Source organism: Dyella choica (assembly GCF_003977665.1).
GTDB classification, from domain to species: domain Bacteria; phylum Pseudomonadota; class Gammaproteobacteria; order Xanthomonadales; family Rhodanobacteraceae; genus Dyella_B; species Dyella_B choica.
This window is the reverse complement of the sequence record NZ_RYYV01000012.1, coordinates 1-115,343: the sequence shown is the minus strand read 5'-3', so window position 1 is coordinate 115,343 and position 115,343 is coordinate 1. Positions and strand designations below refer to the sequence as shown.

Annotated in this window: 87 protein-coding genes and 1 pseudogene (1 of these 88 running past the window's edge); 48 read left to right on the top strand and 40 right to left on the bottom strand. The window is 60.1% G+C overall.

Going from position 1 to position 115,343, the window contains the following annotated elements:
- The 7 genes from EKH80_RS15870 to EKH80_RS15840 all read left to right on the top strand — a co-directional run.
- Positions 1-15, top strand: partial view of a type II toxin-antitoxin system RelE/ParE family toxin gene (locus tag EKH80_RS15870; RefSeq protein WP_126685755.1) — the 3' end only. It extends 285 nt beyond the left edge of the window; 15 of the gene's 300 nt are visible here — the last part of the coding sequence; its start codon lies beyond the left edge, outside the window; its stop codon occupies positions 13-15.
- An 85-nt stretch (positions 16-100) separates the two neighbouring features.
- On the top strand, positions 101-1,702 hold the full coding sequence (locus tag EKH80_RS15865) for a peptide chain release factor 3 (protein ID WP_126685754.1): 1,602 nt from the start codon (positions 101-103) through the stop codon (positions 1,700-1,702).
- A 147-nt stretch (positions 1,703-1,849) separates the two neighbouring features.
- Complete coding sequence (locus tag EKH80_RS15860) at positions 1,850-5,506, top strand: response regulator (protein WP_126685753.1); 3,657 nt, start codon at positions 1,850-1,852, stop codon at positions 5,504-5,506.
- 19 nt (positions 5,507-5,525) lie between these two features.
- Complete coding sequence (locus tag EKH80_RS15855; protein ID WP_126685752.1) at positions 5,526-6,371, top strand: CheR family methyltransferase; 846 nt, start codon at positions 5,526-5,528, stop codon at positions 6,369-6,371.
- Entirely contained in the window at positions 6,368-6,964 is a 597-nt protein-coding gene (locus tag EKH80_RS15850; protein ID WP_126685751.1) for a chemotaxis protein CheB, read from the top strand. Before EKH80_RS15855 ends, EKH80_RS15850 begins: the two co-directional genes overlap by 4 nt.
- On the top strand, positions 6,927-7,925 hold the full coding sequence (locus EKH80_RS15845) for a diguanylate cyclase domain-containing protein (protein WP_126685750.1): 999 nt from the start codon (positions 6,927-6,929) through the stop codon (positions 7,923-7,925). The genes EKH80_RS15850 and EKH80_RS15845 overlap by 38 nt, the downstream gene beginning before the upstream one ends.
- Before the next feature lie 46 nt (positions 7,926-7,971).
- Positions 7,972-8,904 carry a CPBP family intramembrane glutamic endopeptidase gene (locus EKH80_RS15840; RefSeq protein ID WP_126685749.1) on the top strand — a complete coding sequence of 311 codons (933 nt, stop codon included), beginning with the start codon at positions 7,972-7,974 and terminating at the stop codon, positions 8,902-8,904.
- Here EKH80_RS15840 and EKH80_RS15835 read toward each other — a convergent pair.
- The 3 genes from EKH80_RS15835 to EKH80_RS15825 all read right to left on the bottom strand — a co-directional run bounded on the left by EKH80_RS15835 (position 8,870) and on the right by EKH80_RS15825 (position 12,811).
- Positions 8,870-9,343 (bottom strand): hotdog fold domain-containing protein, encoded by a 474-nt coding sequence (locus tag EKH80_RS15835; RefSeq protein ID WP_126685748.1) that lies wholly within the window; start codon positions 9,341-9,343, stop codon positions 8,870-8,872. The genes EKH80_RS15840 and EKH80_RS15835 overlap by 35 nt on opposite strands.
- A 96-nt stretch (positions 9,344-9,439) precedes the next feature.
- A complete protein-coding gene (locus tag EKH80_RS15830; RefSeq protein WP_126685747.1) occupies positions 9,440-11,908 on the bottom strand; it encodes an acyl-CoA dehydrogenase in 2,469 nt (822 codons plus the stop codon).
- Positions 11,909-11,917: 9 nt separating this feature from the next.
- Positions 11,918-12,811: an alpha/beta fold hydrolase gene (locus EKH80_RS15825; RefSeq protein WP_126685746.1), complete on the bottom strand. Its 894-nt coding sequence runs from the start codon at positions 12,809-12,811 to the stop codon at positions 11,918-11,920.
- Positions 12,812-12,930: 119 nt separating this feature from the next.
- Between EKH80_RS15825 and EKH80_RS15820 the strand changes: the two genes are divergently transcribed.
- From EKH80_RS15820 to EKH80_RS15800, 5 genes are all read left to right on the top strand, one after another.
- A complete protein-coding gene (locus EKH80_RS15820) occupies positions 12,931-13,509 on the top strand; it encodes a TetR/AcrR family transcriptional regulator (protein ID WP_126685745.1) in 579 nt (192 codons plus the stop codon).
- 177 nt (positions 13,510-13,686) lie between these two features.
- Complete coding sequence (locus EKH80_RS15815; RefSeq protein WP_126685744.1) at positions 13,687-15,471, top strand: phosphoenolpyruvate carboxykinase (GTP); 1,785 nt, start codon at positions 13,687-13,689, stop codon at positions 15,469-15,471.
- A 300-nt stretch (positions 15,472-15,771) separates the two neighbouring features.
- Positions 15,772-16,320: an RNA polymerase sigma factor gene (locus EKH80_RS15810; protein WP_126685743.1), complete on the top strand. Its 549-nt coding sequence runs from the start codon at positions 15,772-15,774 to the stop codon at positions 16,318-16,320.
- The gene (locus tag EKH80_RS15805; protein ID WP_126685742.1) at positions 16,317-16,775 is read left to right on the top strand and encodes a hypothetical protein; all 459 of its coding nucleotides are present in this window, start codon (positions 16,317-16,319) and stop codon (positions 16,773-16,775) included. Before EKH80_RS15810 ends, EKH80_RS15805 begins: the two co-directional genes overlap by 4 nt.
- A gap of 13 nt (positions 16,776-16,788) precedes the next feature.
- Positions 16,789-17,697 carry a DUF4097 family beta strand repeat-containing protein gene (locus EKH80_RS15800; protein WP_126685741.1) on the top strand — a complete coding sequence of 303 codons (909 nt, stop codon included), beginning with the start codon at positions 16,789-16,791 and terminating at the stop codon, positions 17,695-17,697.
- A gap of 81 nt (positions 17,698-17,778) precedes the next feature.
- Here EKH80_RS15800 and EKH80_RS15795 read toward each other — a convergent pair whose 3' ends face one another.
- Positions 17,779-18,636 carry a hypothetical protein gene (locus EKH80_RS15795; protein WP_329955488.1) on the bottom strand — a complete coding sequence of 286 codons (858 nt, stop codon included), beginning with the start codon at positions 18,634-18,636 and terminating at the stop codon, positions 17,779-17,781.
- A 324-nt stretch (positions 18,637-18,960) separates the two neighbouring features.
- Between EKH80_RS15795 and EKH80_RS15790 the strand changes: the two genes are divergently transcribed.
- Positions 18,961-21,828: a bifunctional diguanylate cyclase/phosphodiesterase gene (locus EKH80_RS15790; protein WP_126685739.1), complete on the top strand. Its 2,868-nt coding sequence runs from the start codon at positions 18,961-18,963 to the stop codon at positions 21,826-21,828.
- 103 nt (positions 21,829-21,931) lie between these two features.
- Here EKH80_RS15790 and hslO read toward each other — a convergent pair whose 3' ends face one another.
- Positions 21,932-22,828: an Hsp33 family molecular chaperone HslO gene (gene hslO / locus EKH80_RS15785; RefSeq protein WP_126685738.1), complete on the bottom strand. Its 897-nt coding sequence runs from the start codon at positions 22,826-22,828 to the stop codon at positions 21,932-21,934.
- Positions 22,829-23,103: 275 nt separating this feature from the next.
- Between hslO and mtgA the strand changes: the two genes are divergently transcribed.
- From mtgA to EKH80_RS15770, 3 genes are all read left to right on the top strand, one after another.
- Complete coding sequence (gene mtgA / locus EKH80_RS15780; protein WP_126685737.1) at positions 23,104-23,850, top strand: monofunctional biosynthetic peptidoglycan transglycosylase; 747 nt, start codon at positions 23,104-23,106, stop codon at positions 23,848-23,850.
- 171 nt (positions 23,851-24,021) lie between these two features.
- Positions 24,022-24,987, top strand: coding sequence for a glycosyltransferase family 2 protein (locus EKH80_RS15775; RefSeq protein WP_126685736.1), 966 nt, complete (start codon positions 24,022-24,024; stop codon positions 24,985-24,987).
- A gap of 43 nt (positions 24,988-25,030) precedes the next feature.
- A complete protein-coding gene (locus tag EKH80_RS15770; protein WP_126685735.1) occupies positions 25,031-25,459 on the top strand; it encodes a CBS domain-containing protein in 429 nt (142 codons plus the stop codon).
- A gap of 80 nt (positions 25,460-25,539) precedes the next feature.
- Here EKH80_RS15770 and EKH80_RS15765 read toward each other — a convergent pair whose 3' ends face one another.
- Positions 25,540-26,850 (bottom strand): NTP/NDP exchange transporter, encoded by a 1,311-nt coding sequence (locus EKH80_RS15765; protein ID WP_230473738.1) that lies wholly within the window; start codon positions 26,848-26,850, stop codon positions 25,540-25,542.
- Positions 26,851-27,084: 234 nt separating this feature from the next.
- On the opposite strand from EKH80_RS15765, the gene EKH80_RS15760 reads away from it, so the two are divergent.
- Complete coding sequence (locus EKH80_RS15760) at positions 27,085-28,662, top strand: GMC family oxidoreductase (RefSeq protein ID WP_126685734.1); 1,578 nt, start codon at positions 27,085-27,087, stop codon at positions 28,660-28,662.
- Positions 28,663-28,858: 196 nt separating this feature from the next.
- The gene (locus EKH80_RS15755) at positions 28,859-30,175 is read left to right on the top strand and encodes a serine hydrolase domain-containing protein (protein ID WP_126685733.1); all 1,317 of its coding nucleotides are present in this window, start codon (positions 28,859-28,861) and stop codon (positions 30,173-30,175) included.
- Between the two features lie 151 nt (positions 30,176-30,326).
- Here the strand turns inward: EKH80_RS15755 and EKH80_RS15750 are convergent, their stop codons facing one another.
- The 6 genes from EKH80_RS15750 to EKH80_RS15725 form a co-directional block, all read right to left on the bottom strand.
- Positions 30,327-31,385 (bottom strand): energy transducer TonB, encoded by a 1,059-nt coding sequence (locus EKH80_RS15750; RefSeq protein WP_126685732.1) that lies wholly within the window; start codon positions 31,383-31,385, stop codon positions 30,327-30,329.
- Positions 31,386-31,706: 321 nt separating this feature from the next.
- On the bottom strand, positions 31,707-32,243 hold the full coding sequence (metJ, locus tag EKH80_RS24410; RefSeq protein WP_126685731.1) for a met regulon transcriptional regulator MetJ: 537 nt from the start codon (positions 32,241-32,243) through the stop codon (positions 31,707-31,709).
- A gap of 579 nt (positions 32,244-32,822) precedes the next feature.
- On the bottom strand, positions 32,823-33,224 hold the full coding sequence (gene gcvH / locus EKH80_RS15740; protein WP_126685730.1) for a glycine cleavage system protein GcvH: 402 nt from the start codon (positions 33,222-33,224) through the stop codon (positions 32,823-32,825).
- Positions 33,225-33,313: 89 nt separating this feature from the next.
- On the bottom strand, positions 33,314-34,414 hold the full coding sequence (gene gcvT, locus EKH80_RS15735) for a glycine cleavage system aminomethyltransferase GcvT (protein ID WP_126685729.1): 1,101 nt from the start codon (positions 34,412-34,414) through the stop codon (positions 33,314-33,316).
- Between the two features lie 59 nt (positions 34,415-34,473).
- The gene (locus EKH80_RS15730) at positions 34,474-35,130 is read right to left on the bottom strand and encodes an alpha-ketoglutarate-dependent dioxygenase AlkB family protein (RefSeq protein ID WP_126685728.1); all 657 of its coding nucleotides are present in this window, start codon (positions 35,128-35,130) and stop codon (positions 34,474-34,476) included.
- On the bottom strand, positions 35,120-36,526 hold the full coding sequence (locus EKH80_RS15725; RefSeq protein ID WP_126685727.1) for an amidase: 1,407 nt from the start codon (positions 36,524-36,526) through the stop codon (positions 35,120-35,122). The genes EKH80_RS15730 and EKH80_RS15725 overlap by 11 nt, the downstream gene beginning before the upstream one ends.
- 154 nt (positions 36,527-36,680) lie before the next feature.
- Here EKH80_RS15725 and EKH80_RS15720 point away from each other — a divergent pair, with 154 nt between their 5' ends.
- The 12 genes from EKH80_RS15720 (at position 36,681) to EKH80_RS15665 (ending at position 53,620) form a co-directional block, all read left to right on the top strand.
- Positions 36,681-38,282, top strand: a complete 1,602-nt coding sequence (locus EKH80_RS15720) for an electron transfer flavoprotein-ubiquinone oxidoreductase (RefSeq protein ID WP_126685726.1) — start codon at positions 36,681-36,683, stop codon at positions 38,280-38,282.
- A 9-nt stretch (positions 38,283-38,291) separates the two neighbouring features.
- A complete protein-coding gene (locus EKH80_RS15715) occupies positions 38,292-40,391 on the top strand; it encodes a glycosyltransferase (RefSeq protein WP_126685725.1) in 2,100 nt (699 codons plus the stop codon).
- 15 nt (positions 40,392-40,406) lie between these two features.
- Positions 40,407-43,247: a rhamnan synthesis F family protein gene (locus EKH80_RS15710; RefSeq protein WP_230473737.1), complete on the top strand. Its 2,841-nt coding sequence runs from the start codon at positions 40,407-40,409 to the stop codon at positions 43,245-43,247.
- A 159-nt stretch (positions 43,248-43,406) separates the two neighbouring features.
- Complete coding sequence (locus tag EKH80_RS15705; protein WP_126685724.1) at positions 43,407-44,153, top strand: electron transfer flavoprotein subunit beta/FixA family protein; 747 nt, start codon at positions 43,407-43,409, stop codon at positions 44,151-44,153.
- Positions 44,154-44,181: 28 nt separating this feature from the next.
- Positions 44,182-45,126 carry an electron transfer flavoprotein subunit alpha/FixB family protein gene (locus EKH80_RS15700; protein WP_126685723.1) on the top strand — a complete coding sequence of 315 codons (945 nt, stop codon included), beginning with the start codon at positions 44,182-44,184 and terminating at the stop codon, positions 45,124-45,126.
- Positions 45,127-45,508: 382 nt separating this feature from the next.
- The gene (locus EKH80_RS15695; RefSeq protein WP_126685722.1) at positions 45,509-46,402 is read left to right on the top strand and encodes a right-handed parallel beta-helix repeat-containing protein; all 894 of its coding nucleotides are present in this window, start codon (positions 45,509-45,511) and stop codon (positions 46,400-46,402) included.
- 1,065 nt (positions 46,403-47,467) lie between these two features.
- Entirely contained in the window at positions 47,468-49,012 is a 1,545-nt protein-coding gene (locus tag EKH80_RS15690) for a hypothetical protein (RefSeq protein WP_230473736.1), read from the top strand.
- A gap of 76 nt (positions 49,013-49,088) precedes the next feature.
- Entirely contained in the window at positions 49,089-50,009 is a 921-nt protein-coding gene (locus EKH80_RS15685) for a glycosyltransferase family 2 protein (protein WP_126685721.1), read from the top strand.
- Positions 49,999-50,634 carry a class I SAM-dependent methyltransferase gene (locus tag EKH80_RS15680; RefSeq protein ID WP_126685720.1) on the top strand — a complete coding sequence of 212 codons (636 nt, stop codon included), beginning with the start codon at positions 49,999-50,001 and terminating at the stop codon, positions 50,632-50,634. Before EKH80_RS15685 ends, EKH80_RS15680 begins: the two co-directional genes overlap by 11 nt.
- 132 nt (positions 50,635-50,766) lie before the next feature.
- Positions 50,767-51,474 carry a WbqC family protein gene (locus EKH80_RS15675; protein WP_126685719.1) on the top strand — a complete coding sequence of 236 codons (708 nt, stop codon included), beginning with the start codon at positions 50,767-50,769 and terminating at the stop codon, positions 51,472-51,474.
- A gap of 9 nt (positions 51,475-51,483) precedes the next feature.
- Positions 51,484-52,662, top strand: a complete 1,179-nt coding sequence (gene rffA / locus EKH80_RS15670) for a dTDP-4-amino-4,6-dideoxygalactose transaminase (RefSeq protein ID WP_230473735.1) — start codon at positions 51,484-51,486, stop codon at positions 52,660-52,662.
- A gap of 31 nt (positions 52,663-52,693) precedes the next feature.
- The gene (locus EKH80_RS15665; protein ID WP_126685718.1) at positions 52,694-53,620 is read left to right on the top strand and encodes a lysylphosphatidylglycerol synthase transmembrane domain-containing protein; all 927 of its coding nucleotides are present in this window, start codon (positions 52,694-52,696) and stop codon (positions 53,618-53,620) included.
- Between the two features lie 64 nt (positions 53,621-53,684).
- Here the strand turns inward: EKH80_RS15665 and cysC are convergent, their stop codons facing one another.
- Together cysC and cysD are read right to left on the bottom strand one after the other, a co-directional pair.
- Positions 53,685-55,544: an adenylyl-sulfate kinase gene (cysC, locus tag EKH80_RS15660; protein ID WP_126685717.1), complete on the bottom strand. Its 1,860-nt coding sequence runs from the start codon at positions 55,542-55,544 to the stop codon at positions 53,685-53,687.
- Positions 55,544-56,440, bottom strand: coding sequence for a sulfate adenylyltransferase subunit CysD (gene cysD, locus EKH80_RS15655; RefSeq protein WP_126685781.1), 897 nt, complete (start codon positions 56,438-56,440; stop codon positions 55,544-55,546). The genes cysC and cysD overlap by 1 nt, the downstream gene beginning before the upstream one ends.
- Before the next feature lie 337 nt (positions 56,441-56,777).
- Between cysD and EKH80_RS15650 the strand changes: the two genes are divergently transcribed.
- The gene (locus EKH80_RS15650) at positions 56,778-57,794 is read left to right on the top strand and encodes a glycosyltransferase family 2 protein (RefSeq protein WP_126685716.1); all 1,017 of its coding nucleotides are present in this window, start codon (positions 56,778-56,780) and stop codon (positions 57,792-57,794) included.
- 5 nt (positions 57,795-57,799) lie between these two features.
- Positions 57,800-58,150, top strand: coding sequence for an EamA family transporter (locus tag EKH80_RS24455; RefSeq protein WP_126685715.1), 351 nt, complete (start codon positions 57,800-57,802; stop codon positions 58,148-58,150).
- 548 nt (positions 58,151-58,698) lie between these two features.
- Here EKH80_RS24455 and EKH80_RS15640 read toward each other — a convergent pair.
- Positions 58,699-60,513 carry a glycosyltransferase family 39 protein gene (locus EKH80_RS15640; protein WP_158628854.1) on the bottom strand — a complete coding sequence of 605 codons (1,815 nt, stop codon included), beginning with the start codon at positions 60,511-60,513 and terminating at the stop codon, positions 58,699-58,701.
- 256 nt (positions 60,514-60,769) lie between these two features.
- Between EKH80_RS15640 and EKH80_RS15635 the strand changes: the two genes are divergently transcribed.
- On the top strand, positions 60,770-62,854 hold the full coding sequence (locus tag EKH80_RS15635; RefSeq protein ID WP_126685713.1) for a DUF7657 domain-containing protein: 2,085 nt from the start codon (positions 60,770-60,772) through the stop codon (positions 62,852-62,854).
- A gap of 242 nt (positions 62,855-63,096) precedes the next feature.
- Here EKH80_RS15635 and EKH80_RS15630 read toward each other — a convergent pair whose 3' ends face one another.
- The 6 genes from EKH80_RS15630 to EKH80_RS15605 form a co-directional block, all read right to left on the bottom strand.
- Positions 63,097-63,954 (bottom strand): glycosyltransferase family A protein, encoded by an 858-nt coding sequence (locus tag EKH80_RS15630; protein WP_158628853.1) that lies wholly within the window; start codon positions 63,952-63,954, stop codon positions 63,097-63,099.
- A gap of 23 nt (positions 63,955-63,977) precedes the next feature.
- On the bottom strand, positions 63,978-65,120 hold the full coding sequence (locus EKH80_RS15625; protein ID WP_126685711.1) for a glycosyltransferase family protein: 1,143 nt from the start codon (positions 65,118-65,120) through the stop codon (positions 63,978-63,980).
- Between the two features lie 69 nt (positions 65,121-65,189).
- Entirely contained in the window at positions 65,190-66,521 is a 1,332-nt protein-coding gene (locus tag EKH80_RS15620; RefSeq protein WP_126685710.1) for a hypothetical protein, read from the bottom strand.
- Positions 66,518-67,903, bottom strand: coding sequence for an ABC transporter ATP-binding protein (locus EKH80_RS15615; RefSeq protein WP_230473734.1), 1,386 nt, complete (start codon positions 67,901-67,903; stop codon positions 66,518-66,520). Before EKH80_RS15615 ends, EKH80_RS15620 begins: the two co-directional genes overlap by 4 nt.
- Entirely contained in the window at positions 67,881-68,699 is an 819-nt protein-coding gene (locus EKH80_RS15610; RefSeq protein WP_230473733.1) for an ABC transporter permease, read from the bottom strand. The genes EKH80_RS15615 and EKH80_RS15610 overlap by 23 nt, the downstream gene beginning before the upstream one ends.
- Positions 68,700-68,796: 97 nt before the next feature.
- Positions 68,797-69,966 carry a trans-sulfuration enzyme family protein gene (locus EKH80_RS15605; RefSeq protein ID WP_126685709.1) on the bottom strand — a complete coding sequence of 390 codons (1,170 nt, stop codon included), beginning with the start codon at positions 69,964-69,966 and terminating at the stop codon, positions 68,797-68,799.
- A gap of 168 nt (positions 69,967-70,134) precedes the next feature.
- Here EKH80_RS15605 and rfbB point away from each other — a divergent pair, with 168 nt between their 5' ends.
- The 6 genes from rfbB (at position 70,135) to EKH80_RS15580 (ending at position 76,303) form a co-directional block, all read left to right on the top strand.
- Positions 70,135-71,184 (top strand): dTDP-glucose 4,6-dehydratase, encoded by a 1,050-nt coding sequence (gene rfbB / locus EKH80_RS15600; protein WP_126685708.1) that lies wholly within the window; start codon positions 70,135-70,137, stop codon positions 71,182-71,184.
- On the top strand, positions 71,181-72,068 hold the full coding sequence (gene rfbA / locus EKH80_RS15595) for a glucose-1-phosphate thymidylyltransferase RfbA (RefSeq protein ID WP_126685707.1): 888 nt from the start codon (positions 71,181-71,183) through the stop codon (positions 72,066-72,068). The genes rfbB and rfbA overlap by 4 nt, the downstream gene beginning before the upstream one ends.
- Positions 72,065-72,622 (top strand): dTDP-4-dehydrorhamnose 3,5-epimerase, encoded by a 558-nt coding sequence (rfbC, locus tag EKH80_RS15590; protein ID WP_126685706.1) that lies wholly within the window; start codon positions 72,065-72,067, stop codon positions 72,620-72,622. The genes rfbA and rfbC overlap by 4 nt, the downstream gene beginning before the upstream one ends.
- Entirely contained in the window at positions 72,619-73,557 is a 939-nt protein-coding gene (gene rfbD / locus EKH80_RS23990; protein WP_196240400.1) for a dTDP-4-dehydrorhamnose reductase, read from the top strand. The genes rfbC and rfbD overlap by 4 nt, the downstream gene beginning before the upstream one ends.
- Positions 73,558-74,970: a mannose-1-phosphate guanylyltransferase/mannose-6-phosphate isomerase gene (locus tag EKH80_RS23985; protein ID WP_196240399.1), complete on the top strand. Its 1,413-nt coding sequence runs from the start codon at positions 73,558-73,560 to the stop codon at positions 74,968-74,970.
- 172 nt (positions 74,971-75,142) lie between these two features.
- Complete coding sequence (locus tag EKH80_RS15580) at positions 75,143-76,303, top strand: alkaline phosphatase family protein (RefSeq protein WP_126685705.1); 1,161 nt, start codon at positions 75,143-75,145, stop codon at positions 76,301-76,303.
- A 71-nt stretch (positions 76,304-76,374) separates the two neighbouring features.
- On the opposite strand, the gene EKH80_RS15575 is transcribed toward EKH80_RS15580, so the two are convergent.
- From EKH80_RS15575 to EKH80_RS15545, 7 genes are all read right to left on the bottom strand, one after another.
- Positions 76,375-78,804, bottom strand: coding sequence for a TonB-dependent siderophore receptor (locus tag EKH80_RS15575; RefSeq protein ID WP_126685704.1), 2,430 nt, complete (start codon positions 78,802-78,804; stop codon positions 76,375-76,377).
- 137 nt (positions 78,805-78,941) lie between these two features.
- Complete coding sequence (locus tag EKH80_RS15570; RefSeq protein WP_126685703.1) at positions 78,942-79,955, bottom strand: FecR family protein; 1,014 nt, start codon at positions 79,953-79,955, stop codon at positions 78,942-78,944.
- Complete coding sequence (locus tag EKH80_RS15565; protein WP_126685702.1) at positions 79,952-80,476, bottom strand: RNA polymerase sigma factor; 525 nt, start codon at positions 80,474-80,476, stop codon at positions 79,952-79,954. The genes EKH80_RS15570 and EKH80_RS15565 overlap by 4 nt, the downstream gene beginning before the upstream one ends.
- 15 nt (positions 80,477-80,491) lie before the next feature.
- Positions 80,492-81,601 (bottom strand): VirK/YbjX family protein, encoded by a 1,110-nt coding sequence (locus tag EKH80_RS15560; RefSeq protein ID WP_126685701.1) that lies wholly within the window; start codon positions 81,599-81,601, stop codon positions 80,492-80,494.
- Between the two features lie 231 nt (positions 81,602-81,832).
- Positions 81,833-83,308 (bottom strand): efflux transporter outer membrane subunit, encoded by a 1,476-nt coding sequence (locus EKH80_RS15555; RefSeq protein ID WP_126685700.1) that lies wholly within the window; start codon positions 83,306-83,308, stop codon positions 81,833-81,835.
- Complete coding sequence (locus EKH80_RS15550; protein ID WP_126685699.1) at positions 83,305-86,481, bottom strand: efflux RND transporter permease subunit; 3,177 nt, start codon at positions 86,479-86,481, stop codon at positions 83,305-83,307. The genes EKH80_RS15555 and EKH80_RS15550 overlap by 4 nt, the downstream gene beginning before the upstream one ends.
- Complete coding sequence (locus EKH80_RS15545) at positions 86,478-87,614, bottom strand: efflux RND transporter periplasmic adaptor subunit (protein WP_126685698.1); 1,137 nt, start codon at positions 87,612-87,614, stop codon at positions 86,478-86,480. The genes EKH80_RS15550 and EKH80_RS15545 overlap by 4 nt, the downstream gene beginning before the upstream one ends.
- Positions 87,615-87,731: 117 nt before the next feature.
- Between EKH80_RS15545 and EKH80_RS15540 the strand changes: the two genes are divergently transcribed.
- Positions 87,732-88,352, top strand: coding sequence for a TetR/AcrR family transcriptional regulator (locus EKH80_RS15540; RefSeq protein ID WP_126685697.1), 621 nt, complete (start codon positions 87,732-87,734; stop codon positions 88,350-88,352).
- A 77-nt stretch (positions 88,353-88,429) separates the two neighbouring features.
- Here EKH80_RS15540 and EKH80_RS15535 read toward each other — a convergent pair whose 3' ends face one another.
- From EKH80_RS15535 to cyoA, 5 genes are all read right to left on the bottom strand, one after another.
- Complete coding sequence (locus tag EKH80_RS15535; protein WP_126685696.1) at positions 88,430-89,200, bottom strand: SURF1 family protein; 771 nt, start codon at positions 89,198-89,200, stop codon at positions 88,430-88,432.
- Between the two features lie 119 nt (positions 89,201-89,319).
- Positions 89,320-89,718, bottom strand: coding sequence for a cytochrome o ubiquinol oxidase subunit IV (gene cyoD / locus EKH80_RS15530; RefSeq protein ID WP_126685695.1), 399 nt, complete (start codon positions 89,716-89,718; stop codon positions 89,320-89,322).
- Positions 89,715-90,344 carry a cytochrome o ubiquinol oxidase subunit III gene (gene cyoC / locus EKH80_RS15525; protein ID WP_484481971.1) on the bottom strand — a complete coding sequence of 210 codons (630 nt, stop codon included), beginning with the start codon at positions 90,342-90,344 and terminating at the stop codon, positions 89,715-89,717. Before cyoC ends, cyoD begins: the two co-directional genes overlap by 4 nt.
- Positions 90,345-90,358: 14 nt before the next feature.
- Positions 90,359-92,350 (bottom strand): cytochrome o ubiquinol oxidase subunit I, encoded by a 1,992-nt coding sequence (gene cyoB, locus EKH80_RS15520; RefSeq protein ID WP_126685693.1) that lies wholly within the window; start codon positions 92,348-92,350, stop codon positions 90,359-90,361.
- 21 nt (positions 92,351-92,371) lie between these two features.
- Complete coding sequence (gene cyoA, locus EKH80_RS15515; RefSeq protein ID WP_126685692.1) at positions 92,372-93,334, bottom strand: ubiquinol oxidase subunit II; 963 nt, start codon at positions 93,332-93,334, stop codon at positions 92,372-92,374.
- A 447-nt stretch (positions 93,335-93,781) separates the two neighbouring features.
- Between cyoA and EKH80_RS15510 the strand changes: the two genes are divergently transcribed.
- From EKH80_RS15510 to EKH80_RS15485, 6 genes are all read left to right on the top strand, one after another.
- Positions 93,782-95,113, top strand: a complete 1,332-nt coding sequence (locus EKH80_RS15510) for an MFS transporter (RefSeq protein WP_126685691.1) — start codon at positions 93,782-93,784, stop codon at positions 95,111-95,113.
- Positions 95,114-95,277: 164 nt separating this feature from the next.
- Positions 95,278-95,727, top strand: a complete 450-nt coding sequence (locus tag EKH80_RS15505) for a PPC domain-containing DNA-binding protein (RefSeq protein ID WP_158628852.1) — start codon at positions 95,278-95,280, stop codon at positions 95,725-95,727.
- A 470-nt stretch (positions 95,728-96,197) separates the two neighbouring features.
- Positions 96,198-96,761, top strand: coding sequence for an alkyl hydroperoxide reductase subunit C (ahpC, locus tag EKH80_RS15500; protein WP_126685689.1), 564 nt, complete (start codon positions 96,198-96,200; stop codon positions 96,759-96,761).
- Between the two features lie 161 nt (positions 96,762-96,922).
- Complete coding sequence (ahpF, locus tag EKH80_RS15495; RefSeq protein WP_126685688.1) at positions 96,923-98,506, top strand: alkyl hydroperoxide reductase subunit F; 1,584 nt, start codon at positions 96,923-96,925, stop codon at positions 98,504-98,506.
- Positions 98,507-98,614: 108 nt separating this feature from the next.
- Positions 98,615-99,571 carry a helix-turn-helix transcriptional regulator gene (locus EKH80_RS15490; protein ID WP_158628851.1) on the top strand — a complete coding sequence of 319 codons (957 nt, stop codon included), beginning with the start codon at positions 98,615-98,617 and terminating at the stop codon, positions 99,569-99,571.
- A gap of 343 nt (positions 99,572-99,914) precedes the next feature.
- The gene (locus EKH80_RS15485; protein ID WP_126685686.1) at positions 99,915-100,283 is read left to right on the top strand and encodes a VOC family protein; all 369 of its coding nucleotides are present in this window, start codon (positions 99,915-99,917) and stop codon (positions 100,281-100,283) included.
- 311 nt (positions 100,284-100,594) lie between these two features.
- Here the strand turns inward: EKH80_RS15485 and EKH80_RS15480 are convergent, their stop codons facing one another.
- From EKH80_RS15480 to EKH80_RS15470, 3 genes are all read right to left on the bottom strand, one after another.
- Positions 100,595-100,996 carry an NUDIX domain-containing protein gene (locus EKH80_RS15480; protein ID WP_126685685.1) on the bottom strand — a complete coding sequence of 134 codons (402 nt, stop codon included), beginning with the start codon at positions 100,994-100,996 and terminating at the stop codon, positions 100,595-100,597.
- A gap of 243 nt (positions 100,997-101,239) precedes the next feature.
- Positions 101,240-103,123: a signal peptide peptidase SppA gene (gene sppA / locus EKH80_RS15475; RefSeq protein WP_126685684.1), complete on the bottom strand. Its 1,884-nt coding sequence runs from the start codon at positions 103,121-103,123 to the stop codon at positions 101,240-101,242.
- Between the two features lie 57 nt (positions 103,124-103,180).
- On the bottom strand, positions 103,181-104,587 hold the full coding sequence (locus EKH80_RS15470) for an MATE family efflux transporter (RefSeq protein WP_126685683.1): 1,407 nt from the start codon (positions 104,585-104,587) through the stop codon (positions 103,181-103,183).
- 134 nt (positions 104,588-104,721) lie between these two features.
- On the opposite strand from EKH80_RS15470, the gene EKH80_RS15465 reads away from it, so the two are divergent.
- Together EKH80_RS15465 and EKH80_RS15460 are read left to right on the top strand one after the other, a co-directional pair.
- On the top strand, positions 104,722-105,873 hold the full coding sequence (locus tag EKH80_RS15465; RefSeq protein WP_126685682.1) for a DUF3667 domain-containing protein: 1,152 nt from the start codon (positions 104,722-104,724) through the stop codon (positions 105,871-105,873).
- Positions 105,874-106,248: 375 nt separating this feature from the next.
- On the top strand, positions 106,249-108,423 hold the full coding sequence (locus EKH80_RS15460; RefSeq protein ID WP_126685681.1) for a primosomal protein N': 2,175 nt from the start codon (positions 106,249-106,251) through the stop codon (positions 108,421-108,423).
- 78 nt (positions 108,424-108,501) lie between these two features.
- Here EKH80_RS15460 and EKH80_RS15455 read toward each other — a convergent pair whose 3' ends face one another.
- The 4 genes and pseudogenes from EKH80_RS15455 to EKH80_RS15440 form a co-directional block, all read right to left on the bottom strand.
- Positions 108,502-109,959 carry an efflux transporter outer membrane subunit gene (locus EKH80_RS15455; RefSeq protein ID WP_230473731.1) on the bottom strand — a complete coding sequence of 486 codons (1,458 nt, stop codon included), beginning with the start codon at positions 109,957-109,959 and terminating at the stop codon, positions 108,502-108,504.
- The gene (locus EKH80_RS15450; RefSeq protein ID WP_126685679.1) at positions 109,943-111,154 is read right to left on the bottom strand and encodes an efflux RND transporter periplasmic adaptor subunit; all 1,212 of its coding nucleotides are present in this window, start codon (positions 111,152-111,154) and stop codon (positions 109,943-109,945) included. Before EKH80_RS15450 ends, EKH80_RS15455 begins: the two co-directional genes overlap by 17 nt.
- Entirely contained in the window at positions 111,144-114,380 is a 3,237-nt protein-coding gene (locus EKH80_RS15445; protein WP_126685678.1) for an efflux RND transporter permease subunit, read from the bottom strand. The genes EKH80_RS15450 and EKH80_RS15445 overlap by 11 nt, the downstream gene beginning before the upstream one ends.
- Before the next feature lie 302 nt (positions 114,381-114,682).
- Positions 114,683-115,250: pseudogene (locus EKH80_RS15440) on the bottom strand (IS1595 family transposase); the annotation flags it as partial.
- Positions 115,251-115,343 lie beyond the last annotated feature (93 nt).

Below are 115,343 nucleotides of genomic sequence, written 5' to 3'. Positions count from 1 at the left end.
CAGCTTCGCCGGTGAAACCAAGACTGGGATGCCAATCCGAGCGCGTCCCGGCGAGCCATCCACGCTACAATACGCGGTTCGCCTGCCAGCCCAACCGCCCATGTCCACCCACCTGCAAGAAACCCAGCGCCGCCGCACCTTTGCCATTGTCAGCCACCCCGACGCGGGCAAGACCACGCTGACGGAAAAGCTGCTGCTGTTCGGTGGCGCCATCCAGATGGCCGGCTCAGTGAAAGGCCGCAAGGCCGCGCGCCACGCCACTTCGGACTGGATGGCACTGGAGAAGGAGCGCGGCATTTCGGTGACCTCCTCGGTGATGCAGTTTCCCTACGAGGGCAAGATCGTCAACCTGCTCGACACCCCCGGCCACGCGGACTTCTCCGAGGACACCTATCGCGTGCTTACCGCGGTGGACTCGGCGCTGATGGTGATCGACTGCGCCAAGGGCGTGGAGGAGCGCACGATCAAGCTGATGGAGGTGTGCCGCCTGCGCGACACCCCAATCATGACCTTCATCAACAAGCTCGACCGCGAGGGCCGCTCGCCGATCGAGCTGCTGGACGAAGTGGAATCCGTGCTCGGCATCGCCTGCGCGCCGCTGACCTGGCCGATCGGCATGGGCAAGCGACTGAAGGGCGTGTACCACCTGCTGCTGGACGAAGTGCACGTGTTCGAGCAGGGCAAGAATTTTACGCGCCAGGATTCGACCATCTTCAAGGGCCTGGACGCGCCCGGGCTGGAGCAGGCCATCGGCACGGAGGCCTTGAACGAAATGCGCGAGGAACTGGAACTGGTCCAGGGCGCTTCGCATCCGTTCGACCTGGAGCAATACCTCGCCGGCAAGCTGACCCCGGTATTCTTCGGGTCGGCGGTGAACAACTTCGGTGTGCAGCTGCTGCTGGATTTCTTCGTGGAGCACGCGCCCTCGCCTCGCTCACGCAACACGCTTTCGCGGGAGATAAAACCGGCGGAAGAAAAGCTCACCGGCTTTGTGTTCAAGATCCAGGCCAACATGGATCCGGCACATCGGGACCGTGTCGCCTTCATGCGCATCTGTTCCGGCACCTATACCGCCGGCATGAAAATGATCCAGACGCGCACCAGCAAGGAAGTCCGCATCGCCAACGCGCTCACCTTCATGGCCAGCGATCGCGAAATCGTGGAAAGCGCCTACCCGGGTGACGTGATCGGCCTGCACAACCATGGCACCATCAGCATCGGTGACACCTTCACGGAAGGCGAGGCGATCAGCTTTACCGGCATCCCCAACTTCGCCCCGGAATTGTTCCGGCGTGCGCGCCTGCGCGATCCCTTGAAGATGAAAGCGTTGCAGAAGGGGCTGGCCCAGCTTTCCGAGGAAGGCGCCACGCAGTTCTTCCGTCCGCTGATGAGCAACGATTTGATCCTGGGTGCGGTAGGCGTGCTGCAGTTCGATGTGGTGGCGTACCGCTTGAAGGACGAGTACGGCGTGGAAGCCAGCTTCGAGCCGGTCGGCGTGGTGACGGCCCGCTGGGTGCACTGCGACGACGCCAAGAAGCTGGAAGAATTCCGCGAGAAGAACAGCATGAACCTGGCCATCGATGCGGCCGGCGAGCTGGTCTATCTGGCACCTTCCCGCGTAAACCTGCAGCTGACGCAGGAGCGTGCGCCCGCCGTGCGCTTCTCCGCCACCCGCGAGCACGCCGCTGCGGTGGACGTCTGAGCGACGGCGGCCGGCCTGCCTTCACACAATCGTCATTTTTGCCGGGCAGTACCGCCCGGCAGGGCATCTCGCTAATCTGATTGCCAAGGGGGCCGCCATCCGACCGGAGGCGCGGCCTATCCAAAGTCAACCTCAGCGGGATTTCGCATGGTCAGCTCCAACGTGACGCCGACTCCAAAGAAGTATGGCTGGCTGGCTCACCTGCCCATTCGCTACAAGATCATCCTGGCGATAGGGCTGCTGCTGGGGCTGTTTTTCATCGACAGCCTGATTGACGTCGTGTCAGGGAATCTGCAGTCGGAAACGCGGCGGTGGGTTGAACACACCAATCAAGTCATCCAGCAGATAGGAGAGCTGCAGCGCACGGCCTTGTCCGGGCAGGTCGGGTTGCGCGGGTTCCTGCTCACCCAGGAGCCGCAGGAACTGGACCAAGCGAAGAAGAGCAACGCGGCGTTCCTGACCGAGCTGACGCAGCTGCAGCAAATGACCTCGGACAACCCGCTACAGCAGTCGCGCATCGACCGGATCAAGACGCTGGCCCTGCGCTGGGACCAGGAACTGCAGGCCATGGTTTTCGGGCCCATGACGTCGATCAAGTCCGCTGACAGGCAGACGCTTGCCGCGCAGATCGCACCCATTCGCGAGAACTATCTGGCGCGGCGCACCGTGCACGTCGAAGACTACATGGCAGTGCTTGATGACATGGTCGTTTCGGAACGGCAATTGCTCGCCTCGCGCGTACGCAGTGCGGACAACCTGCTGGACACGACCCGCTATATCGACCTCGTCAGTACGCTGATCGAACTGTCCATCGGCCTGCTGGTGATCTCGCTGACCTCACGCATGGTGGCGCGGCCGATTCGCCGGCTGGGCGAGTCGATGACCCGGCTCGCCAACCACGATCACAACATCCTTATCCGTGGCATCGAGCGGCGCGACGAAATCGGCGAAATCTCGCGCGCCCTGCAGGTGTTCAGGAACATGGTGATGGAGACGCACGAGCAGGCACAGCTGAAATCCCATGTCACGGCGATTTCCACCAACCTGCAGTCGGCGACCAACCACCGCGAGTTCGCGGAAAGGTTTGTCAACCAGCTGGCACCCTCCATCAACGCCGGGGTGGCGCTGTTCTACGGCTTCGACGAGTCCCGCCAGCGGCTCGACCTGCTCGGCAGCTACGGGCTGCGCATCCAGAACAGCCCGGATGCCTACATGCCTGGCGAAGGCCTGGTTGGCCAATGCGCTGCTTCGCGGCTCGCCATCGTGCTGGACGACGTGCCGGCGAACTATTTGCGTATCGACTGGGGCGGTGGCTCGGCGTTGCCACGCCATCTCACCATCCTGCCTTTGATGGTTCGCGACCAACTGGTCGGCGTGCTGGAATTTGCCGGCTTCACGGCGCCCACGGCCCACCACGAGCAATTGCTGGAAGAGCTGTTGCCCCTGGCGGCGCTGACGCTGGAAAACCTCAACCGCACGGTGAACACCGAACAACTGCTCGAACAGACTCGCGAACAGGCAGACGAACTGCGCATTTCTTCCGTCACGATGCGCCAGCAGCAGGAAGCGCTGCGTTCCGCCAACGATACTCTGCAAAGCAAGACCATCGAACTGGAAGAGCAATCCCAGCGCCTGTTGGCGTCCGAGGAGGAACTGCGCGTGCAGGCCGATGAGCTGCAGGCTTCCAATGAAGAGCTGCGCCTGATGACCGAATCGCTGCGCCAGCAGAAGCAACAGGTGGAGGCATTGCAACGGGACACTGCACAGAAGGCCGAGGAGCTGGCGCGCGCCAGCCAGTACAAGAGCGAATTCCTGGCCAATATGTCGCACGAGCTGCGCACGCCGCTCAACAGCCTGCTGATCCTGTCGCGCAGCCTGTCCGACAATCGCGAAGGCCATCTGGACGACGAGGAAGTGGAGTCGGCCCGTATCATTCACGACTCGGGCTCGGGCTTGCTGCGCCTGATCAACGACATTCTCGATCTGTCCAAGATCGAAGCAGGCAAGATGGAACTGTCGCTGGTCGATTACCCGCTGCAGAGCCTGGCCCGCAACCTGCGCCGCAATTTCGACCACGTGGCGCGCGAAAAGAAGCTTGATTACGAGGTGGCGCTGGATGCAGGGCTGCCTGAAACCATCCATACCGATCCCACCCGGCTGGAGCAGATCGCCAACAACCTGCTCGGCAACGCCTTCAAGTTCACCCAGCAAGGCAGCATCCGCGTGCACATTGGCCGGCCCGGTGGCGATCTGCCGGTAGCGGAAATCGCACAAGGGAGCCCGCTGCTGGCAATCAGCGTGAAGGACACCGGCATCGGCATTCCGGCGAACAAGCTGGAACGCATCTTCAACGCGTTCGAACAGGCCGACAGCAGCACCAGCCGGCAATTCGGCGGCACCGGCTTGGGGCTGAGCATTTCGCGGCGCATGGCGGGGCTGATGGGTGGCGACATCGTGCTGCGTAGCGAAGTCGGCCAGGGTAGCGAATTCGTGCTGCTGCTGCCCGAGCATGGCGCCGGCACTCCCATCCCTACCAAGACGCCTACGGCAACGGCCAATCACACGCCGGTGCCGCGCGCGGCCACGCGTGCCCTGCTCCCGGCCGAAGGCATGCGTGACGATCGCGAACGCATTGCCCCGGGCGACAGCGTAATCCTGGTCGTGGAAGACGATCCGGCCTTCGCGCGCATCCTGGCGGACATGGTGCGGCAGAAGGGCCATCACATGTTGCACGCCCCCAATGGCGAGGCCGGGCTGGAACTGGCGCGCCGCTATCACCCGGTGGGCATCCTGCTCGACGTGATGCTGCCGGGCATGGATGGCTGGACCGTGATCGAACGGCTGAAAGCCGATCCGGTTACCCGGCATATTCCCGTGCACTTTCTTACTGCCACCGACGACGCCGGACGCGGACGCGAACTGGGCGCCGTTGGCTTTCTTACCAAGCCGGTCTCGCGGGAGGCGATCAACCAGGCGTTCGAACGGCTGCTGCATTTCGCCGAGGGGCGCTCCCGTCATTTGCTGGTGATCGACGATGACGCAGCCGCGCGCCGCGCCGTGCACGACCTGCTGAGCCTGGACGACGACGTTGAAGTGGATGAAGTGGGCAACGGCGAGGAAGCCTTGGAGATGATCGCCGGCACCGGCTACGACTGCATCGTGCTCGATCTGGACCTGCCCGGCATGTCCGGCCTGGAACTGCTGGAGAAGCTCGCCACCAGCGGCAGCATTCCGCCGGTAGTGGTGTATTCCGGCCGCGAATTGAGCCGCGAGGAAAACCTGGCGGTGCGCCAGTACACCGACAGCATCGTCATCAAGGGCGCCCGCTCGCCCGAGCGTCTGCTGGATGAAGTCAGCCTGTTCCTGCACAGCATTCGCGACACCAGGCAATCACCAGGCAGCTCCGGCCCCGCTTCCAGCCATGATGGCCTGCGCGATCACAACGTGCTGCTGGTGGATGATGACATGCGTAACCTGTTTGCACTTTCCAAGGTGCTGCGCGACTGGGGCATCCGTGTAAGCATGGCGCAGGATGGCCAGAAAGCCTTGCAGGTGCTGGGCGAGAACCCGCAGATCGAACTGGTGCTGATGGACATCATGATGCCCGGCATGGACGGCTACGAAGCGACGCGGGCGATCCGCGCCCGGCCGGACCTCGCCAGCCTGCCGATCATTGCCCTCACGGCGAAGGCCATGCGCGGTGACCGCGAGCGCTGCCTGGAAGCAGGCGCCAATGATTACCTGTCCAAGCCGATCGACGTGGACAAGCTGGCTTCGCTGATGCGCATGTGGTTGCGTGACTGACCTTAAGGGAGCTGCTCCCATGGATGCCTCCGAGCTGGACTGCATCGAAATGGACCTCTTCGTGCAGGCGCTGCAAAAGCGCCACGGGCACGATTTCACCCAGTATGCGCCGGCTTCGCTCAAGCGCCGCGTGCACCTGCTGGCTGATCAGCTCGAATGCAGGTCCATTACCGGCCTGACCGAACGCATGCTGCACGAACCCGCGCTGCTGCCGCGCGTGCTGGAAGGCCTGACCGTACCTATGTCGGACATGTTCCGCGATCCGGACATGTTCCGTGCGCTGCGCGAGCAGGTGTTTCCGCTGCTGGCGTCCTATCCGCACATCAACATCTGGCAGGCCGGTTGCGCGCACGGGCAGGAGGTGTATTCCCTGGCGATCCTGCTGGAAGAGGCCGGGCTGTACGAGCGCACGCAGATCTTTGCCACCGATTTGAGCGACCGTGCGTTGCAGCGCGCGAGCGAGGGCATTTATCCCGCGCAGGAAGCCCAACAGTGGTCGCGCAATTACCAGGCCGCCGGCGGCCGGCGCTCTTTGGCCGATTACTGCAGCGCCGGCTACAAGCTGCTCAAACTCAACCAGCGCCTGCGCCGGAACGTGACTTTCGCTGTGCACAATCTGGCCACTGACGGCGTCTTTTGCGAGGCGCACGTGATACTGTGCCGCAACGTGCTGATCTATTTTTCCAACACGTTGCAGAACCGCGCGCTGTCGCTGTTTCGCGACAGCCTGGTACGCGCCGGCTTCCTCTGCCTGGGGGCACGCGAGAACATCGACCGCTCGCCTGTCGCGCGGGCCTTCGTGCCGTTCAGCGAGCCGCAGCGCATCTACCGGCTCGCCAGCCACCTGGACGATATCGCCGAATGACCTCACCCGCCGCCATCGCGATCGGCTGTTCGGCGGGCGGTGTGGATGCACTGATGACGTTGCTCGGCGGGCTCGATGCCGGGCTGCAGCAACCCGTGCTGGTCTGCTGCCACCGGTCCGACGCCATGGACATTCTGGGTGACGTGCTGGGACGCAATTCCGTATTGCCGGTGATCGAGGCGGTCGAGCGCCAGCCGGTCCAGCCCGGCGTCGTGCATCTTGCGCCCGCCGGATACCATCTGCTGGTGGAGAGCGATCTCAATTTCGCCCTGTCGGTCGACCCGCGCGTGAACTATTCGCGCCCCTCCATCGACGTGCTGTTCTGTTCCGCCGCCGAAGTTTGGCGCCAGGCCCTGATCGGCGTGATCTTGACCGGCGCCAATGCCGATGGCGCTGCGGGACTGCTACGCATTCGACAGCTCGGCGGAGTCGCCATCGTGCAATCTCCCGCTGACGCCGAGGCCACCGCCATGCCGCAGGCCGCGCTGGACCTGGCCGGCGCCGATTACTGCCTGCCGCTTTCGGACATCGCCCCCGTCCTCAATCAACTCTGCCATGAATACTCACATTCCCAAGATCCTGGTCGTCGATGACACCCGCGCCAACTTGGTCGCCATGCGCCATCTGCTCGCCGACTGCGGCGCCGAACTGGTGGAGGCAAGCAACGGCAACTCGGCGCTGGCGGCCTGCCTGGACCAACAGTTCGCGCTGATCCTGCTCGACGTGAACATGCCTGACATGGACGGCTTCGAAGTCGCGCAATTGCTTGGCGAAACCGAGCACCTGCGCGATACGCCGGTGATCTTCGTCACCGCCGCCTATGCGGACGACATCAACCGCTTGAAAGGTTATAGCTCCGGCGCAGTCGACTATATCGCCAAGCCGATCAACGACACGATCCTGAAATCCAAGGTACGCGTGTTCCTCGAACTGCATAACGCGCGCATGCAATTGCAGGAGACACTCGAGCAACTGTCCGCCCGCAACCGGCAATTGCAGGCCGAGATCGCCGAGCGGCAGCGCGCCGAAGCCCGGGTGCGCCATCAAGCCACCCACGACATGCTGACCGAATTGCCCAATCGCATGCTGTTCCACGAGAGGCTGCGCTCGGCAGTGCAATACAGCATGCTGCACGGCATTCCCTTTGCGCTGGCGCTGGTCGATATCGATGGCTTCAAGGCGGTCAACGATACGTACGGCCATCCGGCAGGTGATGCGCTGTTGCAGGCGATCTCCTCGCGGCTGAACGGTCAGGTGCGTGCCGACGATACCGCGGCGCGCCTGGGCGGCGACGAGTTCGCGCTGATCTTCCAAGGTGCCGATGACATCCAGCCGCTGCTGAATCGCTGCCAGGAAATTTGCAAGGTGCTGGCGCAGCCGTATCCGCTGCAGGGCGAACACGGCGCCTTCCTTGCCCGCGTGAGCGCCAGCATCGGCATCGCGTTGTGGAGCGAAAAAATCGATTCAGACGAGACACTGATCCAAGCCGCAGATCGGGCGCTGTATCAAGTCAAGGAGAGCGGCAAGAACGGCTGTGCGCTGGCGCCGATGTGATCAGTCGCACGGTCGTAGCCTGATTGCTCACCATGGGGAAATGGCCATGCCCGAAAACATCGCCTTTCGTACGCCGGCCTCGGCACCGGCGTGGCAGCGCTGGCTGATTTATTCAGCAGTGGCCCGTATCGCCATCTTTACCGCCATCGCCATCGGCCTTGGCTTCTCGGTGCGTAGCGTCCTGTCCTCGCTGGGCTGGATGAGCAAAACGGCAACGCCGCTGCAAAGTGCGCTAGCCGGCCTGTCGATCGAGCTTTCCGCCACTGTCATTGCCTATCTGGCTTTGGTCTGCCTGATTGAGCGAAGATCGCCAAGCGAATTGTCCTTGCGTGCTTTTCCTGCCTACGGTCTGGCCGGACTGCTGTCAGGCTTTCTCATCTTCAGCACCGTGGTGGGCGTGCTGTGGCTGTGCGGCAGCTATCATGTACTTGGCATCAATGCACACGTGGACTGGCTGTCCGGCGTGCTGATCGCGGGTGCTGGAGCCGGCATCGGCGAAGAAATCGCCATGCGCGGGGTGCTATTCCGCATCGCCGAGGAAGGCCTGGGCACCTGGTGGGCGCTGGCGATTTCTGCCGTCTTTTTCGGCGTCGCACACATCTTCAACCCCAGCGCTACGCCGTGGAGCTCGTTGGCCATCGCCATCGAAGCCGGCATTCTGCTCGCCCTGGTTTTCCACGTGACACGGACGCTTTGGGCATGCATAGGGCTGCATGCCGCCTGGAACATCACGCAGGGGACGATCTACGGCATACCGGTATCCGGCACAGACGCCAAGGGCTGGCTGCTGTCGTCGCGGACCGGCCCGGACTGGCTGAGCGGTGGCGCGTTCGGCGCGGAAGCCTCGGTGGTGGCCCTGCTGGTGTGTACGTCGGTTTCGGCAGTGTTGCTGCGGATTGCCTTGCGACGCAAGAGCATCATCCGCTTGCGCAAGTCGCGCGGCGTCACGCCTTCTTGCGAGGCGACACCCACATCGTGATGCGCGCACGGAACACCGGCGTTCCACTTGGATCCGTCACCTCCACCCGCACCGGCCACTCCTTGCCGGCATCCACGGCATCCATCGGTGCTTCCGGAGCCGCCACCGCGTGCATGCTGCCTTTGGCCCGGCTGAGGTATTCCACGCTCATGCCTTTGGGTATCCAGCGTGCGTCGGGCGGAAGCGTCACCTCGGCCATGACGCCTGCACTCAACTCGGCCAGATTGCACAACGCGATGGCGTGCACCGTGCCGATATGGTTATGCACACGCCTGCGATCGCGCATAAGCACCTCGCAGCGTCCCGGTTCCAGGGCAACGAACAATGGAGCGACGGTGGCGAAGTAAGGGGCTCGCAGGCAGACAGCGCGGGAAAACAGCCAATGGCCGGCTGGCCAGCGCGTGATGCGCTGGTACAAGGACAACAACGGTGCACCCATGAAAGCTCCTGCCGCGTGGGTTGGGGTGCAAACCCCAACGTCAGCACACATCCTACATCCCGAGTTGGGGTTTGCACCCTAACCTATGCTTTCTCCTCAAGCGGCATCAGCCAGCTTCTTGGCATGCTTGCGGGTGACGGCCGACTGCAACTCCGCCGGATCGAAATCGTCCACGGAGATGAACTCGAACACGCCTTCACGCACTCGCCTGAGCAAGGCGGCTTCCGAGCTGTCGATCACGCCGGAACGCATCGCCTCGTCCAGCTGGCCAAGATAGTCGTGCGACTTGAACTGGCCGGCTTTCTGCGCCTTGAGGAACTTGCGCTCCACCGGCTCGGCGGCAATCACATCCGGCAGCAGCTCGTTCATGCGGCCGACGGTGTTGTTGGACGTGGGGGTGAGATAGGCCCATTCCAGCAAGCGATCGCGAGCTTCTCCGGGCGCCGTGATGATTGCGGCGACGCGGCGACCCAGACGATCCGACGGCGGTACCTCACGGCGGCCGAACGGGAACACCAAGGCACGCAGCAGCCAGGACACCGGACGCACCGGGAAATTGCGGATCGCGCCATCGAGCGCCATCTGCGTGCGCCACATGCACTCATGGAACGCCCATGCCAGCAGCGGACGGTCCGCTTCCGGGCGGCCGGTATCCTCATAGCGCTTCAGCATGGCGCTGGCGATATAGAGATAGCTCAGCACGTCGCCCAATCGCGCGGAGAGCTTTTCCTTGAACTTCAGCTTGCCTCCCAGCACGCCCATGAAGGTGTCGGCACACAATGCCAAAGCGGAGGAATAGCGATTGAGCTTGCGGTAGTAACGGCGCACATAGGCATCGCCGGCCGAATCGCCGATGCGCGCGCCGGTGATGCCCAGCGCAAGGCTGCGCACGGCATTGGAAACGCCGAAGCCGAGATGCCCGAACAAGGCTCGGTCAAACGCCTTCAGGCGCTCGCTGTAATCCTCGATCGACAGTGCTTGCATCTCCTTCAATACATAAGGATGGCAACGGATCGCGCCCTGGCCGAAGATCATCAGGCTGCGCGTCATGATGTTCGCGCCTTCGACCGTGATCGCAATCGGCACGCCTTGCCAGGCGCGACCGGCATAATTCTTCGGGCCGAGCTGCACGGCCTTGCCGCCGTGCACGTCCATGGCATCGCCCGCCACGGCACGGCCCCATTCGGTCGCGTGATATTTGGCGATCGCCGAAGGCACCGCCGGCTTCTCGCCGCGGTCAACCGCTGCAGCCGTCGCACGCGAGAGCGCGGCCGTGGCATAAGTGAGGCCGCCGATACGCGCCAAGGCCTCTTCCACGCCCTCGAAACGCGCCACAGCCAGGCCGAACTGCTTGCGCATTCGTGCGTACGCGCCAGTGCCCGCCACCGCCATGCGCACTCCGCCCGTTGCATTGGAAGGCAGCGAAATCGCACGCCCGACCGACAGGCATTCCACCAGCATGCGCCAGCCATGGCCAGCCATGTGCGGGCCGCCGATCAAGGTGGACATCGGCGCAAACACGTCCTTGCCGCGCACCGGTCCGTTTTGGAACGGAACGTTCAACGGAAAATGCCGGCGGCCGATTTCCAGACCCGGCGTGCTGCGCGGCAGCAGCGCAAGCGTGATGCCGAGATCGTCCTTGTCGCCAAGCAGGTGATCGGGGTCGTACAAGCGGAAGGCCAGGCCCACTACGGTGGCAACCGGCGCCAGGGTGATGTAGCGCTTGTCGAAATTCAGGCGCATGCCCAGCGTTTCGACACCATCGACTACTTGCTTGCAGACCACGCCGTAATCGGGAATCGAAGTCGCATCGGAGCCCGCGTACGGGCCGGTAAGCGCAAAACACGGAATTTCTTCGCCCAACGCCAGGCGCGGCAAGTAATAGTTCTTCTGCTCGTCGCTGCCGTAGTGCAGCAACAATTCAGCCGGCCCGAGCGAATTGGGCACCGCGACGGTGGAAGCCGCCGTTGCCGACATGCTGGCGAGCTTCTGCAGTACCGCCGAGTGTGCCAGCGCGGAGAAGCCCAGGCCGCCGTACTGCTTGGGAATGATCATGCCGAAGAATTTGTGCTTCTTGATGAAGTCCCACACTTCCGGCGGCAGATCAGCTAGCTCGTGGGTGATCTGCCAGTCGTCGAGCATGCCGCACAGCTGCTCGACCGGCCCATCGAGGAAGGCCTTTTCTTCCACGCTCAACTCAGGTCTGGGCTGCTTGAGCAGTTCGTGCCAGTCCGGCTTGCCGGAGAACAACTCACCCTCGAAGCCGACGGTACCGGCTTCCAGCGCAGTCTGTTCGGTATCCGAAAGCTTCGGTGTCACCTTGGCGAAAACTTTCAACAGCGGTGCGCTGATCTGCTTGCGGCGAAAAGCCAGGTTCAGCAACGGCACCGCGATCAGCACCTCGATCATCAGCAAAATCACCGTCGTGATCGGCGCGCGCGCCAACACGCCCACGGCAAGAGTGGTGACAATCGTGGCGATCGCCCAGGTGCGCAGACTGCTGCGGTGGTAGGCGCTGGCGCCGGTCGCAATGAGCGCGGCCAACACGGTCAATAGGACGGACATTTCAACACCTCATGCAGGTTGCTTAGCTTCGTCCCGCGGACGAAAGGCAGGCTCCAGGCTCCCGATGAAGCCTGCGATCGCGGCCGTGAATGCGTCATTCGCATCCCCAGCCAACATATGGGTAGCGCCAGGCACTTGCGCATGCTGCGCATGCGGTACCAGCGCAAGGAATTCTTCGACCGTGTGCTGCGAGACGACGTCGCTGCGCTCGCCCGACAGCAGCAGCACCGGCACCTCGACTTTGGCCGCCGCTTCCAACAGTCGCGGCTGGTAGCGCTCGCATTCGCTGATCAGGTCGCCGGCCAGCAAGGCTGGATCCCAGTGCCAGCGCAAGCGTCCATCCGCGCCTTCGCGCAACAAGGGACGCAATTGCTGCTCGCTCTTGCGTTCGCGACGTTGCGGCAGATAGGCGGCGATCTGGTCCGCCGCTTCGGCGTAGCTGGCGAAACCGTCCGGATGCGCTTGCATGAAGGCGAGGATACGTTCAACCCCGGCGGTTTCCCAACGTGGCGTGATATCCACCAACACGAGTGCTCGGAACGGCGAAGGCCGCAGCTCTCCGGCCACGACCAGACCGAGCAAACCACCCATCGAAGCACCGACCAGAATCGCCGGTTCCGGCTGGGCGTGAGCGAGCGCGCGCAAGTCGTCAACGAATTGCTGCATATGGTAGTCGCCACCCGACGCCCGGGTGCTTTCACCATGGCCCCGGCTGTCGAACGACACGCAGCGGCAACCACGCGCCGCCATCGTCGTCGCAGCAGCATTCCATGCGCCGCGGGTCTGCCCGAAGCCATGCGCGAACAACAGCGTCGGCTTGCCCGAAGGATTGCGCACGTCCACAGCCAAGGTCAGACCATCGGCAGCAAGGAACGCGGAGGGATGGGTTTGGATGGATTCCATACGCTTGAGTATGGATTGGCTGCCGGGGCGCCGTCAACCTGCCTCGGAAGCGGCCGCGGCCCGCTGCTTTGCCAGCCTGAACAAGCGCAGTTTCGCGCGGCATCGGCTACCATACGGGTATGAATGTCCGCCAAAAGCCTGAACGTACGCGCCTCTCCGCCGAAGACTGGGAAGACGCCGCCCTCAACCTGATCGCCGAACAAGGCGTGGGCGCATTGGCCGTCGAAGCGCTGGCCCGTCAACTAGGCGTTACCAAGGGCAGTTTCTACTGGCATTTCCGTACCCGCGAAGCTTTGCTGCAGGCGGCCCTGGAACGCTGGGAGCAATACGGCGAACGCGAAATCATCGGCCAGATCGAGGCGCTTCCGGACCCGCGCGAACGCCTGCCGGAATTGTTCCGGCGGGTCGCGCACGAGCTGCATCCGCATCGCGTCTACGCGGCGCTGCTCAAGGCCCTGGACCATCCGCTCGTCGTGCCGGTGATGGCCCGCGTCTCTCAGCGCCGCACGGAATTCCTCCACACCGCCTACACCGAGGTTGGCATGGAGTCCGCTGCAGCGCTCAATCGGGCGCGCCTCACCTATGCCGCCTATGTCGGCTTCCTGCAACTGAATTTCACGCTCGGTCTGCCACGGTTGACCCACGAAGAGTTCGACACCTACGTCGAACACATGATCGCCACGCTGATTCCTTCGTAAGCCCGGGCGCGCATCCATTCGAAATTGATCGTGGGAGCGGCTCCGGTCGACTCTCACGTTCAACCTTGCCTCAATCCGCTTTAGTCATACTTATGCTGCACCACACCTTGCCAGGCCCAGTTGTCGTAACTTAGCGTAACTCTTCTGTTTTATGGGCATACCAAAAGTGAGGGAAGCATGACGAGCAAGCTGGCGGCGCTCGAACGATGGGTCAATGAGGTGGCGGCCAAGACCCGCCCTGCGCAGATCCATTGGTGCGACGGTTCCGACGCCGAATATCGCGCACTGGTGCAGCAGATGCTGCAGACAGGCGATCTGATCGAACTGAATCAGCAGACCCATCCGGGCTGTTACCTGCATCGCTCCAACCCTTCCGACGTGGCGCGCGTGGAGCACCTCACCTTTGTATGCACTGAGCACGAACAGGACGCGGGCCCGAACAATCACTGGATGGCGCCGGCCGACGCGCACGCAAAGATCGATGCGCTGTTCGAGGGCAGCATGGAAGGCCGCACCATGTACGTGATTCCCTATTGCATGGGGCCGATCGACTCCCCGCTTTCACGCTGCGGCGTGGAGATCACTGACAGCCCTTACGTGGTGGCCAACATGCGCACGATGACGCGCATGGGAGCCGAGGCGCTGGCGCGCATCGAGCGCGAAGGCTTGCACTCAGACGGCGTGTTCGTGAAGGGCCTGCACTCCATCGGCGAACTCGATCCCGAGCGCCGCTTCATCATGCATTTCCCGGAAGAACTTTCGATCAAATCGTACGGCTCCGGCTATGGCGGCAACGCGCTGTTGGGCAAGAAGTGCCATGCGTTGCGCATCGCCAGCTTCCAGGCGCGGCGCGAGGGCTGGCTGGCCGAGCATATGCTGATCGTCGGCATCGAGAACCCGCAAGGACAAACGCACTACATTGCCGCTGCATTTCCTTCCGCTTGCGGCAAGACCAACCTGGCGATGCTGATTCCGCCGGAAGGGTATCGCAAGAACGGCTGGCGCGTGTGGACCATCGGCGATGACATCTGCTGGATGCGCCCAGGCGAAGACGGCCGTCTCTACGCCATTAATCCCGAGGCCGGCTTCTTCGGCGTCGCGCCGGGCACCAGCGACTCAAGCAATCCCAATGCGCTGACTTCGATCTCGCGCGACACGATCTTTACCAACGTTGCGCTCACTGCCGACAACCAGCCGTGGTGGGAAGGCCTGCCGGGTACGCCGGTGACCGATTGGCAAGGTCGCCCGTACGACCCGGCCAATGGTCCGGCCGCGCATCCGAACTCGCGTTTTACCGTCAGCGCCAAGCAATGTCCCACCTGGTCGTCCAAGGCCGAAGATGCGCAAGGCGTGCCAATCAGCGCCATCGTGTTCGGCGGCCGCCGCCCGTCGCTGCTTCCGCTGGTGATTCAGGCGCAGGATTGGGTGCATGGCGTGCTGATGGGCGCTGCCATGGGTTCGGAAACCACCGCGGCCGCCACCGGCGCCGTAGGCGTGCTGCGTCGCGATTCGATGGCGATGAAGCCGTTTTGCGGCTACCACTACGGCGACTATTTCAATCATTGGCTGTCGTTCGACCGGCCCGGCGCCAAGCTGCCGAAGATCTTCCACGTGAACTGGTTCCGCAAAGGCAAAGACGGCAAGTTCCTGTGGCCCGGCTTCGGCGAAAACCTGCGCGTGCTGGAATGGATGATTGCCCGCGTGGAAGGCAAGGTGCGCGGCCTGGAAACCCCCATCGGCACCCTGCCCGCCAGCGGCGAGCTGAAGCTGGACGACCTGGAGCTGCCTCGCGAGACGCTGGCCGAATTGCTCGATGTCGACCACGCCGGCTGGCAGGCGGAACTGCACGCCATTGGCGAATACCTCGAAAGTTTCGGCAGTCGCCTGCCCTCGCGTCTACGGCAGGAACAGCAACGCGTCCAACAAGCCCTGCAACTGCCGCGCAAGGCGGCGAATGCCTGATGACAAGCTCCTCCCCTCCCTTGCCGGAGGGGAGTGAGAAGAGCGCCCGCCGCACGCACTGGGCTGGCTTCTCCAACAGGATGTTGAGAAAGGGCTTTCCTGCCCTTTCTCAACGTGCCAAGTCCGGCGCAGGTCCGTACTTGGCTACGTCCCATCAAGCGCTTGCAGCGCTTGATGGGCGGCGGGGCATCCGAGCCCCGCATTAGCAGACTGCTTCTCAACAGCCTGCTAAACCCAACTGCCCTGGGCTGCATCCAAGCTGGCAAGATGATTGCCGTTTGCATCGCCACCGGAAGCCCCATGCCACCTGCGCTAGCTGCGGGAAACAACGATAGGGATGACGTGCGTGCGGCCGCCGCGGGCGACCGACAGGCATTCCAGCGCCTGTATCGCGAGCATGCGGGACGGATCCATGGCGCCATGCTGCGGCTCGCCGGCTACGATCACGCGCGCGCCGAGGATCTTACGCAGGATGCCTTTGTGCGGGCCTGGCAGAAGCTGGGCAGCTTCCGCGAGCAAAGTTCATTCGGCACCTGGCTTTATCGCCTGGCAGTGAATGTGGCGCTCATGGACATCCGCGCACGGGGTGCTGACCCGGTCGGCTATGTCGATGAGGACTGCATACCCGAGCACGGCGAAACCCCGTTTTGCGCGGCGGAGCGCGAAGAGCTGGAACGCGCGATCGGCAAGCTGCCGCCACGAGCGCGTGCAGTACTGGTATTGCACGACGTGGAAGGCTGGCGCCATGAGGAAATCGCCAGCGAGCTGGAGATGGCGGTAGGCTCGTCCAAAGCGCAACTGCATCGCGCACGGGGCTTGTTGCGCAGGATTCTTGGAGAAACGCGATGAACGAATTCGAATGGCTGCGCCAGATGCGCGAATTGAACCAGCCGGTCGCGCCGCGGAGTGATCTGTGGTCACGCATCGATGCCGCACTCGACGACAACGCATCGCACGAGGCCTCAGCACCCGCACGGCGGGCACAAACACGGCACGTACGCATGTGGGCGATGGCGGCAAGCGTTGCTGCGGTTGTGGTGCTTGCCTGCGGCATCGTGTGGCACATGCGCGCGGTTCCGCAGGGCGCAACGCAGGTCGCCAGCACCGCCGCGCCCACCGCGGCCGCGCGCTGGAAACCGAGCGACCCGCGCCTGGCCGGCGCCGCGCTCGAACTGGATGCCGCGCGCATGGAATTGCAACAGGCCATGCAGCAAGCTCCCGATTCACCTGCGCTGCAGCGCCTGCTGCAGCGAACCCACGCGCAGCAAGACAGTTTGCGCGAACTCGAGAAACAAGCCGGCTGAGGACATAACAACGATGAAAACCGCCCGCTATCTGCCGCTGCTACTGTGCCTGCTCCCAGGAGGGAAAGCCATTGCCGACACCCCGCTGGATCTCCACCATCCGGCCGCGCCAACTGCGCACATCGACGTCAGCAACGTCAAAGGCGAAGTCACCATCACCGCCTGGGACCGCTCCGAAGTGCACGTCGGCGGTCAGCTTGGCGATGGCGCCGAGCCGCTCGCCATCGAGGGCAGCGACAACAATCTCCGCATCCATGTGCAGGCCAAGGGGCACGGCGGCTGGTTCAACTGGACCGGTGAAAACGCCATGGAACCCAGCACGCTGGACATCAACGTGCCGCGTGGTGCTTCGGTGAAAGTGAACGTCGTCAGCGCGCCAGTGAGCGTGACCGGAATCCATGGCGGGGATATCGAGGCCAATTCGGTCAGCGGACGCGTGCGCATCGATGCGCAGACGCCGATGCTCAACGTCGTTGCCGTGAGTGGCAACATCGCTTTCTCCGGACTTGCCAGGCAAGCGAAGCTGCAAACGGTCAGCGGCGACATCCTCGCACCGACACTGGGCGATACAGTCGAACTGCAAACGGTTTCGGGCCGAATCCAGGCCGGCGGCGGCCCGTGGCATCAACTATCCATCAGCACCGTGTCGGGCAGCGTGCAGCTTACCGGCGTAGTCGGCGCAGATGGCAGCATGAACGTCGACAGCATGAGCGGTGATGTGCAATTGCAGTTTCCGGCGCCATTCAACGCCAGCCTGCATGCCAACACCTTCAGCGGTGATCTGCGCAGCGACTTCGGCACGCCCACGCATACTGAGCACGGCCCGGGCAGCACGCTCGACACCGTAGTCGGCAACGGCAGCGGAAAGATCCACATCGAGAGCTTCAGTGGCGACGTGAAGATCAGGAACGGCGGACGGTGATGAAAAGCAACGAACGGCTCCTCGTTTCCGCCGCAAAACAAAACGCCCCCGTCGGGGGCGTTTTTTTAAATACGGAATGGATTAAAGATCCTGGTGATACTGCACGTACGGGGTACGCGACTGATCCGGTTCCGGTGGACCGGCCGGCGTATTCACGGCATTACCGGACGACCACAAATTTTGAGCGCCGAAACTCAATGAACCTTGCCATGGCAAATGCCAAGTCACACCCAGATCGATGCTGTTCCAACGGCGCTCGGCATTGAGCATGCCCGGCACGGCCATTCCTGGTTCGGGCTGCATGGTGCGACCGACGATGCTGGTGCTCACCGAACCGTGTTCGACTCCGAAGCTCAGCGCTTTCTGGTCCAGCGTGGTCAGGCCCAGTTGATTGCCGGGCAGCAGACGGATGCGGCCCATGCTTGCGCCGAGCAACACGCCGCTGTTGCTGTTCAATGCAAAGCGTCCGCGCGCGTTCAACTGCGTGGCGCTATCGAAATCGGGCAGCCCGTTGACGCCAGGCACGGCACCGGGCAACACACGCGGCAGCGGCGTGGGATTGGGAGCCTGATCCTGTGCCACGCTAACCCCAACGCTATAGCGGCCGGCGTTGTAGGTGGCGCCTACTTCGCTGCTGATGATGCGGGGCTGCGTGGCCCACGAGCGCTGAGTAACGCCTGCCTGCGCTGTAACATTAGAGGTGATGCCGTATTGAACTGCGCTGGACTTGACGGTACCGCCGGCCAGCGGATTGAGCGACAGCGAGCTGTTGCTATCGCCCAGCACGTCCGCTGTCGTTTCGTTCTGCGACCGCACCAGCAGCGAACCCTGCACCGGCGGCGGCTGAGCAGCCGTCTGTAACGTCTGCGATGACTCCATCCACACGGGTTTTACCGGCTGATCACCGGGCAGCGTCTGCCCTGCCGCTAGGAGCGGCATGCAGAGCAGCGGTAATGTGAGCAGCAAGCGGCGCATGAAAGTTCGAAACCCTTGATAACCCCGTCCGTTTCTTTCGATCGACTCCGGACTCCCGTTGGTTCAGTATACCTTGCTTTACTTTTTACTAACACCCTGGAAAGGGAGGTTTTCCGTGCCGGGGTCGCCAAAAACGGATTCACGAAACAAAGACTTGCTGGCACGAGGGATGCTTGGCAAAGGCCATCTCGCCAGCCAGATGGGTGAAAGCCATGGGCACCGCCACATGACGGTATCTTCACGAGATATAGTCACCCGACGTACCGCACATGGACCCGCTCACAGGTCATGAGTTCAGTGCCAGAAAGCCGCAATCTTGCGCCAGCTCCCGGTGGAATTCTGCCGGCGACCCTGCGTGAGATGCTGGAACGGCTGTTCCGGGCAGCAGATGCGGACGGCGTCTTGGAGATTTGCGAGACAGCGCTGAACCGGCTGGGACTGCAAGGGACCCTGCACTGGCTGCCGCCTGAGGCGGACAGCAGCTCGGAGCCGGGCCGGCTCAACCTGGCCATCGACCCGCAAACCCTGCAGATGCTGGTCTGGGAAGGTGACATCGTGCCCGGCCAGGAGGCCGGCGCCGAACTGGCCTGGCTGGGTCGCCTGGCCGGCATTCGCCTGCGGCAACTCAGCGAAACCGGCCGGCTTTACGAATCCATCTCGCGCCTGGCCATGGCCGAACGCCTGCAGCGCGCGTTGTACGCCATTGCCGAGCTGGCAGCTACCACGCACAACATGACCGAGATGATGCAGTCGCTGCATTCCATTGTCGGCATGCTGATGTATGCCGAGAACTTCTACATCTTCCTGTATGACCCGGGCAGCGACAGCGTGCGCTTCCAGTATTATGTGGACACGGTCGATCAGAAGCCGCCTGCACCGGACGAAAGCTATCCTCTGCAGGACATGCGCTACAGCCTGACCTGGAACCTGCTGCAGGGCGCCCAACCGATCATGGGTTCGGTAGAGGAGCTGGCACGTCAGCTCGAAGGGCGCTTCATGCTGGTCGGACCGGCATGCGAACACTGGCTGGGCGTACCGCTCCTGCGCGGCAGCCAGGCAGTGGGCGGCATCGTGGTACAGAGCTATCGGTCCGACACGCACTACACGCATCACGATCGCGACCTGCTCAACTACGTCGCGCAGCATATGCAAACCGCGCTGGAGCGCCGCGAGGCGCACGCCGAACTGGAGCGGCGCGTGGCCGATCGCACCGCGGCGCTGCGCGCCACCAATCGCGTGTTGCGCCAGCAGGTGCTACAGCGCCAGCGCGGCGAGCGCCTGCAGTCCGCGCTGTTCCGCATTGCGGAGCTGGCCAGCGCGCCAGAAAGCCAGCAGAACTTCTATGCCGCCGTCCATCGCGTGGTCGGCGGCTTGCTTTACGCGCGCAACTTCTACATCGCGTTGCTGGACGAAAGCGGCCAGAACATCAGCTTTCCCTACTCGGTGGACGAACTCGATACAGGCCGCACGTCGCGGCCAGTGGCCAACGGCGCCACCGAATACGTGCTCAAGTACGGTAAGCCTTTGCTGGCCGACAGCCAGACCTTCGAGCGCCTGGCCTCTACGGGCGAATGCGTGGAAATGGGGGCGAAATCGGTGTGCTGGCTGGGCGTGCCGCTGGTATGGGACGACCGCGTCAAAGGCGTGCTCGCCGTGCAAAGCTACTCACCCAAGCACATTTATGACGCACGCGACCAGGAACTGCTCACTTTCGTCAGCTACCACATCGCGAACGCGCTGCAACGCAAACAGACCAGCGAATCGCTGAAGCAGGCCTACATCAATCTGGAGCGCCGCGTTACCGAACGCACGCGCGCGCTGGCGCTGGCCAACCGCGACTTGCGCGAGCAGATCGCCGAGCGCGAACGCGTCGAGCGCAGGCTGATGTACGAAACCCTGCACGATTCGCTGACCGGCCTGCCCAACCGTACGTTGCTGCTACAGCGACTGGGCCAGGCGCTCCAGGCGTATCACGCCGATCCAAACAAGCTGTTCGCGGTGCTGTTCATCGACCTGGATCGGTTCAAAGTCATCAACGATTCGGTCGGCCACCTGATCGGCGATGACCTGCTGTTCCAGGCCGGCAGCCGTATCCGGGCCTGCCTCAAGACGCGCGACCTGGTCGCGCGCCTGGGCGGCGACGAGTTCGCCGTTCTGCTGGAAGGCATCAGCGACGCCGGCAAGGCCCGCGTGGTCGCCGAGCGTATCATTGCGGAATTGCACGTGCCGTTCCGCTTGGGCGTCAAGGAGATTTTCACCTCTGCCTCGGTCGGCATCGCGCTGCCCGGCCCGCACTATCAACAGCCGGAAGAATTGTTGCGCGACGCGGATGCCGCCATGTATCGCGCCAAGGACGAAGGCCGTCATCGCGCCGCGGTGTTCGACGACCGCCTGCGCCGCGAAGTGCTGTCGCTGCTGGAAATGGAAGGCGACTTGCGCCGCGCGTTAAGCCGCAATGAATTCGTACCTTTCTATCAGCCCATCGTATCGCTGGAGGACGGTCGCACCGTCGGCTACGAAGCATTGCTGCGCTGGCGCCACCCGGTGCGCGGATTGCTGGCCCCGGGCGACTTCCTCGCCGTGGCCGAAGAAAACGGCAGCGCGGAGAGCATCGACTGGCAGATCTTTGAACAGATCGCTTCGCAAGCAGGCACGCTGGCAGGCGCCGAAGGATTCGTCAGCCTCAACGTGTCGGGCCGCCATTTCCGCCAGTCCGATCTGGACGACCGCCTGCTCAACTTGATGAGCGCGCATCGCGTCAATCCTCGCTCGCTGCGCATCGAGGTGACCGAGCGCACGCTGCTGGAAAATCCCGCCCAAGTCAAACGCATGCTTGACAACCTGCGCCAGCATGGCGTGAGCATTGCGCTCGACGATTTCGGCACCGGCTATTCTTCGCTGAGCTATCTGCACCAGTATCCGATCGAAACCTTGAAGATCGATCGCAGCTTCATCACCGAACTGGCCAAAGCCAACAGCCACAGCGTGCCGGTGGTGCGCGCCATCCAGGTGCTTGCCGATTCGTTGCAGATGCAGGTGATCGCCGAAGGCATCGAGGATGATGCGCAACGGCAGGTATTGCGGCATATCGGATGCCGCTTTGGACAGGGCTTCCTGTTTGCCGAGCCGCGGCCAGCCGAAGTATGGGTGAAGTAGGCTGGGATGCTAATCCCAGCATGGCCATGCATTCGGCGCGAGCGATGCTGGGATTGTCATCCCAGCCTACGTAGACCTCAAAACGTGAGGTACGTAGAGCCCCTCATTGCACCGTCGAATTCGCCGCCGCTCCGCCACTCAACAAGTGTTCCGCATCCACGCGGTCAAAATGGTACGTGCGTGCGCAGAACTCGCAGGTAACCTCGATAGTGCCTTGCTGGGTCTCAAGCGTCGCCTCGATCTCCTCGCGCCCCAGCGATCGCAGCATGGCTTCCACCCGCTCGCGCGAGCAGCTGCAGCCGAACGCCAATGGGCGTGGCTTGAACAGGCGCACGGTTTCCTCGTGGTACAGGCGATAGAGCAATTGCTCCGGCGGCGTGCTCAGCAGCTCGTCACGCCCCAAGGTCGCAGTGAGGTGCTCCACGCGCGGCCAGCCATCTTCGTCCTGCTGCGCGTCGTGACCACCCTCGCCCGGCAGCTTCTGCAACATCAGCCCTACAGCGTGCTGCCCATTCGCAGCCAGTACGAAACGGGCCGGCAACTGCTCGGACTGCTGGAAATAGTTCTCCAGCGCCCCTGCCAGATCCGGGTGGCGCAGATCGACCAGTCCTTGATAACGCTGCCCGCGGTCCGCCTGGCCGATGGTGATGGCCATGATGGCTTGCGGCAATTCGCTCAACGAGAGCATTTCGGGCAGTTCCTCGGCGCTCCAGCGCGCCAGGCCACGCAGGCGTCCGGCATCGGTGCATTCGGCGAACAGCAGGCGCAAGACGCCCTGGCTCTTCAATTCGACCGACAGCGCACCTTCGAACTTGATATTGCCGGTCAACAGCGCACTGGCCGCCAGCGTCTGCCCCAGCAGATCCAGCAGCGGCGCAGGATAGTCGGCGCGGCCGGCAACCTCACGCCAAGCGGCACCCAGCCGCACGATCACGCCCCGGACGCCGGCACGTTCCAGCACAAAGCGATGGAGCACATCCTCGGCAAGCACGGTTTCCACGTAGGACTACCTCATAAAACGCAAAGATTTGGACATGGGGACTGGCGTCGGCATGAACAATGGCCGGCCTGTGGCAGCTTTTTTAAGGAAACTCTGAATAAGCTCGAAGTTTCCCCGGGCCAGGGACGGCACGCCGCAGATCAGGCACGCAAGTGCCTGATCTGGCGTAGTTTAAGTCCGGGCGTGTACCGAACTTAAGCGCGTCTGAAAAAGGCCGTGACGGACTTTTTCAGACCATCCTTATAATCCACCGGCTTTCCTTGGCCGTCGACACCATGCCGCATCTTCCGCTTTTTCGCCGCCTGTTGCGTTACGCCGGTATCGTAGTCCTGTCATGGGTGGCCCTGAGCTGGTTCGTGGTGCTGGTCTTGCGTTTCGTGCCACCCTGGACCTCGGCGGTGATGATGGAGCGCCAGTTGCATGCCTGGGTCCTTGGTGAAAAGGATTTCCGGCTACGCCAGCACTGGGTGCCGTGGTCGCGTATTTCGGCGTGGGCGCCGATCGCAATGGTGGCCGGCGAAGACCAGAAATTTCCGTTCCACCACGGCTTCGACTTCGGTTCGATCCAGAACGCGATCGACGCGGCGGATGACGGCAAGCGCTTACGCGGCGCCAGCACGATCAGCCAGCAGACGGCCAAGAACCTGTTCCTGTGGAATGGCCGCAGCTTCATGCGTAAGGGCCTGGAAGCCTACTTCACGGTACTGCTGGAACTGACCTGGTCGAAGCAGCGCATCCTGGAGGTGTACATGAACGTCGCCCAGTTTGGCGACGGCATTTACGGCGTGGGTTCGGCCAGCGAAACTTTTTTCCACGCATCGCCTGCGCAGCTAAGCCCCGGCCAGGCGGCGCGGCTGGCCGCCGTGCTGCCCAATCCGGACCGCTTCCATGTCGACCGCCCAAGCGGCTATGTACTCGAACGCGCGCACTGGATCGAACAGCAAGTCACCCAGTTGGGCGGTCCGGCCTACCTGGAAAGCCGGCGCCCCCCAGGCAACACGCGTACTGCGCGACGACATTAGGACATATCCCGACATTAAACTACGCAAGCTTAGGGATGCCAAATCAAGCGCTTACGCGCCTGATTTGCGGCGGGCCTTCCTTGGCCCGCGGAACCTCTGAAATTATTCAGATGTTCCTTAGGCACCCTTTACACTTCACCGTCTGCCCGCTAGAAGCTATGGATATCCGGCATGCCGCGACTCACTGTTGTCGTTCCCGCTTACAACGAATCGGCCGTGCTTGCCGCCTTTCATGAACGGCTTTCCAAGGTGCTGGACCAGCTTCCGCTGGTGAGCGACGTCCTGTACGTGGACGACGGCAGCGGCGATGACACCTGGACCATCATGCAGGCATTGGCGGCCGCCGATCCGCGCGTAGGCACGCTAAAACTGTCGCGCAATTTCGGCAAGGAAGCGGCGTTGACCGCCGGATTGGATCATGTCGATGCGGATGCTGCCGTGGTGATCGACGCCGACCTGCAGGATCCGCCCGAGGTCATCCCGCAGCTGGTCGACCAATGGCAGGCCGGCTACGACGTGGTCTACGCCACCCGTGCGGCGCGCGCGGGGGAGACCGGCTTGAAACGATTCACCTCGGCGGCGTTCTATCGCACGATGGAAATGCTCTCGGACGTCGCCGTACCGCGCGATACGGGTGATTTCCGGCTGCTTTCGCGCCGCGCGCTGAAAGCACTGGCGCAACTGCGCGAACGGCAGCGCTTCATGAAGGGCCTGTTCGCCTGGATCGGCTATCGCCAGACCGCGGTGAAGTACCTGCGCGACCCACGCCTGGCGGGCAAGACCAAGTGGAACTACTGGCGCCTCACCCAGCTCGCCGTCGAAGGCATTACTTCGTTCTCCAGCGCGCCGTTGAAGCTTGCTACCTGGACCGGGCTCGGTGCATCCGTACTGGCATTCCTGTTCGGGCTGAAGGTGCTGCTGAAGGCGCTGCTGCGGGGCGATCCGGTGCCGGGCTATCCAAGCCTGATGGTGGTGGTCCTGTTCCTGGGCGGTATCCAGCTGCTGGCACTGGGCGTAATCGGCGAATACCTGGGCCGAAATTACAACGAGACCAAGCAGCGGCCGCTGTACTTCATCGAGGAAGAGCACCTTCCGGCCGCATCCCTAGTTCACGCCGGGGCAACGCCACCGCGCTAAACTGGTCTCACGCGGCCATTGCTACGGCCGCCGGGGAGGTCTGATGCGTCAGGTCAAGCATTTGCTGGACAGGAAAGGCAACGACATCTACGCGATCGCGCCGGAAGCACCGGTACTGGAAGCGATCAAACACATGGCAGAACGGCGCGTCGGCGCTTTGCTGGTGATGCGCGGCGAACAACTCGTGGGCATCATTTCCGAACGCGACTACGCGCGCAAAGTCATTTTGCAGGGCCGCTCATCGGCACAGACACCCGTGTCGGAGATCATGAGCAGCCCGGTGCTGACCGTAACCCCGGACACCGATGTGTTCGATTGCATGCGCATGTGCACCGACAGCCGCGTACGTCACTTGCCGGTCGTACAAGGCCACCGAGTAATGGGCGTGATCTCGATCGGCGACCTGGTCATGGAGGTGATCAGTGCGCAGGCAGAACAGATCGAACAGTTGCAGCGTTACATTACGAGCTGAATCGAAACGGGCAACCCTGGGGATGCGCTGATCTATTCCTGGTGACGGGTACGTGGAATGGATCAGGGCATCCCTAACGATCAAACAAGGCTTTCGTTCCCCGCTCCCTGTTCGCCCGTCCCGGCCTTGGTCTCCGGCGCCAGATCCGGCGAGGTAGCCGCTTTGCGCGCCACCCAGGCCGCCAACGAAGCAGCTCCTACGCCGACCAGCGCAATGCTGCTAACGCCGATACCTAGCTTTACCAGGCTGCTGATACCGCTGGTGATCACCACGTCACCGAATCGCCACACCGCCGTTTCCACGAAGTTCTTGCCCTTGTAGCGGGTCTCACGCGGTACTCGCGTGTAGAGCGCATCGCTGGCCGGTTTGGTCATGCCGTACATGAAGCCGCGCGTGCCCACCATCATCAGTACCAGCAACGGTACGCTATAGCCCAGCACGCTTACCTGCGCGTGACCGCCCATCACCACCACGATCAGCAGGCCGAAATTCACCACCTGCGGCAACACGAGCGCCCACACAGCGCCACGACGCATCAGCAACCACGGCGACAGCGTGAGTTGCAACAGCGCCCCGAGCAAATTTACTGCCAGATCGATGTGCGCGTAGAACGCTGTTCGCGTCGTGATCGACGCCAGATGTACCTTGGCGTAATCGGCCACCAGTGCATAAGCAAGCGTGCCGATACCGTCGCCGAGCAGCATCAGAATGGCCATGTAGCGCAAGAAAGGACGCGACCACAGCTCCCGCACGCCAGCCCAAAGCGAGCCGCCAATCGGTTGATCAGTGCCTCCGTCTTCCGCCCGCAGTACGGAAATATGCAGCAGCAGCAGCGCGGCAAAACCGAGCATCAGCGCCGACACCAGCAGCAACGGCGCAACTCCGATCAGGCCAACCAGCGTGCTGGTAATCAACGGACCGAATATCGCACCGGCCATGCCTCCGAGCGCTATCAACGAAAACACTTCGCGCGCACGCCGGCTGTCGAAGACATCCGCCATGAAGCTCCAGAACAGCGACACCACGAACAGGTTGAACACGCTGCCCCAGATATAGAACACCACGCCCAGGGCCCGCGCACCGATGCGGTCCTGCGCCAGGAACGCTGGAATAAACGCCAGCAGGCAGACGATGAAGAAGCTGTAGCTCCAGCCCAGCAGGCGCCGCCGCGGGAACCGCGCCACCAGCATGCCGAACACCGGCGTCAGCAGCAACATGGCCACAAAGGTCGCGAGATAGAACAGCGGCAGCTGCGAGGAACCCACCGCCCCGCCAAGCTGATCGCGCACCGGGCGGATGATGTAGTAAGAGGTCAGCAGGAAAAAGAACGCCAGTGCGGACACCGTCGGCGTGGCGTCCTGGCGTGGGGAATCGGGGGACGGCAAACGCACCGGTCGGCTTCCAGCGGGGGGCCGCGCAAGACTAGCATGCGCGGGTGACACCGGTTCGCTTCCCTAAGGATGGTCTGAAAAAATCCGTCCTGGATTTTTTCAGACGCGTCGCGCGCGGCGCATGTTCGCACGCGGCTACCACGAATCAAACACTTACGTGCTTGCTTCGTGGGCGGTGCATCCTTGCACCGCGTAAGCTCTGAATAAATCCGAGCTTCCCTAAGGGAGGGCGGCGTGGAATACGACTATGTGATCGTCGGTGCCGGCTCGGCCGGCTGCGTGCTGGCCAACCGCCTGAGCGCGCAACCGGGCAGACGCGTGCTGCTGCTGGAGGCGGGCGGGCGCGATTGGCACCCTTTCATCCACATGCCTGCTGGCATTGCGCACCTGGCGAACAACCGCCGGCTCAACTGGAATTACACGACCGAACCCGAGCACGGCTTGCTCGGGCGGCGTCTTTGGTGGCCGCGCGGCAAGACGCTGGGCGGCTCCAGCTCGATCAACGCGATGTGCTACGTGCGCGGCGTGGCGGCTGATTACGACGCCTGGGCACAAGCCACAGGCGATGCGCGCTGGTCGTGGCCGCAAGTGCTGCCGTGGTTCCTGCTCAGCGAAAACAACTCGCGTGGCGCGAGCCCGCTACATGCCTCGAACGGACCGCTTTGCGTATCGGATTTGCGTCATCACAACGCGCTTTCCGCAACGCTGATCGAAGCCGGCGTCAGCGCGGGCTTCGGGCGCAATGCCGACTTCAACGGTCCCGCCCAGGCCGGCTTCGGCTTCTATCAGGTGACCCAACGCGAAGGTGTACGCTGCTCCACTGCGGTGGCCTATCTGCGTCCGGCGCAGACACGCTCGAATCTGCACGTGCAAACGCATGCGTTGGTGGAACGCATCCTGATCGAGCAGGAACGTGCGACCGGCGTGGTGCTGCGACGTTCGGGCGGACAGCGCGTCGTGCGCGCCGGCGAGATCATTCTGGCCGCTGGCGCGATCAATTCACCGCAATTGCTGATGCTGTCAGGCATCGGACCGGCCGGCCATCTGAGTACGCACGGCATCACACCGGTCATCGATTTGCCCGGCGTCGGCGCAAACCTGCAGGATCATCTGGATATCTGCACGCTGGTGGGCTGCACACGCGACATCACGTACGACAAGCTCAACGATGTCGCCGTAGGTTGGCGCTATTTGCGCCACCGCGACGGTCCCGGTAGCTCCAACATTGCCGAATCCGGCGGCTTTGTACGCAGCCGGCTGGCCACTGATGCACGTTGCGACATCCAGTTCCATTTCGTGCCGGCCTTGCTGGATGACCATGGCCGCCACCGGCTGCCCGGCCACGGTTACACCCTCCACGCCTGCTATCTGCATCCACGCAGCCGCGGAAGCTTGCGTTTGCGTTCAGCCGACCCGTCGACCCCGATCGCCATCCATGCGGGCTATCTCAGCGATCCGGAAGGACACGATCTTGCGCGCATGATCGAGGCAGCCAAGCTTTCCCGCGACCTCCTTGCGCAACCTGCCTTCGATCCCTATCGCGGCAAGCCGGTTTTCCCGGCATCGGCGCCGACCGGCGATGCGGAATGGGCGGCCTTCATCCGCCGCAAGGCCGAGACCATTTACCACCCCGTTGGCAGCTGCCGGATGGGAACGAACCATCAGGCCGTGGTGGACAGCGAACTGCGGGTGCGCGGCATGGCGGGCTTGCGCGTAGTGGATGCCTCGGTGATGCCAGCCTTGCCAAGCGGGAACACCAACGCAGCGGTCGTCATGATCGCTGAACGCGCGGCCGCTCTGCTGCTGGGGTGATGGACCATGGGGCGAGTCATTCCTCGCTGCATCGGGCTCATGGCGATTCCGATGCAGTGCAGCAGAAACGCCTGTTTGCGGCGTCACGGCGTTGTGACCCTGTTCGAAGTACAGGACAATCCGGCACTCACTCATGGACGACTCCACCAGCCCATGCATAAGGGCGCGACATCACGCCCGTAAGAAGCGGAGTAGCATGCAGTTCCGTAAGCTTCCTTTGCTGATCGCCAGCCTGCTCGGCGCCGCCGCGTCCTGGCTGCCTGTTACGGCCGCGAAGGCATCCACCGATACGCCGTCGGCAACCGACATTCGCCAGGCGCGCCACGATGCCGCCGACGTCAATGCCGCCCTTCCGCCCGAACGCATCAAGGCAGCGCTGGAGGCGTATTCGCACTGGTTGGACGTCGTCGCGCAACGAAACGAGGTGGCCGGTCTCGCCACGGCGGTAGTAGTGGACAACAAGGTGGATCTTGAGCGCACCATCGGCTACGCGGATGTCGCCACGCAGGAACCTGTCACCCCCACCACCGTGTTCCGTCTGGCGTCGCTTTCCAAGGCGTTCGCCACGGCGATCACCGGCCTGCTGATCGAGGATGGTCGCTTCACCTGGGATACCAAGCTAGCCGACGCAGTGCCATTCTTCCAGTTGAAGGATGCGCAAGCTTCCAGCCAGGTCACGGTGCGCGACATTCTCGGACAACGGCTGGGGCTGCCGCACAACACCTACGATCAGATGCTGGAAGACAATGTTCCCTATGAGGAATTGGTGCGCAAGCTTGACGAAGTGACGCTGACCTGCAGTGTGGGCCAGTGCTATGGCTACCAGAACGTGGCCTTCAGCCTGATCGGCGACTTGATCTATGCGGAGACCGGCGACTTCTTCTATCACCAGGTCGACAAACGCCTGTTCTTCCCGCTGGGCATGACCACTGCCAGCTACGGCCGCGAGGCGCTGGAAGGCAGCAAGAGCTGGGCGCGTCCGCACCGCCCGCGTGGCGCGCACAACTGGGAATCGTTCGATCCGAAGGAAGCCTATTACCGCGTGGCTCCCGCCGCCGGGGTCAACGCAAGCCTGCGCGACATGGAGCAATGGCTGATCGCGCAGATGGGCGGAAGGCCTGACGTTCTGCCACAAGCCCTGCTGGACGAACTGCACGCGCCCGGGGTGCCCACGCCGACCGAAATGCACAACACGCCATGGCGCCGCGCCCGCGTGACTACAGCGAGTTACGCATTGGGCTGGCGCGTATTCACCTATGCAGGCGAAACGATGGTCTTCCATGGCGGCGCCGTGGAAGGTTATCGCACGATGATCGCGTTCTTTCCGAAATACCGCGTCGGCATGGTATCGATGTGGAACTCGACGGGCTCGGTGGGTACTGACCTGATGCCGATGGTGTTCGACGCGATGCTGGGCTTGCCGCACGTGGATTGGGCCGGCGTGGAAAGCGATCCACCGGCGACCCCGGTGGCGCCGATGAAAGCGCGGCATAAGTCCCGTCGTCACCGCTGAGGCAACCGATTCCGTAGCCTGGAGGGCGTAGGCTGGGATGCGAATCCCAGCCTCATGATGCTGACTAGATGGCCATGCTGGGATTGTCATCCCAGCCTACGGTTCGCGCCTGGGCTAACCCTCTCCCCGCAGAGGAGAGGGTCGCGAAGCGCTACTGCGTGGAACTGAGCTTGAACTCGATCCGCTTCTGCTGCTGCGAAGCGGCGGCCGTGCCGTCGCGCATCGCCGGCGAGAACTTGGCGCGGCGCAACGCATCGACGGCAGCGTTGTCGAATACATGCCGCGGTTCGGCGCCGATCACGGAAATGTTGCTTACGCTGCCATCCACGTTGACGGTGTATTGCACATCCACCCAGCCTTCCTGGTTGTTGCGCAGCGCCGTAGCGGGATAATGCGGCCGGATGGTGGAAACCGGAATGGCATCGCGCGTTTCGCCGCCGCCAGCCGAGCCGACAGCGCCGGCCACCTGGTTGTTTGCAGCGGCTGCCGAAGGCGTCCTGGCTTCGTCTGCCTTGAGCTTTTGCTGCTGTGTGGCCAGCGCGGCCTGCTGCTGTGCGGCCTTGTCCGCCACAGCCTTGTCGGCAAGCAGCTTGTCCGCCGCGGCCTTGTCAGTCGCCGCTTTCTGCGCCGCCAGTTCGGCCTGGTGCTGCTGGTCGAGCTGTTTCTGCTGCTCCTGGTCGAGCGTCTTGCGCTGGGCGTCCAGCTTGGAGCGCAGAATGGTCAGCGTGTAGTTGGTGGGATCCACCTTGGCCAACAAGGTGATTTCGCGGTCCGCTTCTTCGAACTGGCGCTGGTTGATGACCTGCTCGACGTTGCTGGCCGCAAACGGAAAAGTTTCACGCAAGGCATCGGCCGCTACCTGGTTGCCGGGCTGCTTCTGCAGCACCTTGAGGTAGAACTCGAAGGCGTTGTTGCCGGATGGTGCGATCACGCGCTGCTGGTTCATCGCCTTGCGCGCCTCGGACAGCAGCGCGTCGATGCTCAGCGCATCCACGTTCACTGGCGGCGCCGCGGCCTGTTGCTGGTTAAGGTTGACCGGCGTGGACGGATGGCCGCCCGTGTCCGCAGTCAGCAAGTCTTCGTGAGGCTTGATGATGAGGAACCAGGACACGACCGCCAGACCTGCCACGACGGCAAGTACAGCAATGATGACGGGCTTGATGGCCCCGCGCGCAAGCGAGCGCGTATGACGAATGTTTCGGGTATCCATGAATTTTCACAACTGCGGTGGCATTAGATACCCGCGCTTCCCCCCTGTTATCCAGGTGCAGCGCCCCAGGTTCGCCGCGGCGCGGATGAACCAAAGGTAGCGCGATTGGAGTGGTACCGCAAATGGGCTGCGAAGGAAGTCAGTCGAGCCCCGGCCAGCGCGGACGCCCTAGTACGATGAAGATTCTTCGTACCTATTTTCATTTCCAATCCCCGGAAATGAAGCGTCCCGGCACGAGGCCGGGACGAAACGCTTTCGAACTACCTCCCTGCGCTGGGCACCGCAGGGAGACAAATCGAGTGAAACGTCTAGTTGTTGTGCTTACTTCTTGCTGGCCTTGGGGGCCTTGGAGGCCCTGGTGGCCTTCACGACTTTGGCAGCGGCTGCCTTCTTGGCGGTGCGCTTACGGGTCGCCTTCTTGGCGGCCTTCTTGGCGCCAACGCGCTTGGCGGTGGCTTTCTTCGCGCCTACGCGCTTGGCACCCGCCTTCTTGGCGGTCTTGCGCACGGTGCGCTTCTTGGCGGTGGCCTTCTTGGCGACCGGCCGCTTGGCTGCAGCTTTACGAGTGGTCTTCTTGGCGGCTTTCTTCGCCGACTTACGTGCGGTTTTCTTGGCAGTGGCCATAATACGTCTTAGCTCCTCATCAGTTGGCAGTGGTTGCCCAGTAAAAGCGTGGAGGAACGCCTCAACCAGCAGATCGCTGTTGGTGGCGTGCCTCAGATTGTTGACCTGCCGGTACGTGCGCAGGTCCGACAGCAGTCGCAATACATGCATTGGTATCGAAACAGTGATCTTTCTCACCGCGTCGGCTTTTGCGCCATGTTCTACGTAGGGTTGGATGTATTTCGATGCCACCATTGGAAACGTTCCCCGTTTATGGTGCGAAAGCTATTCCCGAACATTTCAACTGTCAATTGATTTTTGCCATGAAATCAATCCCTTCGCCCCGGCGACCGGACCTCGGCACGCTCGGGAGAACGGTATTTCGATGACTCAATGCAATGCATGCAGCCATCCAGACATTCAAAGAATTCGCCTCGCGCGATTTTAGAAAAAGGCCAAAAACAAGCTTAAAAACGTGATTTTTCTCATCCGCGATGATACGCACATGGCGCCGTTGCGAGCCATGCAGTCATGCGGCGTGCCGCGCCACTCCAACTGCCCGAACGGGCAATCCGGGAGCATGAACAAATTTAGACCGGGAGGTGCTCGAGCCGGTGCTGAAAACGGTCCGAAGACCGCTTGAGCACCCTCGAGGCGCTCCGCCGCGACGGACCGGACACGCAAGCGATGGACGATCGCCATGCTCCGTCACGGTGTCCGCCATGCGTTTTCTTCACGCCGCGCAGCCGTCGCGCCGCACGCCTGCGTCATGTAATGCCTTGAACATGAGAACGGCCGCCGAGGCGGCCGTTCTCCGATCAGACGATCGCGCCGTCAGTGATCTTCGTTCTCGATCAGTTCGGCGTAGGCATCCGCGTCGAGCAGTTCGTCCAGCTCGCCGCGATCACTGGGCTTGACCACAAACAGCCAGCCCTCGCCGTAGGCATCTTCATTGATCGTCTCGGGCTTGTCGGCGAGGCTCTCGTTCACTTCGACGATCTCGCCGGACACCGGCGAGTAGATGTCGGAAGCGGCCTTGACCGACTCCACCGTGGCCGCACCGTTGCCCGCCTGCACCTGGGCGCCGACTTCGGGCAGCTCGACGTAGACCAGGTCGCCCAACTGCTCCTGTGCATGGTCGGAAATGCCCACGCGGACCAACCCCTTGTCTTCGACACGGGCCCACTCGTGGGATTTGAGGAATTTCAGATCGCCGGGAATCTCGCTCGCGCTCATGGTCGGGTCCAGTGATTGATTTCGGTGAGGATTGAATTGCGGATTCTAACTGCTGACGATGCGGGAATGGGACACTCCCGCACCGGCGCTCAGATGCCTTCGCAGGCCTTGCCGTCGCGCACGAATGGAAACTTCACCAGCCGGACCGGCACTTCGCGGCCGCGGATGTCCACTCGCAGTTGCTCGGTGGCCCCCGCAGGAACGCGCGCGAACGCCACCGACTTGTTCAAGCTGGGCGCGAAACTGCCGGAAAGGATTTCACCCTCACCTTGCGGCGTCAGCACTTTCTGACCATGGCGCAGCACGCCTTTTTCGTCCAGCACCAGGCCGACCATGGTGCGCGGCACGCCGGCGGCCTGCTGCGCCTCGAGCGCCTTGCGGCCGATGAAGTCGCGGCCCGCGTCCAGTGCAATGGTCCAGGCCAGGCCCGCTTCCCATGGGGTGACGTTTTCGTCCATGTCCTGGCCGTAAAGATTCATGCCCGCTTCAAGGCGCAAGGTGTCGCGCGCACCCAGTCCGCACGCGGCGACGCCTGCCGTGGCGAGCTCCTTCCACAGCGCGACCGCGTGCTCTTCCGGCAGGATGATCTCGAAACCATCCTCGCCGGTGTATCCGGTGCGCGCGATGAACAGCGGCATGCCGTGCGGCCCCTGCGCAGCGGCAGCGGCAAAGCGGCCGAGCTTTTCGATGCGCGGACGGTCCACCTCATGCAGCAGACCGATCACTTTGGCGCGTGCATGCGGGCCTTGCACGGCGATCATCGCGAATTCGGGGCGCTCTTTGGCCGCCACGTCGAACGCCTTGGCCTGCCGTTCGATCCAGGCCAGATCCTTTTCGCGCGTGGCGGCGTTGACGACCAGGCGGAAGTGCTCGTCACCCAACAGATAAACAATCAGGTCGTCGATGACCCCGCCCTGTTCGTTGAGCATGCAGCTATACAGCGCCTTGCCCTGCACTTTCAGCTTGTCGACGCTGTTGGCCAGGAGGTGGCGCAGAAACTCCCGCGCGCGTGCGCCGTGCAGATCGACTACCGTCATATGCGAGACGTCGAACATGCCCGCATCGCGGCGCACGACGTGATGTTCTTCGATCTGCGAGCCGTAGCTGATCGGCATGTCCCAGCCGCCGAAATCGACCATGCGCGCACCGAGTTCGCGATGGAGGGCGTTGAGTACGGTCTTCTGGGTCATTGCGGGCCTGCTCGGGTTGGGGAACGGGAAGGATCGCGCATTATCCCCACCGTTCCCGGTCAATCCAAGCTGCAGGGCGTCATCGGTGGCATGTGTGCCGAATTGATCATGCGAAACGTTAGATTTATGCGCGATCCGGACGTGCCTGTGCTCTTGGGCAAATCATGCTGGTAATGATGCTGGGTATCACCCGCCATGCACAGCAGACTGCCATGCGACAGGGTGAGGCCAACAGGTCGTGCCGTGCCTGTTCCCGGCGGCACCCGGCGGCGGAAACGAAAACGGCGTTCCACGCCGAGGCTGATCGACGCAATGATCGGTTGCGCGCCAAGTTCAGGCTCGTCGTCGCTGTGCCAGCCCATGGAATCCTGACCGCTGCGGTACAGATTCGCCAGCACGCTGTTGAAGCGCGCAGCGCAAGCCAGCTCGACTCGCGCGCGCAAGCTGAGCAGCGACGGCGTCCATGGCCTCGGCTCGAAACGGCTGCGCGAGTACACGTAAATGGCGCCTGGATCGCCGATCCAGCAGCTCAGGCGCGGCGCGTCGACCTCGCGCCCGAACACCCGTAGGCGATGGCGCTCCCAAGGAACTTCGTCGAGCAGGTGCCCAAGCAGCTCGTCCGCTTCCCCCGCAGCAAGCCAGCACGGCGAGTAATACACATCGGCGTCTGCCAAAGGCAGCCGCTGCCAAGCGCCACCGGCAAGTTCACCGACCATCGCGAAAACCAGGATACTCGGGCGCCGCATCGAGCGTGGCAGACCACACCGCTGCCAGTTCGAGCAGGCGCAGGTCCGAACCGCGCGCGCCGATCAGCTGCATGCCGATCGGCAGGCCGTTCGGCAACGTACCCATGGGCATGCTTACCGCCGGGCAACCGGCGAGGTTGGCCAAGCTGGTGAGATCGCCTTGTGTGTCCGGTATCGGCCCGTCCAGCGGAAAAGCCGCTTGCGGAGTAGTGGGCGTGACCAGCACGTCGATCTGCGCGAACAGGCGGCGCATCTTGAGCGCAGCAGCATCGAGCACACGATCGGCGGCGGCGTAATCGGCAGCGGTCTTGCGCGCCGCGTAATCGAGCAGGCGGCGAAACTGCGGCGATACGGGATGCTCGGTGTCGGCGAGCTGTGCTGCAAAAGTGCCGAGCATTTCCGCTTCCATCAGCAGAAAGCCTGCACGGCGCGAACGTGGAAAGTCCCAGTCATCGAAGTCCACCTTACGGCACTCGCCCAGTTCCCGGTCGAGCTTGGCGAGCGCGGCTTCGAAAACATCAGCGACCGATTGCTGTACGCCGAGCGCAGGTAGGTCGGGGAGCACGCCGCAACGCAACTTGCCCGGCTCCCAATCCGGCGGCGACAGGGCGACGCGCCGATGGCGCGAGCGCGGATCTTCCGCATCGTAGCCAGCAAGCACCTGCAGCAGCACGGTGAGATCATCCACGCCTCGTGCCAGCAAACCCACGGTATCAAGCCGGCGCGCCGCCGGCGTCATGCCGCGTGTGGATATTTCGCCTTGAGTCGGCTTCAACGCGAACACGCCACAATAGCTGGCAGGAATGCGGATCGAGCCCAGGCTATCCGATCCGATTGCCGCCACCGCCAGCCCCGCCGCCACTGCAGCGGCGGCGCCACCGGAAGAGCCACCCGCCGTATAGCCATGACGATACGGATTGTGGGTGGCGCCGAAATGCGCGTTATGGGTAATGGCACCCAGCGCCCCTTCATCCATATTGGTCTTGCCAGTCAGCACGGCCCCCGACGCACGCAGCCGTGCCACCACGTGTGCGTCTTGTTCGGCCGGCTTGACGGAACCCGACATACCGCAGCAAGTGGGCCAGCCGGCAATGTCGAAGTTGTCCTTGAGCGCGATGGGAACCCCATCCAGTCGCCCGATCACGCCATCGCGGCGGCGATGCTCGCCCGCCCGCGCCTGCTCTCGCGTCAACGCCGGGCTCATACTGACGTAGACATTGAGTTCAGGATTGATGCGCTCGATGGCTGCGAGATAGACCTCGGCCAAGCGGCCCGGCTGCACCCGGCCGGAAGCCAGCCAGTGCAGGATCTGGCACAGCGTGGCGCGGCGGAGATCGAGGTCGGCGATCGGGGAAAGGGAACTCATGCACGCTCCGGTGGAGGGGATATCCAGCCAAGCTCGTCGGGCTCGGGTTTGCCGCGCAGCGAGCGAACCCGGAGAATACCGTCCCGGTCGCCACGGTAACCACCCGTGCGGACTACCCTCATCAGCCCCAAAGCCACCGACGGAGCCCAGCCTCATGACCGAACGCGAGACGATGGAATACGACGTGATCGTCGTCGGTGCGGGGCCGTCCGGGCTGTCGTTCGCGATACGCCTGAAGCAGCTCAAGCCGGACCTTACGGTGTGCGTGATCGAAAAGGCGTCGACCATCGGCGCGCAGATCCTTTCCGGCGCGGTGATCGAACCGCAGCCGTTGGATGCCCTGCTACCAGGTTGGCGCGACAACCCGCCGCCGATCTGCGTGCCCGCCACCGAAGACGAGTTCTGGCTACTCAGCAAGACCGGTGGCCGCAAGCTGCCGGTGCCACAGAGCCTGAACAATCACGGCAATTTCATCGTCTCGCTTGGCGCCATGTGCGCGTGGCTCGCCCCCCAGGCCGAGAGCTTGGGCGTGGATGTGTTTCCCGGCTTCGCCGCCGCCGACACCATATATAACGAAGACGGCTCCGTGGCCGGCGTGCGCATCGGCGACATGGGCGTCGCCAAGGACGGCTCGCACAAGAGCGGCTACACGCAAGGCATCGACATCAAAGCGAAGGTGACCGTACTCGCCGAGGGCGCGCGCGGCAGCCTCACCAAGCAGCTCATCAAACGTTTCAAGCTCGACCAGGACAGCGATCCGCAGGGCTACTCGATCGGCATCAAGGAGCTGTGGCAGGTGCCCGTCGGACGCGCCACGCCTGGCAAGATCTTCCACAGTTTCGGCTGGCCGGCCGACAACCGCACCTACGGTGGCGCCTTCCTTTACCACCTGGACAAAGACCGCATCGCGCTCGGCTACGTCAGCGGACTCGATTACAAGGACCCCAGCTACCAGCCGTGGGAAGCCTTCCAGCAATGGAAGAACCACCCCATGATCAAGTCGCTGCTCGAAGGCGGCAATATCCTCTCTGCCGGGGCGCGGGCCATCGTCACCGGCGGTTACCAGTCGCTGCCCAAGGTGGAAATGCCCGGCGCCCTGCTCATCGGTGACACCGCGGGCCTGCTCAACGTGCCCAAGATCAAGGGCACTCACCAGGCGATCCGGAGCGGCATGCTCGCCGCCGAACACCTTGCCGCCAACGATCTGAAGCCCGCCGGCTTCGACGCCAGGCTGCGCAGCTCGGAGGTCATGGCCGAGCTGAAGAAGGTGCGCAACATCAAGCCCGGCTTCAAGAGAGGCCTATGGTTCGGCTTGTTCAACTCCGCCTGGGAAACCGTCACGGGCGGCAAGTCGCCCTGGACGCTGAAGAACAAGCCTGACTGGAACTCCCTGCACAAGCTCGGCCAGTACGAAGAACCCAAGCGCGACTATGTACAACGCGAACTGGCGCCCCGCGACCGCCTGGCCGGCGTGTATTTCGCCGCCACCGAGCACGACGAGGACCAGCCCATCCACCTGCGCGTCGCCGATACGTCGGTCTGTGCGACGAAGTGCGCCGAGGAATACGGCAACCCCTGCACGCGGTTCTGCCCCGCCAACGTCTACGAAATCGTCCAGGATGAAGCCGGCAAGCGTTTGCAGATCAACGCCGCCAACTGCGTGCACTGCAAGACCTGCGACATCAAGGATCCGTACGAAATCATCACCTGGGTGCCGCCGGAAGGCGGGTCCGGGCCGAATTATCAGAATTTGTGACACGAAGGCATGCCGCTGTCCGTCAGGCTCATCTGGCGCTTCAGGCGCCTGAATTACATATTGCAGCGATTTCGCGGCAGCGTCGCGCTCCGGGGCTGGCGTGGCACGCTCGCTCGCGTGCGGCAGGAATTCGAGCGTCGACCAGCGTTCGACGATTCGCTTCCCGTTGAACCGCTCGAGGTTCCATTCAAGCCCTTTGCACTGCCCATATCAAACCAGCCAGTTGTATCGGTGATCATCCCGATCCACGGTAAGATCGCCTACACCCTGGCCTGTCTGCGCTCGCTCGTGCGGCATGTGCCCGGCGTGCCATTCGAAGTCATTTTGGTCGACGACGCGTCCCCCGATAATTCGGTTGAGCGACTTGCCGAGATCGCGGGACTTCGATTGCTGCGCAATGAACGCAACCTGGGATTCATCAGCGCTTGCAATGCCGGTGCCGCGGTTGCGCACGGCGAATTCCTGGTGTTCCTCAACAACGACACGCAGGTCATGCCGAACTGGCTCGATGGTCTGCTCTGCTGTTTCGACGATCACGATGATTGCGGCATCGCTGGCAGCCGGCTCGTTTATCCCGACGGACGATTGCAAGAGGCCGGCGGTCTCGTATTCATCGATGGCAGTTGCTGGACATCCGGACGTTTTGAGCATCGCGATGCGCCCCGATGGCAGTACCGTCGTGAGGTCGATTACGTCAGCGGCGCTTCCCTGATGATCCGGCGTAAAGTGTTCGAACAGGTCGGTGGCTTCGACAACCGATATGCACCGGCCTACTACGAGGACGCCGATCTTGCCTTCACCGTACGGCAGTTGGGTTTAAAGGTCTATTACGAACCATCCAGCACCGTCATCCACTGCGAGGGCATTAGTGCCGGCACCGACCTACATGTAGGCATGAAGCGCCACCAGCTAACTAACCAGGCGATTTTTGTAGCGAAATGGAGGGAGACTTTGCGCAATCATCCGCCGGCGGACACGTCGCTGCCGCGGGCGCTGCACTGGCGCCGCCGAGGTCAGATTCTCGTCGTTGACAGCATGACTCCCGATCCCACACGCGATTCAGGCTCACTGAGGCTGAGCGCCATTCTCCGCCTGCTCGATGAGCAGGGCTGGTCCGTATCATTCTTCCCTGATGATGGTCGTGCTAGCGAGGAAGAAGTAAGGGCGCTCGGCGCGCTGGGTACCGAGGTGCTATGCCGCCCCTGGGTCACCGACCTCCCTGACTGGCTGCACACACACGGTAGTGAACTTCGCGCCGTTATGCTCTGCCGACACACCGTTGCCGGCCAGTACGCATCACTGGTGCGCAAACTGGCTCCGAAAGCGCGCGTACTGTTTGATACGGTCGATCTACATTTCCTACGCGAACACCGGGCAGCCGAGCTCAGCGGGAGCGCATCCATGGCTCGCCAAGCACAAGCATCGCGCAAAAGCGAACTGGCTCTAATTGGGCAATGCGACGTTACCTTCGTCGTGAGCGAACACGAGCGGACCCTGCTCGCTGCCGAACTGCCCCATGCAAATATCGAATTACTTTCGAACATCCACGAGATCCATGATTGTCGGCGGCCGCATGAGATTCGCAGGGATTTCGTGTTCATCGGTGGCTTTGGACATCCTCCCAATGCTGATGCAGTACGCTGGATCGCGACTGAGATCCTTCCCGCGCTGCGCGAGCAACTTCCCGAAGCGCGAATACACGTCCTGGGCGACGCGCCCGATACCGCTCGTGCCGAACTCCTCACACCGGGCCTGGAGTTTCATGGCCGTGTTCCCGATCTGGCACCCTGGCTGGATAGCGCACTGGCATCGCTCGCCCCGCTGCGCTTTGGTGCCGGCGTGAAGGGCAAGATCAATATGGCCATGAGCTACGGCGTGCCCGTGATTGCCACGCCGCTGGCCGTCGAAGGCATGCACTTGGTGCAAGGTCAAGACGTATTGCTCGCAGACACCGCACAAGGCTTCGCACAGGCATCGGAAGAGCTGCAGCAGGATGGTGAGCTGTGGAGGCGCCTCTCGGCCGCGTCCATCGACAATGTGAAACGTCATTTTTCCCCGCGCCTCGCATACGAGGCCCTTGAGCGCGCGCTCGGCTCCGCGAACAATTGAGAGGGGACCGGCTGCATGTTGTCACTCGCCAAATTTACAGACTTTCTGCAAGACGCCATCAAGCGTCATGGCGGGGGCATAGCCGGTATCCGATCTATTTTGTTGCGGAGTCTCCGCGTGGGCCGAACACTCGGGTTGCGCGGTCTGTTGACGCGCATTCATGCCGCACAGCGGTGCAGCGTTTCCATTTCCTCACCCGAAGCGATGGCGCTAAACCCATCCGTGCCGCTCGCACAATTGGACCTCACCGTTGGCGTGATGGTACACGTGTTCTATGCCGACCTGCTCGATGAACTAGCCGGGTATCTCTCGCGCATTCCTCACCCGTACACCCTGATGGTATCCGTAATGGACGATGCCGCACGGACTTTGGCCGAAAAGCGGTTTTCGACCCTACTTCGACTGGATGCTCTACACATCCGCATCGTACCCAATCGCGGCCGCGACATCGCGCCACTGCTGGTGACTTTCCGCGACGAGATCCTGAGGCTCCAGCTGATTTGTCATGTACACACCAAGAAATCCCTGTACAACGGACAGGAGCAGAACCATTGGCGTGGCTACCTGCTCGATTCACTGCTCGGCTCAGCAGACCGACTGTCTTGGATCCTCGGCATGTTTCAGGCGAATCCAGCGTTAGGCATCGTCTATCCGGAGAGCTACGCCCGCATTCCGCTGTGGGGACACACCTGGCTTGGCAATGCCGAATGGGGGCGCCAGCTGGCAAACCAGCTCGGCTTTGACATCGACACGACCGGCTATTTCGATTATCCGGCCGGTTCTATGTTCTGGGCGCGGACCGACGCGCTTCGCCCTTTGTTTGAGCTTGGCCTTCGCACCAACTCCTTCCCACCGGAACAGGGGCAGATCGATGGTACCCTGCAGCACGCCATCGAACGCATGCTCTGCCTTGTCACTCAGCATCAGGGCTACGTCATTGGCATCCTACCCGGCGACGGCAGACTTACACTAGCGCAGGAGGGTGAGCGCAATCGCCAACTCTATTTCGACACTCCGTTACCGCGGAAGATCGATTACTTTGCGACTAATGCAACATGGGTGTCCTTCGACATCTTCGATACTCTCGTCATTCGGCCTTTCCTCACCCCGCAAGGTGCGCGCAACTTTTTTTCCATGCTTGTGCGAAAGCAGTTCGGCATCGAAGGGTTTGATGAACTGCGCACACAAGCCGAAGTAAAAGCGCGCAGGCAAGCGGGCAAGGACGTTAACCTAAGACGCATCTATGCCGTGCTCCATGAAGACAACTCGTTTGACATGGATGTCCTCGAAGCGATTATGGCGCTTGAGCTTTCCACCGAGTGTCGCTTGCTCAAGCCGCGCTCAGCGCCGGCAGAAGCACTTGAACGCCTCGCTGCGGATCCACGGCGGACAATCGTCGGCGTATCTGACATGTACATTTCCTCGCAAGATCTTAGAACCCTATTGCCACTGGCCATACGCCGGGGATTGAGTCGTCTGCATGTTTCTTGCGATACAGGATGGCGAAAGGACACGGACGATGGCTGGCGTGCGCTCCTGCTGACAGAACATGGTGATCCGAAGCGATGGCTGCATGTCGGGGATAACGAGCATGCCGACGTGATGCGACCGCTGCACGCGGGCATGCTCTTTCCGGTCCATGTGCTGCGACCCGCTCTCTTTTTGGATGTTGTCCCCTCGCTTCGTAGCCTCCGTCCATCTGCCGAACTTCGTGGCCACTGGGCGCATGAACTCTGGCTCGGGCTGATCGCCAACCATCTAGCGCAATTGGGCGACCGACGGCCAGAATGGTTCGCCCAGGCCGTGCGGATCGAAAGTCCTGAAAGCTTCGGCTACGTCGTTCTCGGTCCGCTGATCACGGACTATCTCACGTGGCTGGCTCGAACCGCACTGCAACACGGTTCGAAGAAGATCCTATTTTTTAGCCGCGAAGGTTACCTGCTGCATAAACTCTATCAGCGCATGCAAACACACGTGCCCGCCCTCGCTGACGTTGTGGGCCGCTATTTGCTTATATCACGCCGTAGCATGAATACCTCGGCCCTGCACAACCTCAAGGATCTCGCAAAGGTTTTTCGCAAGCCTTACACTGGCTCGCTCTTCGGTTTGCTCGAATCCCGCCTTGGTCGGGACGTAGCGGAAATGGCACAACAGGAACTAGGGCTAGCCGCGACTCAGAGCGAAGTCTATTTGCCGGAGATGGCTGTCGAACTCACCGAGCGCCTGCGCCCGATCGCCCCGATGCTGGAAGATGTGGCCCAACGGGAAAGGAGTGCCTATCTGCGGTACTGGCGCACGCAAGTTAAAGACGATGACCAGCCGATCGTTACCGACATCGGCTACGCGGGGAGCATTCAGGCTCAGCTTGCCCGTGTCGTCGGTCAGCCTTTAGGTGGCGCTTACTTCGCGGTGACCGCCGAGATCGATGGCATGCTTGCAGCCGACCAATGGGCTGTCGCCCGCTTCCACGATGGCCGCAGCGATGCGGATGCACCGCCGGTATTGAAATACCACCTACTGCTGGAGTCATTGCTGACTTCGCCATCTGGACAGTTCTCCCATTTCGAGCAACACGGAACTGGCCTAATTTCCCGCTATCGAGAGGAAGAAGGGCACTCTCAGCGCTGGACGTTCATCGAAAGGATCCAGGCAGGTGCGGAAGCTTTTCTTGGTGACCTATTGGATGTCGTTGGCGGAAATGTGCTCGATGTCAACCTCGTCCCCCGCGCCGTGCAGGAGCCATTGCACGCCGTAGGGACGGGGCGCTGGCAGCTTGGTGCGTGGAGTGAGTCCCTGATCATCGACGACGGATACACGGGTCGAGGACGTGTTACGACACTTCCTGGCACCTCCTGACAACATCATGGATCAACACCAAAAAAGGCGCTTTCGGCCCTCGGGCTGCCAGGAAGGCGTAACCATTCGCATCCGCATGGAACCCCGAATCCGGTTAGAATGCGCGTTTATACAAACGTTCCAGCGCCCTACGGGCGCCGGCAAATCAAGGAACCGCTGATGAAAATCCTGGTCGGCTACAAGCGCGTCGTTGACTACAACGTCCGCATTCAAGTGAAACCCGACGGTACGGGCGTTGTAACGGATGGCGTGAAACTTTCCGCTAATCCATTTGACGATATTGCCCTGGAGGAAGCACTACGACTCAAAGAAAGGGGCGGTATCGAAGAGGTAGTGGTGGTCGGCATAGGTCCGGCGGACCTGACTGCGCACTTGCGTAATGGCCTGGCGATGGGCGCCAATCGAGCCATTCACGTGGTGACGGCGGAGGCTGTGCAACCTCTCACCGCTGCGCGCGCGTTCCTGAAGCTGATTGAAAAGGAGCAGCCCGGTTTGGTGATCCTGGGTAAGCAGGCCATTGACGACGACGCCAGCCAGACTGGTCAGATGTTGGCCGGGCTATGGGACCGCCCGCAAGCCACTTTCGCCAGCAAAGTGGAGGTCGCGGACGGCAAAGTCACGGTAACGCGCGAAGTCGACGCCGGCCTCGAAATCATCGAAGCGGAACTGCCCGCCGTCATCACCACCGACCTGCGCTTGAATGAACCCCGCTTCATCAAGCTGCCAGACATCATGAAGGCCAAGGCCAAGCCCATCGATACCATCGAATTCTCCTCGCTGGGCGTAGACGCGCACGATCAGCTTAAGATCACGAACTATGCGGCGCCAACGAAGCGCAGCAAGGGGGTGATGGTGAAGGACGCCGCCGAACTGGTGGCGGTTCTGAAGCAGAAGGGGCTGCTGTAAGCAGCCGGCCAGCATTTAGGAGACACCCATGAGCAAGGTCCTGGTTATCGCCGAACATCTGGGCGGCAAGCTGAACCCATCCACCGCCCGCGCCGTTAGCGCAGCCGTCGCCGTCAAGCCCGATGCAATCGATGTCATTGTGCTGTGCGATAGCGTCGACGCCATCGCCGCCGAAGCCGCCAAGATCGAAGGCGTAAGTCGCGTACTTACCGCCGCCCGCGCCGAAAATGCCCATCCCCTAGCTACGGTATTGGCACCGCAGATCGCAAAAGCCGCCGCAGGCTACAGCCACGTATTCGCCCCTTCCACGACATTCGGCAAGGATGTTGCGCCACGTGTGGCCGCCTTGCTTGGGGTCGCTCAGGTGAGCGACATCATGAGCATCGACGGCAGCCATACCTTCAAGCGCCCGATCTACGCCGGCAACGCCATCATTACTGTGCAAGCCGATCCGGCACATGCCGTCGTGGCGACCGTCCGCACGGCCTCCTGGGCGGCAGCAGCCAGCGGCGCGAACAATGCTCCGATCGAACCGCTGAGCCTGGACATTGCCGTGCCCACGCATACCCGATTCGTCGAGCTCTTGCAGGGCAAGAACGATCGCCCGGATCTGCAGAGCGCCAGTAAGGTCGTTTCCGGCGGCCGCGGCGTCGGCTCAAAGGAGAACTTTGAAGTCATCTATCGCTTCGCCGACAAGATCGGGGCGGCGGTGGGTGCATCTCGCGCCGCTGTCGACGCCGGTTATGTCCCGAACGAATTGCAAGTAGGCCAGACCGGCAAGATCATCGCGCCCGAGCTATATATCGCCATCGGCATATCCGGCGCCATCCAGCATCTCACTGGCATCAAGGACGCGGGTACCATCGTCGCCATCAACAAGGACGGAGAGGCGCCGATCTTCGAAGTGGCCGATATCGGCCTGGTGGGCGACCTGTTTAAGCTGATTCCGGAACTTGAACAAGCAATCGGCTGAAAAAAGGGCGGCACCGGGTGCCGCCCTCGCGCCGAGACGATTCCCTCCGCCTTTACGCTGGCTCCGCTGCCACCTGATACAGACGCCCTTCGTACCCAAAAAGCGAGGAGCGCTGGCGATCCGAGTCCGCCGCAGGGCCGGCTTCGTCGTCTTCCCCTCCCCCAGGTTTGTCGGCCGTCAGCGGAAACTGTCACAAGAGGCTTTCCAGAAGGCTGGCGCGCCGGCCACCCAAATTGCAGCTCCAATAATTGTGATTTAAGTCACAATATTGGTTTATCCTTCGCCCCTGGCCCGCATGGGCTCAAGGGGCGCCGTAAAGTCCAATCTGCTTTGCGGCTGGACGTTACGTGCGTTGCACGATTTACTTCCAAGGGGAAATGTGATGAAAAGTCTATTGAAGCCATTCCTGGCGACGCTTGTTATGTCGTTTGCGTTCGCAACGGCAGCGCATGCCCAGGCCACTCGCACTTGGGTTTCGGGTGTTGGCGACGACGCCAATCCTTGCAGCAGAACCGCTCCATGCAAGACCTATGCAGGCGCTATTTCTAAGACCACTGCCAACGGTCAAATTTCGGTCCTCGACCCCGGTGGATTTGGGGCCCTGACCATTACAAAGGGGATCATCATTGATGGGGATGGTGAACTGGCTAGCACGCTCGTGACTGGCACCAATGGCATTGTCATTGCCGCCGGCCCTACCGACACCGTCATTCTGCGAAATCTCCATTTCAGCGGAATAGGCTCGGGCTTGGATGGTGTGCTGATCAATAGCGCCGGAAATGTAATCATCGACCACTGTACTTTCGACGGATTCACCAGCAACGACATCGAGGTGAGCCTGAGCAACACCGGTTACGTGCTTGTACAAAACTCGACCATCACAGGCGGAAGCCAGGGCGTTGTCATCGACGGAACCACGGGACCCGGCCCCATTGCAGTGGCCTTGAAGGATGTCACCATTCAAGGGACCGTAACAGCCCTGCATACTTTGCGTGGGCATATCGACGTGACGCGCTCCATGTTCCAGAACAATTCCTCGTATGCCGCGCATGCGGAGGTTGGCACTATCAACGTGGAGAGCAGCGTGTTCTCATTCAACGGTACGGCAGTGCAGGCCGACTCCCCCAGCGGATCGGTCGGTATATCCAACGTGGACTTCTTTAACAATAATGTCGCCATCGGATCCGGCGGTGGCGTGGTCGTAAGCGCGGGCAATAATCATCAGGTCGCCAACTCGACCCCGGGCGCGCCGAACGCTCAAATGAGCGTCTACTAGCCATACCTCGGAATTTGCAAATGGCGGATTCCAACAGAATTGCAGCCAGAAGACACCAGCGACCACCCTGCTGATGTCCCGGAATGCTTCATTTTTGCCGCGAGGGCGCAACCTCGCGGCAATTCCTTTCACGCCTCATCGATGAAAATTGTCTTCCGGCATAACGCCACTGAATTCTGGGCAGCGGCGTGCCCGGCTACACTTTACTCTTGCTCGTCGACTTCCGTGGGCCGCCTGTGGCCCCAGAGTACCGCTATCCCGGTCATTGACTGGCTGCGCGCAACGGCCGGCCACTGTAACAAAAAAGCAACTTCGGGTTCGACGTGGTAGCGGCGGGCTGAACATTTGCAAAATCATCCTGCGCACGACTCCCGCCCCAAAACTCTCTTATGCGTGAGACTAACGAACGCTAGGTAGTCTGCGTGCATCTACATCCTCTCGATTCCAGCCCCGCCATGCCAAGGTGTTGTAAGCAAGGAGACAGCATGACGTCAGGCAGCAGTAATCCAATTGGTCTAGCATCCCACGGTGCCGCAACAGGCCATCTCCACAAACTTGCCGAGACCGACCCGTGAGCACCAGGGTTCACTCCTCGACTGAACCCCGCCAAACATTGCCGCGGCGCAACATTTTAACCCGTTAGCTGACGCAAAACTGACGGATTCTCGTCAGATTTCGATGAATTCACCTCAATTTCATCGGAATCTGGATGATCATTTCAAAAGTCCGAAGGTCAAACGTCTGCATCAGACGGAAAAAATTCTTGAAAGTTCGCAGGGGATCATCGCTTTGAACCAAGCACGCCTTTACTCGCCTCGATGGTGGCCGCAATATTCCTGTTGAGTACGAATGCATCTGGTCCGATAACGTCAGCGGCAGTCGAGAATTCGTTATCGAGAATGCCGGATCGGCGCCCTGGGCGCCGACCGAGCATGCACTGAGTTGATTCGGCCTCCGCCACCGTTTATCGAGCTGCCTGGCGACATCGAGATCAGACCAGAAAAGCGCCGGTTAGACGTCGCGTAGCAGGCTAGAACGATACATTTCACGCTTGGGAGATAGCGGTTGCCATCAGCATTCAATCATGACCGGTTCGGGCCACTGCCGATGATGGCATTGGCATCCATCGCCGTCATAGCCCTCTTTGTCTGGCAAGGCAACAATAGCTTCAGCCTCTGGGATGAAGGCTTTCTTTGGTATGGCGCTCAGCGGGTCATGCTGGGGGAGGTCCCCATACGCGACTTCATGGCTTATGACCCTGGTCGCTACTATTGGGCTGCCGCGCTCATGCATCTATGCGGCAACAACGGGATCATGGTTCTACGTGCAGCCCTTGCGATCTTCCAGGCAATGGGCTTGTCGGTGGGACTTTTGCTCATTGCACGTACCGTCAAAGGGCGGAGTTTTGTTTATCTGCTTCTCTCAGCGGTGATATTGATAGTGTGGATGTATCCACGCCACAAGCTCTTTGATATTTCGTTGTCAATCTTTCTAATTGGCGCGCTTACCCATCTCGTCGAAAAAACCAGCGGTCGGAGCTACTTTTTAGCGGGCTTTGTGGTGGGCTTGGCTGCCGTCTTTGGACGAAATCACGGCGTATATGGTGCGGTGGGCAGCCTCGGCATCCTTTGCTGGCTAAGCATCAAACGCTCTGACCCAACTCATCTTGCCAGAGTACTGATGCTCTGGTCGGTGGGCGTCCTAACTGGCTATAGCCCCATATTGCTCATGTTGATTCTGGTCCCCGGGTTTCCCGCCGCGTTCCTGGAGGACGTTCGCTATTTGTTCGAAGTCAAGGCCACGAATATCCCGCTGCCTGTGCCGTGGCCATGGTCGGTCAGCCTCACCTCTTTACCCGCCGAGGACGCCATTCGAGGAATATTAATTGGCGTCTTTTTCATGAGCATACTCGTCTTCGGCACGTTTGCCACACTATGGGTGGTTAAGCAAAAACTGCTACGCCGGCCGGTTGCTCCAGCGCTAGTACCTGCGTCATTTTTGACGCTACCGTACGCGCACTTTGCATTTTCCAGAGCCGACGTCAGCCATCTGGCGCAGGGTGTCTTTCCGATGCTGATCGGTGTCCTGGTGCTGCTTTCCTATCAGCCAGGACGAATCAAATGGCCCTTGGTATTGGCTCTCTGCGTTGCAAGCGTATGGGTAATGACCCCCTTTCAGCCCGGATGGGAATGTAGAGAGGCAAAGTGCGCCGAGGTCAAAATTTCCCACAGCACCTTGAAAATCGATCCTGGAACAGCCCAGGACATAGCGCTTTTGCGTAGCCTCGCCGACAAATACGCGAAACAAGGGCGCGGCTTTATCGCAGCCCCCTTCTGGCCTGGAGCTTACGCTTTGCTCGAACAAAAATCGCCGATGTGGGAAATCTATCCCTTGCTCCCACGCTCGGAAGCGTTCGAGTTGGATGAGATCCGACGAATTGAAGCTTCGAATCCGGGATTTGCATTAATCTACGACATGCCGCTCGATGAGCACGAGGCGTTGCGCTTTAAAAATACGCACCCGCTTATATACCAATACATCCTAAACAACTTCACCCTGCTTCCTGGCTCTCCGAATCCCTATTATCAAATTTACAGAGCCAAGAGATAAGCACAACGATGAAGATTGCCATCGCCCAGTCCAACCGCTGCCTGGACGTCCGCTGCCAAATGAAACAAGCATCCACATGAAACTCTCCATCGTCGCCACGCTCTACCATTCAGCACCCTATCTCGCTGAGTTTCATCGCAGAGCGAGCGAACAGGCTCGGGAACTCGTAGGTGAGGAGTTCGAAATCGTGCTGGTCAACGACGGATCGCCCGATGACAGCCTTGGCCTAGCCGTAGCACTTACTGAGACCGATGACCATGTCGTCGTAGTCGATCTCTCCCGCAACTTTGGGCATCATAAGGCCATGATGACTGGTCTCGCGCAATCGAGAGGCGAACGAGTCTTTCTCATCGACGTCGACCTGGAAGAGGAACCTGAATACTTAGGTATTTTTGCCGCGCAGATGCAAAACGAGCCTTGCGACGTTGTATATGGTGTTCAAGCGCAGCGCAAGGGTGGATGGGTCGAGCGTTGGACTGGCCAATGGTTCTATGTCCTGTTCCGTGCAACCACTGGACTGGCGCTGCCAGCGAACGCCGTTACTGCTCGGCTGATGACCCGTCGTTACGTTGATGCATTATTGCGTCATGAAGAAAGGGAAATCTTCATAAATGGTTTATGGTATATAACCGGTTTTACCCAAATCCCAAAACCGATCAACAAGCACAACACGAGCACCACCACCTACTCGCTTCGAAAGAAGCTGTCCCTGTTCGTCGATTCGATCACCTCATTCAGCAACGCGCCACTTGTCGGCATTTTTTATACGGGATTGTTCATATCTCTATCATCCATCATTTACACGATTTACCTGATATTCCGATGGCTTTTTTTCTCCAGGCCATTGATTGGCTGGACATCCGTGATGTCGTCAATCTGGCTCATCGGCGGCCTCATCATTTCGTTTATAGGCGTTGTTGGCATTTATCTGTCAAAGATATTCTCCGAAACCAAGCGTCGCCCTTACACTATCGTGAGGCAAATCTATGGAAAATAAGACAGATGATCTGTTAGGCCAGGTTTCCAGGTATTTTACCGACAAGCTTGCCGAACATGGCGAAACGGCACGCGGTGTTGACTGGAATGGCGAGGAAAGCCAAACGACCAGGTTCAAACAGCTCAGCAGAATTATCGAGACTTCCGAACCATTTTCAGTCAATGATCTCGGCTGCGGCTATGGCGCGCTCTATAGCTTCCTCGCCTCGTCGCATAGTTCATTTTCCTACAGCGGAATCGACATTGCCGAAGACATGATCAGGTCAGCAAAAAATCGCCACGCGGGACTGTCTAACGCGAAATTCGCAATCGGGAGCGCACCTCAGAGCATTGCTGACTACAGTATCGCTAGCGGCATTTTCAACGTTCACTTCGGCAGATCGCCTGAGCAATGGTTCGGCCATATCGAGGCAACACTGGATTTGCTAGATCAAAACAGCCTTCGCGGTTTTGCCTTCAACTGCCTGACCACCTACTCAGATGCGGATAAAATGCGTGACTATCTCTACTACGCAGATCCATGCAGCCTCTTCGATCTGTGTAAGCGACGCTATTCTCGCAATGTAGCGCTGCTACATGATTACGGGCTATTCGAGTTCACCATGCTAGTCAAGAAGCAACCATGAGGAAGATCATCGCCGTATCCGGCCCGTGCCGTATCGTCCTGCTCGTTTGTCTTTGCATTTGACTATGGCATCGACTTCAATAGCGAACTGGTCTAAATTTACCGAATTTGCGTACGTTGCCTCCGCACCTTCATGAGCAAACATATCGTTGGGGCCGTTCAATCGTCCTACCTTCCCTGGAAGGGATATTTCGACATCATCCAGAATGTTGACACTTTCGTTTTCTATGACGACGTCCAGTTCACGAAATCAGACTGGCGCTCACGCAATCGTGTAAAGACTCCGAATGGGCCTCTTTGGCTGAGCATACCGGCCGGACCAAGCATTGATCGCCTTATATGCGAAGTTGAACTAAGATCCCACGACTGGCAGCGCAAGCATTGGACTTCCATCAAACAGAGTTATGCGAAAGCACCTTATTTCAAGATGTATCAGAAGGTGTTCGAGGATATTTATCTCGGGCATTATTGGCGATCGCTCTCGGAGCTAAATCAATTCATCATCCGGACAATCGCCAAAGATATTCTTGGAATAAATACCCAGTTCCGGGATTCGCGAGAATTCGGACTTCAAGGAAAGCGGCAGGATCGCCTGCTGAATCTTCTTCGTTCCCTCGGAGCCACCCACTATGTTTCCGGTCCGTCGGCCCAAGATTACATTGATCAGAAAGCCTTTGAAGAAGCCGGCATTCATCTTGGATATCATTCTTATAGCGGCTATCCTGAGTATCCTCAGCTCTACCCTCCCTTTGAACATCAAGTCAGCGTACTTGACCTGATCTTCAACACCGGTCCACAGGCGCCGCACTACATCTGGGGGCATCGCGAAAGCAGATCATGAACTCCACCTATGCCGACTGAAATTTACATGACGATTCCCTTCAACCGCCCCTATCTCGTCGGCAAGGAACTGGACTACATCGCGCAAGCGCACGCCAACGGGCATATTTCCGGTGACGGCAGCTTTACCAGGCAATGTCACACTTTGCTTGAGCAAATAACCGGTGCCGGCAAGGCATTGCTTACCCACTCCTGCACCGCCGCATTGGAGATGGCCGCGATGCTGCTCGAAATTGCTCCGGGGGACGAGGTGATCATGCCATCTTTCACCTTTGTCTCCACCGCCAATGCATTTGTATTGAGGGGCGCCGTCCCGGTGTTCGTAGACATACGACCCGATACCCTCAATATCGACGAAAGCCTGATAGAGGCAGCCATTACCCCGCGCACCAAGGCAATTTGCGTCGTTCATTATGCCGGGGTCTCATGCGATATGAACACTATCATGGCGATCGCGAGGCGCCACGAACTGCCCGTCATTGAAGATGCGGCACAGGGAATTTTGTCAACCTACGAAGGCCGACCACTCGGCAGCTTCGGCGACCTGGCAGCACTGAGCTTTCACGAAACTAAGAACGTCATTTCCGGCGAGGGTGGCGCGCTTTTGATCAACAATCCGAATTTGATCGAACGAGCGGAAGTCATTCGCGAAAAAGGCACCAATCGCAGCAAATTTTTTCGCGGTCAAGTCGATAAATATACCTGGGTGGATATCGGATCGTCTTATCTCCCCAGCGAATTGATCGCTGCATTTCTGGCCGCCCAGCTCGAACAAGCAGAAGAGCTCACGCGTCGTCGTATCGACATTTGGAATCGCTATCACGCCTGGGCGGAGTCAATCGAGGATGCCGGATTCGCCCGGCGGCCGATCGTGCCCGTCAGTTGCAATCACAATGCGCACATGTACTATCTACTCCTGAGCGATCTTGCGGCGCGCACACAATTCATTGAAGCGATGAAGGCTGCCGGAGTCGGCACGGTTTTTCATTATGTGCCCTTGCACAGCTCACCCGCTGGCACGCGATATGGGCGGAGCGTCGGCCAATTGCCGGTCACAGGCGGGACCAGCGATCGCTTGGTACGCCTCCCCCTTTGGATAGGTATTGAGGAGCATTTGGATCAGGTTATGCGAGCTGCGGAGCGCGCCCTTGCGCCCCGTCCGACAATGCATCGTTCAATCAGCGAATGATGACCGGCCCCCTCCTGCCCCGACAACTGCCTTGAATCGTCGTCTTGTCCGCACAATGATCGTTACTCTTGTCACGACAAGTTGCGTGATATGGACGATTCACCTGTTCGATTGGCGTCAGATCGGCGCGACCCTAACGCGGGTGAAGTGGTTTTTCTTTTTGGCTTCAGGATTTGCGTTGGTTATCTGCGCTTTTGGCTTGCGCGGACTTCGTTGGCTAATCGTACTCGGATTGCCGATCAACGGCCGGCGACTATATCTATCGTTCTGCGCCAACGGCGCCGCTTCAGGGCTGGCTTCGCTTACGCCTCTGCAGCTGGGCGAGATCCTCAAAATCAGGATGGTTCCTCAGCGCGATAACGATGGTTGGCAACAAGCAATTGCCGGATTCTTTGTAGAGCGTGCGCTGGATTTGGCTGGCGTCGTCGGCATGGGTCTCTGCGGCCTGGCGCTGCATTTTGGGCAAAAATGGCTCGCCATCCTGGCACTCTTGCTGCCAGCATGGGGTGGGCAGCTGCTCTACTTCCTTGGCCCATTGACGCGCCATCTGCCGACCAGAGTCCAGGATTATGGCAAATTGCTGCATCACTATAAGCGCATTACCTTCTCCAGCCTGATAACTGTGCTGCTATGGCTGGTCTACGCAGCACTTTGGTGGACCGCCATAAGCGCAATGAACGTTTCGATTGCCTTTGACCAGATTAGTCTTCTGCTAGGCGGAGTTATGCTCACCGTGACCGCAAGCATGACGCCCGGCGGACTTGGCGTTGCCGAACTGGGGAGCCAGGGTGTTTTGCTTTGGCTGGGAAGGTCCCATTTGGATGCGGAAGCTGCGGCAATTGCGGTGCGACTTTTGACGCCATTGCTAGCCCTATCGGGAAGCTTATGTATGCTCCTACTGATGCTATTTAACAAACACACGAAGAATCTCGGAAGGACTCCAAGCCAACGCCGATAGGAACAAAACAGGGATTCGAAAAGATTCTCTTTCCGCTCTAGAAACTACGAAGAGCCGTAACGCGTCATTTCTTACCCACTAGATCGATGACATAGGATGCAACTTGATCCGCCAATATTTCCGGCGTCGAAGTATTGGACTGCAAGTGCACCTCGGGACTTTCAGGCATCTCGTACGGCGAATCAATGCCGGTGAAATTCAGAATCTTCCCCTCCCTGGCCTTCCGGTACAGGCCCTTGGGATCTCGTTGCTCACATTCCTCCAGCGGAGTGTCCACAAATACCTCGACAAACTCTCCTTCGGCAAACAGACTGCGGGCAAACTCCCGCTCGCTGCAGAAAGGAGAGATGACGCAAACCAGCACGACCAGCCCGGCATCGACCATCAAATGCGCCACTTCGGCTACTCGACGCACATTTTCAACTCGTGCCTCCGGAGTGAATCCGAGATCGCGGTTAAGCCCATGCCGCAGATTGTCGCCGTCTAGAAGGTAGGTGTGATAGCCCATCGCACTGAGGCGACGCTCCAGCAAATTGGCGATAGTCGACTTACCCGCCCCCGACAGCCCAGTAAACCATATACAGCAGGGGTTCTGCCTCTTGCTATTCGCTCTAGCGCGCTTGTCCAGGTCCAGATGCTGCCATTGCACGTTGGTGGCACGGCGCAGCGCGAAATCCAGCATGCCGCATGCAACCGTGGCATTGCTTTGCCGATCGATCAGGATAAAGCCGCCGAGACTGTGATTGTCGGCGTAGGGTTCAAACGCGATGGGATGATCCAGGTCGACTTCGCAGTAGCCAACTTCATTCAACTCCAGCCTATGCGCCGCCAGCTTGGCCTGCGTGTTCACATCTACCTTGTGCTTGATCGTGGTAATGCGCGCGTTTACCGTGCGCGCACCAACCTTCAACCAGTAGCTACGATTGGGCAGCAGCGGCTCATCACCCATCCACAGTACGTGTGCAGCAAACTGGTCTGCTTCCGGAGCTGGTCGGGCCGCATCGGCCAAGACGTCGCCTCGGCTGATATCCAGCTCGCGATCCAGCGTAAGGGTTACTGCCTGCCCTGCGTACGCCTCGGACAAATCTCCAGCTGCAGTCACTATGCGTACGATACGAGCACTGTGGGCACCGGGCTGCACGACAATCTCTGCTCCCGGATACGTTCTGCCACCACAGATGGTTCCAGCGTAGCCTCGGAAGGACTGATCAGGCCGATTGACCCACTGCACGGGCATGCGGAAGTCGCTTGCCTGTATGGACTCAACCGTGATGGTTTCGAGCAATTGCAGTAGCGTGCAACCGTCATGCCAGGGCATGCGTGGTGAGCGTTGACCTACGTTGTCTCCAACCAGTGCCGCCACTGGCAGGCTATAGACCGTTCCGATACCCATCTGCAATGCCATTTCCCGATAGGCGTCGCGGATAGCTTCAAAAACGTCCTTGCTGTAGCCGACTAGATCCATCTTGTTGACCGCGAGGATCACCTTACGAATCCCTAGCAAGGCGCAAATGTAGGTATGCCTGCGAGTCTGCGGCAACAGTCCTTTACGTGCGTCTACCAGCATCACGGCGATATCCGCGGTAGAAGCACCCGTGGCCATGTTGCGGGTGTACTGTTCATGCCCCGGGCAATCGGCCACTATGAAGTTGCGGCGCTCGCTATGAAAGTAGCGATAGGCGACGTCAATGGTTATGCCCTGCTGGCGCTCGGCGTCCAGACCATCGGTAAGCAGCGAAAAATCCAGCACGTCGCCATTGGGATGTAGCCGGAGGCTGTCCCGCTTTAGTGCCTCGACCTGGTCATCGGGCAGCATGCCCGCGTCGTACAGCAAACGGCCCAGAAGCGTACTCTTGCCGTCATCGACACTACCGCAAGTAATGAAGCGTAACTGACTTCGCTCTGGGGTATCGGAGATAGACATCAGAAGTAGCCCTCCTGCTTCTTATGCTCCATCGATGCCGCAGGGTCCTGGTCTATGACCCTGCCCTGACGTTCTGACGATTTGGAAGACGCCATTTCGGCAAGAATCTCATCTATGTTGACGGCGCTGGATTCAATAGCGCCGGTCAGCGGATAGCAGCCCAAGGTTCGAAAGCGAACCATGCGGCGCTCGACCTTCTCCCCCTCCCGCAGCGCAAAGCGATCATCGTCGATCATGATGAGCGCCCCGTCGCGCGCTACCACAGGCCGCTCCTTGGCGAAATACAGCGGCACGACGGCGATACTTTCCCGACGGATATATCGCCATACGTCCAATTCCGTCCAGTTGGACAGCGGAAACACGCGCACGCTTTCGTGCTTATGGATACACGTGTTGTACAGATTCCACAACTCGGGGCGTTGCCGCTTCGGGTCCCAGCGATGCTGGGTATTGCGGAAGGAAAAGACCCGCTCCTTGGCTCGTGACTTCTCCTCATCACGGCGCGCCCCCCCAATGGCAGCATCGAATCCGAATTTGTCGAGCGCTTGCTTCAAAGCCAGCGTTTTCATAACGTGAGTGTGCACGGCAGCGCCGTGGACCAAGGGGGAAATACCCTGACTAATGCCGTCCTCGTTGACATGCACGAGCATCCGCACGTCCCCCGCAGCCGCCACATGGTCACGAAATGCAATCATTTCGCGAAATTTCCATGTCGTGTCCACATGCAACAATGGAATAGGAGGACGGGCCGGATAGAACGCCTTCCGTAAGAGATGGAGAAGGACCGAAGAGTCCTTGCCAATCGAATACAGCATGACCGGCCGATGAAAATTGGCAACGACCTCCCTGAGCACATAAATGCTTTCGGCTTCAAGGGCACTGAGTTGGCTGAGCATATTGTCAGGTTGGCCGATCAATTAACTTGCCCCTATTTTGCCATGGATACAGATCGATGTTCCTCTAAACAAGCCCCAAAACGAACTATGAGTCAGGTATGAAGCGATGAGCTTACACCCGCCACAAGTTGCCCGCAGGTACCTCACCAGGTCGCCCCCTCCAGAAAAGCGGCTCACGAACGGGGCGGCGATCACAATAAATGCCAAATGCAGACAATTGGCACTGTCTAAAATCGTCATTGATACCGGCAAAACAAACACACTCTAGGCACAATCAGAAAATTGGGCTATATTTTACGCGCTATATCTTAAACTCAATCATTCTTCCATTAAAATCATGCACAACGTAGAAGACTTGTCAATCGCGGTGGTAATACCGGCGTACAAAGTCCGCTCCCATGTAATGGGAGTTATATCAGATATTGGCTCTGAAGTAGATCTCATATACGTTGTCGACGACTGCTGTCCGGAGGGGAGTGGCCATTATGTCCAAAGCCAGTGCAGGGATTCCAGAGTACGCGTAATTTTCAACGAGCAAAATCTTGGTGTAGGAGGGGCGGTGATGGCCGGCTATAGGCAAGCGGTGACCGACGGCGCCTCGATAATTATCAAGATCGACGGTGACGGGCAAATGGATCCCAAGATCGCCATGTCTTTCGCGCTCCCCATAGCGAACGGCGATGCAGATTATACCAAGGGCAATCGCTTTTTCGATCTCCAAAATATACAGCGCATGCCGCGGATCCGAATTTTTGGCAATGCTGTGCTATCTCTTCTCACAAAGCTATCGACCGGTTATTGGAATATCTTTGACCCCACTAATGGCTATACAGCAGTCCATGCAAGCATTGTCAAGCTCCTCCCCTTGGAGAAAATCAGCAAAAGGTATTTTTTCGAAACCGACATGCTCTTTAGACTTGGCACATTTCGCGCCGTTGTACGAGACATACCAATGGACGCCAAATACGAGGATGAGGTCAGCAATTTAAAAATATCCAAGGTCCTCGGCGAATTTCTGGTCAAACACGTCGTAATCTTTTTGAAGCGCATTTTCTATAGTTATTATTTACGCGACATGTCCCTCGCATCCCTTGAGCTACCGATTGGATTGGGGATGTTTATTATTGGCGGAGGATTCGGTATCAGCAGATGGATAAGGTCGGTGGAAACCGGCATTCCAGCCTCCGCAGGCACTGCCGTGATTGCTTCGATGCTCTTGATAGTCGGTCTTCAGTTGATTCTAGGCTTTCTCAGCTACGATATAGAAAACTCTCCAAGTCAGGCACTGCATCCGATTCTGGGCAATTCCAAGACCGCAAAGCGCTACTTTTCCCAAAAAACAGATCTGGGCTAAAAACAATGAATTTCAGGGTCGCACTAGCCACTTTATCCGTGGTGTTTTCGCTTGCAGTAGGACAGCTCCTATTCAAATCAACTGCGTTAGCTTGGGCAACTGATAAGAATTTCCTTTCAGTCAGGGTAATGTTTCGCCTAGTCCCTTCTTTGATTGTTTACGCGATCGCTACGTTGGCTTGGATTTGGGTTCTCCGAACGGCGCCACTCAAAACGGTATATCCGTTCATGGCGTTGGCATTCGTTATCGTCCCAATTGGATCGGCATATTTTTTTGGAGAGCGGGTAACTCTTCAATATTGGATGGGGGCCGCCTTGATCATGTGCGGAGTAATAATCACCGGAACCAGCAATTGATACGCTGACGACACGGCTATTCGTGTATCGCAGTCTCACCCGAGTTGATTGGAGCGGATAGAGATACGCCGCTCCGTACGGTTGATTGCCGAGCCTACAGCTTTTGCGATGATGACCTCCTTCAAGGCTTGCTTCCCGATTGCAAGATCGGCGCACATTTTCGTGTGCCTGGCCAACAGATCGCGCAATCGATGAGCGCTCAAGCATCCATGCCCATATCCGAGCCGCCAGGCATAGTACGTGATTTCAGCAATCCCCGGCTCCAATACGTCCTCGACCTGCCGACTGCCCTCACCCCGCCCCATTTAAGGTGCCGGCTACGTGGCTTTCGGTGAATTGGCTCTTCAGCTTTACCGGGGCTACTTGGCCGACAGTTTGTCTCGAAACTTCAGTTTTGCTTGGGCCAAGCCTGTAAGACGGGGAATCGCCCTGGGCTGAAAGAATCCCCGATCAAAACTGCCGCTCAAGCTGGAAGGTCGCCCCATTGAAATGGCGTCCAGCCCTCCATCTCGATTGATACGCGCTTCTTAACCACTGATCCATGCGCTCTAATTTTTGGCATTCTTTTTGACCGCAAATTTGCTGACTTTGATGTCCGACATCGAGAAGGAGTCTCGCCGGAACACATACGGCACTATCAGCAGGCTAGAAACGTCGCTATCTATGTATATGGTTTTCGAAGTCGTCCAGCTCGATGTGGGGAAGCGATAAACATGGTCCTCCGAGAAGGGGGGAATTCCTTTGGCTGTCCAATAGACCGTCGTGTAATCAAAAATGTAGCCCCCTTTCGAGTCAATGGTTACAGCCGTGACAACCGGCTGATCCGTCGCGATTTGACGCACGTCAAGCCGAAGAATAGAAGGCGCTGCACCATTGTTTTGATAGCAAATATCAGGCCCACAGGGTCTGCCTCGCGCGCTTTCTACGGTGAAGTCTTTCGCCGAAAACGTTTCTAACATCAATGCCTCGCCCGAGGGCAGTTCATGCACCCCCATATACCTGGCCAAGCGATAATGAGACATTTCCGTGTTCTCGTGCGCGGAAAACACATATACACTGTAGCCAACTAGCAGCGACATTACGGTGGTAACAAAGACAGCCGACAAACGTATCATGCGATCCAATCGCACGCCGGCGGCAAAAACCAACTTCATACCCTGATTTTCGGTAGCCTGATTACGCGCCCTTTGGACATGATTGACCGCACGATCTACCAGCGCGCCGAAAACCACAAATACAAAAGGAAGACTTGGATATACGTAGCGCGGCAGCCCATGAAAGGGCATATTCATCAAGGTAAACAAGATGGGAACCGAGCATGCGAATAGCACGCCTAATGACGCTCTGCGAACCAAGAGCGGAATAGCCATAATCGTCGGGACGACTACGGCAATCTGAAGTACCAGAAATGGCCGCAGCGACTTGATAGGATGAACTATCCACTCATCCCACACGTCCCCCCACATATATTGAATGAATCCAAAGATATGCCAGCGGTAAAAGACACCTGAATCAGCACCGCGATTTACACTCAGCACTTCATTTAACGTCTTGTCTGCCGTTGAACTCATGTCAATAAAATACGGCGTATCTCCCCAAGTCTTAGCCCCGGTACCGCCTTCAGACAAAAGAATGAATCTGTGGAAGTCCTCCAGATTCCGAATCCACCAAGGGATCATAAGGATCCCAATGGGCATCAGAAATGCCACGCATTGCCTTAGCTTGCTCGCGTGATTTTTTCCGTTGGCAAGAATTAGCGCAAGCGACACAGCAACAAATGGTGCAGCGTGCGAACGAACATGGATGGCCAAAACGAGAAAGATCCCGGCGAAAGCCAGGTCGACGAGATGACGCCTTGTCACTGCCCTGGTCATAAAAATGGCATAGGCAAGGAAAAAAGCAACAAAAACATGCTCGGTAAGCAGGCGGTCTATATTATATATAAACCCGGGATAAACTGCAGCAACAGCCATTGCAACGACTACAGCCACCTTACGCAATTCAAGCAAAATGAGAAGATAATAAATCATCGCCAACGTGCCGATTGATAGTGCAATCTGCAACGCAAACACGGTCGACTGAGTACCTCCAAGCTTGTAGACGGCTGCTAGAAACAATGGATATCCAGGCGACATCCATGAACTGGGCTCAACAGGTTTCTCGCCCCGATACATTTCGCCCGCGATTTCACGAGTCAAGGTTCCGTATTTGACAATATCCAACGCCGCATAATTATAGGTCGTCTCGTCACCCACATTAAGCTGGCGATGAATATCTGGAAGGTGCAATCGCAATGCGGCACCGATCACAAATATCATGGAGATAACTGTCAGATAACGCCAATTTTTTATTAGCTTATGCATGAGTTGAAAGTTCCATTGACTTGATTTCATTTTCCCGCATTTCGAGGTATCGCCAACGGGTTAATTGCATGTGCCGTGCGGCCTTGGGCTGGAGACAAAAAGCGCGTCACCAACTTACCCCAGTGTATGAAACCCTCATTTAGGGTAGCCAGTATCTATCCGATTCGACCTGATTTTGCATAAACGTTTCTAGAGCTTTTCTTCATGACGATCGGTCTAACATCCCTTTACACTCCATCTATTCAAGGCGGCCACGATGTTCAATTCTAAAGAAGATAAGTATTGGACTCTGGCGTTTACAGCTCTCTTATTCGTTACTTTCGTGATCTGGATTACGTTTGGACTATATCAAAGTCACTACCTCATTGCACTACGGATCTTGGGCGATACGACTACCAATACAATCATTGGCACTCCTAAAGAGGGCCGTGGAGACGAGTGGTCTACATATCTGCCAATGTTTAAACAGGCTTATCATGAAAGCTTTTCGCTATTTTCAACACTAAGACCCTATTACGAACGACTCGACTGGTTCATAGCGATACCTCACGCGAACGCTTCGCTTTTCTTTTTACCTAATCAGGCATTCTATTGGTTGATACCGCCAACCGCCGCCCTTTCGCTCCAAGGTTTTTATTATAACGCCCTTTTTTTAGTCTCGACCGTATGGTTTCTGTCCAATATCGGCGCAAAAAGAAGTATCGCAATCATTACCGCCTTTTCAATTCTTTTCAGCGAATTCTTTCAGATGTGGTGGACCAGCAATTTTCCCGCGCTGGGTGCCTGCATCCTTCCCTTTGCGATCTTTACAAGCCGAGTCCGAGACATCTATAGGTTTGGTCTGCTATTTTGGTCCTTGGGACATTTGCTATTTGGTGAGATGTACCCTCCGTTTTACATGTCGACTGCTATCTGCCTCATACCACTTACCATCGCTTGCCGACCTGACCTTCTCACCCGCAGAAGCCTGCTTTTTGCAAGCTTGGCGGCCGCGTCAGCGGCAGGCTCGTATTTGCTCTTGAATTGGGATTTTGTCCGTCAGGTAGCCAATACCAGCTATCCCGGAAAACATTCCGTTTCAGGGGGAGAGTCGAGTTACAAGGCTGTCCTGAGCCTTTTCTTTCCCGCAATGCCGGACAGTTCAGCGCCATCACTTTACGCAATTTACGAATTCAGCATGGCCGGCTCCATCCTGCCATTAACGGCCCTCGCCTGCATGCCGATCATTCAATGGTCCCGGTCCAATCTCAAGCTAACTGTGCTGGTGGGCATGGTTTCAGGGGCGCTGCTAATCTACATGCTGGCAGGTCTTCCGGACGTTTTAGCCCGATTCACCGGCTCCTATCTGGGTGCAGGCAGGAGAATGCATCTTGGTTTTTCCCTGCTAGTCAATTTTTATTCCGCCATCATCCTTTCCAGGGTGGAGAAATTCAAACTTGAAAGCTTTCTTGTGCCAGCATTATTTTTTTCCATAACGGGATTTTTCTTTCCGCCAACAAAGGAAATGCAAACATATTTTTTCTGCATTAATTACCTCCCCTACGTCCCTCTTCTCGCACTGTTGACTGCTTACATATTCCTTGCATTCGCTTGGAAGACCGAGGATCACGCAATCCGGGCTGGTATTGTCATGTTGACATGCGCCGCGGCCGCGCAGATTGTTGTTTACGGCGCATTTAATCCTCTCATGCGTGCGAATGACATACTAAAGCCGGTAAACAGCCAATTCACAGCGGACTGGCGGGCACTATATAGGAAGAACAACGGCCGGCCGCTCGCAATCATTGGCAACTATGGGCATGTTTTACGAGGGGAAGGCCTGCCGGCGTTGGAAGCCATACACTTGGCAAACGTGGACCTCCACGCTTACGAAACGATATTCCCTACGCTCTCTCCACGTGAGATAGACAGTCTTTTCAATCAGTTCCGTGGCCTAGCGTTTGCAAACATCGACAAAATGGACAAGTCCGGGCCGACAGTGCGCATTCCGATCGAGCCATTTGCCGTGCCATTTGCCCATATGATTTCGCACGATGAATTTGTGACAGGCAATCTGACTCCACGCATCGAGTTACTGAGCACCTCGAAAAGCGGGCTCGGCTCCTATGATGTACGCTGGCAGTCAGTGCTGGTGAGGCCACTTGGAATCGAGGCGCCCCTCACGTTGCATCTGGATTGCCTGACGGGCACGTCCTGGCTTACGCGCTATCCCGTGGTGATTCCAGGACAGCCCCCTGCCGAGGTCGCGCTACAGGGCCTGGCAGGCCGCGTAACCGTATATGCGGAAGATGAGAACGGCGCCAGAACATGCGTCTCAAGACTCAAATTGAGTTCTTCTTAGGTTCCGTGTCAATCGGACGTGCAATCTTTCCGGGCGCCGCGACCACGCAACCGTCCGCGGCGGCGCGCGTAATGCTGAGGTCCTGGCCACAAAACGAAGATGACCTGGACTATCCGCGAATTTTCAGACGATGAAATCAGGAAACCCAGAGATCGCGCGAATGCTTCGGGTGCGCGACTGCTAGGACTGCCGCGCAATCTTTGCCGGTTCCAAAAGACTTCGAGGCGATGCGTTAGTCTTGGTTACCGGCGGCCAACTAAAACACTACCCAATTTCTTTATGTACTTCAGAGCTTTCAGCAACTTGGGATGGCTGACCAAATAGCCATCAACGCGTCCATATCGGGCACGCCAATGCTGAAGTTCGTCGTAGAGTCCGAAACGATGTTCAAATAGATAGTGAGCATTTTTGGCATAGAAACCGATATTCGATCGGAAAATCTCGGCATACGTGTCTACCATGTTCGCTCTAACCTCGCCAAACGACTTCGTGCGAGACTTAGCCTGAATACGATAGTTGAAAAGACAATCGTCCAGCTGGACAACCTCACGCCCAAGATCAACGATCTTAATCCAGAAGTCGTAATCCTCTACGCCATGCCGCAGATTCTCGTTATAGCCGCCCACGACCTCCCAATCCGCTTTTCTATAAAGTGCGGTCACAAAGATCACGTTGTCTATAACGAGTTCCTGGAGCGTGTAAGCAGGTAGATTCCAAAGTCCAGATTCATCGCCAAATTTTCTTGCCTTGCAATAGACCACGCCTACTTCATTACGCGCATCCAAAATTGCTACAGCTTTTGCGACATACTCCGGCTCAATGATGTCATCTGCGTCCAGGGGAAGAATATATGCGCCACTAGCCTCAAGCACTGCTTTGTTACGTGCAGCCGCTGGACCGGCATTTGCTTGATGAATGACCCGCGTGCGCGGCCATTGTGCATTCTTTAGGATCTTTTGCGTTGCTGCGTCCGTGGACCCATCGTCGACAATAATAATCTCGACATTGGGATACGTTTGGGCCAGTGCGGATTGAACCGCTTCATCAAGATAATCCCCTGCGTTATAGCAAGGGATAACTATTGAAACCTTACTTCCCATTTCCCCTGACTCCATCCTGCATATCAACCCCTACCTACCACCTTACGGATCGCCTTGAGCATCGTCGGCCCCAAACCCACCTGATCTATAGATTTGCCAAGCCGGGTCAGAACTCCAGCTGGTACAGGCTGCTGGGACGTAGCCTGATCTCCGGATTGTCGCTGCCTACCCGAGGCACTGGCGTGAGCGATCATTTCCTCATCGCTGCTATCGAACGGCCTCGGCAACTTCTGCCAGAGTTCGCTATCTCGATATGCCATCCGCGCTCGCTGACCAATGGATTGCCCGCTGACATAGGTCGAGTAGCTCCAGCGAGTCTTACCGAGGTTTGCCTGCCCATGTGCTTGCAGCAACTCCTTGTATTGACGGTACAGAGACACAAACGTGTCTTTGTTCGCTTCATCAAGCCACCAGCCAATTGCCTTGTCGATTGTACCGGAATCCAGTCCTGAAAAATGGATAAACCTTAGAGGATCCCCATTTACCACATAGTCACCATCAAGTTGCCGCAGATCGCTCCCCAGCAACGACCATGTCGCAAAATCGTAGCCGTGGTGTTTGAAAACCTTCACGTCAAAGAAGCACGGTGCTAGGTCGATCCATTTTTGGTCGGTAAAAATACCCTTGCTCTTGTCGTCATAACAGTAATGAAACAGGCGCTCAGCCCACCACCCAAGGAATTCGGCCGCGTTCTGCGACCTTCTCAAAGCAAGAAAACCCAGGTTGTACGTGCCATGCGCCAGTGAGCTGATTTCCATATCAACATTGCCGGGGCGCAATAGATGCGGGCAAAGAACAATGGACTCCTTTTCAAGCATGGCGTCCAGCTCGATAAATTCCCCGTACACTAAAACATCCGGGTCAAGATAAACGAACTTATCTTCATCACGGTACGTTTCCATCAAATACTGCATGAAGCGAGGCTTGACCGCCGTGGATGCCTCTACGATGGAGTGACGAAATATGAATGCATCAAAATTCTCCCAACCAGCATCTTCTGCGAGCTTGACATCGTCAAAGTGCGCAAAATTTCTCGCGACGGCAGGTATTTCCCGTTCCACAAGGCACAAAACAAATTTCGCATCTTTGCAATGCTTTTTCACAGATTCTGCCAAGGCCATCGCCTTCGGCAGGTAGTTTGAGCAGATAGATGTATAGAAAATCACGAGAGCACCAGAAGTCGTTTAAATTCTTTACCGTAGCGGATGTCGCGTAACGTCGATCGAATTCGACGATCAACGCGCTACCATTTTAATTGCACGTGCCATCGCCCTGAACGGCCCCATCATCCGCCACGACCAAGATCCCTGAACAGCATCAAGCTCCTTACGAAGCTTGTCATTGGCGAATTCGAGGCCGGCAGAACGCTCCATTGCAATGGTCAAACCTCTACCCATCTGATCTCGTTCATTACAGACTTCCTCCAGATGATTGCGAAGCTGCCGCAACTCATGATGAGCATAATCTAGGTCGTTTCGAATCTTGCTTAGTTCATCGCGAACTTGATCCCGTTCGCTCTGAATTCTTCCCAGCTCCTCACAGACCATGTCCCTTTCGCTTACAATTCGGTCACGCTCTTCACGGAGATTTCGCAGATTCTGGGCCGCCTCTTCTGACCAGGAAATCTGAGCGTTCAATTTACTCGCAACGTCAGAGATCTCGGCTCTGGCCCTTGCTTCGCCCACACTGAATTTATACGCCATCTCGGCCACTGCCGAAACAACTGACCCATATTTACCCCATTCGATTTCCAATGCTCCGGCACATTCTGCCAATGATGCCCAGCTCCGGTCGTCATCTTCGTGCGCGATTCTTGATAACGCCTTGTAGGCTTTCTCCACAATGGGAAATAGCGGCGAGTCATTGCCCGAAAGCGCCTGATGGACATGATGACGGTCAGCACGATCGACAAATTTCGTTAATGCACCTTCATCGACAGCCGAGTTGAACGGCAAATGCACGTCGACCCGAGCCAAAGCCCTAGTAATCGTCGCCGATGGGTCCGCGATTAGATCTTCATACAGAAGCGCCGTTCGCTCGACTTGCCGACTCGCCGACTCGGCTTCGATAACATGCCGAAGCCATAACAATTCACCTATGGGCAATGCCCAATGGTTTCTGGCCTGGATGGAAGCCGCCACTTCACTTGGAGCGCGGACCGCCATCAAGGTGACCGCCCTAATCTCACACTCTCGCAGAACTTCTATCCATAATGGCAACAATCTGCACATTCGAGGGTCTTTTACCGCCCAAACCTCGGCATCCTCGAATTCCCTTTGAATCAGATCTGCTATCTGGGATCTCGCCATTTGCGCCGCATCACTGAGCATCCACTTGTCCGGTAACGGGCGAACATCGTCCCAACGGCGCCCCAGCGCCTCCAGCAGCTGTTCATGGATCACCACTGCGTCACGATGTTCCCAATAACCCTTTGGATTATCTTGACCGGGCTCCAGCAACCGCCGCCCCAAAGAGACGCCAGTTAGCTTAAGCGCGCCCGCCAATGCGGACGTCCCACTGCGGTGCATCCCAGCGACAAGGATAGCCGTCTTTTTTCTCGGTTTCATGAAGCTACTGATATCTGTGGCACTACATCCAAATCAACAAATCCCGTCGCGAGCCTATCGCTGTACGGCATGACACGAAACATTGCGACATCGATCCGTCTATCAACGTATTCTTCACCTTCTTCGAACCCGGCAAGAACGCCCGCGTTCAGGAAATAGGTTCCTGAGGCAAGAAGACATCTAAATCGAAAACGCACGCTCAAAACTTCACCACTTCCGACGATCGAAATGGCGTCTTTGGACATAGCTGTCACCGCTCCTCCAACTTCGATGCCCGTGAGAGACCGAATCATCATGCCACACCGCACGTTGCTGAGTGTGCGTTCCACCCGTACTTTATAGGTATATACGTAGGTCTCCCCGGGGATTAGGACGTTGACCTTTTCTCCAGAAAGCGTCTGTAGGTGAGGCTCGTCAATTCTCGCGCCTCGCTGCTCATACAGGATTGTGCTCGAAGGCTTCAATCCCTCTTCCCAGTACGCTTGGATGCCATCTTCTTCAACCGTTGCGTCAGCAGCTCGCTGGAACCCAGGCCCCTCTTCATCTACAACTTCAATCTCTTTCGAGCTCGCAATACGATTTGTACCAGCCGCAAGTATTTCGGCTCGGATTTGCGCAACTCGATCGGCAGGCGCATACAGAAGTTTCTGATAGGTCGAAACAACCTGCTTCGGCGTGCCCTGCATCAGCAATTCCCCATGATCAAGGAGAATTGCCCTGTCACAAAGATCAACGACCGTGCTTGCGGAGTGCGAGACGAAAAGTACCGTCGCCCCAGAGTCGCGAATCGCATCAATTCTCGCAAAACACTTTCGCTGAAATCCTTCATCGCCAACTGAAAGTGCCTCATCCACTATCAGTATCTCGGGCGAAACATTGATGGCGACCGCGAAAGCCAAGCGCACATACATGCCGCTGGAATAGCTCTTGACAGGCTGATCGATGAAATCGCCGATGTCCGCGAAAGCCTCGATTTCAGCGAATTTCTCTCGAATTTCCGCGTGGGAAAGTCCAAGCACGGCCGCATTCAAGAAAACGTTTTCCCGTCCCGTAAATTCCGGATTGAAGCCCGCCCCAAGCTCCAGGAGCGCGGCAATCCTTCCGTTGACCCGCACCTCACCGGAAGTTGGCGAGAGCGTTCCGCAGATCAGCTGAAGCAGAGTCGATTTGCCTGATCCGTTTCGTCCCACGATGCCAACCGTCTCACCACGGGCCACATCCAAGCTGATGTTCTTGAGCGCGCGAAATTCGCGAAACCAGCGCTCTTTTGGCCCAGGCATCACCATTTGCATCAATCGATGATGCGGCTTGCTGTAAATCGGAAACGCTTTTGAGAGGTCGCGCACCTCTATAGCTGACTTAGAGAACATCTGCAAATCCATTGCGGGTTGCTGCAAACCACGCATATCCCGCGTACGCCACCATGACTGCCATAGCGAGATACAGACTCAAACCCACCAAATCTGGCGCTTTATTCCACAGCAACACGTTCCTGGCTTGATCGATTATGAAAGTCAACGGATTGAATTGAAACACCCATCGATAGGAAATTGGCACAGAATCGAGCGGCATCATCGCTGACGACAGAAATAGTAAGGCCAGCGTCAACACTCCTGTAATTTGCCCAACGTCTCTCATGAAGACACCAAAGGACGCCAAGAACCAGGAAATTCCCATTGACAACACAATCAAAGGAATCAAAACCAACGGAAAGAAAATGGTGGTCCATGAAAAGGCGCCGTCGAGCACCAAGCGCAACACAATAAAAACAATCAGATTCATGAAGACATGAAACAGTGCCGACAACACCATTGGAAAAGGAAGAATTTCGAGCGGGAAAATTACCCGCTTCACAAAATTTGGATTGGCGACAATTAGCAACGGTGACCGATTAATACATTCGGCCAAAAATCCATGAACGATCATGCCCGCAAAAATGATGATCGAATAATGGGCTTCTTCGTTTTTCACCTGCGGCCAGCGTCCACCCATCACGGTTCCGAAAGCGAAGGTATAGACGCATAGCAACAAAAACGGACTTATCAACGACCACAAAAGCCCGAAGCTCGCCCCTCTGTACCTGCCTTCGACGTCACGTTTTGCCAACTCAAATATGAGTGAATGGTTTTTCCCCGTTATTTGGAAGGGAGCAATTATCCATTTCATCGCGCGAAACACCTTTTCACCGATACTGAGTAGAACCACGTAAATTCAAGCAGACTGAGGACGAGCAACATTCAACCTGAAGCGGAAAGTCAAAAGAAGCTGCCTGACTTCACTTACCTAGCGCATCGGCAAGCTCATTCCTGAGATCTGTAACATCCTCAACACCGACCGACAACCTGATAAGGCTGTCGCTAATGCCCAGCCTCTTTCGATTTGCGGGCGGAACGGAAGCATGCGTCATGATAGCCGGGTGCTCTATAAGACTTTCAACGCCGCCCAATGACTCCGCCAACGAAAACAATTGGCATCGCTCAAGCACGCGCCGCGCAGTTTTCAGCCCACCTTTCAGTGTTATAGAAATGATGCCACCAAATCCAGCCATCTGGCGCCGCGCAAGCGCATGTTGCGGATGACTTTTCAGCCCTGGATAGAGCGTCCGCTCCACAGCCTCATGCGTCTCCAGCCAGCGTGCCAGCTCAAGCGCGCTTTCGCAGTGCGCCCTCATGCGCAAATGTAGGGTTTTGAGCCCTCGCATGGCTAGAAACGAATCGAATGGCCCAGCAATCGCGCCGACGGAATTCTGCAGAAACGCCATCTGCTCAGTGAGTTCCGGATTCCCAGTAACGACAATACCGCCAACCATGTCCGAGTGACCGTTCAGATATTTGGTCGCGGAATGCAAGACGAGGTCGGCACCAAGCTCCAACGGACGCTGCAAAATAGGGGAGCAGAAAGTGTTGTCCACAACTAGGACCAGCCCATGCTTTTTCGCGAAACGCGCTAATTTGGCGATATCCACGAGCTTGAGCATTGGGTTGGTCGGGGTTTCGGCCCAAATCATGCGGGTATTGGGCTTCAGCGCTGCCTTGAGGGCATCAGCATCGTTAAGATCAATGAAGCTGAAATCCAATCCCGCCGAGCGACGCCGCACTCGTTCGAACAAGCGATAGCTGCCGCCGTACAGGTCATCCATTGCAATGATGTGGCTGCCGGAATCCAGCAAGTCCAGTACCGTGGCGGCGGCGGCCAAGCCGGAACCAAACGCAAATCCTGCAACGCCGCCTTCAAGGTCCGCTACACAGCGCTCGTAGGCCATGCGCGTAGGGTTTTGTGTGCGAGAGTACTCGTACCCTTTGTGCTTGCCAGGACTCTGTTGTACATACGTGGACGTTGCATAAATAGGCGTCATGATCGCGCCGGTGCTGGGATCGGGCTGTTGACCTGCGTGAATAGCCCGTGTTCCCAGGCCCAACGGACCGCGCTTGCTGACTGACTTCATACTTAGGGCCCCCGAAATCTCGAGTAAGGACGAACCCTATATGCTACCAATTTGGCCCTGAACCTTCATGCAGCGGCAGCCGGACAGCCCCAAGCCTGGCGATCTGTAGCTGCCGGAGCATTGCGTGCAGCTCTATGACAAAATGACCGCCCCCATTTGGAGCCATACATGAAGACATTGCTCGTTACCGGAGGAGCCGGTTTTATAGGGGCCAATTTCGTTTTGCAGGCTGTCGGGGACGGCCTGCGGGTGATCAATCTTGACAAACTCACGTATGCGGGGAATCCCGACACGCTTGAGTCCCTCCGGGGTCACGACCGGCACGTTTTCGTGCAGGGCGATATCGGCGACCACACGCTGGTAGCTGAGCTGCTCCAAGCGCACCAGCCCATTGCGATCGTCAATTTCGCCGCTGAATCTCACGTCGATCGCTCGATCGATGGGCCCGCGGCGTTCGTGCATACCAACGTGGTCGGCACCCTGGGGATGCTCGAAGCCGCAAGAAATTACTGGCGCAGCATGAGCGGCCACGACCAGGATTCCTTCCGCTTCCTGCACATTTCCACTGATGAGGTCTATGGCTCGCTAGGCGACGAAGGCTCCTTCACTGAAACCACACCTTACGCCCCGAATTCACCCTACTCTGCCTCAAAGGCAGCATCGGACCACCTAGTACGCGCATTCCATCACACTTATGGCCTTCCCACTCTCACCACTAATTGCTCGAACAACTATGGACCGTTCCAATTCCCGGAAAAACTGATCCCCCTAGTGATCCAGAAGGCTATGGCGGGGGAGCAATTGCCGGTTTATGGTGACGGCCTCAACGTTCGTGATTGGTTGTTCGTGGCCGACCATTGCTCGGCCATTCGCCGCGTGCTCGATGGTGGCCGTGTCGGCGAGACCTACAATGTGGGAGGCAATGCCGAACGCACCAACATCACTGTGGTGAAAACGATCTGCGCCCTGCTCGATGCCAAGCGCCCGCTCCCGGATGGCCGCAAGCACGAGTCCCTCATTACTTATGTCAAGGACCGCCCCGGCCATGACCGCCGCTATGCGATCGACTCAAGTAAGCTGCAGCGCGAACTGAGCTGGAAACCCTTGCATACTTTCGAGAGCGGCATCGAAGCCACCGTCGATTGGTATCTCACCAATCAGTCGTGGGTGCAGCGCGTGCTGGATGGCAGCTACCGCATGGAGCGCCTGGGCGTATGAGCGCACGCAAGGGCATTATCCTGGCGGGAGGGTCCGGCACCCGGCTTTATCCCATCACCCAGGCGGTCAGCAAGCAGCTCTTGCCGGTCTATGACAAGCCGATGATCTTCTACCCGCTGGCCACGCTGATGCTGGCGGGCATCCGGGAGATCCTGGTGATCAATACTCCCCATGAGCAGGCCTTGTTTCAGCGTCTGCTCGGTGACGGTTCGCAATGGGGCATCGAAATCCGTTATGCCGTGCAACCCTCACCGGATGGCCTGGCCCAGGCGTTCCTGATTGGCCGCAACTTCATCGCCAACAACCCCAGCTGCCTTGTTCTGGGTGACAACATTTTCTATGGCGTCGGCTTGACGGAACGCCTCAAGCGCGCAGACGCACGCGGCGAAGGGGCGACCGTATTCGGCTACTGGGTACGCGACCCTGAACGCTACGGTGTGGCCGAATTCGACGCCAGCGGCCGCGTGATCGGACTGGAGGAAAAGCCCGCCAAGCCCAAGTCGCATTACGCCGTGACCGGCCTCTACTTTTATGACTCGAGCGTTTGCGACCATGCGGCGGAACTCAAGCCCTCTCCTCGAGGCGAACTGGAGATCACCGATCTCAATCGCCGCTATCTGGAAGGCAATTCGCTGCACCTTGAACAACTCGGCCGTGGCTATGCCTGGCTGGACACCGGCACCCACGAATCGCTGATGGAAGCCGGCAACTACATCGAAACCATTGAGAACCGGCAGGGGCTGAAGGTGTGCTGCCCTGAAGAGGTGGCCTACAACAATGGCTGGATCGACGCCGAGCAAGTCCGGCGCCTCGCAGCTCCGCTGCTGAAGACCGGCTACGGCCAATACCTCATCCGTCTTGTCGAACAGGGTCTTGTCAAATGAAGGTCATCCAGACCGCCCTGCCGGGCGCCGTCGTTATCGAACCCCAGGTTTTTGGCGACGCACGCGGCTTCTTTTACGAAAGCTACAACCAGGCCAAATATCACGCCGCCGGCATCAGTTCCAGCTTCGTGCAAAGCAACGTATCGCGCTCCAGCAAGGGTGTGCTGCGCGGACTGCACTACCAGTGGCCCAATCCCCAGGGCAAGCTGGTCAGCGTGCTGGAGGGCGAGGTCTACGATGTGGCGGTAGATATCCGGCGCGGCTCGCCCACGTTTGGCCAATGGGCCGCTGTGATGCTCAGCGCCGACAACCATAGGCATTTCTGGATCCCGGAAGGTTTTGCGCACGGCTTCTGCGTGCTGTCCGATCACGCTACGTTTTCATATCAATGCACGGCACTGTACGACGCGAAGGCCGATGCGAGCGTTTGCTGGAACGATGCGGCGATTGGCATCGATTGGCCGATCAGCGCACCACAGCTTTCCGATAAAGATCTGAAAGCGCCCTTGCTGGCCGATGTCCCTGTGGAAAGACTGCCCCTATTCGCCGAATGAACAACATCCTGTTGCTTGGTGCCAATGGCCAGCTTGGCCGCAGTTTTATCGAACATGGCGAGCTATCCACGCTAGGTCGCGTATTCGCAGCCAGCCGGGACGGCACACGCTTCGATGGGGGGCCGGCGGAAATGGCCGACCTCTCGACTCCTGACGCGCTGAATAAGGTTTTGGACAAGCTATGCCCCAGCGTCATCATCAACACCGCAGCCTATACCGCAGTTGATCGCGCCGAACAGGAAGAGCTGCTTGCCACAACGGTAAACGGCGAAGCGGTTGGCGTCATTGCGCGCTGGGCGGCAGCCCATCAGGCGCTGGTCGTGCACTATTCGACCGACTATGTGTTCGATGGGCATGGCACATCGCCATACGCAGTCGATGCAACGACTGCTCCGCTAGGTGCGTACGGACGAAGCAAACTTGCCGGCGAGCAGGCACTGCGAGTCAGCGGCGCCGCCTATCTGCTGTTTCGCACTGCCTGGGTTTACGCGCCGCATGGCCACAACTTCCTGCGCACCATGCTGCGACTGGGGGCCGAGCGCGATGAACTGCGTGTAGTTGCTGATCAACAGGGCGCCCCTACGAGCACGGACATTATCGTACGCGCCACGCTTGCCGCTTTGACAGCATGGCAAGCAGCCGCCCCAGGCGAGCGAGCGAAGCTGCAGGGCGTCCACCATCTGGTCGCGAGCGGCCACACCAGTTGGCATGGTTTCGCCGATGCTATCCTGGAAAAGGCCCACGCCCGCGGGTTGATTCCACGCAAGCCGAAGGTTCTGCCGATCACCACGGCCGACTACCCCACCCCAGCTCAGCGTCCGGCCTGGTCCGTGCTGGACAACCAGGGCTTTCAGCAGCACTTCGGCTATGCTCTGGCCGATTGGCAGCAAGGCCTGGACCATGTTCTGGACACACTCGCGAAGCAGGCTCGTTAAATGCTGATCCCTTTGATTCTCAGCGGCGGCAGCGGTACTCGCCTATGGCCCGTCTCCCGCCGGAACCTGCCCAAGCAGTTCCTGTCGCTTAGTGGCGATGGCACGCTATTTCAGCAAACGGTCATCCGGACGCAAAAGTTGCCGGAAGTGACTGCCCCTATCGTCGTCGCCAGCGAGGACCACCGCTTTCTCGCCGCCGATCAGCTGCTTGAGGCTGGTGTAAAAGGCACCAACATCCTGCTGGAGCCGGTAGCCCGCAATACCGCTCCCGCCATTGCCCTGGGCGCCCTGAAGGCGCTGGAGCGGGATCCGCAGGCGATCTTGCTGGTACTCCCTGCCGATCACCTGTTAGACGACACCGAGGGCTTCGTTGCAGCAGTGCAACAAGCCCTGCCCGCGGCCCGCGACGGCTGGCTGGTGACCTTCGGTGTCCGCCCGGATCGCCCGGAAACCGGCTTTGGCTACATTCGCCGTGCGGAGTCGATCGGCGGCAACGCGTTCCGGGTGGAGCGCTTCGTGGAGAAGCCGGATCTGGCCACTGCCGAAAGCTACCTCAAAGACGGCGGCTACGACTGGAATTCCGGCATGTTCCTGTTCAAAGCTGCCCGCTACCTCGAAGAGCTGGGGCAGCATGCGCCTGAGATGCTCGAAGCAGTACGCAAGGCCTATGCGACCGGCCACAGCGATCTGGATTTCGTGCGCGTGGATGCCGAATCCTTCGCCAAAGTACCGGACAACTCCATCGACTATGCGGTGATGGAAAAGACCTCGCGCGCCGCAGTGGTCCCGGTGAGCTGTGCGTGGAGCGACATCGGTTCGTGGTCGGCGCTGTGGCTTTCCGGCCAACATGACGAACATGGCAATCAGCGCGAAGGCGACACGCTTACGGTCAACACGCGCAACTCGCTGCTGCGCTCGCATGACCGCCACATGATTGCCACGGTGGGCGTAGACGACCTGATCGTGGTGAGCACGCCGGATGCCACCCTGGTCGCGCATCGCAACGCTGCGCAGGATGTCAAGAAAGTAGTCGACCAGCTCAAGGCTTCAGGCCGTACCGAGCATTCCTTCCACCGCGTGGTGCATCGCCCGTGGGGCAGCTACGACTCGCTGGAGGCCGGTGGGCGCTTCCAGGTGAAGCGCATCGTGGTGAAGCCGGGCGCCAGCTTGAGCTTGCAGAAGCATCACCACCGGGCGGAGCACTGGATCGTGGTGTCCGGCACGGCCGAGGTCACCTGCGACGAAAAAGTGTTCCTGTTGACGGAAAACCAGAGCACCTACATTCCGCTCGGCAGCGTGCACCGCCTGCGCAACCCGGGCAAAGTGCCTTTGGAACTGATCGAAGTGCAATCCGGCAGCTATCTGGGCGAGGACGATATCGTGCGCTACGACGACGTGTACGGGCGCGCCTGATACCGCCCCGCTTTCATCCCCTGCTTGCGCAGGGGATGGACAGGCCGAACAAGCGAGCATGCGTTGATGGGCGCTCAGTTGTCCGGCCGGCTTGATCCTTTCGTTCAAGGCAGCTGCAATAGGCATTACGCATTGCATCACGCCCCACGTACCTGCCCCAAGGATCTCAAGGATGTTTCGTCTAACCGGCTATTTCTCCCTGCGTCGCGGCTTGCTGACGTGTCCCTACCGTTTCCTCGCCGTGCTGCTGATGACGTTGGGCACATCGGTAACGTGCCTGGCCGCCACGTCTTCGGCGCCGCCACCGATCCGGCACGTCTTCGTCATCATGCTGGAGAACGAATCCTACCCGATCGCCTTCGGGCCGCAGTCGATCGCTCCGTATCTCGCCCGCGAGCTGCCCAAACAAGGCGCCCTGTTGCCCAACTATTACGGCGTTGGCCACTACAGCCTGGACAACTACATCGCCATGATCAGCGGGCAGGCGCCCAATCCGGCCACGCAAGCGGATTGTCCGACCTTCAGCGAATTCACACCCACGGAAAAGAAGCCCGATGCGAACGGACAATGGCCGGGCACGGGTTGCGTCTATCCCAAACAGGTGAACACGCTTGCCAATCAGCTAACCGACGCAGGTTTTACCTGGAAGGCATACATGGAAGACATGGGCAAGGATCCCGCGCGCGAGGCAGCCACCTGCGCGCACCCAGTGATTGGCACGCCCGACATCACCGAACACGCCGCGCCGCAAGACCAGTACGCTGCCAAGCATGATCCGTTCGTCTACTTCCATAAGATCATCGACGACAAGAAATACTGCAACACCCGCGTGGTGAACCTCGATCACCTCGCCGGCGATCTCGCCCGGCTCGACAGCACCGCGAACTTCGTCTACATCACGCCCAACCTCTGCCATGACGGTCACGACGCCCCTTGCAAGAACGGCGAACCCGGTGGTCTGATTTCAGCCGACGCTTTCCTACGTAGCTGGGTACCGCGCATTGTCGATTCGGCCGCTTTCAAGCGAGACGGCCTGCTGATCATCACCTTCGACGAAGGCAACGACGGCAAAGCCTGCTGCAACGAAAAACCGTTGCCGGGCGGCCCGCAGCCTGGCGGCAAGATCGGTCCGGGCGGTGGCCAAATCGGAGCAGTGCTGCTGTCGCCCTATATCGCGCCCGGCACGCAGTCCGATAAGGATTACAACCACTACGGCCTGCTGCGCAGTCTGGAAGATATCTTTGGGCTATCGCACCTGGGCTACGCGCGGGACAACGAGCTGAATACGTTTGGCAACGACGTGTTCACTGCGCACCCTGCATCGTCCAGGTGACTCCCGTTGCACAGGCGCCTCCACCGTGGGGCGCCTTTCATCCAGCGGGAAAAAAAGGCGTTGGCGACGAACTAAAAATCGACCGTTCCGCTCAACAAATACGTCCGATGTCTATCCAACGGCACAAAGCTATCCAGCGGCAAAAAGGTTTCATTGAACGTCGGGCTGTACGGACTGTATAAATGCCTGTCCAGCAGGTTCTTTACGCCCAACGTGACACTCCAGCGTCGAGCCCGGTAGAACACATTCATATCCACCCGCGCCTGTCCCGGAATATCGATAGTGTCGCCACTGGATAGCTGCCCAAGGCTGCGCCCGCGCGCCGCCACACCGCCCGCCGCGCCGAAACCGTGCAACAAACCGTTCTGGAAACGGTAGCTCGCCCATAGGTTGAAGAGCTGCCGCGACTGTCCCGTGGCTGGCGTACCGTCATTGTTGCGCACCGACGCGCGCGTGTAAGCGCTGCTGAGGTCCAAGCCCGGCGCCACCCGCCCGCTGAACTCGATCTCGAAGCCCTGGTTGGACTGCCCCGGTCCGGCCACAATGGGGTACGGAGGCTGTGACGAGTTCTGATCGTAGCTGTGATCGAGCATGATGCGATAGGCAGCCACTGTCAGGCGTGCGCGGTGCTGGAACAGATCGAGCTTCGTGCCGGTTTCGATCTGGCGCGACAGCGACGGCGGCAGCGGGCGGCCGTTGTTGCCGAGGTCCGTATACGCCTGGAAGCCATTCGATGTATTCGCGTACAGGGAGATGTCGGGAGTCAGCTTGTACACCAGGCCGAAGTTGGGCACCCAACGGACCCTGTGCAAATTCCACGGTGTGCCGTCGGGATGAGTGGTATCCAGTCGATAGCTGGTGCGGCGCCATGCCAGCAAGGCTTGCAGGCGGTCGCCGAAATGAATCTGGTCCTGCAGAAACAGCCCGCTTTCCGTCCTCCACGGATTGCCCGAGGAATAGCCGTTGGCGTAATCGTCAGGCGACAACTGCGAGACTGGCGTTGGCAGCGCTCCACCCGTGAAGATGTTGTAGGGCATGCCCAAGCCGCCATTACCGAACGCATCGATGCTGCTGCCTACCTGGATGCGCGAATAGTCGAAGCCCAGCATCACCGTGTGCTGCATCCAGCCGCGCCCGAAGTCAGCCACCAGGTCGTTCTGCAGCGTGTAATACGTGTCCGATGACCGAACCTGTTGTGCCACTGCCGTGAGGTCGCCGGAAGGCTGGGTGTTTACCATCACCCAGCGCTGCAGATCCATCGACTCTCGAACGTATTGTGCACGGCTGCGGAACGTCCAGGTGTCGTTGAAGCGGTGCTCGAGCATGTAGAACAGCCGCCGCGTTTCCACCGAAGTGTGATCGTTCGGATTGTCCAACAACAAACCCGCCGGCGATGCCGTGCCTAGGCTCGTACCAAGCAGCACCGTATGGTCGGGAATGGGCATGCGGTTCATCATCCAGGACAGGCCGGCGATGAACGTGGTGTTCGGCGTGGACCAGCCAATCGACGGTGCCACGTAGCGATTGCGCTGCCCACGCATGCCTTGCGGCGTGCGGTCAGCCACATCGCCATTCACTATCAGGCGATAGGTCAGCGACTTGTTGGCATCCAGCGGGCCAGCCAGATCCAGTCCGAGCTGCTTTTCGCCATGCTCCCCCACGGAAAACGTGAGCCGGTGAATCGGGTCGCTCTGCGGTTTTTTCAGTATGACATTGATCAGGCCACCAAAATTGTTGTTGGCTGAGGTATCGCCAAGTATGGCCTGCGGCCCCTTCGGCACCTCGACACGTTCCACCCCGATCATCGGTGGATAGTCGCCCACGCCCAGGATGTGGTTGGACATGCCGTCCGTCATACCGTTGCCGGCGACGAACCCTCGCACCCCGAAGATCGGCAGCCCGCCCGTACCGTCCACGTACTGCGCACCGGCCACGTTGCGAATCGCGTCGGCGATGGTCTGCACTTGCTCCGATTGCAGCAGGCTTTGCGTGACGACGCTGACCGATTGCGGCACGTCGAGCGGATCGGACAGCATGCGCCCAGGTCCGCCGCTGACATCGGCCATGAACTCCGCATCCCTGCCTACCAGCCCGATGGCCTGGATGGGTGGCAGCAAAGTGGTCGTCGTTTCCGCCGAAGGTGAGCGTTTGGGCAGTGGGGCGGAAGCCAACGCAGAAGGCTTCACCACCACCGTGCGCTTGTCGACGAACGTGAAGCTCATGTTCGTACCTTCAAGCAGGCGCGCCAGCGCTGCATCCGGGGCCAACGTGTCGTCCACCGTGTGCGAACGCAAGGCTTCCACCGTCTGTCCGGCAGTAAGTACCTGCACGTTGGCCTGCTTGCCAAACGCGATCAACGCGGTGGCAAGCGATTGTGCAGGGATGTCGAAACGCACGCCGGCCGATTGCTCCGCCGCATGCAAAGGCACCACGCCTGCCGTCCAGGCAACCACCCCCATCGTCAGGTAGCCGTAAGCCGGCAACCAGGCAAACCGCCTCATGACCTGCGTCAACTCCGCGCGAAATCATGAGTGTGACATGCTGCCCGTCAGTTGGCATCACCTACAAGCCATACATCCCCTACATGTCATGCAGGACTTGCCTGACGGCTTGCGCGGCTGGGTCAGGGAGCAGGCACTTATCGGAAGGCGTGCTTGGGATCGGACAGCACCACTCCGTTTGCTTCCTTGCTTACCCGCAACGGAAACACCTGCGGCAAGGCACCCACCCAGTCGTCGATGGCATCGGTACGGATGGTGCCGGTATAAGTCAGCGCATTGAGATCGGCATCTGCGACCCGCACGGGTCTGCCGGCGTAGCGGTTCAGGTTGGCGATCACCACCCCCAGCGGTTCATCGATGAATTCCAGGCGGTTATGGCGCCAGGCCGTTGCCTGCGCCGGCGCCTCGATATCGACTAGCAGCCTCGAAGCATCCGGGTCGTAGGACACGCGCTGGCCCGCGATGGCCTCCAGCGTATTGTGCGGCCTGGCTTGAAGCCGCTGGTCAGCAATCGCCACGCGCCCTTGCGTCACCGCAATCGTTACACGTCCCCCCGTGCGGCGGACGTCGAAGGCAGTGCCGATATCGCGCACCGTCATATTGCCGACCGTCACCACGAAGGGCCGTTGATTATCGTGCACCACCTCGAAGTAGGCTTCACCATCAGACACTTCGACGCTGCGCTGAGCGTTGCTGTACTTCACGCTCAGCCTGGATGCCGCGCCCAGCGCCACTTTCGTGCCATCCGGCAGGCTGAATTCGCGATTCTGCGCCACGCCGCTCTGGTAGACCACCTGGGTGGCCACATCTGCGGCAAAGTGCGTCCAGCCGATATAGAGAGCGCCGGACAGCACGACTGCAGCGATCGACGCAGCTGCCGCCAGCGGAAACCAACGCCGCAGCGCAGGCACAGGTGTGGGCGCGAAACGTACAAAGGCGCGTATCAATCCCTGGCGCGACACCTTGTCGAGCGTGCCTAGGCGTTCGGCCAGCTCGTTCATGCGCTCGAACGCTTGCAGGTTCCGCTCATCCTCGCCCGTCCACGCCAGCCACTGCTCTATCACTTCGCCGTCGGCGCCGGCTGCACGCAAGCGCACCCACCAATCAGCGGCCGCCCGTAAGACAGGATCCTGTTGCTCATTGAACCTCACGGTCCCTCCTTCCCGTCGACATACGCGCGGCAGCGAGCCAGTGCGTTGGCGACGTGATAGCGCACCATGCGCTCACTCAGTTTCATGGTCTGCGCGACATGGCTGAAGTCACGCCCCTCGATTACATGCATCACGAACGCCTGACTCGTCTTGGCCGGCAACTCACTCAAGGCCTGGCGGACCCCTGCCACTTGTTCCACTGCCATGGCGTGATGATCTGGCCGATATTCGTCCATCGGTTCGTCCTGCGACTGCACCGCTGCGAAATCGCTGCGCACTTTGCGCTTGCGCAGGCGATCGATGGCGAGATTGCCCGCTACCTTGAACAAGTAGCCGCGCAGCGAATCGACCTGCTCGCGATCGTCCATGGTCAGCATGCGCAAATACGCTTCCTGCGCGACTTCCTGCGCATCCGACAGCGAATTGAGACGGCACTGCAGAAAGGCGATCAGCGCGCGATTGTGCTCGCGAAACAGCCTTTCGATGTCGCTCACATGCACCGATAACGTCACGGCGTTCATACCCTTTATGGACCGCTAGAGCCTGCCATAAACCGGGAATGTCATGCGTGACGCCTGTAGGTGGCTGTTGCTGAACGTGGGCAATGGCTGCGCGAGGGCATTCACCAGCAATTGCTCGGCATCCCGCCGCAAGGCTTCGCGACGACGGAATGCGGCGCGATGGTTGCTCGGCACCTCTGCTTCCGACTTGTGCGTCAGTGAGGTTGGCAGCGCATACCAGCCACCGCCGATACGCTGGCCGCGTTGCTCATCCCAGAACGCGTCGTAATCGGAGAACAGCGGGCGGCCGCTACGGCGCAGTGGATGAGCCTCGTTGCTGATCGCCACCACCCGCTCGATGCCGTAGCGTTGCGCAAAGGTATACACCAGCGACAGCATCAGCTGCTTGGGTCGCATCCCGTGCAGGTTGCGCGTAAGTTCGCGTACCACGTCCCTCGCATTTTCGCCCTTCGGTCCCTGCAGGCAACCGATCATCAGCGTCGGCTGCTCGTCCGCAATCGTGAAAACGATACTGTAGAGCGGCACTTCGTTTGCGTCGCACAGTTGCAGGCAAAGTTCGCCTTCGCAGCCCTTGTAGATCGGCGGCCGCAGGCACAGCGTCAGCAGGGAGCCATCCTTGGCGACAAGGCTTCCTAAACTCGCATGGCCCTGGGCATAGACCAGTTCGTACAAGCCCGACGGCAAATGCGCTTTCGCAAATCGGTAGTGCTGCAGCAGATACGAAAGACGATCACGCCGATGCCAATGCGCATTGACGTAGCGATGCATGTGCCGCTCCAGCAGGCGAGGATCGCGCCGCCGGTAGGCGCGCATCACCGGATCGGCGGCGATCAACGCCAGGAAGCGCTGGTGCTGCGCCGCCAAGCATAGGCTGCGCGCGACGTACTTCAGCGCCGTGACGCCGCGCTTGTACCAGGGGCCCGTCCAGTCCTGGCGATGGCGCAACGAATCGAGCAGGTTCACCAATCCGCCCGATTGCATCGCGTCGTTTACGGCAACACGAGACCTGTCGACGGGCGATGAGACACGCGGTCGACGCAGTTCAGGCGTATAGGCACCAGGCGGCAGAAAGGCTTCGAGACCGATGCCGAGGACGCCGGCAGGGGGGCGGTTTGGCTTGTTCAAGGTGTTCGTTCCATCGGGAAAACAGGCGTTGTTCTCCAGGTAGACGTTTCAGCCTTGGGATTTTGAAATGCGCTAGGCAAGCCCGAGCCGACCTCCGCCGCATCCGCCCCTGGAGGGAGGGCTTCCCTGGCCTCGTCGCCACACTGAGGCCGACCGCAAGCCGCCCCCTCCCCCGCCCGCGGACCAAGTCCGGGGCAGGCCGGAGTACCGCGGCCAATGGGCAGGCCAGCGTCAGTGCCGCAAGTTCTCCGCAAGCGTCGGCGACTGAGGGGTCCCCATCGCCTGAAACAGCGCTGCCGTATCGGCCAACCGCCCCGCCCTGGCCTGAATCTCGGTCAGCCTTGCGCTCTGCCAATGCTGTTCGGTCAGTACCAACGAAGGGTAGGAGACCCCGCCCAGGCGATAGCGCGCGTCGGCATGGGCGAACGATTGCTCCGCAGCCCCGGCCGCCTCCTGCGCCGCCTGCAGGGTCGCGGCGTCCTGATTCAACGCGGTCAGCGTGTCAGCCACATCCCGGAATGCATTCAACACCGTCTGCTGATAGTCCGCGATCGCCGCGTTGTAACTGGCAATGGCTGCCTTGCGTTTCGCGATCAGCTCGCCGCCGTGGAAAATCGGTTGGGTGAGCGCAAGCCCCGCACCCCATACCGAACCGGCGCTGGTGAATAGGCTTGAGGGCTTGAACCCTTCGGTGCCGATCGATGCGGACAGTGAAATATGCGGAAACAGGTTCGCCGTTGCCACGCCTACCTGGGCGGAAGCCGCATGCACCGCCGCCTCCGCGGCCAGCACGTCCGGCCGTTGCCGCAGCAGGTCGGAAGGCACGCTTACCGGCACGCTTTCCGGCAGATGCAGATCCGCCAGCATGAGATTTCCAGGTGCCTGGTCAGGCGTGCGACCCAGCAATACTGCCAAAGCGTGCCTCGCCTTTTCAGCCTGCGCACGCAGAGGTGGCAACGATGTGCCGATGCTCGCGGCTTGCTGGCGCAGACTCAGCGCATCGTCTTGCGACGCCGCGCCAAGTCGATACTGACGTTCCGTGAGGCTGGCCTGGTCGTTCGCCAGCTTGGAAAGCCGCTCGGTGGTGCGGACCTGCTCCTCCAGGGAGGCCGCGTTGATCGCCGCGATCACGATATTGGCTGCCAACGTGCGCTTGGCGGCATCGAACTCATATGATTGCTGATCCACCTGCGCCGCCGTTTGTTCGATGCCGTGTCGCGTCGCGCCGAAAACATCGAAGTTGTAGCTGAGCGCAAGCTGTCCCGCGTAAACATCGTACAGATTGGTGGGTGGCCCGAAGACCGGAGAACCCAGGCTGCGTTGCCGGCTGCTCTGGGCTTGCGCATCCAGCGACGGCAGCATCGTTGCACCGACCTGCGCACGCAGCAACTGATGCGCCGACTCCAGCGTGTGCTTCGTCGCTGCGAGGGAAGGATTGTTGCGCAAGCCCTCTTCCACCCAGGCGTTGAGCGTGTCGTTGCGGTATTCGCGCCACCACTCCGGCACTGGACGTCCGCCCAGGCTGTAATGCTGCGATACGCCGTCCACCTTGGCGGTCCCCGCAGGCAGCGCCTCGACGGTGTAGTGCTCCGGAGAGGGCGAGGCTGGCGGCTTGGCGGGCGGCGCGAAGGCACATCCGGCCAACAACAGTGCTGCCGCCAGGGTCGTCGTGCGTACGGCGGGTATCAAGACGTTTGCGGGCCTCATACGGCGACCTCCGGCTCCCTGGCGGGTTCATCGGCGCGCACACGGAACCAGGTCGCGTACAGCGCAGGCAAATAGAACAGCGTGAGTACGGTCGCAACGGTGATGCCGCCCATCAGGGCCGTGGCCATCGGTCCGAAGAAGTTGCTGCGCAGGAGCGGAATCAGCGCCAGCACCGCCGCGGCAGCCGTCAAGGTGATAGGGCGGAAGCGGCGCACAGTGGCACCGACGATCGCCTCCCAGCGGGCGTGCCCGGCACGGATGTCCTGCTCGATCTGGTCAACCAGGATCACCGAATTGCGCATGATGATGCCGAACATGGCTATGGTGCCGAGCATTGCCACGAATCCATACGGCTGATGCAGCAACAACAGCGCGAGCACTACGCCAATCAAGCCCAACGGCGCGGTGAGCACTACCATGAAGGTGCGGCCGATGCTTTGCAGCTGAACCATCAGGAGCACCAGCACGGCGACCAGCAGCACCGGCATCTGCACATTGACCGAAGTCTGCGCCTTTTCGTTCTGTTCCACCGAACCGCCCACTTCCACGCGATAGCCCACTGGTAGATGGGCGCGGATATCGGCGAGGTTCTTGTCGACCGCATTGGTGACATCCAGACCTTGTGCACCGCTACGGGTATCCGCCTGCACGGTGATCGACGGTTGCCGATCGCGCTCCCAGATCACACCGTATTCGAGGCCGTAGCTGACCTTTCCGAGTTGTGCGAGCGGAATGGCTGTACCGCCGCTGGTTGGTATCGCCAGGCGCTCGATCTGGTCGGGATGGATGCGGTCACCCTTTTCGCTGCGCAGATCCACCGCAATCAGCTTGTCGCGCTCCCGCAACTGCGTCACTGTGGTACCCGACAGATTCATCGCAAGGAAGTCAGCGATGTCTTTGGAGGTAAGGCCCAGTTGCCGCGCCTTGAACTGGTCCACGTCGAAGCGCACCGAACGCTCCGCCGGCTCGTCCCAATCGAATTGGACGTTGCGGGTATCCGGGTTGGCGCGCATCACGCCCGCCACCTGTTCGGCAATGCTGCGTACGATCGCGATGTCGTCGCCTTCCACGCGAAATTGCACCGGGAAGCCCACCGGCGGGCCGTTCTCCAGCCGACTGACGCGGGTGCGCACGGCGCTGAAGTCATGCTTCAGTTCGCCGTCCAAATAAGCGGCCAAGGACTCGCGCTGCTTCACGTCCTTCGCCGTGATCACGAATTGCGCGAAGTTGGGCTGGGCCAGCTGCTGGTCCAACGGCAGATAGAAGCGCGGCGCGCCGCTGCCGACGAAGCTGACGTAATTGGCGACTTCCTTGCGATTCTTCAAGACCGCTTCAAAGCGACTGGTTTCACGCAAGGTCGCCGCGTACGAGGCGCCTTCCGGCAAGCGTAGATCCACCAGCAATTCCGGGCGGTCGGAGCTGGGAAAGAACTGCTTGGGCACCAGCGCAAAGCCGGCCAGCGCGATGACGAACAGTGCCACCGTGGAGATGAGCACCAGCCAGCGATGACGCAGGCACAGGTCCAGCCAGCCACGGAAGCGGCGGTAGAACGCGGTGTCGTAAATCTCGATCTCTTCGCCATCGTGCACGGGCTGCACCGCTTTCGCCGCGCGCGCCTCGTTCCAGCGCCGAGGAAGAAAACGCGCCCACCATTCCTGACCGGGTTTGGCGCGCTCGTGATGTTCCGGCAGCATGTGATAGCCAAGCAACGGAATCACGATCACGGCCGCCAACCACGATACCAGCAAGGCGATCGCCGAGACCTCGAAGATCGAGCGCGTGTATTCACCGGTGCTCGACTTGGCCAAGGCGATCGGCAGGAAGCCCGATACTGTCACCAGCGTGCCGGTAAGCATGGGAAATGCAGTGCTGCTGTAGGCGAATGCAGCCGCGCGCACGCGACCCCAGCCCTGCTCCAGCTTCACCGACATCATCTCCACCGCAATGATGGCGTCGTCCACCAAAAGCCCTAGCGCCAGCACCAACGTACCCAGCGACACTTTGTGCAAGCCGATGCCGAACAGGTCCATGCACAGCGCGGTGGCGGCCAACACGAACGGAATGGAGATCACCACCACCATGCCGGTGCGAAACCCTAGGCTCAGCAGGCTTACCAGCAATACGATGGCGATTGCCTCGGCCACCGATTCCAGGAAGTCGTCCACCGAATGCGACACCGCATGCGGCATGCTGGTGACCTCTGACAGCTTCAGGCCGGCAGGCAGACGTTTTTGCAACTGGCCGATCTTTTCGTCCAGTGCCTTGCCTAGATGGATCACGTCGCCACCCGGCTGCATGGTCACGCCAATGCCCAGCACCTGCTGGCCCATGAAGCGCACGGTCTGGCTGGGCGGATCGTCATACCCGCGCCGAATGCTGGCGATGTCACCCAGACGAATGCTCTTGCCATGGATGTGCAGCAGGGTGTTGGCCATGGCGTCGACGTCGTCGAGCTGGCCGCTGGGCCGCACGAACACGCGGTCGTCCGCCGTGGTCAGCACGCCGGTGGACGCCACCGCATTCTGCTCGTTGATCGCCTGCCCGATCTGGAGGGGACTGATGCCGAGCTTGGCCAGCCTCGCATTCGCTACGTCGATATAGATGTGCTGGTTCTGGTCGCCGAAGTAGTCGACCTTGCCTACGCCCCCGACGCGCAGCAATTCCACGCGCAACTGGTCGGCACAGTCGTGCAATTGCGCCGGCGTATAGCCGTCGCCTTCAAGCGAGTAGATGTTGGTGTAGACGTCGCCGAATTCGTCGTTGAAGAACGGCCCCTGCACGCCTTGCGGCAATTGGGCGACGATGTCGCCAACCTTTTTGCGCACCTGGTACCAGGTTTCCGGCACCTCCGAGGCAGGCGCCGAATCCTTGATGTTGAAGAAGATCAGCGATTCGCCGGGCCGCGAATAACTGCGCAGGAAGTCGGTATCGGCCGTTTCCTGCAGCTTGCGCGCGATGCGATCGGTGACTTCTTCCTGCACCTGCTTGGCGGTGGCACCGGGCCAGAAGGTCTGGATCACCATCACCTTGAAGGTGAACGGCGGATCTTCCGACTGCGACAGGTTCTTGTACGAAAGCACGCCGAACAGCGCGATCAGGCCCATCAGAAAGAACACCAGCGACTGATGGCGCAGGGTCCATGCGGAGAGGTTGAAACGCTCCTCGTGACTCATTGCGGCGCATCCTCGGCGTGCGGCGGCGCGATCGGCGTCACCTTTTCACCGGCGGAAACGGTGTGCACACCCTGCATCACGATCCGCTCACCGGCCTTCAGGCCCGCGGCCAGCAGTACGTCGCGTTCGCCGTAGCGCGATACCGTGACAGGGCGCAGTTCCAGTTTGAAGTCGCCGGGATTCACCACCCACACCGCGGGATGCTCGCCCTGATGGAACAAGGCCGTGGCCGGAATGATCACTGCTGCAACCGCGGCCTTGCCGGCCTGCAGGGAGACGTCCGCTGTCATGCCAAGCTGCAGTAGCGGATCGGCGTGATCGACGGTGAGCTTGACCAGATACGTGTGCGACTGCGCATCCGCCGCCGGCGCTATTTCGCGCACGTGAGCCGCGTAAGCGCGGCCCGGCAATGCGGGCAAGCTCAACGCCGCCGCCTGGCCGGTGGCGATGCCACCAACACGGCTCTCCGGCACGTCGACATAGACCTCCCGCTCACCCATCCAGGCGAAACCGAAGACCTGCTGCCCGGCAGCCAATACCTGCCCCACTTCCGCCTGTCGGCTGGTAATGACGCCTTCGTGGTCAGCCACCAGCGTGGTGTAGCGCAACTGGTTCTGAGCCAGTTCGTATTGCTGCTTCGCCTGGTCACGGCCGGCCAGGGCGGAGGCATAGTTGTCCTGCGTCTGCTGCCACTGCAGCTGGCTGATCAGGTTCTGCTTGAACTGCGCATCGTCGCGGTCGTGCTGCTGGGTGGCGAATTCGAGTCGGTGCTCCGCGGCCTCCAAGGCCGCCTTGGCATTGGCCAGCTGCTTGTTCGCGTCGGCAGGGTCGAGCTGGGCCAGGGCCTGCCCCTGCTTCACCCGCTCACCTGGGTCGGCGTAGCGTTCGAGCAATTGCCCGCCCACCCGGAACGACAGCGGCATTTCGTAGCGCGCATGCACTTCACCCGGGAAACGGCCGGCCACGGCGCCGTCGGCCGCCTGCGCCGGCTGGGCGATGACCGGCATGGCGGCATCCGCCTCTGGCGCCTTGTGGCCGCATCCGGCCAGCGAAACCAGCGCGATGGCCAAGGCGTATGGCTGCCAGGCAGGCCGCGCCAGCCCGCGCAGCCTTGGGAAGGATGGAAGGTCCATGGAACAGCTCCTGGGGATGGGGGCTAGGGAATACGGCCATGAACTCTAATTCATCATGGTATTTAAATACAACAATGTATTTGGATACAGGTGCTATGGGTCGTGGTAGCATGTGCCATGCCACGCAAACGCCTTACCCGAGAAGAAAGCCGCGAACAGACCCGCCTGCGTCTATTGGACGCAGCCGCCGCGGTGATCGTGAAAAAAGGTCTGGCCGGCACCAGCGTCGAGGACATCGCCGGGCATGCCGGCTATACGCGCGGGGCGTTCTATTCGAACTTCAAGAGCAAGACCGACCTGTTCATCGAACTGCTCAAGAGCGATCACGCCCAAGTCCAGCAGGATTTGCAGCAGCTGCTGGAGGCGGATATTTCCAATGAGGATCTGCAAAAACAGCTAGCTCAGTTCTATGGCCAGTGCTATCGCGATCACAACAGCTACGTATTGTGGGCCGAGGCGCGACTGCACGCGGTACGCGACGCCAAGTTCCGCCAGCGCATGAATACGCTGTGCCTGGAAAAACGCGACATGATTGCCAGCTTCATCACCCAGTTCAACCAGCGCATGGCGCAGCCGCCGCTGCCCGCACCGGCTCCCGATCTTGCGCTGGCGATGATGGCCCTGATCGACGGCATGCTCTATTTCAACATGAGCATGCCCGGCGAAATGTCCGATACGGCCACGGGGACCGTATTGAGTACGATCTTCACCGCGACGTTTTTTGGTCCGCAAGCATGACCGGCACCCTAGGGATGCTCTGATCTATTCCACGTACCCGTCACCGCCCTGTATGTGCGCAAACGAGGGCAACATGGTCATCTGCGATTTCGACGCAAGCGATATTCGTCATACCCCACATAGATACTCGCGCCCAACACCATCAGCGCCAACAGATACCAGGTGATCAGGTAGCTCAGGTGATTGTTGGGAAAGTTGATCACCGTCTTGCCGCCTGCGGGCCAACGGTCATCGCCTGCCGGTGACGCATCTGCGTCGACGAAATACGGCGCCACCTCACGCAAGCCTCGCGTGGCGGCGATCGCCGCTACATCTCGCGTATACCAGTTGTTGTGCGCCGGATCGTTGTGGCGAAGGAGGCCAGGTAACTCGGACATCCGCAGCAAGCCGGTCACCGTGACCTGACCGGCTGGCCCCGGCTGGCAATGCGCATCGCGACCACACCAGTCTGCAGGGGCAAAGCCGCGATTGACCAGCACGATAGAGCCGTCAGCCGTGCGCAGCGGGGTCATCACCCAGTAGCCGCTGCCTTCGTCGGTGGCGGTCCAGATCAGCGTCTGTTGCTCATGCACGAAGACGCCACTGAGACGGACGTGCAGGTATTCGTCCCGCTCGGCTGTTACACCCGACCACTGATCGCGTGTAGGTGGCGCGACCGGCGAGGCGTGTACGCGAGAGTCGACCCGGGCGATGAGCGCGCGTTTCCAGGCAAGACGGTGGACCTGCCAGTTGCCAAGCGAGACGAACCCAATGAACAGGGCTAGTGCGAACAGGCCCAGCAAGGTCAATGCGACCGGGCCACGAGGGGCACGCGAGGTGTCGTAGGAAGAGGTTTCTTGGGGAGCCATGCGGGCAATGATCGCATGAGTCTCCTCTTGAGGTCGCAACTTGTAGGCTGAGGCGCCAATCCCAGCATCGCGCGGGTTGCATGCATGGCAATGCTGGGGTTTGCACCCCAGCCTCCGTGTCACGGCAAATTGCGCACGTCCTTCATCATCGACGGCATCATGTTCTCGTTGAGGTGATACATGATCCAGATCGAGCCGCTCAGCGTGATTACCACCAGCACGATGGTGAACACCAGGGCCAGCATGTTCCAGCCACCCTCGGATTTCGCGTTCAAATGCAGGAAGTACATCATGTGCACCACGATCTGGACCGCAGCCAACAGCAGGATGAAAGCATCGGCCGGTCCGGTCTTGGAGAACGCGCCGGACATCACCAGCCAGAACGGAAGTAGGGTCAGGAACGCCGCGGCCGCGAACCCGGTGAGGTAGCCCTTGAGGCTGACGTGGATCTGGTCCACGCCATCGTGGCTGTGCTCATGCTGGCCATCGTCATGCGCATGCTGGGTAGGGTCGCTCATGCCAGCACTCCCATCAGGTAAACAAAGCTGAAGACACCCACCCACACCACGTCGAGGAAGTGCCAGAACATCGACAGGCACATCAGCCGGCGCTTATTGGCAGGAACCAGTCCTTTTTTCCCTACTTGCACCAGCAGTACGATCATCCAGATCAAACCACTGGTCACATGCAATCCGTGCGTACCGACCAGGGTGAAGAACGAGGAAAGAAAAGCACTGCGTCCCGGCCCCGCGCCGATCGACACCAGGTGTGCGAACTCGGTCAATTCCAGTGTAATGAAGCCCGCACCCAGGAACCATGTGACGATAAGCCATGCCATCATCGGCCCGCGGCGATTATGCTGCATCTCCAACACCGCAAATCCGTAGGTAATTGACGAGAGCAACAGCAGCGTGGTGTTCACCGCCACAATCGGCAATTCCAGCACCTGCTGCGCGGATGGCCCGCCGGCATATTCGCGACCGAGCACGCCGTAAGTGGCGAACAGGCATGCGAAGATCAGGCAATCACTCATCAGGTACAGCCAGAAACCCAGCAGTGTGGCGTTTTCCGGATGATGGTCTTCCGCGATATGGAAGCGCAGCGTCGCTTCCGCGCCACTGCCCCCGCTTACGGTCATGGTCATATCGGACATGGGCATCAGGCTCCGGCCCGCGCGGCTTCGACGCGGCCCACTTCATCGGCGGGGATGTAGTAATCGCGGTCGTAGTTGAACGTGTGGTGGATGGCAACCGCCAGCAGGGTCACGAACGATATGGCCGCGATCAACCACATGTACCAGACCATCGCGAAGCCAAATATGAAGCTCAGTACGGCCAGATATACTCCGGTACCCGTATTCTTCGGCATATGGATGGGCAGAAAGCCCTGCATCGGCGGGCGCCAGTTGTGCTGTTTCATCTGCCACCATGCATCGATGTCGTGCACCTGCGGAGTGAAGGCGTAGTTATACGGCGGCGGCGGCGAGGCGGTGGACCATTCCAGCGTGCGCCCGTGCCAAGGATCGCCGCTGCTGTCGCGCAACTTTTCGCGGTGCAGAATGCTCACCGCGAATTGCACGATCATCGCGGCAATGCCCAGCAGGATAAGGATGGCGCCGAAGGCCGCGAGCTGGAACCATATCTGCAATGACGGGTCGTCAAAGTGCCGCACGCGGCGCGTCACGCCCATCAGCCCGAGCAGGTACAGAGGCATGAAGGCAAAATAGAAACCGATCACCCAGAACCAGAACGAGACCTTGCCCCAGAACGGATCGAGCCGGAAGCCGAACGCCTTGGGAAACCAGTAGTTGACGCCGGCGAACATGCCGAACAACACGCCTCCGATGATCACGTTGTGGAAGTGTGCGATCAGGAACAGACTGTTGTGCAGCTCGAAATCCGCAGGCGGCACCGCCAGCAGCACGCCGGTCATGCCGCCGATGACGAACGTAATGATAAAAGCCACCACCCATAGCATCGCCACGTCGTACACGATACGGCCGCGATACATGGTGAACATCCAGTTGAAGATCTTCGCACCCGTAGGGATCGAGATGATCATGGTGGTGATGCCGAAGAACGAGTTGACGCTCGCGCCCGATCCCATGGTGAAGAAGTGGTGCAGCCACACCAGATAAGACAGCACGGCGATCACTACGGTGGCGTACACCATCGATGCGTAGCCGAACAGGCGCTTGCGCGAAAAAGTGGAGGTGACCTCGGAAAACACGCCGAATGCCGGCAGCACCAGGATGTACACCTCCGGATGTCCCCACACCCAGATCAGGTTGATGTACATCATGTAGTTGCCACCCAGATCGTTGGTGAAGAAGTGGGTACCGGCATAGCGATCCAGCGCCAGCAAGGCCAGCGTGGCCGTCAGCACGGGGAACGCAGCCACGATCAGCACGTTCGCCAGCAGTGCCGTCCAGGTGAAGATCGGCATCTTCATCATGGTCATGCCGGGCGCTCGCATCTTCACGATGGTGGCGATCATGTTGATGCCCGACAAAGTGGTGCCGACACCGGCTATCTGTAAGCCCCAGATCCAGTAGTCCACGCCGCTGTCCGGGCTGGCAGGCAGCTCAGACAGCGGCGGATACGCCAGCCAGCCTGTGCGCGCAAAGACACCGATGAACAATGACGCCATGACCAGCAGGGCACCGGATACGGTCATCCAATAACTGAAATTATTGAGAAAGGGGAAAGCCACGTCGCGCGAACCGATCTGCAACGGCATGACGAAATTGATCAGGCCGGTGATGAACGGCATGGCGACGAAGAAGATCATGATCGTGCCGTGCGCGGTGAAAATCTGGTCGTAGTGCGAGGCCGGCAGATAGCCTTCATGGGCTCCGAAGGCGATGGCCTGCTGTCCACGCATCATCAGCGCATCGGCGAAGCCGCGCAGCAGCATGACCAGCGCCAGCACGATGTACATGATGCCGATCTTCTTGTGGTCCACACTGGTGAACCACTCGTTCCACAGATAACCCCATTTACGGTAGTAGGTGACCAAGCCCAGCACCGCGATGGCGCCCACCGCCACGCCGATGAACGTGAAGATCAGGATCGGCTCGTGATAAGGGATATCGTCCAGGCTGAGGCGTCCGAAAATCAGCTTGGCGAGGTCGGGAGAATGAAGAGTCATCGCGGCACCCGGGCTTTGAGTTCATTGTGGATGAGCCATCGGCATGGCCGCATGGCTGTCGGATGAAGCGGATGCTTCACCGCCCCCGCTGGGCTCCGGCACGCGGAGCATGTTCATGCAGGTAGGGCCGGGCTGAACGCACCGATTGAGGATGGAGTGGTACAGCCCTGGCGCCACGCTGCCGTAGTAGCGCACCGGGTTGCGTTCGCTCGGCGCTTGCAGTGCTGCATACGTGGCTTGATCCAGCGTGTCACCGTGGCTTTTCGCTTGCGCCACCCACTTGGCGAAATCACTTTCGCTCATGCCGTGGAAGGTGAAATTCATGTACGAGAAGCCGGCGCCACTGTAGTTGGAGGACATGCCCCAGTAGTCGCCAGGATGATTGATTACCGCTTGCAGCGTGGTCTGCATGCCGGGCATGGCGTAGATCTGGCCGGCCAGGGAGGGAATGAAGAACGAGTTCATCACGGTGGAGGCGGTCAGGTTGAAACGGACCGGCCGGTCCACCGGCGCCGCCATCTCGTTGACAACCGCTAGGTTCTGTTCGGGATAGATGAACAACCACTTCCAGTCGAGCGCGACCACGTCCACTTCCAACGGCTTGACATCCACTGGCGTCACCCGGCCTGGCGCGATGCGGTCGAGCGGACGATACGGATCGAGCTTGTGCGTACTCACCCAGGTGATCGCGCCCAACGCGATGATGATCAGCAGCGGCGCCGACCAGATCATCAGCTCCACGATGGTGGAGTGATCCCAGTTCGGATCGTAGTGTGCCTTTTGATTGGACGCCCGGTAGTGCCAGGCGAACACCAGCGTCGCAATGATCACCGGCACCACGATCAGCAGCATCAGCACGAACGAGGTGATGATCAGATCGCGTTGCTGCCGCGCGACATCGCCGGACGGCGACATCAGCACCGTATGGCAGCCCGCAAGCGCCACGGTGAGGGCCAGCAATAGCAGTCCGCGGAGAGTCTTCATGGACATGACCGACGCAACCGATTGAGAAGGGGTACTGCTGGTCGACAAGGTACGCCGATCGATGGGCCGCACGCAAATGGTTCGATCACCGCCTGAAAGGTGCTGCGACATTTCGGCCGGACCGCCATGCGGCTGTCATGCGCAAGCATCGAATTTCCGGCTGCATGACTGCAGCGCCTTCCCCCATTTGGGGGAGCGAGTCGGATCGAAACGACCCGCTCAACTAGGCCGCACGAATGATTGTGTGCGGAGTGTCTGAGGAGATGTTTCTCGCCATGGCTTGCGCGATCTGTACCCTCCCCAATTTGACCGCCGAAGCAGCCGGTCCCGCCGGCACTCTAAAACCAGCCGCCGCCGATCACAAAAATACGGCCACCCCTCCCTAGCCTTGACGCCGCAACGGTGCCATGCTGTGGCTGCCGCACCTCCCTAATCCGAGTAACGACGATGTCCAGTACGTTTGAGGATCAGCGCGAACCAGCCGGCTTGAGCCCGGAAGACCTAGGGCGCATTCATGCCCACGCCCGCCTGGCTCCCGGCGAAATCGCCGTCGGCGTGATCGTCGGGCGAACCGCGGAATATTTTGATTTCTTCGTCTTCGGCATCGCCTGCGTGCTGGTGTTTCCGTCGGTGTTCTTTCCGTTCGAAACCCCGCTGGACGGCATGCTATTGTCGTTTGCGATTTTTTCACTGGCCTTCATCGTCCGCCCGCTCGGCACCACGCTATTCATGGCGTTCCAGCGGCGCTGGAGCCGCGGCACCAAGCTCACCATCGCCATGTTCCTGCTCGGCAGCGCGACAGCCGGCATGGCGTTTCTGCCCAGCTACAACGTCATTAGCGGCTGGGCCATCGGCCTGTTGACCTTCTTCCGCCTTCTGCAAGGCATCGCCATGGGCGGCTCGTGGGATGGCCTGCCTTCGCTGCTCGCGCTCAACACGCCGCCGGAGCGGCGCGGCTGGTACGCCATGCTGGGGCAGCTGAGCGCGCCGATCGGCTTCCTGATCGCTGGTGGCCTGTTCCTGTTCCTGCACGATGAGCTTGCCCACGATGATTTCATCGAGTGGGGCTGGCGCTATCCCTTCTACGTCGCGTTCACCATCAACGTGGTGGCACTGTTTGCACGCCTGCGCTTGGTCGTAACCGAGGAATACACCCGCGCCATGGAAGAGCGCGAGCTGGAACCCATCGGCATCATCGACATGCTGCGCCGTCAGGGCTACAACATCTTCATCGGCGCCTTCGCCGCACTGGCCAGCTACGCGCTGTTTCACCTGGTGTCGATCTTTCCGCTTTCGTGGATCGTGCTGGGCACCACCCAATCGGTGGGCAATGTGCTGACGGCAGAGGTGATCGGCGCGGTAGTTGGCATCATCGGCATGATCGCCTCCGGCTTCATCGCCGATCGCATCGGGCGTCGAACCATGCTCGGCACGGCCGCGATGCTGATCGGCATCTTCGCCCTGTTTGCGCCCTGGCTGCTGGGCGGCGGACAGGTGGCACAAGATGCCTTCATCATCGTGGGCTTCGGCTTGCTTGGCCTGTCGTACGGACAGGCTGCCGGCAGCGTCACCTCGAACTTCGAAATCCGCCTGCGCTATACGGGTGCGGCCTTGACGTCCGATTTCGCGTGGCTGATCGGAGCAGCGTTCGCACCACTGGTGGCACTGGGGCTGTCGGCCCGCTTCGGGCTGGTGGCGGTGAGCTTGTACTTGCTCTCAGGCGTGGCCTGTACGCTGATCGCGCTACGCGTGAACAGGGCGCTGGCGGAACGCGAATAGTCTTTCATCCAGCATCCACATAACTCCTCTAAGTCATTCACCCATACATGACTCCGCCCGGCGCAGGATGCAATCAGCGCGTCCAGACCGCTGTCGCGTCAACGTCGACCATGCGCGTTCTCGGACACCGAAACTTAGCGTGTCGCCGCGGGAGGGGGTCACCCATGCAACATCAACTCATCCGTCATGGCCAGGGCTCGCGCACCTGGTCCATCGTGCTCGATAGCGGTGAAGAGGTGAATGCCTGTCTTGAGGATTTCGCTCGCCATGAGGTACTGAGCGCCACCCGCTTCACCGCCAGCGGCTCGTTCCAGGACGTAGTGCTGGGTTATCTGGAGGCGGATCAGTTGGATCGCCGGCGCGACGCGCTCAATCATCCGACCCAGGTGTTATCGCTGGTCGGTGATGTCGACTTGCGCGACTGCAAGCCGAAAATCCGCATCCGGGTGGTGCTCGGCGACGGTAACGGCGCCAGATTCGATGGGCAGCTGCTGGAAGGGCACGTCCATCGTCAGCTGCAAGTGATCATGACCGAGGCGCCGGTGCAGTTGCACAAGGACTACGACGCCGACGCCGGGATTGCCCTGTTCAAGCAGCATGGCGAGGCGGGATGACAAGCCCGCGCTCCATCTGATGCGCCTGTGAAGCCGCACTGCTTGCAGGGGTGGTCCAAGTCAAATCGCATGTTGAGGGCTGGCGCGTAGGCGGCACCGGCGTTTGGTGGAAGCCATGGCCTTCCACATCGACTGCTTCCATGTGGAAAGGCATCCTCTGCGCCGACGCAATGCGGCCCCTCCCCTTTTGATAAGCCTTGAATAGGCGGCGTGGTATGGTGCGTCACGTCGGCGTCATTCCCCATCAGGGTTTTCCCGGCGCAAACCCGCGCCAGGGCATCGTTTGCTTCGCATGAAGCAGATCGCTTGACCCGACGGGCAGCGCAGACGGTGCAATGACGGTTGGGGCAATCAGGGAATGATAGGCGCCATGAATGATTCTGATCCCAACAATCAATTGGCCCTTTCGATAGGCGCCGCTTAACCTTGCAAACCAATCCCCTTACCAACCACTCAACGGAATCGAGCAGATGTCGCTGATCAACACCGAAATCAAACCGTTCAAGGCCACCGCATACAAGGATGGCAAATTCATCGATGTGACCGAGGCTACGCTGAAAGGCAAGTGGTCCGTGGTGGTGTTCTACCCCGCCGACTTCACCTTCGTGTGCCCGACCGAGCTGGAAGACCTGGCCGACCGCTACGCCGAGTTCCAGAAGCTGGGCGTTGAGATCTACGGTGTTTCCACCGACACGCATTTCGCACACAAGGCGTGGCACGACACCTCCGACGCGATCAAGAAGGTGAAGTACCCGCTGGTGGGTGACCCGACCGGTGCATTGACCCGCAACTTCGAGGTGATGATCGAAGAAGAGGGCCTGGCGCTGCGCGGCACCTTCGTGATCAATCCGGAAGGCTTGATCAAGCTGTGCGAAATCCACGACAACGGCATCGGCCGCGACGCCTCCGAGCTGCTGCGCAAGGTAAAGGCCGCGCAGTACGTGGCTTCCCATCCGGGTGAAGTGTGCCCGGCCAAGTGGCAGGAAGGCGCAGCGACGCTGAAGCCGTCGCTGGACCTGGTCGGCAAGATCTAAGTCGCAAGTTTTGGCGATTCCCGCAATGGGTCATCGCCGCGGGTCCGACCACCCCCTCCCGTCGGGCCCGCACCTTATCCCTTAAGGAGACGCCGCCCATCCACGCTTCAGCGGGTGCTGGTGGCGTCTACTCCAAATTCAGGCATTGATGGAGACGCACCATGCTGGATCACGATCTGAAAGAACAACTGCGGGCCTATCTGGAAAGGGTGACCCATCCGATCGAGCTGGTTGCCTCCCTCGATGACAGCGCCGCCTCGCAGGAGCTGCTTGCACTATTGCGCGATATCGAGTCGCTTTCGCCGCAGGTATCGCTGCGCACGAACGGCACCGAGCCGCGCAAGCCCTCGTTCGCCATCCATCGCACCGGCACGGACGTTGGCGTGCGCTTCGCCGGTATTCCGCTGGGCCACGAATTCACCTCGCTGGTGCTCGCACTGCTGCAGGTCGGTGGCCATCCGCCGAAGGTGGCGGCGGAAGTGATCGAGCAAGTGCGCAACCTGGAAGGCGAATACGTATTCGAGACCTTCATGTCGCTCAGCTGCCATAGTTGCCCGGACACGGTGCAGGCCCTGAACCTGATGAGCGTGCTCAACCCGAACATCAAGCACATCGCCATCGACGGCGCGCTGTTCCAGGACGAAGTGAACGAGCGCCAGGTGATGGCCGTACCCACCGTGCTTCTCAACGGACTACCGTTTGACCAAGGCCGCATGACCATCGAACAGATCGCCGCGCGCCTGGACAGCAATGCTACGCAACGCGACGCCGAAAGGCTCAATGCCAAAGCACCGTTTGAGGTGTTGGTGGTCGGCGGCGGCCCGGCCGGCGCCGCGGCGGCGATCTATTCGGCGCGCAAGGGCATCCGCACCGGCGTGGCGGCCGAGCGCTTCGGCGGCCAGGTACTGGATACGATGGCGATCGAAAACTTCATTTCGGTCTCTTACACGGAAGGACCGAAGCTCGCCGCGTCGCTGGAACAGCATGTGCGCGAATACGATGTGGATTTGATGAACCTGCAGCGCGCCGAGCAGCTGATTCCGGCGCAGGAAGAAGGCGGGCTGATCGAAGTGCGCCTGGCCGGCGGCGCCTCGCTGAAGGCCAAGACCGTGATCGTTTCCACCGGCGCGCGCTGGCGCAATATGAACGTGCCGGGCGAACAGGAATATCGAAACAAGGGTGTGACCTACTGCCCACATTGCGACGGCCCATTGTTCAAGGGCAAGCGCGTCGCGGTGATCGGCGGCGGCAACTCCGGCGTCGAAGCGGCCATCGACCTGGCCGGCATCGTCGACCATGTCACCCTGCTGGAATTCGACAGCAAGCTGCGCGCCGATGAAGTACTGCAACGCAAGCTGCGCAGCTTGTCGAACGTGACGGTGATCGTGAGCGCGCAGACCACCGAAGTGCTGGGCGATGGTGGCAAGGTGACGGGCCTGGCCTATACCGACCGCCACAATGGCGAAAGCCAGCGCGTGGCGTTGGAAGGTGTATTCGTGCAGATCGGCCTGCTGCCCAACACCGACTGGCTCAAGGGTACGTTGAAGCTGTCGCCGCGCGGCGAGATCGAAGTGGATGCGCGCGGCGAGACCTCCGTGCCCGGCGTGTTCGCGGCGGGCGACGCAACGACGACGCCGTACAAGCAGATCGTGATTGCGATGGGCGAAGGGGCGAAGGCCGCGTTGAGCGCGTTCGACTATCTGATCCGCTTGCCGGTGGCGGAAGTCGAAGAAGCGGCTGCCTGAGCGACGAATCTGCGTAAGTACGGTAGGCTGGGATGGTTATCCCAGCATGCCGGCCACTTCTCGATGCTGGGATTGTCATCCCAGCCTACGTGGCCGCTGGGAGAGGTAATGGCGGCAGTCGACGCCAAGCGCATCCCGGATTATCGTCTTGGCATGAGCCTGCAACATCAAGTCCTGCACGAAGGCAAATTGTTGCATGTCGGCTGCGTCTGCTGCCGGCCTGAAAGTCCGGCCTGCGGCGAACTGGAGCATACCGGGTCGAACACGGTCGCGTTCCCGCTGCGCGGTGTCTTCGTCAAACACCACGATCATGGCGCGGACGTGGTGGCGCACGCAGGACAGGTACTGTTCTTCAAGACCGGGGAGGAGTATCGCGTGAGCCATCCGGCGACCGGAGGCGACGACTGCCTGGTGCTGCGCGCCGATGATGCCGTGCTACGCGAAATATTGATGGATCACGATGCCCGTCGGGCGGAACGCGCTGACGATCCATTCCGCACCACCCATCTGGCATTGCCGGCGGCGATCGAGTTGCAGCGCAGCCTGCTTTGGCATCGATTGCGCAGCAACGAGGCCTCCACACTGGAAGCGGAAACGCGTGGATTGTCGCTGCTCAACCAAGTGCTCGCCCGGGTGTCACCCGAAGCCTTGCAGCACGATCCGAAGCCGCCATCACGCAGGTCTCGCCGCCGCGAGCAATCACACGCCGTAGCCGTGTTGCTTGCCGACAAACCGGCGCGCGATTGGAGCCTGGACGAACTCGCAGCACGCGTGCACTCGTCGCCTTTCCACCTGGCGCGCAGTTTTCGGGCAGCACTGGGCGAACCCATCCACCGCTACCAGTTGCGGATTCGCCTGGCGCTCGCTTTGGAGCAAGTGCTTGACGCGACAGCACCACTCACCACCGTGGCGATGGAACTGGGTTTCGCCACGCCCAGTCATTTCACGGCTGCATTCGGCCGCGCCTATGGCATCACGCCTTCTGCGCTGCGCAAGCAGGCACGCCCCTCGCAAGTGCGCCTATTGCGCAAGATTTTGACAGCCAACCGGAGCTGCCCCCGATAACGTTATTCGACGAAGCGGCCGACTCGGACCGCATAGCCCGTCGATATCATGTTGCTTCCCCTTTTCGGGGCCCACGCCTTGGCTGGCGCCCTGCTGGCCGAAGGCCCGGGTCACCGCCATGCAGGGCTCTTGCGGCCCTATGGTCATCTCGTAGGACGATGGCGTCGTCCAGGAAAGCCATGCGGCGGACTGAACGCCCACGCACTGGCGTTCATGCGACAGCACGGTAAGCAGTTTTCGCTGGATCGGCGAAGTGGCCGACGAGCAAGGTCGCTGGCTCCTGCAATTGTCCATGCAGGCGACGCGCAAGCATTCTTCCCAACCGTAACCTAAGGAACAAGCCATGTACGATCACGTTGGCCTGCACGTGCAGGATCTCGAAGCCAGTGTGCGGTTCTATCAAGCCGCCTTGGCGCCGCTAGGGCATGTGTTGTGCATGAGCGATGCAAACAGCGCTGGTTTCGGCCCGAAGGATGCGCCGTCTTTGTGGCTTTATCACGACGCGATTGCAAACATGCCGGTCGGCGCACATGTTGCGTTTCGCGCTGAGCAACGTAGCCATGTGGATAAATTCCACACGGAGGGATTGAGAGCCGGCGGCCAGGATCTAGGCAAGCCTGGTGTGCGTGAGGACTACGCACCGAACTACTACGCCGCGTTTTTGACCGATCCGGATGGAAACAACATCGAAGCGGTGTGCATGACGCAGTGATTTTGCTCCCACCCCTGCTCCAGGGACCAGGCGCGTCAAGCAGGCTTGGAGGTCGCACTCCGCCTTGTGCACCTACATTCAATCTGTAGCGAATGACGGTTTCATTCTGAAGCAAGAATCAAGATTGGGGCCGCACGCTTTCGGGTGGCACTGTACGCGCGTCTGGCGAAGCGTAGGCTGGGATGATCATCCCAGCTTCCACGCGGCATCCCGGTGTTGGGATTGCCATCCCAGCCTACGCTTCGCCAGACGCGCATACAGCGCGGACACAAGCGTCCGGTGATGGGTCCGTGGAATGGACCAGGGCATCCCTAGGCTACTGGGTATTTTTGTTGCAAGACGTGGACACACGCCGCCCAATAGAATTCCGGCAGGTCGCGCGGCCGGCTTTCTTCGATCGGGATCCACCGCGCATCGGTATGTTCATCGCTCAAGTTTGGCGTGTCCTGCACAAAATCACAGTCGAAGAAACGTATATCCACCCATTTGCCTGGAAGGACTTCGCAGACTTGCCGGCCAATAGGGCGCGCAGAGGTAATTTCAAATCCGCATTCCTCCTTCACTTCACGAATCACGGTTTGCGGCTCATCCTCGCCCGGCTCGGGACGTCCACCGGGGAGTTCCCATTCACCACGTGGATTTTTGAGGAAAAGGACCGATTTTCCTCTCCACATGATTGCCTTAACGCTGATAGGCAATACGATTTGATTCATCTTTGGCTTCGTTTTGTCGCAAACTGGGTCAGGAGTGGATCGCTGTACGCACGCGCGCGTATGCGATAGTTTTAACCCATTGCTTCTATCAGGCAGCCAGGCTTTTTCCATGAGTGGCGTAGGGGCCTGGCTTGGAATAGCTCGGACGGGACACTGGTCTACGGAAGCCCCCCGCTCCACGAATCCGAACCCAACGACACATGGCAAGCTGCCGTTGGGTTTACTCGTGTCCCGCGTAAAAACTCAACGCGGCGAGCAAAAGCAATACGAATAAACGTTCGGCCGCCCCGCCTGCGCAGTGCGCAGCATTTCCAGCTCGGGGGCGAGCATCGGCAACTGCGCAAACCAGCTAGGCAAGCGCACGCCATATCCCTGCAGCCCGGCGAGCATCGCCGATTGATTGAAGCTCAGCGCGAAACGCTCGAACGCACCCAACGGCTGCTCTTGGTAGCGCACGGCATAATCCTTGCCGAGCTTCGCCAGTTCGGCGGCTTTCTGGACGGCGGCGTCGAGTCCACCGAGTTGATCGATCAAGCCACGCTGCCGCGCCTGAGTGCCGGTCCATACGCGGCCCTGCGCCACCGCGTCGATGGCGGCGTAGTCCTTGCCGCGCGCTTGCGCCACGCCGCCGACGAAGTCGTGATAACCCTTGTCGATGATGGACTGGATCACGCTACCGACCTTCGGATCGAGCGGACGGGTGACATTGAAGGCACCCGCCAGCGGCGCGGTGCCTACGCCGTCGCTACTGATTCCGAGTTTGCCCAGCGCGCCCGGCACGGTGTAGAACATGCCGAAGATGCCGATCGAACCGGTAATGGTGTTGGGCTCGGCGTAGATCTGGTCGGCATTCATCGAGATCCAGTAGCCGCCGCTGGCTGCTACATCGCCCATCGACACGATCACCGGAATGCCGGCTTTGCGGGTCAACGCCACTTCGCGACGAATTTCTTCGGCGGCATACACTTCGCCGCCAGGCGAGTTCACGCGCAGCACCAGCGCCTTGGTGCGCTTGTTTTCACGTGCGCTGCGAATCAGCGCGGCGGTCGATTCACCGCCGATCGATCCTGGCGACTGTTTGCCGGAAGTAATCTCGCCTTCCGCCACCACCACGGTAACCGCATCCGCCGCAAGCGTGTCGCGGTCGGGAAGGGTCGCGGCGTAGCTACCGAGGCTCACGTTACGGATGCCATGGCCATCCTTGCCCGCCGGCACTCCCTGCGAACGCAGCATGTCGAGCAGTTCCGAACGCGTGGCCAGACCATCGATCAGATGCTCGTCGAGTGCAAGCTTGGCCAGATCACCCTGCGCGGCCGCCAGGCGATCAGGCAGGTTGTCGATATCCGAACGCACCGCCGCAGGATCGAGCTTGCGCAGCTTGGCGATGTCGCCGATGTAGCCATCCCACAAACCGCCCATCCAGTAGCTGTCCGCTTGCTTGGCTTCGGGCGAGGCGTGATTGAGGATGAACGGTTCGGCCGCGCTCTTGAACTGACCGACACGGAACAAGTACACATTCACGCCCAGCTTGTCGAGCAGATCCTTGTAGAACAGGCGGTAGTTGGAAAGGCCGGTGATGAACAAGCCGCCCTGCGGATCCAGCAGCACGCGGTCGGCGTGTGCGGCCAGGTCATACTGGTACTGATCCAGCTCCGCGCTCCAGGCGATCACCGGCTTGCCGGCGGCGCGAAAGCGATCGAGTGCCGCGCCTACTTCGGTCAGGGCGGCAAAGCCGCTGCTTTGCAGGTGGCCGGGATCGAGCACGATGCGGGTGATGCGCGAATCCTTCGCCGCCGCGTCGATAGCACTGACCAGATCGCGCACCTGCACTTCCTTCGCTTCATCACCGGAAAGCTTGGACGCCATGCGTTGCAGCGGACTGACGCTGTACTGCTCCACCAGCCTGCCTTCCGGCCGCAACACCAGCACGCTGCTGTCCTGGATGTCATTGACGTGCCTGGCTGCGCCGACTGCCAGTAGCAGCAGTACGAACAAACCGAAGAATGCAAAGAACACCAGGTTGAGGATGATCAGCCGCACTATGTTGAGGCCGCGTCCGAACACGCGCAGGAAGGCCAGGAATCCGTTCGGCTGCCGCGGGCGGCCCAGGGGCGGTGGAGTGCTCATAAACGCTTCGAGATCCTTGAATGGTTTACACCAGCGTAGCCGCTCGCGCTGCGCCGGTCATGAGGGGATCGTCGCATCCGCGGCGGCCGGCGCGATAGGGCCAAACGTCCCGGCCTGCTGCCGCTGGGAGCTGCGCCAGAACCGCACGAACAGCAGCAGGGCCGCCATGCTCAGGCCGGCGATCAAACCCATCCAGATGCCGCGCGCACCCAGTCCGGCGCGGAACGCCAGCCACCAGCCTACCGGCATCCCCACGCCCCAGTAAGCGAACAGGGTGATCGCCATCGGCACGCGCGTATCCTTCAGCCCGCGCAAGGCGCCGTTGGAGGCCACCTGGATGCCGTCGGAAAACTGGAACAGGCCCGCCAGCAGCAGCAATTGGGTGGCCAGCGCAATCACGGACTTGTCATGGGTGTAGAGCGAGGCGATCAGGTCCGGAAAGCCGAGCATCAGGCCGGCCGAAACCGCCTGGGTGACGAGGGTGAGCCCGATCCCGCAGAAACCCGCGTAGCGGATGCCGGATGGATCGCCGCGTCCCACGGCGTTGCCCACGCGCACGGTGATCGCCATCGCCAGGCCCAGCGGCACCATGAAGAACAGCGCTGCCACGTTCAACGCCACCTGATGGCTGGCCACCATGTCTTCGCCCATGCTGCCGATCAGCAGTGCCGCCGCCACGAACAGGCCGCCCTCGGCCAGCAGGGTGATCGCCATCGGCAACCCGACATGCACCAGCTGGCCGATGCGCTTGAGGTCCGGCCACTCGAAATGCTCGAAGACGCCCAAGCCCTGGTAGTTGCGGTGGAAGAACACGTAGGTGCCGAACGCCAGCATCTCGATCCACAACGCCGTGGCGGTGGCGATGCCGCAGCCACGGGCGCCCTGCGGCGGCAGGCCCAGCTTGCCGAACATGAAGACGTAGCCGAGCGGCAGCAGCAAGGCCAGGCCGCCGAAGCTGAAGTACATTGAAGGCCGGGTCAACGACAGCCCTTCAGACAGGCCGCGCAGCGCGAAATAGCAGGTCAGCGCCGGCGCACCCCAGCTGATCGCGCGCAGGAATTCGCCGACGTCCCCATACAGCCCGGGCGAGACGCCGATCAGCTTGATCAGCGGTTCCGCGTGACGGACCACAAGCCACAACAGCGCCCCCATGGCCAGCGCCAGCCAGATGGCCTGATGGAACACCTCGCCCGCTGCGTGTTTGCGTCCGGCGCCATCGAGCTGCGAAACCAGGGGCGGCACCGCCATCATCATGCCGATGCCGCTGACGATGGCCAGCGACCAGATGCTGGCGCCCACCGCCACCGCGCCCAGCACATGCGCGCCGACGTGGCCGGCCAGCATCGCGTCGATCACGTTGCTGCCGACCGCGGCAAGCTGGGCAAGGATCAGTGGCAGGGCAAGGCGCACGGTGGCGCCGATCTCCCGCCAGACCCGGGCTCGGTCGAGATGAGTGGCTTTCATGGGTGGGGTTCTCCGGGGACGGACATTGTAGCTTGGTGCCATGAATGGGTCCCGGAGCTCGCCCGCCGGATTCCCTATTCCCTATTCCCCTCCCAGCCGCCAAGATTCCAAGCTGTACCAGGGGAACGCCAGCGATGAAGGAACTGACGAGCTACGAAGGCGCGCTTTGCGCCAATTGCCAGGCGCCGTTGCAGGGCGAGTTTTGCCATCACTGCGGCCAGTCGGTGCATAGCGTGCTGCGGCCGGTGCATGGGCTGTGGGAGGAGTTCTTCGAAACTTTCCTGCACGTCGACGGGCGCATTCTGCACACGATCCCGGCGCTGTTCCTCAAGCCCGGCTTCCTGACGCTGGAGTATTTCAGCGGTCGGCGGGTGCGCTACATCGCACCGTTCCGGCTGATGTTCGTGCTGTGCCTGCTGTCCTTCTTCGCCTTGCACCTTGCCACGGACGTGATTACCCAGCGCGTCCAGCAGCGCCATCAACACGGTGTGCTGGTGGACCAGGGCGATGACTTCTCGCAGGCACAGACGCCCAAGCAAGTACAGCATCAGCTCGACAAGAAGCTGGATGCGCTGGAAGCCACGCGCGCCGTCGGCAATCCCGCCATCGTCATGCAGGTCGACCAGGCCGAGCGGAAGCTGCGTGACCGAGCTAATGCGAGGCTCGCCGAACTAGGCGCACCGGCCAGCACGTCGACCGCCAGTGCCGCACGCTCGGACGCCGATGACACTGGCATCTCGAATATGCCAATCCACTTCAGTTGGGCGCCCGACTTCGTCAACGAGCGTCTCGCCGAATTCAACCGGAACATACGCAAGAATGGCACGGCGCTCAGCCACGGCACGCCGACTGAGCGCCGTGAAGCCTGGGAGCGGCTGGCGGCCGGCACCTATGGCGCGCTTCCCGGCACCATGCTGGTGCTGGTGCCGGTGTTCGCCTTGCTGCTGAAGCTGTTCTACGTGTTCAAGCGGCGACTCTACATGGAGCACCTGATCGTCTCCCTGCACAGCCACGCCTTCCTGTTCATCAGCCTGCTGCTGATCGTGATCGCCGGGCTGCTCAATACCTGGCTGAGGCCGCTGGCGGCCTGGGCGGGGTACACGGCGGGCGCACTGCAGGCCGCACTCATCCTGTGGGTGCCAGCCTACCTGCTGATCATGCAGAAGCGCGTGTATCGCCAGGGCTGGGCCATGACGGTGGTGAAATACTGGTTCGTCGGATGGTGCTATTTCTGGCTACTGGTGCTGTTCTTGATGGTCGCGGTGGTCCTGGGGCTGGCCCACTGATTGTCATTTTCGGAACACCAAAACCCCGGTTTTGCACAGCGTCAAGGTATTGACATACTCGTGTGTCAAGCCCTTGGGCCCGGCCGGTACGGATCCGAACCGTTCTTGCAACGTATTGATATTTTTTAAGATTTTTAGCTGGTCAAAACTTGAACAGGCTGTCACAAGGGCCGGTCTGATGCGCGAAACAGCCCCCTCTCAACGGTACATCCACAGACTTATCCACAGGTCTTGTGGATAACGGGAAAACCTTGTGCCGATGAGTCACTTAGCTGTTTTTCCTAGATGACAGGGCAGCATTCGCTGGCAAACCTGTCATCCGGGCGCTGACACGCCGGCTCCGAGAGTCCTGACTGTCGCGCGATACACTGAGCCATGCTCTCAGTCTTTCGTATTGCCCTGCCGGTCCCGCTTCCCACGTTGTTCGACTACCTCCCTCCCGCCGTGGGCGAACCGGGGGTAGGCAGCCGCGTGCTGGTGCCATTTGGGCGCAGCAAGGCGGTCGGCGTGGTGGTGCAGACAGATGTGCCGGCCCAGGTCGGCAGTGCAAAACTCAAGCGGGTGCTGCGGGTACTGGATGACACCCCTCTGCTCGATCCGGAGTTGATGCAGTCCCTGGCGTGGGCGGCCGACTACTGGCTCGGCCCTCCGGGCGAAGCCTATGCAAACGCCTTGCCCTTGCTGCTGCGCGAAGACAAACCGCTGCCGGAAACCCAGGAACCGATCTGGCAATTGACGATCGCCGGGCGCAGCGCGCTGGATGCCGGTAGCCGCAGGGGCGGCAGTCGCGCGCTGTTGCAGACCTTGCTGGCCGGGCCGATGTCCGCTGCCGGACTGGATACTGCCCTGCCCGATTGGCGTCCGGCTGCACGGCGCCTGGCCGAAGCCGGCCTGGTCGAACGCGGCATGGCCGTGCCGGAGCCGAACTTTTTCCCCAGCGCGCCCAAGTTCACCATGCACGCCGAACAGGAGGCCGCGGTGGCAGCGGTGAGCGCGGCTTTCGGCAGCTTCCAGCCGTTCCTGCTCGACGGCATCACCGGCAGCGGCAAGACCGAGGTCTATCTCGCGCTGATCGAGCGCAGCCTGGCACAAGGCAGGCAGACGCTGCTGCTGGTCCCTGAGATCGGCCTTGCGCCACAGACTGTACGTCGCCTGCGCGATCGGCTCGGCGTACCGGTGGAGGTGCTGCATTCCAACCTCGCCGAAGGCGAGCGTGCCCGCGCGTGGCTGCGCATGCGCTCGGGAGAAGCGAAAGTGGTGCTGGGTACGCGCTCGGCGGTGTTCACACCCTTGCCGCATGCCGGCTTGATCATCGTCGACGAAGAACACGATGGTGCCTACAAGCAGCAGGAAGGCTTCCGCTATCACGCACGCGATCTGGCGCTGGTGCGCGCGCGCGCCTTGCAGGTGCCGGTGCTGCTCGGCTCCGCAACGCCGTCGCTGGAAAGCCTGGCGAACGTCGAGGCCGGCCGATACCACGCACTGCACTTACGCTCGCGTCCCGCCGCTACGCAACCGCCGCAAGTGCAAATCATCGACATGCGGGCGCAGCGGCTGGAACATGGCCTGTCGCCCGCGTTGCTGCACACGGTTGGCGAGACCATTGCACGCGGCGAACAAGTGCTGGTATTTCGCAATCGCCGAGGCTACGCACCGGTATTGCTGTGCCATAGCTGCGGCTGGCATGCAGAATGTCCGCGTTGCGATCATCCGCTCACCCTGCACGTCGCATGGCGCAAACTGGTTTGTCATCATTGTGATCTGCAAGCATCCGTGCCGGCCGCGTGCCCAGCATGCGGCGGCCAGGAACTGAAACCGCAAGGCCAAGGCACGGAGCGGCTGGAAGAGACGCTTTGTGCGCATTTCCGGCAAGTGCCCGTGCTGCGCATCGATCGCGAGACCACGCGTCGACGCGATGCGTTCGAACAATTGCTGGGCAATCTGGCGGAGGATGCGCCAGCGATCCTGGTCGGCACGCAGATGCTGGCCAAAGGTCACGATCTGCCGAATCTGACCCTGGTGGCGATCGTCGGGGTGGATGAAGGCTTGCTCAGCGTCGACTTTCGTGCCGGCGAACGACTCGCGCAACTGGTGGTGCAAGTGGCAGGGCGCGCAGGACGGGCACGCAAGCCAGGGCGTGTGCTGTTGCAAACCCATCATCCCGATCATCCCCTGTTGCGCACCCTGCTTGCACAGGGCTATGCCGCCGCAGCGAACGGGCTGCTTGCCGAACGAAGACAAACAGGGCTTCCGCCTTACGGCCACCAGATGCTGCTGCGTTGCGAAGCGCATCAGCGTGCGGCTGTCGATGCATTCCTTTTCGAAGCATGTGCCGCCCTGCCGGTTACCGACACTTTGCAAATCGCGGGACCTATGCCCGCACCCATGCCGTTGCGCGCGGGACGTCAACGCGGGCAGCTGTTGATCGAGTCTGCCAGCCGGCGCCATCTGCACGCGGCCATGCGGCCATGGTCAATCCAGCTTGGGCAATTGCCCAGTGCACGCAAGGTGCGTTGGTCGCTGGATGTGGATCCGATTGATTTGTATTGAGCGCCTGCGAAACAGCGGAGGCTGGAATGGGAATCCCAGCAGCATCATGTTGCCTGAAGCTGGGATTATCATCCCAGTCTACTGTGCTTTCGCTGTAGCCGAAGCATCCTGCTCCACCGCATCACGCGTCCAGCCGCCACCGATCGCACGAATCAGATCCACACTGGCCTGTAACCGCCGTGTGCGAACGGCTTCCGCACTGCGCTGCGCCGACAGCGCAGCGGTTTGCGCCGTGACCACATCCAGGTAATTCACGATGCCTTCGCGATAGCGGTTGGTGGCGATGTTCAAGGTCTGCTGTGCGGCGGCGAAGGCCTGATCATCGTGCCCGGCTTCCACGCCCAGCTGCTGCAGCAGCGACAGATCGTCTTCCACTTCGCGAAAGGCGGTGAGCGCGACCTGGCGGTAGTCGGCGGAGGCCTGCGCGAATTGTGCCTGCGTTTGGCGCAGCTGCGCGCGACGCAAGCTGGCGTCGAAAATATTCAGCGTGGCCAGCGGACCCAGCGCCCAGAAACGGTTGCCGATGGCGAGCAGGTTGTCCGTGCCGGTGTTCTGGAAACCATAGCTGCCCGATAAGCTGATATCGGGAAAGAACGCTGCGCGCGCCACGCCGATGCCGGCGTTGGCGGCAAACACGCGTCTTTCTGCCGCGGCAATGTCCGGACGCCGCTCCAACAAGCTGGACGGCACTCCGACCGGCGTCATCGGCACCTTGAGCTGATCCCGCCCCGTCGCGATCGAGGAGCTGGACGCCGGCTCGCCGACGAGCGCAGCAATGGCGTGCTCGGACAGGGCGCGCTGGGCCATGACGTCGGCCACCTGGGCCTGCGCATCCTCAAGCTGGGCCTGCGCTCGCGATACGTCCAGGCCGGAGGCCACGCCTCCGCCATGGCGATTTTCGGTGAGTTCGAGGGCACGCTGATAGGCTTTCAACGCATCCTGCAGGATGCGCACCTGGATGTCGTAACCGCGCAAGCGTACATAGTCGCTGGCCAGCCGTGCCTCCAGGCTCAGCTTGGCCGACGCCAGGTCGGCCTGGGCAGCCTGCGCCAGTGCATGCCCCTCGCTGACCTCGTTGCGGATACGCCCCCAGAGGTCGAGATCGTAACTGGCGCCGACCCCCACCGTGTTGCTGTCATATTCGTTGGGCTGATGGCTGCCGCGCAATGGACGGTTGTCCGATTGGCGCGCTCGCAACGGATTGGCCAGTGCATCCACATGCGGAAACAAGCCCGCAGCGAATTGGCTTTCCACCGCGCGCGCGCCATCGTACCTGGCCAGCGCGGCGGCTAGACTTGGATTGTCGGCATCGAGTTTGGTTTCCAACTCGTTCAAGGTGGCGTCGCCGTACACCATCCACCAGCCTCCGCGCGGCATATCGTCGGCGGGTGCAGCCGTCTTCCAGGCGGTATCCCCTTCCTTGAATTGGGCCGGCACCGACGGCAGCACCGGCGTATGGTAGGTCGGTGCGAGGGAGCAGCCGCCAAGCACCGCCAGCATGAGTGCAACGAGCAGGTGATTAGAGCGCCGATTCACCATGCTTCTCCGTGTCGTTCGCGGCCAGGTTCTGGTCTGCATCCGTTTCCACGCTGACTTTGTCACCGTCCATCAATGAATCGGGCGGATTCTCGATCACACGATCATCCAGCCTCAGCCCTTGGTCGATCTGCAAGCTGGTCCCCATGTCCACCGCGATGTGCACGTTGTGCAAGTGAGCACGGCTGTCCGGCCCAAGCACCGCCACCTGCGCCCCCTTGTCGCGGAAAACCAGCGCACTGGACGGCACGCTGACGACGTGCGGGTCCACCTGCAGGCCCAACTGCACGTCGGCGTAATCGCCCGGCTTGAGCGCACCGTCGCTGTTGTCCGCCACGAACTGCGCCAAGAGGCTGCCGGAGCTTTGGTTGATGGCGTTGGAGTTGCCGATCAGCGCGGCCTGGAACGGACGTCCAGGCAGCTCCGGCACGCGCAACGTGACCTGCATGCCCGGTTTGATCGCGTTCGCTTCCACCTCCGGCACCGGTACGTACAAGCGCATGCGGCTGGTATCGGCCACGGAGAACAACTCCGGACCGCTTTCGTTGTTGGCGGTGATCAAGTCACCCATGTCGGTACGGCGCGCGGTGACCACACCGTCGAACGGGGCCACGATCTTCTTGAACGATTCCAGTGCCTGCAATCGATCCACGTCGGCTCTCGCCGCCAGCACAGTCGCCTGCGCGGCGGCCGCTTCCCCGGCTTTTTCATCGGCCTCCTGCCTGGAGACCGAATCAGAGCCCAGCAGATGCTGCCAGCGACCGGCTGTGATATTGGCAAGGTTGGCGTCGGCCCGGGCCTTGGCCAGCACCGCCTTGGCCTGCTCCAACTGCTGATCGAGCTCCGGCGTGTCGATCACGGCGAGCACGTCGCCGGCCTTCACCTTGTCGCCGATATCCTTGTACCAGGCCTTCAGGTAACCGCTGACACGCGCATGAATGGGAGCGCTGTACCAGGCCTGCAAATGCCCTGGCAGGGTGATGATGTGCTCCTTGGCGGGATCTGTCGCGGGCGTAATGCGAACGCTGGGAATGAGCTGCGCGTCGGTCCATTGCACCAGTTGCTGATGTTGGTGAAAGCGCAGCCCCAAGCCTAGCGCTACCGCGAACAGCGCCAGCACGGCACCTCCGATACCGGCAGCCTTCAAGTTCAGGGGTTTCTGTACGACTTCTACGCGGGCAGGGTTACGCGACATGGGGAATTCCCGGGACGGAGTCCAGATGCGCAGCGCGCTGTTCGCGGCCGTGCACGATGCTGAAAATCACCGGCACGAACAGCAAGGTCGCGCAGGTAGCGAATAGCAGACCGCCGATAACGGCGCGGCCCAGCGGTGAATTCTGTTCCTGCGTCAACGCCATCGGCAGCATGCCGATGATCATCGCAAGCGCCGTCATGCACACCGGACGAAAGCGCGTGAAGCCAGCCTCCAGCGCAGCCTTCGTCGCATCGCCGTGCTCGGCCAGGCGCTCGCGCGCGAAGCTCACCACGAGGATCGAATTGGCGGTAGCCACGCCCATGCACATGATCGCGCCGGTCAAGGCCGGTACGGACAGCGTGGTATGCGTGATGAACAACATCCATACGATGCCCGCGAGCGCTGCCGGCAGCGCGGTGATGATCACGAACGGATCAAGCCAGGACTGGAAGTTCACCACGATCAGCAGGTAGATGAGCACGATCGCGCCCAGCAGGCCGAACAGCAGGCCGGAGAAGGCGGCGTTCATCGCGGTCACCTGGCCGAGCAATTGCACGATCGAACCTTTCGGACGGTTCTTGGCCTCGGCTTTCAGCAGTGCCTGGATGTCGCTGGATACTGCGCCCAGATCGCGCCCTTGCACGGCGGCATAGACGTCGAACGAGGGTGCGATGTTGTAATGGGTCACTACCGCTGGGCTCGCCGTGCGCTTGATCGTCGCCAGCGCGCCGAGGATCTGTTGCGCGCCCGTAGCCGATGAGGTCACCGGCAGGCTTTGCAACTGGGCCAGCGAATCGATGCGGTATTGCGGTGTTTGCGCCACCACGGCGTAGGACACGCCATTGGCGGGATTGAGCCAGAACACCGGCGCAACCTGCAGGCTGCCCGCCAGAGATGCCACCATACTGTTGGTGACGTCGCGCTCAGTGATGCCCAGCTCGTTGGCTCGCATGCGATCCACGTCCACGTTCAACTGCGGCGCACCCGTGGACTGTTGCAGGCGCACGTCGGCGATCCCTGGAATCTCGCGCATCCTACGCAACAACCGTAACGCATATGCTTCGTTGCCTGCGTTGTCGCGCCCGGACACCTTCACGTCCAACGGTGCCGGTGCGCCGAAATTGAGGATCTGACTGACCATGTCGGCCGGCAGGAACGCGAAGCTGGTACCGGGGAACTCGCGCGGCAGCTGCTCGCGCAGCGTTTTCACGAAGCGAGCGCCCGATGCGTGCCCATCCTTCAGCAACACCTGGATGTCGCCATCCTGGGGCCCGACGGTGCCGCTGTTGTTGTAGACCATGTTGGTGCCGCTGAGCGGCAGGCCGATATTGTCGATGATGCCGTCGAGCTGATCGGCTGGAATCACGCGGCGAATGGCCGATTCCACGCGATCGAACTCGGCTGCGCTGTCCTCGATGCGCGTGCCGACCGGTGCGCGTACGTGGATGGCGATCGCGTCCGATTCGGTGGCCGGAAAGAAATCGCGCCCCAGGAACGGTACCAGTGCGAATGACGCCAATACCACGGCCAGAAAGCCGATCACGAAACGCCGGCGCGCCGCCAGCGCTAGCGACAGGCTCTCGTAATAGGCGTCGCGCAGCTGAGAGAAGCGATGCTCGAAATTCTGCTGGAAACCTACCAGGGCTTTGCGCAGCCGCCCGCGCTGCATGGATGGATGCTGATCGCCTTCGTGATGATTGATATACGGATCTTCCGGATGATCTCCCGGGGGCTGCTCCGTCACGTGTGGCTTCAGCAGATACATCGCCATGGTCGGCACCAGCGTGCGGGACAGCACGAAGGAAGAAGCCATGGCGAAAATCACCGCCAGCGCCATCGGCCGGAACAGGAAGCCGGCGATGCCGTCGAGCATGAACATCGGCACGAACACGATGCAGATGCACAGCAACGACACGAATGCCGGCGTTACGATCTGCTTGGCCCCGTCCATGATCGCCGTTTGCACGTCCTTGCCCTGCTCCAGGTGCCAGTTGATGTTCTCGATAGTGACGGTGGCATCGTCGACCAGGATGCCCACCGCCAACGCCAGGCCGCCTAGCGTCATTACGTTGAGGGTTTGCCCGAAGGCGGCAAGCAGCGCGATCGCCGAGAGCACAGCCAGCGGGATCGACACCGCGATGATCACAGTCGAACGCCAACTGCCGAGAAACACCAGGATCATCACCGAGGTCAGCAGCGCGGCTATCACGCCTTCGCGGGCCACCGATGCGATTGCGCTGCGCACGAAGACCGACTGGTCGCCCAGCAACTTCACCCTCAGCGAGGAGGGCAGTGTTTCCTCCGCCAGCGGCAGCAGCTTCTTGATGCCGGCCACCACATCCAGGGTCGACACGTTGCCGCCCTTCAGGATGGGCATCAGGATCGCGCGGTGGCCGTCCACTCGCACTACGTTGTTTTGCGGCGGCGCGCCGTCACGCACGTGTGCCACCTGGCCGATCGTGATGGTGGCGCCGTCCACCGTCTTGATCGGCAGGTTGTTGAGCTCCTCGATCGCAGCCGGACTGTCGTTGAGGTCGACGGTGTATTCGTTGCTGCCGATCTTGATATCGCCCACCGGCACGATCTGGTTCTGTGCCGCCAACGCATTGCCTACGTCCTGTGCCGACAACCCCTTGGCGGCCAACGCCTGCGGATCCAGATCCAGCATCACCTGGCGCTGCTTGCCGCCGTACGGCGTGGGAATTGCCGTGCCCGCCACGGAAATCAGCGTCGGTCGCAGGAAGTTCTGCGCCAGATCGCGAATCTTCTGCTCGCCCAGTTTGGTGCTGGACAGCGCCAGTTGCAGCACCGGCACGGTGGAAGCGTTGTAGTTGATGATCTGCGGCGGTGTGATGCCCGGCGGCATCTGCTTGAGCACCGTTTGCGAGATCGAGGTGACCTGCGCCGTAGCGGTACGGATATCCACGCCGGGCTGGAAGAAGATCTTCACCACGCCGATGCCGGGCAGCGACTGCGACTCCATGTGCTCGATGTCGCTCACCGTGGAGGTGAGCGAGCGCTCGTAGTAGTAGATCACACGGCCGGACATCGCACTGGGCGACAGGCCGTTGTAGGTCCACACCACGCTGATCACCGGAATGCCAATGTTCGGGAAGATGTCGGTGGGCGTGCGCAGCGCCGCCAACGGGCCGATGATCAAGATGAGCAGCGCAAGGACGACAAAGGTGTAGGGGCGCGCGAGTGCAATCCGTACCAGACCCAACATGCGAAGGCTTCCAGCGTGCTTTGACGATGGCGCTTATTATCCGGATCACTGTAGCGCAGCACCTTTCGGGGGCATGAAGATTGTTTCATTCATGAAAAAGATTTCATGAATACTCTCATCCGGCATGCAAACTCACTTCCGTGCCGAACCACAGCATCGCACGCAGAGGACGATTCATGGGGCTCTCTACCGCTGAGATATCGCCACCTCTGCGACCGGCGTCTCCAATGTCCTCGCGGCGTACCTAGTCGACATGGCTTGAAGTACAGCAGGCCTTAAATCAACCTGATTAGCCTCGAACCTCAGACGTGAAAGTTGCTCGCCATGCGCAAAATCGGCCTTGGCTGAAGCCCGCAAAGCATCATCGCTCGCGCCAGTCGAGGCAGCATCTCGTGCAAGCGAAATCGTCGATTGAAACGATAGTCGGCCTCGGCCAAATAGCGCTGCGCGTACTTGCTCTGCCGGATGGCGTGATACACCCACTGGTCGCTCGATTGATGTTGTCCAGGACCACGTTGACCCAGCGTGCGCCGCGCACGTCACAGGCCGCGCGCCCGCCCGGAGTTTCCAGCACCGTGTGCGCATACCCGGCATCGGCGAGGCGGCCGAAGCAATGCAAGCCGTCGCTGAAACGGCCTCGGCTTGGGGGGCCAAATGACGAGCCTGCCAGTCCTTGATGCCGTCATCGCCGAAGCGGCGTATCGGCTCCATGATAGCGTGCACGGGGTGCTCCAGGTCAGCATCGGTCTCTACGGCAATCAGAAACGCTTGCTTGTTCTCCGAGCCGCGGCCCGGCTTGCCATCATTGATTTCCCCGCCCAGGTAGGTGTCGTCGGTTTGCACGAACCCCGACAACTGGCGCGGTGCTTCCGTAAGCTCCCCCAGGTCCTGGACATGCGGGAAGTAGAACTTTCTGGCATCTTTTCCGCCAGGAGGTGTCATGAAGAAATCCAAATTCAGCGA

What these genes read in the sequence shown, in the direction of transcription:
- sppA (WP_126685684.1), bottom strand. Translation starts at nt 103,123, where the DNA reads ATGAGCACTCCACCGCCCCTGGGCCGCCCGCGGCAGCCGAACGGATTC.
- rfbC (WP_126685706.1), top strand. Translation starts at nt 72,065, where the DNA reads ATGAAGGTCATCCAGACCGCCCTGCCGGGCGCCGTCGTTATCGAACCC.
- EKH80_RS15630 (WP_158628853.1), bottom strand. Translation starts at nt 63,954, where the DNA reads ATGGGAAGTAAGGTTTCAATAGTTATCCCTTGCTATAACGCAGGGGAT.
- EKH80_RS15605 (WP_126685709.1), bottom strand. Translation starts at nt 69,966, where the DNA reads ATGAAGTCAGTCAGCAAGCGCGGTCCGTTGGGCCTGGGAACACGGGCT.
- rfbA (WP_126685707.1), top strand. Translation starts at nt 71,181, where the DNA reads ATGAGCGCACGCAAGGGCATTATCCTGGCGGGAGGGTCCGGCACCCGG.
- EKH80_RS15445 (WP_126685678.1), bottom strand. Translation starts at nt 114,380, where the DNA reads ATGTTGGGTCTGGTACGGATTGCACTCGCGCGCCCCTACACCTTTGTC.
- EKH80_RS15505 (WP_158628852.1), top strand. Translation starts at nt 95,278, where the DNA reads ATGCAACATCAACTCATCCGTCATGGCCAGGGCTCGCGCACCTGGTCC.
- EKH80_RS15565 (WP_126685702.1), bottom strand. Translation starts at nt 80,476, where the DNA reads ATGAACGCCGTGACGTTATCGGTGCATGTGAGCGACATCGAAAGGCTG.
- gcvH (WP_126685730.1), bottom strand. Translation starts at nt 33,224, where the DNA reads ATGAGCGCGAGCGAGATTCCCGGCGATCTGAAATTCCTCAAATCCCAC.
- EKH80_RS15790 (WP_126685739.1), top strand. Translation starts at nt 18,961, where the DNA reads ATGAGTTCAGTGCCAGAAAGCCGCAATCTTGCGCCAGCTCCCGGTGGA.
- cyoB (WP_126685693.1), bottom strand. Translation starts at nt 92,350, where the DNA reads ATGACTCTTCATTCTCCCGACCTCGCCAAGCTGATTTTCGGACGCCTC.
- EKH80_RS15450 (WP_126685679.1), bottom strand. Translation starts at nt 111,154, where the DNA reads ATGTCGCGTAACCCTGCCCGCGTAGAAGTCGTACAGAAACCCCTGAAC.
- EKH80_RS15805 (WP_126685742.1), top strand. Translation starts at nt 16,317, where the DNA reads ATGAACGAATTCGAATGGCTGCGCCAGATGCGCGAATTGAACCAGCCG.
- EKH80_RS15715 (WP_126685725.1), top strand. Translation starts at nt 38,292, where the DNA reads ATGCCGCTGTCCGTCAGGCTCATCTGGCGCTTCAGGCGCCTGAATTAC.
- EKH80_RS15540 (WP_126685697.1), top strand. Translation starts at nt 87,732, where the DNA reads ATGCCACGCAAACGCCTTACCCGAGAAGAAAGCCGCGAACAGACCCGC.
- EKH80_RS15770 (WP_126685735.1), top strand. Translation starts at nt 25,031, where the DNA reads ATGCGTCAGGTCAAGCATTTGCTGGACAGGAAAGGCAACGACATCTAC.
- rffA (WP_230473735.1), top strand. Translation starts at nt 51,484, where the DNA reads ATGCCGACTGAAATTTACATGACGATTCCCTTCAACCGCCCCTATCTC.
- EKH80_RS15680 (WP_126685720.1), top strand. Translation starts at nt 49,999, where the DNA reads ATGGAAAATAAGACAGATGATCTGTTAGGCCAGGTTTCCAGGTATTTT.
- EKH80_RS15865 (WP_126685754.1), top strand. Translation starts at nt 101, where the DNA reads ATGTCCACCCACCTGCAAGAAACCCAGCGCCGCCGCACCTTTGCCATT.
- EKH80_RS15800 (WP_126685741.1), top strand. Translation starts at nt 16,789, where the DNA reads ATGAAAACCGCCCGCTATCTGCCGCTGCTACTGTGCCTGCTCCCAGGA.
- EKH80_RS15845 (WP_126685750.1), top strand. Translation starts at nt 6,927, where the DNA reads ATGAATACTCACATTCCCAAGATCCTGGTCGTCGATGACACCCGCGCC.
- EKH80_RS15485 (WP_126685686.1), top strand. Translation starts at nt 99,915, where the DNA reads ATGTACGATCACGTTGGCCTGCACGTGCAGGATCTCGAAGCCAGTGTG.
- EKH80_RS15720 (WP_126685726.1), top strand. Translation starts at nt 36,681, where the DNA reads ATGACCGAACGCGAGACGATGGAATACGACGTGATCGTCGTCGGTGCG.
- cysD (WP_126685781.1), bottom strand. Translation starts at nt 56,440, where the DNA reads ATGCTCAGCCAACTCAGTGCCCTTGAAGCCGAAAGCATTTATGTGCTC.
- EKH80_RS15825 (WP_126685746.1), bottom strand. Translation starts at nt 12,811, where the DNA reads ATGGAATCCATCCAAACCCATCCCTCCGCGTTCCTTGCTGCCGATGGT.
- EKH80_RS15840 (WP_126685749.1), top strand. Translation starts at nt 7,972, where the DNA reads ATGCCCGAAAACATCGCCTTTCGTACGCCGGCCTCGGCACCGGCGTGG.
- EKH80_RS15815 (WP_126685744.1), top strand. Translation starts at nt 13,687, where the DNA reads ATGACGAGCAAGCTGGCGGCGCTCGAACGATGGGTCAATGAGGTGGCG.
- EKH80_RS15510 (WP_126685691.1), top strand. Translation starts at nt 93,782, where the DNA reads ATGTCCAGTACGTTTGAGGATCAGCGCGAACCAGCCGGCTTGAGCCCG.
- EKH80_RS15850 (WP_126685751.1), top strand. Translation starts at nt 6,368, where the DNA reads ATGACCTCACCCGCCGCCATCGCGATCGGCTGTTCGGCGGGCGGTGTG.
- EKH80_RS15835 (WP_126685748.1), bottom strand. Translation starts at nt 9,343, where the DNA reads ATGGGTGCACCGTTGTTGTCCTTGTACCAGCGCATCACGCGCTGGCCA.
- EKH80_RS15535 (WP_126685696.1), bottom strand. Translation starts at nt 89,200, where the DNA reads ATGGCTCCCCAAGAAACCTCTTCCTACGACACCTCGCGTGCCCCTCGT.
- EKH80_RS15855 (WP_126685752.1), top strand. Translation starts at nt 5,526, where the DNA reads ATGGATGCCTCCGAGCTGGACTGCATCGAAATGGACCTCTTCGTGCAG.
- EKH80_RS15730 (WP_126685728.1), bottom strand. Translation starts at nt 35,130, where the DNA reads ATGGTCGGTGAACTTGCCGGTGGCGCTTGGCAGCGGCTGCCTTTGGCA.
- EKH80_RS15695 (WP_126685722.1), top strand. Translation starts at nt 45,509, where the DNA reads ATGAAAAGTCTATTGAAGCCATTCCTGGCGACGCTTGTTATGTCGTTT.
- EKH80_RS15860 (WP_126685753.1), top strand. Translation starts at nt 1,850, where the DNA reads ATGGTCAGCTCCAACGTGACGCCGACTCCAAAGAAGTATGGCTGGCTG.
- mtgA (WP_126685737.1), top strand. Translation starts at nt 23,104, where the DNA reads ATGCCGCATCTTCCGCTTTTTCGCCGCCTGTTGCGTTACGCCGGTATC.
- cysC (WP_126685717.1), bottom strand. Translation starts at nt 55,544, where the DNA reads ATGTCTATCTCCGATACCCCAGAGCGAAGTCAGTTACGCTTCATTACT.
- ahpF (WP_126685688.1), top strand. Translation starts at nt 96,923, where the DNA reads ATGCTGGATCACGATCTGAAAGAACAACTGCGGGCCTATCTGGAAAGG.
- EKH80_RS15490 (WP_158628851.1), top strand. Translation starts at nt 98,615, where the DNA reads ATGGCGGCAGTCGACGCCAAGCGCATCCCGGATTATCGTCTTGGCATG.
- EKH80_RS15795 (WP_329955488.1), bottom strand. Translation starts at nt 18,636, where the DNA reads ATGCCGCTCCTAGCGGCAGGGCAGACGCTGCCCGGTGATCAGCCGGTA.
- EKH80_RS15750 (WP_126685732.1), bottom strand. Translation starts at nt 31,385, where the DNA reads ATGGATACCCGAAACATTCGTCATACGCGCTCGCTTGCGCGCGGGGCC.
- EKH80_RS15650 (WP_126685716.1), top strand. Translation starts at nt 56,778, where the DNA reads ATGCACAACGTAGAAGACTTGTCAATCGCGGTGGTAATACCGGCGTAC.
- EKH80_RS15685 (WP_126685721.1), top strand. Translation starts at nt 49,089, where the DNA reads ATGAAACTCTCCATCGTCGCCACGCTCTACCATTCAGCACCCTATCTC.
- rfbD (WP_196240400.1), top strand. Translation starts at nt 72,619, where the DNA reads ATGAACAACATCCTGTTGCTTGGTGCCAATGGCCAGCTTGGCCGCAGT.
- EKH80_RS15830 (WP_126685747.1), bottom strand. Translation starts at nt 11,908, where the DNA reads ATGTCCGTCCTATTGACCGTGTTGGCCGCGCTCATTGCGACCGGCGCC.
- EKH80_RS15480 (WP_126685685.1), bottom strand. Translation starts at nt 100,996, where the DNA reads ATGAATCAAATCGTATTGCCTATCAGCGTTAAGGCAATCATGTGGAGA.
- EKH80_RS15775 (WP_126685736.1), top strand. Translation starts at nt 24,022, where the DNA reads ATGCCGCGACTCACTGTTGTCGTTCCCGCTTACAACGAATCGGCCGTG.
- EKH80_RS15725 (WP_126685727.1), bottom strand. Translation starts at nt 36,526, where the DNA reads ATGAGTTCCCTTTCCCCGATCGCCGACCTCGATCTCCGCCGCGCCACG.
- metJ (WP_126685731.1), bottom strand. Translation starts at nt 32,243, where the DNA reads ATGGTGGCATCGAAATACATCCAACCCTACGTAGAACATGGCGCAAAA.
- EKH80_RS15545 (WP_126685698.1), bottom strand. Translation starts at nt 87,614, where the DNA reads ATGGACCTTCCATCCTTCCCAAGGCTGCGCGGGCTGGCGCGGCCTGCC.
- EKH80_RS15615 (WP_230473734.1), bottom strand. Translation starts at nt 67,903, where the DNA reads ATGGATTTGCAGATGTTCTCTAAGTCAGCTATAGAGGTGCGCGACCTC.
- EKH80_RS15705 (WP_126685724.1), top strand. Translation starts at nt 43,407, where the DNA reads ATGAAAATCCTGGTCGGCTACAAGCGCGTCGTTGACTACAACGTCCGC.
- EKH80_RS15675 (WP_126685719.1), top strand. Translation starts at nt 50,767, where the DNA reads ATGAGCAAACATATCGTTGGGGCCGTTCAATCGTCCTACCTTCCCTGG.
- EKH80_RS15640 (WP_158628854.1), bottom strand. Translation starts at nt 60,513, where the DNA reads ATGCATAAGCTAATAAAAAATTGGCGTTATCTGACAGTTATCTCCATG.
- EKH80_RS24455 (WP_126685715.1), top strand. Translation starts at nt 57,800, where the DNA reads ATGAATTTCAGGGTCGCACTAGCCACTTTATCCGTGGTGTTTTCGCTT.
- cyoD (WP_126685695.1), bottom strand. Translation starts at nt 89,718, where the DNA reads ATGAGCGACCCTACCCAGCATGCGCATGACGATGGCCAGCATGAGCAC.
- EKH80_RS15620 (WP_126685710.1), bottom strand. Translation starts at nt 66,521, where the DNA reads ATGAAACCGAGAAAAAAGACGGCTATCCTTGTCGCTGGGATGCACCGC.
- cyoA (WP_126685692.1), bottom strand. Translation starts at nt 93,334, where the DNA reads ATGAAGACTCTCCGCGGACTGCTATTGCTGGCCCTCACCGTGGCGCTT.
- EKH80_RS15470 (WP_126685683.1), bottom strand. Translation starts at nt 104,587, where the DNA reads ATGAAAGCCACTCATCTCGACCGAGCCCGGGTCTGGCGGGAGATCGGC.
- EKH80_RS15460 (WP_126685681.1), top strand. Translation starts at nt 106,249, where the DNA reads ATGCTCTCAGTCTTTCGTATTGCCCTGCCGGTCCCGCTTCCCACGTTG.
- ahpC (WP_126685689.1), top strand. Translation starts at nt 96,198, where the DNA reads ATGTCGCTGATCAACACCGAAATCAAACCGTTCAAGGCCACCGCATAC.
- EKH80_RS15580 (WP_126685705.1), top strand. Translation starts at nt 75,143, where the DNA reads ATGTTTCGTCTAACCGGCTATTTCTCCCTGCGTCGCGGCTTGCTGACG.
- EKH80_RS15550 (WP_126685699.1), bottom strand. Translation starts at nt 86,481, where the DNA reads ATGAGTCACGAGGAGCGTTTCAACCTCTCCGCATGGACCCTGCGCCAT.
- gcvT (WP_126685729.1), bottom strand. Translation starts at nt 34,414, where the DNA reads ATGACCCAGAAGACCGTACTCAACGCCCTCCATCGCGAACTCGGTGCG.
- EKH80_RS15635 (WP_126685713.1), top strand. Translation starts at nt 60,770, where the DNA reads ATGTTCAATTCTAAAGAAGATAAGTATTGGACTCTGGCGTTTACAGCT.
- EKH80_RS15465 (WP_126685682.1), top strand. Translation starts at nt 104,722, where the DNA reads ATGAAGGAACTGACGAGCTACGAAGGCGCGCTTTGCGCCAATTGCCAG.
- cyoC (WP_484481971.1), bottom strand. Translation starts at nt 90,344, where the DNA reads ATGACCATGACCGTAAGCGGGGGCAGTGGCGCGGAAGCGACGCTGCGC.
- EKH80_RS15575 (WP_126685704.1), bottom strand. Translation starts at nt 78,804, where the DNA reads ATGAGGCGGTTTGCCTGGTTGCCGGCTTACGGCTACCTGACGATGGGG.
- EKH80_RS15555 (WP_126685700.1), bottom strand. Translation starts at nt 83,308, where the DNA reads ATGAGGCCCGCAAACGTCTTGATACCCGCCGTACGCACGACGACCCTG.
- EKH80_RS15820 (WP_126685745.1), top strand. Translation starts at nt 12,931, where the DNA reads ATGAATGTCCGCCAAAAGCCTGAACGTACGCGCCTCTCCGCCGAAGAC.
- EKH80_RS23985 (WP_196240399.1), top strand. Translation starts at nt 73,558, where the DNA reads ATGCTGATCCCTTTGATTCTCAGCGGCGGCAGCGGTACTCGCCTATGG.
- EKH80_RS15810 (WP_126685743.1), top strand. Translation starts at nt 15,772, where the DNA reads ATGCCACCTGCGCTAGCTGCGGGAAACAACGATAGGGATGACGTGCGT.
- rfbB (WP_126685708.1), top strand. Translation starts at nt 70,135, where the DNA reads ATGAAGACATTGCTCGTTACCGGAGGAGCCGGTTTTATAGGGGCCAAT.
- EKH80_RS15755 (WP_126685733.1), top strand. Translation starts at nt 28,859, where the DNA reads ATGCAGTTCCGTAAGCTTCCTTTGCTGATCGCCAGCCTGCTCGGCGCC.
- EKH80_RS15710 (WP_230473737.1), top strand. Translation starts at nt 40,407, where the DNA reads ATGTTGTCACTCGCCAAATTTACAGACTTTCTGCAAGACGCCATCAAG.
- EKH80_RS15700 (WP_126685723.1), top strand. Translation starts at nt 44,182, where the DNA reads ATGAGCAAGGTCCTGGTTATCGCCGAACATCTGGGCGGCAAGCTGAAC.